The 115,343-nt window shown below is 44.6% G+C and carries 119 protein-coding genes and 1 tRNA gene (2 of these 120 running past the window's edge); 49 read left to right on the plus strand and 71 right to left on the minus strand.

The genetic code is table 11. The features are described 5' to 3' along the window. From fghA to CPG39_RS14505, 4 genes are all read left to right on the plus strand, one after another. Positions 1-655, plus strand: the 3' portion of a protein-coding gene (gene fghA, locus CPG39_RS08045; RefSeq protein WP_096292825.1) for an S-formylglutathione hydrolase. It extends 188 nt beyond the left edge of the window; the window shows 655 of its 843 coding nt (coding positions 189-843); the start codon falls outside the window, past its left edge; its stop codon occupies positions 653-655. 105 nt (positions 656-760) lie between these two features. Beyond that, positions 761-1,033 (plus strand): type II toxin-antitoxin system Phd/YefM family antitoxin, encoded by a 273-nt coding sequence (locus CPG39_RS08050; RefSeq protein WP_096292826.1) that lies wholly within the window; start codon positions 761-763, stop codon positions 1,031-1,033. Next, a complete protein-coding gene (locus CPG39_RS08055; RefSeq protein WP_096292827.1) occupies positions 1,002-1,283 on the plus strand; it encodes a Txe/YoeB family addiction module toxin in 282 nt (93 codons plus the stop codon). The genes CPG39_RS08050 and CPG39_RS08055 overlap by 32 nt, the downstream gene beginning before the upstream one ends. A gap of 335 nt (positions 1,284-1,618) precedes the next feature. Continuing rightward, the gene (locus CPG39_RS14505; RefSeq protein WP_172424096.1) at positions 1,619-2,038 is read left to right on the plus strand and encodes a lectin-like protein; all 420 of its coding nucleotides are present in this window, start codon (positions 1,619-1,621) and stop codon (positions 2,036-2,038) included. 30 nt (positions 2,039-2,068) lie between these two features. On the opposite strand, the gene rdgB is transcribed toward CPG39_RS14505, so the two are convergent. The 4 genes from rdgB to CPG39_RS08080 form a co-directional block, all read right to left on the minus strand. Further along, the gene (gene rdgB / locus CPG39_RS08065) at positions 2,069-2,671 is read right to left on the minus strand and encodes an RdgB/HAM1 family non-canonical purine NTP pyrophosphatase (protein ID WP_096292829.1); all 603 of its coding nucleotides are present in this window, start codon (positions 2,669-2,671) and stop codon (positions 2,069-2,071) included. A gap of 10 nt (positions 2,672-2,681) precedes the next feature. Further along, positions 2,682-3,404: a ribonuclease PH gene (rph, locus tag CPG39_RS08070; RefSeq protein ID WP_096292830.1), complete on the minus strand. Its 723-nt coding sequence runs from the start codon at positions 3,402-3,404 to the stop codon at positions 2,682-2,684. 28 nt (positions 3,405-3,432) lie between these two features. After that, positions 3,433-4,239, minus strand: coding sequence for a type I methionyl aminopeptidase (map, locus tag CPG39_RS08075; RefSeq protein ID WP_096292831.1), 807 nt, complete (start codon positions 4,237-4,239; stop codon positions 3,433-3,435). A 99-nt stretch (positions 4,240-4,338) separates the two neighbouring features. Further along, the gene (locus CPG39_RS08080; RefSeq protein WP_231990248.1) at positions 4,339-4,884 is read right to left on the minus strand and encodes an SPOR domain-containing protein; all 546 of its coding nucleotides are present in this window, start codon (positions 4,882-4,884) and stop codon (positions 4,339-4,341) included. A 185-nt stretch (positions 4,885-5,069) separates the two neighbouring features. Here CPG39_RS08080 and CPG39_RS08085 point away from each other — a divergent pair, with 185 nt between their 5' ends. Then, positions 5,070-5,735, plus strand: a complete 666-nt coding sequence (locus CPG39_RS08085; protein WP_096292833.1) for a c-type cytochrome — start codon at positions 5,070-5,072, stop codon at positions 5,733-5,735. An 87-nt stretch (positions 5,736-5,822) separates the two neighbouring features. On the opposite strand, the gene hemL is transcribed toward CPG39_RS08085, so the two are convergent. From hemL to thiD, 3 genes are read right to left on the minus strand one after another with little or no spacing between them, the layout of a single operon-like run. After that, positions 5,823-7,103 (minus strand): glutamate-1-semialdehyde 2,1-aminomutase, encoded by a 1,281-nt coding sequence (gene hemL, locus CPG39_RS08090; RefSeq protein WP_096292834.1) that lies wholly within the window; start codon positions 7,101-7,103, stop codon positions 5,823-5,825. Positions 7,104-7,158: 55 nt separating this feature from the next. Beyond that, positions 7,159-7,791 carry a thiamine phosphate synthase gene (gene thiE / locus CPG39_RS08095; protein ID WP_096292835.1) on the minus strand — a complete coding sequence of 211 codons (633 nt, stop codon included), beginning with the start codon at positions 7,789-7,791 and terminating at the stop codon, positions 7,159-7,161. Continuing rightward, complete coding sequence (gene thiD, locus CPG39_RS08100; protein WP_096292836.1) at positions 7,778-8,635, minus strand: bifunctional hydroxymethylpyrimidine kinase/phosphomethylpyrimidine kinase; 858 nt, start codon at positions 8,633-8,635, stop codon at positions 7,778-7,780. The genes thiE and thiD overlap by 14 nt, the downstream gene beginning before the upstream one ends. 52 nt (positions 8,636-8,687) lie before the next feature. On the opposite strand from thiD, the gene CPG39_RS08105 reads away from it, so the two are divergent. Further along, positions 8,688-8,876: a rubredoxin gene (locus tag CPG39_RS08105; RefSeq protein WP_013646563.1), complete on the plus strand. Its 189-nt coding sequence runs from the start codon at positions 8,688-8,690 to the stop codon at positions 8,874-8,876. Continuing rightward, positions 8,877-9,272 carry a lactoylglutathione lyase gene (gloA, locus tag CPG39_RS08110; protein WP_013646562.1) on the plus strand — a complete coding sequence of 132 codons (396 nt, stop codon included), beginning with the start codon at positions 8,877-8,879 and terminating at the stop codon, positions 9,270-9,272. Positions 9,273-9,310: 38 nt separating this feature from the next. Here gloA and CPG39_RS08115 read toward each other — a convergent pair whose 3' ends face one another. From CPG39_RS08115 to CPG39_RS08125, 3 genes are all read right to left on the minus strand, one after another. After that, positions 9,311-10,015, minus strand: a complete 705-nt coding sequence (locus CPG39_RS08115) for an SAM-dependent methyltransferase (protein WP_096292837.1) — start codon at positions 10,013-10,015, stop codon at positions 9,311-9,313. 57 nt (positions 10,016-10,072) lie between these two features. Further along, the gene (apaG, locus tag CPG39_RS08120; protein ID WP_013646560.1) at positions 10,073-10,456 is read right to left on the minus strand and encodes a Co2+/Mg2+ efflux protein ApaG; all 384 of its coding nucleotides are present in this window, start codon (positions 10,454-10,456) and stop codon (positions 10,073-10,075) included. A 126-nt stretch (positions 10,457-10,582) separates the two neighbouring features. After that, on the minus strand, positions 10,583-10,810 hold the full coding sequence (locus CPG39_RS08125; RefSeq protein ID WP_096292838.1) for a hypothetical protein: 228 nt from the start codon (positions 10,808-10,810) through the stop codon (positions 10,583-10,585). A 426-nt stretch (positions 10,811-11,236) separates the two neighbouring features. Here CPG39_RS08125 and rpe point away from each other — a divergent pair, with 426 nt between their 5' ends. From rpe to trpE, 3 genes are read left to right on the plus strand one after another with little or no spacing between them, the layout of a single operon-like run. After that, a complete protein-coding gene (gene rpe / locus CPG39_RS08130; protein ID WP_074719496.1) occupies positions 11,237-11,914 on the plus strand; it encodes a ribulose-phosphate 3-epimerase in 678 nt (225 codons plus the stop codon). A gap of 39 nt (positions 11,915-11,953) precedes the next feature. Continuing rightward, a complete protein-coding gene (locus CPG39_RS08135) occupies positions 11,954-12,679 on the plus strand; it encodes a phosphoglycolate phosphatase (protein WP_096292839.1) in 726 nt (241 codons plus the stop codon). Positions 12,680-12,687: 8 nt separating this feature from the next. Continuing rightward, positions 12,688-14,160: an anthranilate synthase component I gene (gene trpE / locus CPG39_RS08140; protein WP_096292840.1), complete on the plus strand. Its 1,473-nt coding sequence runs from the start codon at positions 12,688-12,690 to the stop codon at positions 14,158-14,160. A gap of 246 nt (positions 14,161-14,406) precedes the next feature. Here trpE and CPG39_RS14935 read toward each other — a convergent pair whose 3' ends face one another. From CPG39_RS14935 to CPG39_RS14510, 4 genes are all read right to left on the minus strand, one after another. After that, positions 14,407-14,622 (minus strand): PEP-CTERM sorting domain-containing protein, encoded by a 216-nt coding sequence (locus tag CPG39_RS14935; RefSeq protein ID WP_331716174.1) that lies wholly within the window; start codon positions 14,620-14,622, stop codon positions 14,407-14,409. Between the two features lie 89 nt (positions 14,623-14,711). Continuing rightward, a complete protein-coding gene (locus CPG39_RS08150) occupies positions 14,712-15,149 on the minus strand; it encodes a hypothetical protein (protein WP_145956224.1) in 438 nt (145 codons plus the stop codon). Between the two features lie 78 nt (positions 15,150-15,227). Further along, positions 15,228-15,641: a hypothetical protein gene (locus CPG39_RS08155; RefSeq protein WP_096292843.1), complete on the minus strand. Its 414-nt coding sequence runs from the start codon at positions 15,639-15,641 to the stop codon at positions 15,228-15,230. A 760-nt stretch (positions 15,642-16,401) separates the two neighbouring features. Continuing rightward, positions 16,402-16,599 carry a hypothetical protein gene (locus CPG39_RS14510; protein WP_172424097.1) on the minus strand — a complete coding sequence of 66 codons (198 nt, stop codon included), beginning with the start codon at positions 16,597-16,599 and terminating at the stop codon, positions 16,402-16,404. 380 nt (positions 16,600-16,979) lie between these two features. Here CPG39_RS14510 and CPG39_RS08165 point away from each other — a divergent pair, with 380 nt between their 5' ends. Next, positions 16,980-17,708: an RNA methyltransferase gene (locus CPG39_RS08165; RefSeq protein WP_096292845.1), complete on the plus strand. Its 729-nt coding sequence runs from the start codon at positions 16,980-16,982 to the stop codon at positions 17,706-17,708. Between the two features lie 25 nt (positions 17,709-17,733). Here the strand turns inward: CPG39_RS08165 and argB are convergent, their stop codons facing one another. Then, positions 17,734-18,621, minus strand: a complete 888-nt coding sequence (argB, locus tag CPG39_RS08170) for an acetylglutamate kinase (RefSeq protein WP_096292846.1) — start codon at positions 18,619-18,621, stop codon at positions 17,734-17,736. Between the two features lie 68 nt (positions 18,622-18,689). Beyond that, positions 18,690-19,196, minus strand: coding sequence for a chemotaxis protein CheW (locus CPG39_RS08175; protein ID WP_096292847.1), 507 nt, complete (start codon positions 19,194-19,196; stop codon positions 18,690-18,692). Between the two features lie 100 nt (positions 19,197-19,296). Here CPG39_RS08175 and CPG39_RS08180 point away from each other — a divergent pair, with 100 nt between their 5' ends. Beyond that, the gene (locus tag CPG39_RS08180) at positions 19,297-19,872 is read left to right on the plus strand and encodes a BON domain-containing protein (RefSeq protein ID WP_096292848.1); all 576 of its coding nucleotides are present in this window, start codon (positions 19,297-19,299) and stop codon (positions 19,870-19,872) included. Positions 19,873-19,895: 23 nt separating this feature from the next. Next, a complete protein-coding gene (locus CPG39_RS08185) occupies positions 19,896-21,272 on the plus strand; it encodes an FAD-binding oxidoreductase (RefSeq protein ID WP_096292849.1) in 1,377 nt (458 codons plus the stop codon). A gap of 199 nt (positions 21,273-21,471) precedes the next feature. Here CPG39_RS08185 and cyoE read toward each other — a convergent pair whose 3' ends face one another. The 28 genes from cyoE to CPG39_RS08330 all read right to left on the minus strand — a co-directional run bounded on the left by cyoE (position 21,472) and on the right by CPG39_RS08330 (position 45,924). Beyond that, positions 21,472-22,365, minus strand: coding sequence for a heme o synthase (gene cyoE / locus CPG39_RS08190; protein ID WP_096292850.1), 894 nt, complete (start codon positions 22,363-22,365; stop codon positions 21,472-21,474). A 78-nt stretch (positions 22,366-22,443) separates the two neighbouring features. Continuing rightward, entirely contained in the window at positions 22,444-22,965 is a 522-nt protein-coding gene (locus tag CPG39_RS08195) for an SCO family protein (protein WP_231990249.1), read from the minus strand. A gap of 28 nt (positions 22,966-22,993) precedes the next feature. Then, a complete protein-coding gene (locus CPG39_RS08200; protein ID WP_096292852.1) occupies positions 22,994-23,716 on the minus strand; it encodes an SURF1 family protein in 723 nt (240 codons plus the stop codon). Between the two features lie 191 nt (positions 23,717-23,907). Continuing rightward, entirely contained in the window at positions 23,908-24,765 is an 858-nt protein-coding gene (locus CPG39_RS08205; RefSeq protein ID WP_096292853.1) for a cytochrome c oxidase subunit 3, read from the minus strand. A 33-nt stretch (positions 24,766-24,798) separates the two neighbouring features. Then, on the minus strand, positions 24,799-25,008 hold the full coding sequence (locus tag CPG39_RS08210; RefSeq protein WP_096292854.1) for a DUF2970 domain-containing protein: 210 nt from the start codon (positions 25,006-25,008) through the stop codon (positions 24,799-24,801). Positions 25,009-25,019: 11 nt separating this feature from the next. Further along, the gene (locus CPG39_RS08215; RefSeq protein WP_096292855.1) at positions 25,020-25,565 is read right to left on the minus strand and encodes a cytochrome c oxidase assembly protein; all 546 of its coding nucleotides are present in this window, start codon (positions 25,563-25,565) and stop codon (positions 25,020-25,022) included. Between the two features lie 116 nt (positions 25,566-25,681). Continuing rightward, entirely contained in the window at positions 25,682-27,262 is a 1,581-nt protein-coding gene (gene ctaD / locus CPG39_RS08220) for a cytochrome c oxidase subunit I (protein ID WP_013646535.1), read from the minus strand. A gap of 12 nt (positions 27,263-27,274) precedes the next feature. Continuing rightward, positions 27,275-28,102, minus strand: a complete 828-nt coding sequence (gene coxB / locus CPG39_RS08225; RefSeq protein ID WP_041362094.1) for a cytochrome c oxidase subunit II — start codon at positions 28,100-28,102, stop codon at positions 27,275-27,277. A gap of 627 nt (positions 28,103-28,729) precedes the next feature. Further along, positions 28,730-28,963 carry an integrase catalytic domain-containing protein gene (locus CPG39_RS08230; protein ID WP_145956225.1) on the minus strand — a complete coding sequence of 78 codons (234 nt, stop codon included), beginning with the start codon at positions 28,961-28,963 and terminating at the stop codon, positions 28,730-28,732. Next, positions 28,960-29,274, minus strand: a complete 315-nt coding sequence (locus CPG39_RS08235) for a hypothetical protein (protein WP_145956226.1) — start codon at positions 29,272-29,274, stop codon at positions 28,960-28,962. Before CPG39_RS08235 ends, CPG39_RS08230 begins: the two co-directional genes overlap by 4 nt. A gap of 564 nt (positions 29,275-29,838) precedes the next feature. Then, on the minus strand, positions 29,839-30,510 hold the full coding sequence (locus CPG39_RS08245) for a Bax inhibitor-1/YccA family protein (protein ID WP_013646532.1): 672 nt from the start codon (positions 30,508-30,510) through the stop codon (positions 29,839-29,841). A 126-nt stretch (positions 30,511-30,636) separates the two neighbouring features. Further along, positions 30,637-31,113 (minus strand): hypothetical protein, encoded by a 477-nt coding sequence (locus tag CPG39_RS08250; protein ID WP_231990250.1) that lies wholly within the window; start codon positions 31,111-31,113, stop codon positions 30,637-30,639. Beyond that, positions 31,092-32,138 carry a Holliday junction branch migration DNA helicase RuvB gene (gene ruvB / locus CPG39_RS08255; protein WP_096292860.1) on the minus strand — a complete coding sequence of 349 codons (1,047 nt, stop codon included), beginning with the start codon at positions 32,136-32,138 and terminating at the stop codon, positions 31,092-31,094. Before ruvB ends, CPG39_RS08250 begins: the two co-directional genes overlap by 22 nt. A 21-nt stretch (positions 32,139-32,159) precedes the next feature. Further along, positions 32,160-32,741 (minus strand): Holliday junction branch migration protein RuvA, encoded by a 582-nt coding sequence (gene ruvA, locus CPG39_RS08260; RefSeq protein WP_096292861.1) that lies wholly within the window; start codon positions 32,739-32,741, stop codon positions 32,160-32,162. Beyond that, complete coding sequence (ruvC, locus tag CPG39_RS08265) at positions 32,738-33,256, minus strand: crossover junction endodeoxyribonuclease RuvC (protein WP_096292862.1); 519 nt, start codon at positions 33,254-33,256, stop codon at positions 32,738-32,740. Before ruvC ends, ruvA begins: the two co-directional genes overlap by 4 nt. A gap of 27 nt (positions 33,257-33,283) precedes the next feature. Next, entirely contained in the window at positions 33,284-34,009 is a 726-nt protein-coding gene (locus tag CPG39_RS08270; protein ID WP_096292863.1) for a YebC/PmpR family DNA-binding transcriptional regulator, read from the minus strand. A gap of 138 nt (positions 34,010-34,147) precedes the next feature. Beyond that, the gene (gene glmS / locus CPG39_RS08275) at positions 34,148-36,004 is read right to left on the minus strand and encodes a glutamine--fructose-6-phosphate transaminase (isomerizing) (RefSeq protein ID WP_096292864.1); all 1,857 of its coding nucleotides are present in this window, start codon (positions 36,002-36,004) and stop codon (positions 34,148-34,150) included. Positions 36,005-36,067: 63 nt separating this feature from the next. Further along, positions 36,068-37,441 (minus strand): bifunctional UDP-N-acetylglucosamine diphosphorylase/glucosamine-1-phosphate N-acetyltransferase GlmU, encoded by a 1,374-nt coding sequence (gene glmU / locus CPG39_RS08280; protein WP_096292865.1) that lies wholly within the window; start codon positions 37,439-37,441, stop codon positions 36,068-36,070. Between the two features lie 257 nt (positions 37,442-37,698). Further along, positions 37,699-38,121 (minus strand): F0F1 ATP synthase subunit epsilon, encoded by a 423-nt coding sequence (locus tag CPG39_RS08285; RefSeq protein ID WP_096292866.1) that lies wholly within the window; start codon positions 38,119-38,121, stop codon positions 37,699-37,701. Positions 38,122-38,138: 17 nt separating this feature from the next. Then, complete coding sequence (gene atpD, locus CPG39_RS08290; RefSeq protein WP_096292867.1) at positions 38,139-39,518, minus strand: F0F1 ATP synthase subunit beta; 1,380 nt, start codon at positions 39,516-39,518, stop codon at positions 38,139-38,141. Positions 39,519-39,546: 28 nt separating this feature from the next. Next, positions 39,547-40,431, minus strand: a complete 885-nt coding sequence (gene atpG, locus CPG39_RS08295) for a F0F1 ATP synthase subunit gamma (RefSeq protein WP_096292868.1) — start codon at positions 40,429-40,431, stop codon at positions 39,547-39,549. A 4-nt stretch (positions 40,432-40,435) separates the two neighbouring features. Then, positions 40,436-41,977, minus strand: a complete 1,542-nt coding sequence (gene atpA, locus CPG39_RS08300) for a F0F1 ATP synthase subunit alpha (protein WP_096292869.1) — start codon at positions 41,975-41,977, stop codon at positions 40,436-40,438. A 12-nt stretch (positions 41,978-41,989) separates the two neighbouring features. Next, positions 41,990-42,526 (minus strand): F0F1 ATP synthase subunit delta, encoded by a 537-nt coding sequence (locus tag CPG39_RS08305; protein ID WP_096292870.1) that lies wholly within the window; start codon positions 42,524-42,526, stop codon positions 41,990-41,992. After that, positions 42,526-42,999, minus strand: a complete 474-nt coding sequence (locus CPG39_RS08310) for a F0F1 ATP synthase subunit B (RefSeq protein WP_096292871.1) — start codon at positions 42,997-42,999, stop codon at positions 42,526-42,528. The genes CPG39_RS08305 and CPG39_RS08310 overlap by 1 nt, the downstream gene beginning before the upstream one ends. Positions 43,000-43,039: 40 nt before the next feature. Then, the gene (gene atpE, locus CPG39_RS08315) at positions 43,040-43,312 is read right to left on the minus strand and encodes a F0F1 ATP synthase subunit C (protein WP_013646518.1); all 273 of its coding nucleotides are present in this window, start codon (positions 43,310-43,312) and stop codon (positions 43,040-43,042) included. 48 nt (positions 43,313-43,360) lie between these two features. Continuing rightward, on the minus strand, positions 43,361-44,170 hold the full coding sequence (gene atpB / locus CPG39_RS08320; protein ID WP_096292872.1) for a F0F1 ATP synthase subunit A: 810 nt from the start codon (positions 44,168-44,170) through the stop codon (positions 43,361-43,363). A 23-nt stretch (positions 44,171-44,193) separates the two neighbouring features. Next, a complete protein-coding gene (locus tag CPG39_RS08325) occupies positions 44,194-44,577 on the minus strand; it encodes an ATP synthase subunit I (protein WP_096292873.1) in 384 nt (127 codons plus the stop codon). Between the two features lie 165 nt (positions 44,578-44,742). Then, positions 44,743-45,924 (minus strand): acetyl-CoA C-acyltransferase family protein, encoded by a 1,182-nt coding sequence (locus CPG39_RS08330; RefSeq protein WP_096292874.1) that lies wholly within the window; start codon positions 45,922-45,924, stop codon positions 44,743-44,745. A 570-nt stretch (positions 45,925-46,494) separates the two neighbouring features. On the opposite strand from CPG39_RS08330, the gene CPG39_RS08335 reads away from it, so the two are divergent. The 8 genes from CPG39_RS08335 (at position 46,495) to CPG39_RS08370 (ending at position 54,490) form a co-directional block, all read left to right on the plus strand. Beyond that, on the plus strand, positions 46,495-46,788 hold the full coding sequence (locus tag CPG39_RS08335; RefSeq protein WP_096292875.1) for a hypothetical protein: 294 nt from the start codon (positions 46,495-46,497) through the stop codon (positions 46,786-46,788). A gap of 33 nt (positions 46,789-46,821) precedes the next feature. Then, a complete protein-coding gene (gene miaB, locus CPG39_RS08340; RefSeq protein WP_096292876.1) occupies positions 46,822-48,150 on the plus strand; it encodes a tRNA (N6-isopentenyl adenosine(37)-C2)-methylthiotransferase MiaB in 1,329 nt (442 codons plus the stop codon). Between the two features lie 84 nt (positions 48,151-48,234). Next, positions 48,235-49,233, plus strand: coding sequence for a PhoH family protein (locus tag CPG39_RS08345; protein WP_096294288.1), 999 nt, complete (start codon positions 48,235-48,237; stop codon positions 49,231-49,233). Further along, positions 49,199-49,705, plus strand: a complete 507-nt coding sequence (ybeY, locus tag CPG39_RS08350) for an rRNA maturation RNase YbeY (protein WP_172424098.1) — start codon at positions 49,199-49,201, stop codon at positions 49,703-49,705. The genes CPG39_RS08345 and ybeY overlap by 35 nt, the downstream gene beginning before the upstream one ends. A gap of 89 nt (positions 49,706-49,794) precedes the next feature. Further along, positions 49,795-50,643, plus strand: coding sequence for an HlyC/CorC family transporter (locus CPG39_RS08355; protein WP_096292877.1), 849 nt, complete (start codon positions 49,795-49,797; stop codon positions 50,641-50,643). A 41-nt stretch (positions 50,644-50,684) separates the two neighbouring features. After that, complete coding sequence (gene recJ / locus CPG39_RS08360) at positions 50,685-52,457, plus strand: single-stranded-DNA-specific exonuclease RecJ (RefSeq protein WP_096292878.1); 1,773 nt, start codon at positions 50,685-50,687, stop codon at positions 52,455-52,457. Beyond that, positions 52,447-53,709, plus strand: coding sequence for an MgtC/SapB family protein (locus tag CPG39_RS08365; protein WP_096292879.1), 1,263 nt, complete (start codon positions 52,447-52,449; stop codon positions 53,707-53,709). Before recJ ends, CPG39_RS08365 begins: the two co-directional genes overlap by 11 nt. A 25-nt stretch (positions 53,710-53,734) precedes the next feature. Further along, positions 53,735-54,490: a fused MFS/spermidine synthase gene (locus CPG39_RS08370; protein WP_096292880.1), complete on the plus strand. Its 756-nt coding sequence runs from the start codon at positions 53,735-53,737 to the stop codon at positions 54,488-54,490. Between the two features lie 194 nt (positions 54,491-54,684). Here CPG39_RS08370 and CPG39_RS08375 read toward each other — a convergent pair whose 3' ends face one another. After that, positions 54,685-56,619: a vanadium-dependent haloperoxidase gene (locus CPG39_RS08375; RefSeq protein ID WP_096292881.1), complete on the minus strand. Its 1,935-nt coding sequence runs from the start codon at positions 56,617-56,619 to the stop codon at positions 54,685-54,687. A gap of 978 nt (positions 56,620-57,597) precedes the next feature. Between CPG39_RS08375 and CPG39_RS08385 the strand changes: the two genes are divergently transcribed. Next, complete coding sequence (locus CPG39_RS08385) at positions 57,598-59,451, plus strand: ABC-F family ATP-binding cassette domain-containing protein (protein WP_096292883.1); 1,854 nt, start codon at positions 57,598-57,600, stop codon at positions 59,449-59,451. A 38-nt stretch (positions 59,452-59,489) separates the two neighbouring features. On the opposite strand, the gene fliE is transcribed toward CPG39_RS08385, so the two are convergent. The 3 genes from fliE to CPG39_RS08400 form a co-directional block, all read right to left on the minus strand. Next, positions 59,490-59,813 carry a flagellar hook-basal body complex protein FliE gene (fliE, locus tag CPG39_RS08390; RefSeq protein WP_013646501.1) on the minus strand — a complete coding sequence of 108 codons (324 nt, stop codon included), beginning with the start codon at positions 59,811-59,813 and terminating at the stop codon, positions 59,490-59,492. A gap of 98 nt (positions 59,814-59,911) precedes the next feature. Next, positions 59,912-61,228, minus strand: a complete 1,317-nt coding sequence (locus tag CPG39_RS08395; protein ID WP_172424099.1) for a sigma-54-dependent transcriptional regulator — start codon at positions 61,226-61,228, stop codon at positions 59,912-59,914. Positions 61,229-61,232: 4 nt separating this feature from the next. Beyond that, positions 61,233-62,423, minus strand: coding sequence for a sensor histidine kinase (locus tag CPG39_RS08400; RefSeq protein ID WP_096292884.1), 1,191 nt, complete (start codon positions 62,421-62,423; stop codon positions 61,233-61,235). A gap of 335 nt (positions 62,424-62,758) precedes the next feature. Between CPG39_RS08400 and fliF the strand changes: the two genes are divergently transcribed. From fliF to CPG39_RS08470, 14 genes are all read left to right on the plus strand, one after another. After that, on the plus strand, positions 62,759-64,477 hold the full coding sequence (gene fliF, locus CPG39_RS08405; protein ID WP_096292885.1) for a flagellar basal-body MS-ring/collar protein FliF: 1,719 nt from the start codon (positions 62,759-62,761) through the stop codon (positions 64,475-64,477). Then, positions 64,470-65,465, plus strand: a complete 996-nt coding sequence (fliG, locus tag CPG39_RS08410; RefSeq protein ID WP_013646497.1) for a flagellar motor switch protein FliG — start codon at positions 64,470-64,472, stop codon at positions 65,463-65,465. The genes fliF and fliG overlap by 8 nt, the downstream gene beginning before the upstream one ends. 79 nt (positions 65,466-65,544) lie before the next feature. Then, positions 65,545-66,255, plus strand: coding sequence for a flagellar assembly protein FliH (locus CPG39_RS08415; RefSeq protein WP_096292886.1), 711 nt, complete (start codon positions 65,545-65,547; stop codon positions 66,253-66,255). Between the two features lies 1 nt (position 66,256). Further along, positions 66,257-67,657: a flagellar protein export ATPase FliI gene (gene fliI, locus CPG39_RS08420; protein WP_096292887.1), complete on the plus strand. Its 1,401-nt coding sequence runs from the start codon at positions 66,257-66,259 to the stop codon at positions 67,655-67,657. A 29-nt stretch (positions 67,658-67,686) separates the two neighbouring features. Continuing rightward, positions 67,687-68,145 carry a flagellar export protein FliJ gene (gene fliJ / locus CPG39_RS08425; RefSeq protein WP_096292888.1) on the plus strand — a complete coding sequence of 153 codons (459 nt, stop codon included), beginning with the start codon at positions 67,687-67,689 and terminating at the stop codon, positions 68,143-68,145. An 80-nt stretch (positions 68,146-68,225) separates the two neighbouring features. Continuing rightward, on the plus strand, positions 68,226-69,410 hold the full coding sequence (locus tag CPG39_RS08430) for a flagellar hook-length control protein FliK (RefSeq protein ID WP_096292889.1): 1,185 nt from the start codon (positions 68,226-68,228) through the stop codon (positions 69,408-69,410). Between the two features lie 337 nt (positions 69,411-69,747). Beyond that, a complete protein-coding gene (gene fliL / locus CPG39_RS08435; RefSeq protein ID WP_096292890.1) occupies positions 69,748-70,242 on the plus strand; it encodes a flagellar basal body-associated protein FliL in 495 nt (164 codons plus the stop codon). 7 nt (positions 70,243-70,249) lie between these two features. Then, a complete protein-coding gene (fliM, locus tag CPG39_RS08440) occupies positions 70,250-71,227 on the plus strand; it encodes a flagellar motor switch protein FliM (RefSeq protein WP_096292891.1) in 978 nt (325 codons plus the stop codon). Positions 71,228-71,243: 16 nt separating this feature from the next. After that, positions 71,244-71,786, plus strand: a complete 543-nt coding sequence (fliN, locus tag CPG39_RS08445) for a flagellar motor switch protein FliN (RefSeq protein ID WP_172424100.1) — start codon at positions 71,244-71,246, stop codon at positions 71,784-71,786. A 40-nt stretch (positions 71,787-71,826) separates the two neighbouring features. Continuing rightward, entirely contained in the window at positions 71,827-72,234 is a 408-nt protein-coding gene (fliO, locus tag CPG39_RS08450; protein WP_231990251.1) for a flagellar biosynthetic protein FliO, read from the plus strand. A gap of 97 nt (positions 72,235-72,331) precedes the next feature. After that, a complete protein-coding gene (gene fliP, locus CPG39_RS08455; RefSeq protein ID WP_096292893.1) occupies positions 72,332-73,078 on the plus strand; it encodes a flagellar type III secretion system pore protein FliP in 747 nt (248 codons plus the stop codon). Positions 73,079-73,091: 13 nt separating this feature from the next. Further along, a complete protein-coding gene (fliQ, locus tag CPG39_RS08460) occupies positions 73,092-73,364 on the plus strand; it encodes a flagellar biosynthesis protein FliQ (protein WP_096292894.1) in 273 nt (90 codons plus the stop codon). 53 nt (positions 73,365-73,417) lie between these two features. Beyond that, a complete protein-coding gene (fliR, locus tag CPG39_RS08465; protein ID WP_096292895.1) occupies positions 73,418-74,215 on the plus strand; it encodes a flagellar biosynthetic protein FliR in 798 nt (265 codons plus the stop codon). A 262-nt stretch (positions 74,216-74,477) separates the two neighbouring features. After that, positions 74,478-76,334, plus strand: a complete 1,857-nt coding sequence (locus CPG39_RS08470; protein WP_231990252.1) for a hypothetical protein — start codon at positions 74,478-74,480, stop codon at positions 76,332-76,334. A 120-nt stretch (positions 76,335-76,454) separates the two neighbouring features. On the opposite strand, the gene CPG39_RS08475 is transcribed toward CPG39_RS08470, so the two are convergent. The 4 genes from CPG39_RS08475 to CPG39_RS08485 form a co-directional block, all read right to left on the minus strand. Then, positions 76,455-77,099, minus strand: a complete 645-nt coding sequence (locus CPG39_RS08475; protein WP_419866150.1) for an alginate export family protein — start codon at positions 77,097-77,099, stop codon at positions 76,455-76,457. 142 nt (positions 77,100-77,241) lie between these two features. After that, positions 77,242-77,370 carry an alginate export family protein gene (locus CPG39_RS14890; protein WP_269457606.1) on the minus strand — a complete coding sequence of 43 codons (129 nt, stop codon included), beginning with the start codon at positions 77,368-77,370 and terminating at the stop codon, positions 77,242-77,244. 43 nt (positions 77,371-77,413) lie between these two features. Next, positions 77,414-78,660 (minus strand): IS3 family transposase gene (locus CPG39_RS08480; protein ID WP_231990253.1). Its coding sequence is split into 2 segments (ribosomal slippage): positions 77,414-78,378 and positions 78,378-78,660, totalling 1,248 coding nucleotides; the frame shifts between segments, so codons are not numbered across the junction. Beyond that, positions 78,657-78,899 (minus strand): hypothetical protein, encoded by a 243-nt coding sequence (locus CPG39_RS08485; protein ID WP_096292897.1) that lies wholly within the window; start codon positions 78,897-78,899, stop codon positions 78,657-78,659. Before CPG39_RS08485 ends, CPG39_RS08480 begins: the two co-directional genes overlap by 4 nt. 593 nt (positions 78,900-79,492) lie before the next feature. Here CPG39_RS08485 and yaaA point away from each other — a divergent pair. From yaaA to CPG39_RS08505, 4 genes are all read left to right on the plus strand, one after another. Continuing rightward, positions 79,493-80,275 (plus strand): peroxide stress protein YaaA, encoded by a 783-nt coding sequence (yaaA, locus tag CPG39_RS08490; protein ID WP_096292898.1) that lies wholly within the window; start codon positions 79,493-79,495, stop codon positions 80,273-80,275. 42 nt (positions 80,276-80,317) lie between these two features. After that, positions 80,318-80,683, plus strand: coding sequence for a nuclear transport factor 2 family protein (locus CPG39_RS08495; protein ID WP_096292899.1), 366 nt, complete (start codon positions 80,318-80,320; stop codon positions 80,681-80,683). A 224-nt stretch (positions 80,684-80,907) separates the two neighbouring features. Next, complete coding sequence (locus CPG39_RS08500; RefSeq protein ID WP_231990254.1) at positions 80,908-81,291, plus strand: hypothetical protein; 384 nt, start codon at positions 80,908-80,910, stop codon at positions 81,289-81,291. A gap of 244 nt (positions 81,292-81,535) precedes the next feature. After that, positions 81,536-83,011: an SLC13 family permease gene (locus CPG39_RS08505; RefSeq protein WP_231990255.1), complete on the plus strand. Its 1,476-nt coding sequence runs from the start codon at positions 81,536-81,538 to the stop codon at positions 83,009-83,011. Positions 83,012-83,052: 41 nt separating this feature from the next. Here the strand turns inward: CPG39_RS08505 and CPG39_RS08510 are convergent, their stop codons facing one another. The 11 genes from CPG39_RS08510 to CPG39_RS08560 form a co-directional block, all read right to left on the minus strand. Next, the gene (locus CPG39_RS08510; protein ID WP_096292901.1) at positions 83,053-83,604 is read right to left on the minus strand and encodes a phosphatidylglycerophosphatase A; all 552 of its coding nucleotides are present in this window, start codon (positions 83,602-83,604) and stop codon (positions 83,053-83,055) included. After that, positions 83,585-84,556, minus strand: coding sequence for a thiamine-phosphate kinase (gene thiL / locus CPG39_RS08515; RefSeq protein ID WP_096292902.1), 972 nt, complete (start codon positions 84,554-84,556; stop codon positions 83,585-83,587). Before thiL ends, CPG39_RS08510 begins: the two co-directional genes overlap by 20 nt. Positions 84,557-84,565: 9 nt before the next feature. Continuing rightward, a complete protein-coding gene (nusB, locus tag CPG39_RS08520; RefSeq protein WP_096292903.1) occupies positions 84,566-85,066 on the minus strand; it encodes a transcription antitermination factor NusB in 501 nt (166 codons plus the stop codon). Continuing rightward, a complete protein-coding gene (gene ribH / locus CPG39_RS08525; protein ID WP_013646476.1) occupies positions 85,063-85,545 on the minus strand; it encodes a 6,7-dimethyl-8-ribityllumazine synthase in 483 nt (160 codons plus the stop codon). The genes nusB and ribH overlap by 4 nt, the downstream gene beginning before the upstream one ends. A gap of 57 nt (positions 85,546-85,602) precedes the next feature. Beyond that, complete coding sequence (ribBA, locus tag CPG39_RS08530) at positions 85,603-86,703, minus strand: bifunctional 3,4-dihydroxy-2-butanone-4-phosphate synthase/GTP cyclohydrolase II (RefSeq protein WP_096292904.1); 1,101 nt, start codon at positions 86,701-86,703, stop codon at positions 85,603-85,605. 21 nt (positions 86,704-86,724) lie between these two features. Further along, entirely contained in the window at positions 86,725-87,324 is a 600-nt protein-coding gene (locus CPG39_RS08535) for a riboflavin synthase (RefSeq protein WP_096292905.1), read from the minus strand. Between the two features lie 266 nt (positions 87,325-87,590). Continuing rightward, positions 87,591-89,543: an amylosucrase gene (locus tag CPG39_RS08540; RefSeq protein ID WP_096292906.1), complete on the minus strand. Its 1,953-nt coding sequence runs from the start codon at positions 89,541-89,543 to the stop codon at positions 87,591-87,593. A gap of 21 nt (positions 89,544-89,564) precedes the next feature. Further along, entirely contained in the window at positions 89,565-91,724 is a 2,160-nt protein-coding gene (locus CPG39_RS08545) for an HAD-IIB family hydrolase (RefSeq protein ID WP_096292907.1), read from the minus strand. Between the two features lie 2 nt (positions 91,725-91,726). Further along, the gene (locus CPG39_RS08550; RefSeq protein ID WP_096292908.1) at positions 91,727-92,647 is read right to left on the minus strand and encodes a carbohydrate kinase family protein; all 921 of its coding nucleotides are present in this window, start codon (positions 92,645-92,647) and stop codon (positions 91,727-91,729) included. Positions 92,648-92,966: 319 nt separating this feature from the next. After that, a tRNA-Arg gene (locus CPG39_RS08555) sits at positions 92,967-93,043 on the minus strand. A 135-nt stretch (positions 93,044-93,178) separates the two neighbouring features. Further along, positions 93,179-94,462: an HlyC/CorC family transporter gene (locus tag CPG39_RS08560; RefSeq protein ID WP_096292909.1), complete on the minus strand. Its 1,284-nt coding sequence runs from the start codon at positions 94,460-94,462 to the stop codon at positions 93,179-93,181. Positions 94,463-94,727: 265 nt separating this feature from the next. On the opposite strand from CPG39_RS08560, the gene cphA (CPG39_RS08565) reads away from it, so the two are divergent. Continuing rightward, positions 94,728-97,049, plus strand: a complete 2,322-nt coding sequence (cphA, locus tag CPG39_RS08565; RefSeq protein ID WP_096292910.1) for a cyanophycin synthetase — start codon at positions 94,728-94,730, stop codon at positions 97,047-97,049. Further along, entirely contained in the window at positions 97,046-99,619 is a 2,574-nt protein-coding gene (gene cphA / locus CPG39_RS08570) for a cyanophycin synthetase (RefSeq protein ID WP_096292911.1), read from the plus strand. Before cphA (CPG39_RS08565) ends, cphA (CPG39_RS08570) begins: the two co-directional genes overlap by 4 nt. 116 nt (positions 99,620-99,735) lie before the next feature. Here the strand turns inward: cphA (CPG39_RS08570) and CPG39_RS08575 are convergent, their stop codons facing one another. From CPG39_RS08575 to ppc, 7 genes are all read right to left on the minus strand, one after another. Continuing rightward, positions 99,736-100,977, minus strand: coding sequence for an EAL and HDOD domain-containing protein (locus CPG39_RS08575; RefSeq protein ID WP_096292912.1), 1,242 nt, complete (start codon positions 100,975-100,977; stop codon positions 99,736-99,738). Between the two features lie 170 nt (positions 100,978-101,147). Continuing rightward, positions 101,148-101,933, minus strand: coding sequence for an HDOD domain-containing protein (locus tag CPG39_RS08580; RefSeq protein WP_231990256.1), 786 nt, complete (start codon positions 101,931-101,933; stop codon positions 101,148-101,150). A 280-nt stretch (positions 101,934-102,213) separates the two neighbouring features. Continuing rightward, positions 102,214-102,474: a YfhL family 4Fe-4S dicluster ferredoxin gene (locus CPG39_RS08585; protein WP_096292914.1), complete on the minus strand. Its 261-nt coding sequence runs from the start codon at positions 102,472-102,474 to the stop codon at positions 102,214-102,216. Between the two features lie 17 nt (positions 102,475-102,491). Continuing rightward, positions 102,492-102,968, minus strand: a complete 477-nt coding sequence (gene coaD, locus CPG39_RS08590) for a pantetheine-phosphate adenylyltransferase (RefSeq protein ID WP_096292915.1) — start codon at positions 102,966-102,968, stop codon at positions 102,492-102,494. Continuing rightward, positions 102,961-103,515 (minus strand): 16S rRNA (guanine(966)-N(2))-methyltransferase RsmD, encoded by a 555-nt coding sequence (gene rsmD, locus CPG39_RS08595; protein WP_096292916.1) that lies wholly within the window; start codon positions 103,513-103,515, stop codon positions 102,961-102,963. Before rsmD ends, coaD begins: the two co-directional genes overlap by 8 nt. A 12-nt stretch (positions 103,516-103,527) precedes the next feature. Next, positions 103,528-104,832, minus strand: coding sequence for a M16 family metallopeptidase (locus CPG39_RS08600; RefSeq protein ID WP_096292917.1), 1,305 nt, complete (start codon positions 104,830-104,832; stop codon positions 103,528-103,530). Positions 104,833-104,891: 59 nt separating this feature from the next. Then, positions 104,892-107,693: a phosphoenolpyruvate carboxylase gene (gene ppc / locus CPG39_RS08605; RefSeq protein WP_096292918.1), complete on the minus strand. Its 2,802-nt coding sequence runs from the start codon at positions 107,691-107,693 to the stop codon at positions 104,892-104,894. Positions 107,694-107,817: 124 nt separating this feature from the next. On the opposite strand from ppc, the gene hemC reads away from it, so the two are divergent. The 3 genes from hemC to CPG39_RS08620 all read left to right on the plus strand — a co-directional run bounded on the left by hemC (position 107,818) and on the right by CPG39_RS08620 (position 110,885). Then, positions 107,818-108,774 carry a hydroxymethylbilane synthase gene (gene hemC, locus CPG39_RS08610; protein WP_096292919.1) on the plus strand — a complete coding sequence of 319 codons (957 nt, stop codon included), beginning with the start codon at positions 107,818-107,820 and terminating at the stop codon, positions 108,772-108,774. Between the two features lie 2 nt (positions 108,775-108,776). Further along, positions 108,777-109,562 carry a uroporphyrinogen-III synthase gene (locus tag CPG39_RS08615; RefSeq protein WP_096292920.1) on the plus strand — a complete coding sequence of 262 codons (786 nt, stop codon included), beginning with the start codon at positions 108,777-108,779 and terminating at the stop codon, positions 109,560-109,562. Between the two features lie 147 nt (positions 109,563-109,709). Further along, positions 109,710-110,885 carry a heme biosynthesis HemY N-terminal domain-containing protein gene (locus tag CPG39_RS08620; RefSeq protein ID WP_096292921.1) on the plus strand — a complete coding sequence of 392 codons (1,176 nt, stop codon included), beginning with the start codon at positions 109,710-109,712 and terminating at the stop codon, positions 110,883-110,885. A gap of 130 nt (positions 110,886-111,015) precedes the next feature. Here CPG39_RS08620 and CPG39_RS08625 read toward each other — a convergent pair whose 3' ends face one another. Continuing rightward, positions 111,016-112,068, minus strand: coding sequence for a CDP-6-deoxy-delta-3,4-glucoseen reductase (locus tag CPG39_RS08625; protein WP_096292922.1), 1,053 nt, complete (start codon positions 112,066-112,068; stop codon positions 111,016-111,018). Between the two features lie 47 nt (positions 112,069-112,115). Between CPG39_RS08625 and CPG39_RS08630 the strand changes: the two genes are divergently transcribed. The 4 genes from CPG39_RS08630 to coaE all read left to right on the plus strand — a co-directional run. Continuing rightward, on the plus strand, positions 112,116-113,012 hold the full coding sequence (locus CPG39_RS08630; RefSeq protein WP_096292923.1) for an SDR family oxidoreductase: 897 nt from the start codon (positions 112,116-112,118) through the stop codon (positions 113,010-113,012). Positions 113,013-113,209: 197 nt separating this feature from the next. Further along, complete coding sequence (locus CPG39_RS08635; protein WP_013646455.1) at positions 113,210-114,433, plus strand: type II secretion system F family protein; 1,224 nt, start codon at positions 113,210-113,212, stop codon at positions 114,431-114,433. Between the two features lie 32 nt (positions 114,434-114,465). Next, complete coding sequence (locus tag CPG39_RS08640; RefSeq protein ID WP_096292924.1) at positions 114,466-115,329, plus strand: prepilin peptidase; 864 nt, start codon at positions 114,466-114,468, stop codon at positions 115,327-115,329. Positions 115,330-115,332: 3 nt separating this feature from the next. Further along, a protein-coding gene (gene coaE / locus CPG39_RS08645; protein ID WP_096292925.1) for a dephospho-CoA kinase crosses the window boundary here: on the plus strand, positions 115,333-115,343 show its 5' end (the start). Its footprint extends 586 nt past the window's final position; 11 of the gene's 597 nt are visible here — the first part of the coding sequence; the start codon lies at positions 115,333-115,335; its stop codon lies off the right edge, out of view.

Raw genomic sequence — 115,343 nt, forward strand, 5'->3', positions numbered from 1 at the left:
GATCAAAGCCGGTGCGCAGCGTTACGCAGCGGAGTACGGTCTGATGCTGATATCGATGGATACCAGTCCACGCCAGACCGGCATTGCCGGTGAAACCGATGATTGGGATTTCGGCGCCGGTGCAGGGTTTTATTTGGATGCGACGCAACTACCGTGGTCGAAGCATTACCGCATGGAAAGCTACATTACCCAGGAACTACGCCGGATCATCACCGATCAATTTCCTGCTGATCCGAATCGCATCGGCATTTTTGGTCATTCAATGGGCGGCCACGGCGCGTTGACGCTGACGCTGCGTTATCCCGATCTGTTTCGTTCGATATCCGCGTTCGCGCCGATTTGCGCACCGATGCAATGCCCGTGGGGACAAAAAGCATTCCGCAACTACCTAGGTGAAGATCAACAAAGCTGGCGTCAGTACGACGCCACCGCGTTGATCAGAGATGGTCGTCACGTGCCCGATTTATTGATCGATCAGGGTATGGACGATCAATTCCTGGCGCAGCAACTGTACCCGGAAGCTTTGGAGAAAGCGTGCCGTGAAGCGGATCAGAATCTCACGCTGCGATTTCACAGTGGATATGATCACAGTTATTATTTCATCAGCACGTTTATCGGCGAGCATTTGAAGTATCATCAAGAGCAGCTTGGTTAGTTTAAGGTTTTCCAAGATCGCATAACCCATTTGATCTCAGTGTAATGACTGTGCTACTGTTGCATTTCTTTATTAAGTGTACGGTCATACCGTACGCCAATCAAAATGGATAACATCAGCGTCAATAAATTTCGCGATAACCTTAAAAACATTGTTGAGAAGGTTATCAGCGAACATCAACCGGTTAAAATTACCCGTCGAAGCGGTGAGGATTTTGTGATCATCAGCGCCGAAGATTGGGCGCGTGATCAAGAAACACTTTTTGTGCTTCAAAATACGAACCTAATACAACAAATTCTGGCTTCGACACAGACCCACACCACAAAATCGGGATATATCCCACCGGATGAAGAAGTCCAAAAGATCCTTGGTGTTTGAAGGCAATACGTGGGAAATTTACGAAGCACTGAAAACACGTGACCCGCGGCTGCATAAATCACTCTGCAACATTCTGAAAGAAATGCTTCGCGATGATCCATCAATGGGCACTGGTAAACCGGAAATGTTGCGACATAACTTAACAGGTTTCTGGTCGCGCAGGCTTAGCCAAAAAGACCGGGTGATCTACAAATTTGACGATAAGTATGTTTATATTTTCGCCATTGGCGGACATTACGAACAACTGTAAGTACGCGACCGAGCACGCATCATCGTGAATAAACATAAGATTGCCATTCATATCGGCAACCAAGAATATGAAGTACCGCTAAAAATTCGCAAGTTGTTACGAAGTGCTCTCCGATGATGAGGCGGAAAAACATGAACAGATTCGCGTCATCGACGAATCGGGAGAAGATTGTTTATACCTGATCGCTACTTGTCGATCCATCGATAATATTCTTTATTCGCGACCTGACCCCATTTTTGATGTTAAGCGGTCCTATTATCAATCCAGTTAACGGTAATACATATTATTTACTGAGCGAAAATTCCTGGACAAATTCGGAAGCTGAGGCTGTATCCATGGGAGGACATCTGGCAACAATTAAGAATGCCGCTGAAAACAGTTGGATCTATGATACTTTTACGCCTCTAATTCAGAGCGTTGCAGGATCAACTCTTTGGATTGGTTTGACCGATGTCGGCCATGTTGGCAGCTTTGAATGGGCCAGCGGTGAGCCCGTCACCTATACTAATTGGTCACCTGGACAACCTGACCACGCGCGGGGCAATGAAGATTATGCGCATATCTGGACCCCGAACCTAAATCAGCCTACCGTGCAAGGCCAATGGAATGACTTGGAAAATAACCCTTCAGTATTTGACATTCATCCATTTGGTGTGGTTCAGGTCGTGCCTGAACCTGAAACATGGGCTATGATGCTGCTAGGCCTGGGGCTCGTTGGTTATCAAGTCATGCGCAGAAACAAGCTAAAAAAATAATGAACCAAGGAAATTTTGTAGAAAGCAATCTCAATATTCCCCAGCACGTAAAATTTCCACCAATTTCGCCAGGGCCCGGCCACGGTGGCTGATTTGATTTTTTTCTTCCGCAGTCAATTCAGCGGAAGTTTTACCGAATTCGGGTAGATAAAAATACGGGTCGTAACCGAACCCACCTTCGCCGCGCGGCGGGTCGATGATTTCGCCGTGCCACGATCCGTCGACGATAATCGGTTGCGGATCGTCGGCATGGCGCAGCAGTACGATGACGCAATAGTAATAAGCGCGGCGATCGGTTTGCTGTTTCAGGGTTTCGATGAGTTTTTGATTGTTACGCGCGTCCGATTTAGGTTCGCCAGCGTAGCGTGCGGAATTGACGCCAGGCACGCCGTTCAGCGCTTGCACGCAGATGCCGGAGTCATCCGCCAGCGCAGGCAACCCGGAGCAACGGCTGGCGTGACGTGCTTTGGTCAATGCATTCTCGACAAAAGTGCCGTAAGGCTCATCGGATTCACTCACATCAAAATCAGATTGCGGCACCACGGTAATGGCCAGCGGTTCCAGCAATGCGCGAATTTCACGCAACTTGCCTTGATTGTTACTCGCGATTACCAGCTGTTTCAGTGTATCCATAGTGACCCGATTATTTCGCCAGCAAAACTTTTCTCTGTATCGCAATCAATTCCTGAATACCTTGTTGCGCCAAATCCAGCATGCTATCCAGTTCTTTGCGGTTGAAAGCGTTACCTTCCGCCGTGCCCTGCACTTCGATGATGCCCAGATTTCCGGTCATTACCACATTCATATCCGTATCGCATGAAGAATCTTCAACATAATCCAGATCCAGCATCGGAACGCCCTGATGAATGCCGACCGAGATCGCCGCCACATGATCCGTGATCGGCGAGGTTTCAATGAGTTGCTGATAAATCAATTTCTCGATCGCGTCGTGCAGCGCAACAAACGCACCGGTGATACTGGCCGTGCGCGTGCCGCCGTCAGCCTGGATGACGTCACAATCAAGTTGAATGGTGCGTTCGCCGAGCTTTTTAAGATCAACCGCAGCGCGCAGCGCTCGTCCGATCAAGCGTTGAATTTCCATCGTGCGTCCCGATTGCTTGCCTTTTGCCGCTTCACGCTGCATGCGGGTATTCGTCGAGCCGGGCAGCATGCCGTATTCGGCCGTCAGCCAGCCTTGACCCTGACCTCTAAGGAAAGGGGGAACTTGCTCACTGATACTGGCGGTACAAATCACTTTGGTATCACCGCATTCGATCAGCACCGAACCATCGGCGTGCTTGGTGTAATGACGAATAATGTTGACCGGGCGGATTTGCGCCGGAGTACGTTGATGACTTCGTATCATGACTGAATTTTATCTTGAGAATGAGAACCTAGTTGGAAAAACGATAAGCAGGTTTACCCGCAGTGCCTGCTGATACGGTCAGAACTTCATAACCGTCTGCGGTGACCAGAATGGTATGTTCCCATTGCGCTGACAAGCTGCCATCTTTGGTGGTGACGGTCCAACCGTCCGGCAGATGACGAATGGCCGCTTTACCCGCATTAATCATCGGCTCTACGGTAAAGATCATCCCTGGTTGCAATTCCAGCCCTGTTCCGGTCCGGCCATAATGCAATACTTGGGGGTTTTCATGAAATTTTGCGCCGATGCCATGGCCGCAGAATTCCCTGACCACACTATACCCCACCCCTTCGGCCAGTTTCTGAATGGCGTGCCCGATATCCCCTAAACGTTTACCTGGCTTGATTTCATCGATGCCCCGCCACATCGCTTCAAACGTAACCTCACATAAACGTTTCGCCTGGATAGAAGGCTCCCCCACGTAAAACATCCGGCTGGTATCCCCATGATATCCTTCATAAATCACGGTAATGTCGATATTAATAATATCTCCGTTTTTTAATTTTTTTTGACCCGGAACACCATGACAAATCTGATTATTCACCGAAGTACAAATGGATTTGGGATAAGGGGTATGCCCTGCAGGGGCATAATTCAAGGGCGCGGGAATCGTTTTCTGCACATCGACCATATAGTGATGGCACAACGAATCCAGCTCTCCAGTAGTGATGCCTGCCACGACATAGGGGTCGATGTAATCCAGCACTTCCGCTGCCAGCCGCCCTGCAATGCGCATTTTTTCTATTTCTTGCGCTGTTTTTATCAGTACCGTCATTATTAGTTTATTTGATGATTGAGTGAGAAGCTTTGAAAGTTCATTAATTTTTAATAAATTGCAACAAATTTGATAATCCTGCGTTTCTATGCGGGTATATTATAAACGCTCACACTTGCCTTGAACCAAATGCGTATCATCAAATTGCTCAACCAATTTCTGCATCTGCTCCTTAATCATTCGTGTCGGGTTATGGATAACTATATTTTTTAGCAAAACGCTGCGGTCTTCTATTCTGGCATTGGCGATACCCTTTTTTTCCATCTCCTTCAATTGTTTCAGCGCATCATTTTGATCATAAAACATACCTAGAGAAATTGCATTCTTCCATTGCGTCTCATCTTTGACGCGAAAACTGACGATGCCCAGATTTCTTAATTTATTAATTTCGCGATTGGCAGCTTCTTTATTCGAGAAAGATGGAATATACAACCAGTACATAATGGTATCACCCGATTCCTCCAGGCTATACTGAAGCTCAGGAAATAATTCCGATAAAACTGTCTGAGCATATTGGATTTGTTCCTCATAAAACTTACCCCAGATCAAACAACTTTCATGTACTGAAACCAATACTATTTTTTCAGGATTCTGTTGAGCCGGCAGGAGTTCATTTTTCTCTTCAGACAAGAGCTGCGTGCCCATTACATAAGCTATATTAACTAACAGTAAAATAATAAAGATTATTTTCATTGAAAAATAAAATATTATAATTAACAAAGATCAGCTTAATTTTGTTGTTAACGTTGTTATGCCTTGTTAAAATACGCCGTTATTTCTCGAACATGTCTAGCAATTTTTGAAAGCCTTTTAAAAACGGAATAAGAAATATGAAAATAATTAAGATGATGGTAATGCTTGCAGCATTTGCAATAGCTGCACCGATTTCGGCTGAAGCCCCCGAAGATGATGCGACACCTGCTGATACCACCCCCGCTGCACCTGCTACAGTGGAGGAAATTGCATCGGGCGTGTGTGCGGGTTGCCACAATGCGGATGGCAACAGCGTCATTCCGATCAACCCTATCCTGGCGGGTCAGCATGCCGAGTATATCACTAAGCAGCTCATGGATTTTAAAGCAACCGGCGATGAACCGCCTAAACGCAATAGCCCTGTTATGTCCGCCATGGTAGCAACGCTATCCGAGGAAGATATGAAAGCGCTTGGCGCGTATTATGCCAAACAAAAAACCACCCCAAGCCAAATAGCAGCCGATGAGAAATTAGTTGAGGCGGGAAAAATTCTTTATCACGGCGGAAACCTCGGTGATGAGATTCCTGCCTGCGCTAGCTGTCATGGCCCCACGGGTGCCGGTATCCCACCTCATTACCCTGCAATAGCCGGACAACATACAGAATATACGATGATGCAGCTGGAGCTGTTTAACAAAGCCGAGCGAGGCGGTGATGACAATAATGTCATGCAGAAGGTGCTTACCCGCATGAATCCTCTGGAGAAACGCGCCGTTTCGGCTTATATTTCCACTATGCGCTGAGTATTGTGCTCTATTAAGAAATAAAAAAGGTGGCGAGTGCCACCTTTTTTATTTTCACTTCGCATTCGTTATTAACAACAAACTGAACTACCAATTCCCAAATATTTTCTCTGCCGCAGACAGCGTCTTATCCAATTCGTTATCTCCATGCACTGACGACACAAAACCCGCTTCAAAAGCCGAGGGCGCAAAATAAATACCTTCCTCCAGCATGGCATGAAAGAATCGATTAAAAGCTAATTTATCGCATTGCATCACCTCGGCAAAGCTAGTGGGAATATTTTTACTAAAATACAAACCAAACATACCGCCAATAGATTGTGCACAAAAATCAATCCCATGATTTTTAGCTTTGGTAGCAATGCCATCGATTAATTGCTGTGTTCTATTCGACAATTTATCGTAAAAACCAGGCGCTTGAATCAACTTCAACGTAGCCAGCCCCGCTGCAACAGCCACCGGATTACCGGACAGCGTACCCGCCTGATAAACCGGACCCAGTGGCGCCAAGCATTGCATGATATCGCGGCGCCCGCCGAATGCCGCCATCGGCATGCCACCACCGATGACTTTACCCAGTGCGGTTAGATCAGGCTTGATTTGATACAGCCCTTGCGCGCATCCCAAACCGACACGAAATCCGGTCATCACCTCGTCAAATATCAACACACTACCGTTTTGCGTACACAATTCCCGCAACTTGGTGAGAAAATCAGCTTGCGGAGCAATCAGGTTCATATTGCCGGCAACCGGTTCCACAATCACCGCAGCGATTTCTTTTCCCCATTGGTTAAATGCAGCTTCGATGCCTGCAATATCGTTATAGTCCAGAACGATCGTATGACCGGCAGTTTCCGCCGGTACCCCGGCAGAACTAGGATTACCGAAGGTCAATGCACCGGAGCCCGCCTTCACCAACAAGGAATCATCATGACCATGGTAGCATCCTTCAAATTTAATGATCTTACTCCTGCCGGTAAAGCCCCGCGCCAAGCGAATTACACTCATGCCCGCTTCAGTGCCGGAACTCACCAGCCGCACCTGCTCGATGGACGGAATCAATTGACAAATCAGTTGCGCAATTTCCAGTTCGGCCTCGGTAGGTGCACCAAATGTTAATCCATTCTGTGCGGCATTCTGAACCGCCTTCACGACCTCGGGATGCGCATGGCCCAAAATCAAAGGCCCCCATGAACCGACATAATCGATATATGATTTACCGTCCGCATCCCAAAAATACGCACCTTCGCCACGTTGAAAAAAAACCGGCTCACCACCCACCGATTTAAACGCACGGACCGGGGAATTTACGCCGCCAGGAATATATTGCTGAGATTGTTCGAACAATAGATGATTACGTGAAGTCATTTAATTACTCATAAAAAAATTGATAAAGATAAAAAATAACCCGGATTAAAATACATTACAAATTTCCTGCAAATAATTGCGCGTACGCTGCCGCTCTTCCCCTAACATCTCCGGCCTGAAACAAATTACTGCAAACGGCTATGGCATCACAACCGTTATGAATAACCATTGCAGCATTAGTCAGTTGAATTCCGCCAATCCCGACAATTGGTATTGTTAATATTTGCCTCGCTTGATTGATCAGACGGATTGAAACCGGTGTTGCTTCCGGTTTGGTCACTGAGGGGAAAAAAGCCCCAAAAGCGACATAATCTGCGCCTTGTTTTTCAGCCTCAATCGCCAGGTCCAGATTGTTATAACACGACGCCCCAACAATCTTGTCTTGCCGCAAAAATTTTCTCGCATCGGATATCGAACTATCATTCCGCCCCACATGCACCCCATCCGCATCAATCTCTATTGCAAGATCAATATCATCGTTGATAATTAGAGGTATGGCATGCTTTTTGCACAACTGCAACAGCAAACCGGCTTGTTTTTTGCGCAACAAATTATCTACGGATTTATTACGATATTGAATACACTGCGCCCCTCCCACCAGTGCTTGCTGCGTCTTGTCCAGCAGTTCACCGGTATTATTCGAATCCGGCGTTATCGCATATAACCCTTTAATTTTATGATTTCTCAACGGTCATATCGCCATTCTCGTCTTCGCATTCTTCAATATCCCTGGCCCAGAACAGCCGGTTGGGAATATATTGTCCCATGCCGGGGCGGAATCCGTCTTGCAATGTATGCCAGGTATAATCCTGCGCTTCCAAGACGCTTTCGCTTATTGATAAACCGTTGGCTAATGATGCTGCGATTGCCGATGCCAGTGTACAACCCGAACCATGATAAGTATGCTCAAGCCGCTCCCATTCATCTGATCGCACGATACCTTCAGCATTAAACAAGGTATTTTTCACCTGCGCTGTATTTTCGTGCGTGCCCGTTATCAATACATATTCGCATCCCATATCCAATAATCGATGGGCGCAAACGCTCAAATCCAGCCTGCTTTCACTGCTGTCCCCATCCAGTTGGGCAAGATGCCTTGCTTCCAAGCTATTGGGTGTTAATATCGTCACCTGCGGCAACAACAATTCACGCATCGCATCAATCATTTCCTCGTTCGCAAGTTCATCTCCGCGCCCGGAAGTCAATACAGGATCCATCACTAAAGGGATATGCGGATAATCGGAAATTACCTCCGCGATAGCAGCAATAATTTCAACGCTACCCAGCAAACCAATCTTAAACACATGCACCGGCATATCTTCCAGAACGGCGCGCGCTTGATCCGCAATCCATTCGGAATCCAGCGGCATAACCTCATCTACACCTGTTGTATCCTGGACAGTGATAGCCGTCATGACAGATAAAGGATGACAGCTCAAACTGGCGATAGTCAGTATATCCGCCTGCAGGCCTGCTCCACCACTGGGGTCATTTGCAGCAAAAGAAAGTACGATTGGGGGTGGCTGTAACATGCATTAATACCGTAAAATATTATTTTAACCTAAAAGGACACTGCTATCTATCATGCCTACCGAAGAGAATCATCAATATAATCGTTATATGTGTTTAATTTGCGGCTACATCTATGATGAAGCCTTAGGATCTCCGGATGAAGGTATTGCACCCGGCACGCGCTGGGAAGATGTGCCGATCAATTGGACGTGCCCGGAATGTGGCGCACGTAAAGAAGATTTTGAAATGGTAAAAATTTAAATGCGTATTCTGCATACTATGCTTCGCGTTGGAAATCTCGAAAAATCACTTGCGTTTTATACGCAAGTTTTAGGGATGAAGGTATTACGCCGCAAAGACTACCCGGATGGCAAATTTACCCTTGCTTTTGTAGGTTACCAGGATGAAGCTAGCGGTACCGTATTGGAACTGACGCATAATTGGGATACCTCTTCGTACAATTTAGGAGAAGGTTTTGGCCACATCGCCATTGAAGTTGACGATGCTTATCAAGCCTGTGAAAGTACCAGGAAAATGGGTGGCAAAGTTACGCGTGAAGCGGGGCCAATGAAACATGGAACAACAATCATTGCATTTATTGAAGATCCCGATGGCTACAAAATAGAATTTATTCAAAAAAAACACCCTGATCAATAATCACTCAGATCAGTGGATAACATTCCTATTAAAATCAGTTATCCCTGCAATAAAAAAATCGCCGGTATTTTATTGACATCTGGTAAAGCACGCCGCCACTCTTTGATCGATTTGGTTGCAATCCTCTCACGGGAAGAGGTCAGATCGGTTGCAACGCACAAATCGGTATTGTCATTGCACACTTTGACGAGTTGCTCGAGCAGTTTCTGGTTACGATAGGGGGTTTCAATGAAAATCTGCGTTTGCTTCAGATGGATCGATATTCTTTCCAGCTCGGCTATTTTACTTGTTCTGGCTGCGCCCTCAATTGGCAAATAGCCATGAAAGGCAAATCGCTGCCCGTTTAATCCTGATGCCATCAACGCCAGCAAAATGGAGGATGGCCCAACCAAAGGCACGACAGAAATATTATTTTTATGCGCCAGCCTGACCAGACCGGCTCCGGGATCCGCCACGGCCGGGCAGCCCGCTTCGGATAACAAGCCCACATCATGTCCAGCTAATAATGGATCCAGCAAAGCTAAAAAATCTTTTGCTTGCGTGTGCTCATTCAGAATCTGGATATTCAATTCCTGCAAAGGGCATGTGCAATCCAGCTGTTTCAGAAATTGCCTCGCCGTTTTAGGATGCTCAACAATAAAATGAGAAATTTCAGCCACACATTGTTGCACCGACGCAGGCAGCGCCCAAGCGATATCGGCATGACTGATTGGCGCAGGAACCAGATAGAGCTTACCGGTCATTAAAATGTTAAAGGCTTAAAACATCACACATGCACCAGGATCTTAAAATCAGACACACTAATGCAGTGTTCTGGGAACACTCAAGATAAACTCCGGTATGGCCACATCAAAATGAAAACCATCTTCAGCCGCCATCTGATAGCTACCTTTCATTGATCCAACCGACGTAGAAATCACTGTCCCACTAGTATATTCAAAACTATCTCCCGGCTTGAGCAACGGCTGTTCGCCCACAACGCCCAATCCGCGTACTTCCTGAATCGTGCCATCACCGTTATCGATAATCCAATGCCTGCTGATGAGTTGGGTCGCAACCGTCCCGTTATTTGCAATCGTAATGGTATATGCAAACACATGCCTTTCCGATTCCTCATCCGATTGATCGGGCAGATATACGGTACGAACACTGACTTCGATTTCATACTTCTTCTCTTCGATCATCTTTTCGTTCCAAACTGTTGTACGTTCTTAGCGGTAGTGTACCAAGAAATAGTCTCAATATTGACAATCATTGCTATTCAGCTTATTGCAAATAAGTATAAAACATATCGGTCGCAAATTTAAAATTCAGATCCACGGTACATTTTCAACTTCTCCCATTCGATTAAGCTTCAATCTATTTCCATAAGCACCCTCATAATTACAAATAGCAAGAATTCCCATTTCCAAATACCACAAACCTAAATTCCAAGCATCGAAGTAAGCAGAGTCAAGCTGATCACGTTTCTTATGTTCCGGGTGAATTAGAGAATTCCTTATTTCTGTTAAAGCATGGGGGGCATCGATCCATTTCATTCCCTGACTCCGGGCAAGATCTCCAAGAGTGGAAGTTTCTGGCGGAATATTCAATGGAATTCTCAGAGAAGAGAATAGTAACCGAAACTTATCGGATGCCCAGAGATTCTTAAATCCATCTCCAGTTACAAGATGTTTAACTTTTACTGCATATTCATAGGAAAGACGTTCGATAGCTGCTTGGGTTAGGATGATTCCGGCACCAATACCGCGCGATGAAAAATTTGCGTTTAATTGGATTACACCACCCAGCCTCTAGCAAATGAAAGAAAATAACATAGTATCGTTAAGCATTCACTTGATCGTCTCTAAGATAAACAATCCGAAAGGATTATCAAAAAATTTATCCATTAACAATCACTCTTTTACGCGCAGTCTTACATTTGCGGTTAAAATAGCGGATTTGAATATTGAGAGGTCTTTTCCATGTACCGTTTAGCACCCAGCATACTTTCCGCTAATTTCGCCAAATTGGGTCAGGAAGTCACCGATGTGATTGACTCAGGCGCGGATATCGTACATTTTGATGTAATGGACAACCATTATGTCCCCAATCTCACCATTGGCCCCCTCGTTTGCGAAGCTATTCGCCCGGTTACCGATGCCATTATCGATGTGCATCTGATGGTGCAACCGGTGGATCGAATTATTCCCGATTTTGCCAAGGCTGGCGCCAATATCATTTCATTCCATCCGGAAGCCTCGAATCACATCGATCGCACCATCGGATTGATTAAAGAGCAAGGCTGCAAAGCAGGACTGGTGTTTAACCCGGCTACGCCACTGCACTACCTGGATCATGTGCTCGACAAACTGGATTTGGTTTTGATCATGTCGGTCAATCCAGGGTTTGGCGGACAGACATTCATTCCCGAAGCGCTGAACAAGTTGCGTGCTGTCAGAAAACGTATCGACGCCAGTGGTAAAGACATTATGCTGGAAATTGACGGTGGCGTGAAAGTGGATAACATAGCTGAAATCGCTCGCGCCGGAGCCGATACTTTCGTCGCGGGCTCTGCGGTGTATCAGGCTGGCAAGGATGCCGACCCGCATCGATATGACAGCATCGTCGCCGCATTCCGGGCTGAACTGGCAAAAGTTTAACCCGTCACAACTTTAATATATTGCTTTTCCACTATTCCAATGAATCATAGCTCCTCTAGTCACACGGCTTCAGTTAACAAAACAGCATTCCCGATAGCGATCAAGGTCATCATGATCGATCTGGACGGCACGTTGCTCGACACCGCTGAAGACCTCGCCTTAGCCGCAAACCTGATGTTGAAGGATTTGGGCATGCCAGAACAATCGACAGCAACAATTCGCTCCTATATCGGTAAAGGCATACAAAAACTGGTCAAACGCACCTTGACCGGGCAATTGGATGCAGAACCCGATACTGCTTTGTTCGCCAAAGCACTGCCGATTTACGAGCAGCATTACGCCAACAATTTAAGCGTCAATACGCGTCCCTATGCTGGCGTGGTTGAGGGCATACAGGTCATGCAACAAGCGGGCTACAAATTGGCCTGCATCACCAACAAAGCTGAAGCATTTACCCTGCCACTGCTGCATGCCACAGAGCTATTTGACAAATTCGAGATTGTACTTTCGGGCGACAGTCTACCTAAGAAAAAGCCCGATCCGATGCCGCTCACTCATATTTGCAAATACTTCGATGCGCAACCGCATGAGGCACTGCTGATCGGCGATTCACTAAATGACGCTATCGCCGCCCGAGCGGCCGGTTGCCATGTATTCTGCGTACCGTATGGTTACAACGAAGGGCGCGATGTGTACGAACTGGATTGCGATGCCATCGTCGATACCTTGCTGGATGCAACAAAATTGATTAAAAGTATCGCTTAGCATCCCCCATGACCGAGGCCGAATTCAATCTGCTCGCGCAGCAGGGATACAATCGCATTCCAATCGTTCTGGAAACTTACGCGGATCTTGATACCCCTTTATCGATTTATCTGAAACTGGCCAACCAGCCTTACTCCTATTTATTGGAATCGGTGCAGGGCGGCGAACGCTTTGGCCGATTTTCGATCATCGGACTACCGGCAGCAACGCGCATGGTCGTGCATGAAGACACCATCACCCTAATCAATCAGGGTGGATCGGAAACAGTCACGGTTGATGACACCCTGGCCTACATTGAGTCCTATCTGGCACAATTTAAAGCGGCTCCCTGCCCGGCCGGAAATTCCCGTTTCTGTGGCGGCTTGGCGGGCTATTTCTCATACGATACGGTGCGCTACATCGAGCATAAACTGAGAGGCCAGGCCAAATCGGATCGCTTGAATACCCCGGATATTTTGCTGCTATTGTCCGAAGAACTGGCCGTGGTAGACAATCTCTCCGGCAAACTCTATCTGATCGTGTATGTTGATCCGGCTCAGGAAAACGCTTATCAGACCGGACGTCAGCGGCTTAAAACCCTGCTGGAAAAATTACGTCAACCGGTAACGATTCCAGACGAACAAGCTGTCGCTCCCGGCACAGCAGTTGCGGAATTTCCTGAAACCGCGTTCAAAGCCGCTGTCGAGCGGGCCAAACGCTATATTTTCGATGGCGATATCATGCAAGTGGTGTTATCGCAACGCACCAGCAAACCCTATACTGCATCGCCACTGGCGCTTTATCGCGCGCTGCGCAGCCTCAATCCTTCGCCCTACATGTTCTTCTATCACTTTGATGATTTTCATGTAGTCGGCGCGTCGCCGGAAATACTGGTGCGTCTGGAAGGCGACACGGTCACCGTACGTCCGATTGCCGGCACACGCCCCCGCGGCAAAACCCCCCAAGAGGATGCCGCACTGGCAACCGACCTGTTAGCCGATCCGAAAGAAATCGCCGAACACGTTATGCTGATGGATCTGGGCCGCAATGACATCGGTCGCGTGGCACAAACCGGAACCGTCAAAGTCACGGAAAAAATGCAAATCGAAAATTATTCCCATGTCATGCACATCGTATCGAATGTCGAGGCCAAGCTAAAGCCGGAACTGAGCGCAATTGACGTACTGCGCGCCACTTTCCCGGCCGGCACAGTAAGCGGCGCACCCAAAGTGCGCGCGATGGAAATCATTGACGAACTGGAAGTCTCCAAACGCGGCGTGTACGCCGGAGCGGTTGGTTATCTTGGGTTTAACGGCGATATGGACTTAGCCATTGCGATTCGTACCGGCGTGATCAAGGACGGTCAACTGCACGTGCAAGCAGGCGCGGGCATCGTAGCTGATTCAATCCCTGAAAACGAATGGGTAGAAACACAGAATAAAGCCAAAGCCATTCTTCGTGCTGCGGAACTGGCCGAGAATGGGCTGGATAGTAAAATTTAAAAAATGCCTATGCTCCGCCCTGGTGGATCAAGTTCATCTCAATCAAAAATTAGTGCTATTCTTCTTTCTCAATCTACGATCTCGAAAAGAAACAAATTGTTCGTCATAAGAATATCCCCATCCAACGAACGAGTAGAGTTCTTCTTCGGAAGCACAAAGATTCCTAATTCTGATATTTTTTGTTTTTTTTCCACTCAGCAAAAATGAGAACTTCGACTTCCGTTATCTACAACATTCACATTTGATTCACGTAGTCATGCCTTTTCTCCGGTGTACTACAAAACCCAACAAACCAAGACCTGCAAGCAGCATGACATAGGTTGAAGGTTCAGGTACCGGCGTTACCGGCACTAGCAACAACCCTCTTGGTCCATCAAGGGGATGACCAGCAGCAAATATTGTTCCAGTGCTAGATTCAGTTTCAAATTTGACAATCTGATTGAGACCTTTGCACGGTGTCATGATCGGTACGAAAATAAGGCAAAAATTTGCGAAAAAGCAGAGTTTACACGAGGTAAATGAGCATTTTTCGCGAATTTTTAATGCAATTATCATGCCGCGTAGTAACCGTGCAAAGGTCTCTGATTATTAAAATAGCTAGCCACTAAAATATCACCATCTTTAGTAAATACCACATTATTGGGGCCGGATAACTCCTGATGAAATGATTTAACTAATTCTCCAGTAACAATATCATAAACAAGTAGTTGGCTACCGAAATAGTCGCTGACATACAGCATACCATCAGGTCCAAAGGTAACAGAACCTGCTGAAAACGCCTCTGGCGTCGATAAAGTACCTAACGACGCACCGGTCACACCATCAAAACGATCAATGTGATCTTGAAACGATCCCACGTATAGATTGCCGTCAGGGCCCCAATCTAATCCCCAGTAACCTTCTCCTGAATGACCCGTGGCAAAGGCTTCCATCGATTCTCCAGTCTTTCCATCAAAGCGAAGTACCGTGGAGTTACTAGCATCGCCCACGTAGAGGTTCCCATCTGATCCGAAGGCCATAAAACCTAGGTGGGAGGTTGTCGAGGCTGTTCCAAATGTGCCAAGAAATTATTCCCCTGTCTCACTATCAAACTTCAACACACGCGGGTCCCTTGTGGGGAAAATTTCAGTGTAATTCGTGCTAACATACAACTCTCCGTCTGGACCAATGGTCATACCCATGGGAACATTCATATTTCCAGAACCGGCACTTACCAGAACATCGACAAAAGCACCTGTTTCTGCGTCATAACGAAGAATGTTTCGACCCTCGCGATCGCTGACCAATAAATACTCACTGGTTGCATACGCCGGAAAACCCAGCAGTAGCATAGCGAGCCCGGGGATCCACAACCACGCAATGTAATTTGTTGGAGCAAGACCCCATGCCTTCATGCGGGTTAACTTATTAGCAAAAACAGTAAAAGAGCTTAAAGAAGAGCCAAATAAAAAAATAATCAGAATATTTATACTTTTCAACATACTATTTCTCCTTCATAAAATTTATTACATTTCGATAAAAACTAGTGATTAACTCACACAGTCCTGAATACCATACACATAACCATACATCCTCGTATTATTTGGAATACCGTCTCATCTGAATCAGAGGCAAGGTGTGTTGGTCTACCATGCATTCTTAATTAAATAATAACCAAATGATTAATAATCATTTTATAAACCATGAGCTATAATACTTCAGCCATAGAGCTATTTTCTCAGTATCACAATTCATTTTTTCATGGTTACTGTGAGTCAATTTGATTTAAATCAACTTAAAGTAAATTAGTAGTTGAATGATTGATCATCGAGTTGATAAATGCAGAAAGCAGAATAATGGTTCTTAAATTTTCTAGAATCGAAATACGAAGACAGATCAAGAATTAAAAATATTATCGATAATTCTATTTTTTTGTTTTGTAACCTAAGGGCTGTTGACATTTCAAAAATAGATATTCAGAAACAGCCGGTTATAATTACTGGGGTAAATCGCAAGCTACTGATATAGCAGGTGTTCTTATCAGATATCAACAGACCCTAGATTCGTGTTCTATTCCTGGCCTTGCTTAGGTGCCCCAATGCAACACTTAAGTTGCAATTAAAAGACGATGGATACTCTGTATCCAGAAACAATTTAGTTTGACCCAGATCAATATTCCACATAGCCAAAATTGATATTCTGCGAGTCGTTGTAACAAAGAACTTGATTATCAATTGTCCATTAAAAGGTTTCGTATGCGAATTACACACTTTTTTGCAGTTTTAGCTGTTCTGATTTTAGTTGCTTGCGGCGGAAGGCCAACAGCGCCAGAAACTCCTGATCCTGAAGCTTATGGTAAAACCATACAGCCTTTCCATCAAGTACCGGCAGGTGATCAGGAAGGGGGCGGCAAAGCCAGGTCCACTGAAGAAAAATCAAATTATTAAGATTTTTGATCATAACAGCAGTGTTCTATAGTAAAAATCACAAGCAATTTACGTCATAGAGCACTGCCATTTCCCACTCTTACTGTCATGCATTACATTAATGCAAATTGCGCAGAAATAGCACGGAGACAGAACTAGAATTGAGAATACAGCCGATGAATCGCATGTATTTTGTTTTGTAATCTATAAGTCTTAACCAGTATCTGACTTCGCTTCCATTCCCGTACTAAACGCATTTATCCACTGCGTCAGACATTCTTCATTAATACATTTCTGTTCGTGATCGCTTTTACCGCATTTACGCCGTTGCTTGGTTTGTTCTGTTAGAATCAGGCCCATTACAGCATTGATTATGCTCTGAAGTCAGTCACGCCGTTTCAAATAAAGTCACTTATGAATACATTCTCCTCGCTCGACCATGTCCGCATCATCCTCAGCCACACCAGCCATCCCGGTAATATCGGTGCGGCAGCGCGGGCGATGAAAACGATGGGGTTAAGCTCGCTTTATCTGATTAATCCCAAGACTTTTCCAGATAAAGAAGCGGATGTACGTGCTGTCAGTGCGCGTGATATTCTGGAGAAAATAAGGGTCTGCACTGCGTTGGATGAGGCGCTAGATAACACTGTGTTGACCGCTGCGATGACGGCGCGGCCGCGCGATCTTTCGCATGATGTTTTCAACGCGCGGCAAGGCGCGCGGGAATTATTGCGTTATGCGCGGCAACATCCGGTTGCGCTGTTGTTTGGCGCGGAAACTTCCGGTTTGACCACAGCGGAAGTGAGTAAATGCCAGATGATCATCCATATTCCCGCTAATCCGGAATTTACTTCGCTGAACCTGGCGAGCGCCGTGCAGGTAATGGCCTATGAATTGCGCATGGCGCTGACAGAAAATGAGACTGAACCCGTTCCTCTGGCTGAATTTCCCGCCAGTTTCAATGAACTGGAATTACTCTATGCGCATCTTGAACGGGTGATGATTGCGAGTGATTTCCTCGATCCGCAAAAACCCAAGCTGCTGATGCAACGCATCCGCCGTTTGTTTGGCCGTGCGCGATTGGAAAAAGAGGAGGTGCAGATTCTGCGGGGAATTTTGACGGCTTTGGGGAAACGCTGGTAAGCACCACCACTTTCTCAGCGTTGTCTTAGTTTTCCTTGATCAATGTTCCCACCCCTTGATCGGTCAAAATTTCCAGTAACAATGCATGCTCTACGCGTCCATCAATAATATGGCAGGATTTCACACCCTTTTTGACCGCATCCAGCGCCGAGCCGATTTTAGGCAACATGCCACCGGAAATAGTGCCATCGGCGAACAACTCATCCACCCGCTGTGCTGTCAGGCCTGTCAGCAGATTGCCATCCTTATCCAACACGCCGGGGATATTGGACAACAGAATCAGTTTTTCCGCTCTTAGGATTTCCGCCAATTTACCTGCCACCAGGTCAGCGTTAATGTTATACGATTCACCTTCGGCACCCACGCCAATCGGTGCAATGACAGGAATAAAATCTTGCGTATCAAGTAACGCGATGAGCGCCGGATCAATGGATTCGATTTCACCAACCTGACCGATATTGATCCATTTGCCTGCGGTCTCACGATCGGCCATGAGCATTTTCCGGGCGCGGATAAAAGCGCCGTCCTTACCCGTCAGACCAACCGCCTTGCCGCCATGACGATTAATCAGGTTAACGATGTTTTTATTGACCGACCCGCCCAGCACCATTTCAACTACATCCATGGTTTCAGCATCGGTGACGCGCATGCCCTGGATGAATTCGCCTTGCTTGCCAACGCGTTTGAGCATGCTGTCAATCTGCGGACCACCGCCATGCACGATCACCGGATTCATGCCTACCAGTTTCAACAGCACGACGTCACGCGCAAATCCCTGTTTGAGATTTTCTTCCACCATCGCATTACCACCGTATTTAATCACGATGGTTTTGCCATGAAAGCGTTGGATATACGGCAGGGCTTCAGCCAGAATCTTAGCTTTGTTTTTTGCTGTTGACTGGGAAATCGACATGATTCTCTTAATCTCTATTCTGATAATATTAAATAAAAACGTGCTGATCCGCGGGATCAAACAAAAAATTATCCACGAGCAATCTGCAAGAATTTTTCGTCGCGGATCAGTGCAAACAAACTCAATTCCTGCCATAGACGCCCTTCTGCATCTTTGTATGGCTTAATAGCACCTTGGGGCAGTTTCTTCCTGACTGCCTTAACCGGAGTGAATTCAGCTAAACTTCTGATTCCCAGCATGCTGTTCACGATGAATCCGCCATATAGTTTATCGGTGGGTGATGCCAATAATATTCGTGATTTTTGATTGAACGGGCTGGAATCTTTTCCTAAATAAACACCCAAGTCCGTAATTCCGTAGAAATTACCGCGCACGTTAATCAAACCCAGAAACCAGGGCTGTGTCAGTGGAACATGGGCTAACTTTGGAATGGTTATGACTTCGCTAACCTCGGTCATAGGCACTAAATAGCGATCCTCGCCTACAGCGACACCCAGCACCGCTGATGAGGTTTGCCTATTATCCGTGCTCGCTTTCTTTTGATTGAGCGTCTGCTGCGGTTTTTTTGTACTCATGCCATCTGTTAGATCACACTTTGGCTAATGGATTATTCGTTATCCGGCTATTTTACTGTATTATCAAGCCTGAAATTTTGAATTCTGCGGAGTTAATCAAATGAAATATCTCAATTGGCACTGGTTGTCTCTTTTACTTTGTTTCCCTTTATTGACTGGCTGTCCCATGTATTCAGTGAGCACGGCTTCAGGATCGAATTCTTATATTTCAGAAGATCGCAGAACCAGCGGTATTTTTATCGAGGATGAAGGCATTGAACTCAAAGCCTCGCGACGAATCCATCAACAATTCGGTAACAGCGTCCATATCAATGTAACCAGCTATAACCGTATTGTGCTATTAACCGGAGAAGCGCCTACGGAAGCCGTCAAGATAAATATTGAAAGATTGGTCATGGGTGTCGATAATGTACGCCGGATTCACAACGAAATCGCCATCGCAGCTAACACTGCATTGTCATCCCGCAGCAATGACACGCTGCTAACCTCTAAAGTGAAAGCGCGCTTCCTGGCCGAACGTAAATTCCAGATCAATCACGTCAAAATCGTTACTGAGAATGGCATCGTTTACCTGCTGGGAATGGTCACCCGAGAGGAGGGCGATAACGCAGCCCAGATTGCCAGTTCCACTTCAGGCGTGCGCAAGGTTGTTAAAGCATTCGAATATCTCAATTAATTCTTTCAAGTTAATTCTTCCCCATGCTGTCGGCTAATTTGCTCACCGAACTGCAGCGCACATTTCCACCCGATCGTTTTTATACTGATCCGGTGGATTGTTACTCTTATGCTTATGACAACAGCCGCAAGATCTTTCCGCCGGATGCTGTACTGTTCCCCTTAACCACGAAAGAAGTGCGTCAGATCGTCTCATTGTGCAATGAGTATCATGTCCCCTTGATTCCCCGCGGCCGAGGCACCGGCACAGCAGGCGGCAGCTTGCCTGAATTTGGCGGTATCGCCTTGTCGATGGAGCGCATGCTGAACATCATTTCCATCGACCCAGCCAATCGGATCATCGTGGCTGAGCCCGGTGTGCTGAATCAGACGGTGCAGGATGCCGCCAAACCCTACGGTTTTTTCTGGCCGCCGGATCCTTCAAGTGCTCAATTTTCGAGTATCGGCGGCAATATTTCCACTAGCGCAGGTGGACCGCATGCCGTTAAATACGGTACCACACGAGAGCATGTTTTGGGTTTGAAAGCCGTGACCGGCACGGGAGATTTGATCACCACCGGTTGTTACACCACCAAAGGCGTAGTCGGTTATGATCTGACTCGACTTCTAATCGGCTCCGAAGGAACACTGGCTGTCATTACCGAAGCTACTTTAAAACTTTCCGCACTACCCAGCGCTGTAGCTGGTATTACAGCGCACTTTAATGATCTCTCAAGCTGTACCCAAGCCATTGTCAACATTATGGCGTTACCGCAATTGCCAAGCGCATTGGAATTTCTAGATGCTGGATCGCTCAATCTTATTCGCGGACGCTATCCGAAAATGCTGCCGGTGGATACCCATGCGATGCTGATGATTGAGGTCGACGGTTCCAATCAGGATATTTCCACTTCAATTACCGCCATCCTCGAAGCATGTCGTAGCAATGGATTGATTAACGCTCAGCAAGCTAATGATACAGCAGTCCTATGGCGAGCACGCAAGGCCTTGTCACCCTTACTGAAAGAAATTGCACCGAAGAAAATTAATGAAGATGTTGTGGTACCGGTAAGCACCTTACCGCAGTTTTTGGCGGGCTTAGAAAAGCTCAGCGATCACTATCAATTACATAATGTCAATTTTGGCCATGCAGGCAATGGCAACATTCACGTCAATCTGTTAATCAATCCTGACGATACGGAAGAAGTAGCTCGTGCTGAGCGCTGTCTGGATGAGATATTTGATTTAGTGATCGGATTACGCGGCACATTGTCAGGCGAACACGGCATAGGCAGCGAGAAGCGCGCTTTTGTAACAAAGGAAATTGATCGTGTAACGCTTGATCTAATGAGAAATATTAAGCAGGTGTTCGATCCAAACAACATCTTGAATCCGGGAAAAGTATTTCCCGTCACACCTTAACTCTGTTTTAATCTCTGCGGATTTAATTCCCCGCCCCCTTGGGGCGAAAGCTGGTTGAAAACCAGCAGATTGTAGAGCGCAGTTAATACCCCGCTGCTTGCGGCGGGGTGCTTTATTTTTTACGTTTGCAATACCCTGATTAGACGGAAAATCAGGAAGCATTGCAAACGTAGGATAGACTTCTTCTTACGACACTATCTTAGAAAAAGAAATAGTGATCTACCAATAATGCAACAAATAGTAGCGCTAAATAAAGGATCGAATAACGGAATGCGTCTCGTGCCAATTGATCGCTATAGTTACGATAAATTTCTATCGCGTAATACATGAAAACACCGTTTAACAGAATAGAACTAACTAGGTAAATCAGACCGCTCATCTGCGTGATATAAGGCAAGGTAGTTACCAAACACAAGATAATGGTATATAACACTACATGCAATTTCGTAAATTGATCACCATGGGTTACCGGCAACATAGGCATACCAATTGATGCATATTCTTTTTTTCTGTAGAGTGCAAGCGCCCAAAAATGCGGCGGTGTCCAAGCGAAAATGATTAGAAATAACAGCAACGCATCGCTGGCAATTTCTCCGGTTACTGCCGTCCATCCTAATACCGGTGGCATAGCTCCTGATGCACCCCCGATAACAATATTCTGCGGCGTTAATGGTTTCAGGATTACGGTATAAATAATGGCATATCCCACAAATGTTCCCAATGTTAACCACATTGTAAGCTCGTTAACCCAGTGATACAGAATAAAAAGTCCTGTTCCGCCAACAAGTAACAAAAAAAACAAAGTTTCGGGAACACTTACCCTACCTTGTGGCAATGGCCTGCCTTTAGTACGCGCCATTACCGCGTCCATTTTTTGCTCTACAAGGCAATTCAAAGCAGCAGCAGCCCCCGCCACTAATGCTATGCCTAGGGTGGCTAATAACAGGATATCAATAGGTACAGCGCCTGGAACAGCCAAAAACATCCCGATTACCGCCGTAAAAACAATCAACGATACTACGCGTGGCTTTGTCAATCGATAAAATTGATTAATTCGCGAAGCCGTTTCATGCCAAGCTATACTAGTAGCCATGTCATAATCTCCTATGTTTATTCTCAAATGTTTCTTGTTGTTTCATCGCATCATACTGTCGCATGAGGCGCTAAATACTTAATGTTCTATTTGTGAAACGTGTAGCAATCGCTTCAAATCGTGCCCCATTTTGGTGCCATCAATTTTTTCAGGAAAGCGCATCATTATATTTCCGATTGGATCAATCAAATAAATATGCTTGGTTTGTGTTTCCTGGGTTTCGATATATCCGAGTATTTCGCTATCTTTTGCACTGACAAAGTAAGTGCCTTCATACTGCTCTTTTAACTCATCATCAGGTTTAACATCGTCATTGATTAACCAGAGCCGTTCAATTCGATGGCTTTGCTTCCCTTGCACCAGACGTACTTGGCGCATGAAATAAAGCTTCTCTTTACACACTTCATCACAGTGGCCTGAATCCACTGTTACCAATACCCATTTGCCGTGCAGATCTTTCATACGAAGTATCGTATTATCACTTTGATTCGTGCCTGTCCCGGCAACCTTGATGATAGGTATCAAATCACCATAGTGAGTGCTTTCCGGCCTATAATCCGTGAAATACAAAGCATAAGATATCACTACAGGGGCACACATTAAAGCCAGCAATAATAAGAACTTACGCCTATTTGATTTCTGAGTTTGTACGTTTGACATTCAAAACTATAAAAATAAAAAATGTTGTAACAGCCAGTGAAAACCACTGTATTGCATAGCCAATATTTTTCGATGCACCGGATTCGGGTTTTTCCCATGCTCGTACCAAGCCATCTTCAATTACATCCTTTTGCAAAATCATGATAGGTTGCATTTTCAAACCTGTAATTTGCTGATACTTATCCAAACTAAATGTGTTCCATACCGGACCTTGCACTATAGTGTCTGAAATTTCAAATGTTCTTATTTCTGGGGATATCACCGTACCAGTAATTATGATTTCCCCTGAAGCAGTTGTAATCAAAGGCAATATAGATCTATCATTTCCAGTTGCTACCCAGCCTCTATTAATCACCACATGCAGTGGGCTATTCGCAATTTTCAACGGGCTGATCACATGATATCCAGCACGCCCTTGATAGGTTTTATTATCTAGAAATATCGTATGTTCAGCAAGATACTCGCCTCGTACTTCAACATCACGATACTGATAGTTCACTAATTTAATCAGACTGCCTGGCAATGTAACCGCAGGTTGCTTTGAGTACTTCTCTAGTTGGTCATGCTGCGTATTTCTCTCATCTGCTCGGGACAACTGCCATCTACCTAATGCGACAAAAATTATCACAAACAAAATTGTCAGCACAATTGACCATAGCCTTGGCTTAAAGTGGTATCCCATTATGATCATTTTTCTGCTTGAGTCTGAGGAAGTGAACTAACTTTATTGATCATGTTATCGCAACAACTTAACCTAAATAATAAATTAGTTCACATAGACTCTGAACTAATTCCAGCTTCATAAAACTTGAGCAATAATAACAGTTCTATACTTAAGTTTTATGGAAGCCAGAATCTTGATTCACTTGTATTAGGTGCTATTTACATCAAATAAACAAATACAAACAGACCTAACCATACCACGTCAACAAAGTGCCAATACCAAGCTACGCCCTCGAATCCAAAATGATGCTCTGGCGTAAAGTGTCCTGCTGCACTACGGAAGTAAATCACAATCAACATAATTGTGCCGATTGTTACATGGAATCCATGAAAACCCGTCAACATAAAAAATGTTGAACCGTATGCACCCGTTGTCAATTTTAAATTTAGATCGTTATAAGCGTGCACATACTCATAAGCTTGGCAACCAATAAATAACGCACCCAAAGCTATCGTAGCCAGCAGCCACAGTTTTAGACCGTCACGTCTATTTTCCTTCAGCCTCCAATGCGCTATCGTGACTGTAACACCGGAAGTTAATAACAACAATGTATTAAAAGCCGGAAGTCCCCAAGCACCCATCGGAGTAAATGCCTCATGAACACCAGGACCAGCGGTTGGCCATGTACCATCATAAGATGTCCAAAATTCATTACCTAGCACAGTACTTTCGTCCATCAACCACGGTATGGACAAATTTCTCATGTACCATAATGCTCCAAAGAATGCACAAAAAAACATTACTTCGGTAAAAATAAACCAACTCATACCCCAGCGAAATGAAAGATCAACTTGATCGTTAAATTTCCCGCTTTCACTTTCTCTGGCAACCGTTCCAAACCATCCAAACAACATATATATCAGAATAGCAAAACCTATTCCTAATAGCCCATAGCCAAGCTCTATTTTATTCATGGTCAGTGCAGCGCCTGATCCCATGAACAATATTGCCGTTGATCCGATAATTGGATACATCGACGGAGCTGGGACGTAATAATGTCCAGATTCTTGACTCATTCTTCTCTCCTTCTACTTATGATTTTTCGATATCTAACTAACCACTAACCTAACCACTAGCATAACGCCAAGTACAAAAATTATTGCTCCGATAATTCCACCAATGATTACTTGCGCAGGTTTTAATGTTGCCGCATCATATTCAAGATCACTTTCTTTCCGAATTCCCATAAAAGCGAACATTACTGCTTTGGCAATTTGCCAAATACGTGCACCAGTTTGTTTTTCAGTAATTTTGTTCAATTTTCGATCCCTTATTTTTTGATGGCACTTGCGCTCGCAGGCAGCTCAAAAAATGTATATGAAATCGTCACAGTATTTATATCTGCTGGCAACCCTGAGTCGATCACAAACTGAACAGGCATTTGCAGAGTTTCATTTGGCTTTAGTACCTGTTTTGTAAAACAAAAACATTCAAACTTCTTCAAATGCTTATCCAAAAAGCGAGGACTATAACTGGGAATTGCTTGCCCGGTCACTTCGCGATCCGAATTGTTTGTAATCTCATACATCACATTAACCGGTTCACCAGGATGTATGCGAGCACTGGTTTGCAACGGCTTAAATTGCCAAGGCAATCCTCTTACATTGGCATCAAACTCAATTGCTATCCAGCGCCCTTCATCTACCCAGTTATCTTTAGCCAGCACGTCCGGTTGCAACAAATTATTAATTCCGGTCACTTCGCAAAACTTTTCATAAAATGGCACCAAAGCATAACCGAATACGAACATTATCAATGTGAAAATCAATAACTTTTTCAACATTAAGACATTCGATTTTGTATTAGCCTCTACCATACTTTTAATATAACCGTTATATAAATTGCCACAACCGTAGCAAACAGAATAATTGCTGTTACAAATTTTTTACGCTTTTTATCCGTTTCTTGTGACATACATTTCCCATTACTGCTTTACTTAACAATCGGTGGTTTCTCAAAACTATGGTACGGAGCCGGGCATGGTAAATGTGTCCATTCCAAAGTTGTGGCACCCTCCCAAGGTTTCTCCGGTGATTTTTCTCCACTACGAATGCAACTAATCACAATGTATAGGAAAAGCAACTGTGTCAACCCAAATCCGAATGCACCTATGCTAGATATCATATTAAAATCAGCAAATTGCAAATTATAATCTGGAATTCTTCGCGGCATACCTGCCAAACCTAAGAAATGCTGTACGAAGAATGTCAAATTGAAGAAGAACATTGATAGCCAGAAATGCCATTTACCTAGCGTTTCGCTATACATATTTCCAGTCCATTTTGGCAACCAGTAATACACACCCGCGAACAATGAGAATAATGCTCCTGATACTAATACGTAATGAAAATGCGCTATTACGTAATAAGTATCTTGAACCTGTATGTCAATCGGCACAATCGCGCAAATTACACCACTGAACCCACCAATCACAAACAAGAAGATAAAACCAATTGCAAATAACATTGGCGTTTCAAATGTCATCGAACCGCGCCACATCGTAGCTGTCCAGTTAAATACTTTGACGCCCGTTGGTACAGCAATTAACATCGTTGCATACATGAAAAATAACTGTCCTACTGTCGGCATGCCTGCAGTAAACATGTGATGCGCCCATACTACACAAGATAGAATCGCAATTGATGCAGTTGCATAAACCATTGATGAATAACCAAACAATGGCTTACGTGAGAAAGTTGGAATAATTTCTGACACGATACCAAATGCAGGCAAAATCATAATATAGACTTCTGGATGACCAAAGAACCAGAAAATATGCTGAAACATTACTGGATCACCACCACCCGCCGCATTAAAGAAACTCGTTCCAAAATGACGATCTGTCAACAACATGGTTACCACGCCTGCCAATACCGGCATAACCAGAACCAACAGATAAGCAGTAATTAACCATGTCCATACAAACATTGGCATTTTCATCAACGTCATGCCAGGCGCACGCATGTTCAGAATGGTAGTAATGATATTAATTGAACCCATAATTGATGATGCGCCCAAAATATGAACTGAAAAGATCATCAGATCAACACCTAACCCACCTTGCGTTGAGAGCGGCGGATAAAATGTCCAACCACCTGCTGCTGCCCCCCCTGGCACAAAGAATGAGCCCACGAGCAAAGTTCCCGCTACTGGCAACAACCAAAAACTCCAGTTATTCATCCGCGCAAACGCCATATCAGGAGCTCCGATCATCATCGGCACTTGCCAGTTAGCAAAACCCACAAAAGCCGGCATAATGGCACCAAAAACCATTATTAGACCATGCAAGGTTGTAAATTGATTAAATAATTCAGGCTCCAGGATCTGGATACCCGGCTGATATAACTCAGCGCGAATTCCCATTGCTAAAAACCCGCCAATCAGGAACATCGTAAAACTAAACCATAAATACATTGTACCAATGTCTTTATGGTTGGTTGTTGTAACCCAACGCATTATCCCACTGGGATGATGATCATCATGTCCGTGTGCGTCACCATGTACTGCTGCCATAATTATCTCCTTTTACTTATTTTCTACATGCATTGATGTTTTAACTGCAGATGCACTTTGCTGAGCCGCCACCCACTGAGTGTAGTCGTCTGCTTCCATCACCTCCACCACAATGGGCATAAATCCATGATCTTTTCCGCACAGCTCAGCACATTGACCACGATAAATTCCTGCCTTATCAGCCGTGAACCATGAATCACGAATAAAACCTGGAATAGCATCTTGCTTAACTCCCAGCGCCGGCACCCACCAAGCGTGAATGACATCATTGGCGGTTATGATCACACGCACTTTTTTACCTACCGGTACCACCACGCGATTATCAACCTCTAGTAGATAATGCTCACCTTTAGGCTCTTTATTCTCGTATTGAGCTCTGGGTGTAGACAATTTACTAAAGAAGCTTATACCCTCACCTTCACCCTGCAGATAATCGTACCCCCACATCCACTGGTAACCCGTCGCTTTAATGGTCATATCAGGGCTTGAAGTATCCTTCATCGCAATAACCGTTTTTGTTGCGGGATATGCCATAGCAATTAATATAATACAAGGTATAACGGTCCACACTATTTCAACCGTTGTGCTGTGATGAAAATTCGCTGCCTTATAGCCCAAAGATTTTCGATGCTTGAGTATAGAATAAAACATAACACCAAATACAGCGATAAAGATAACCAAGCAAATCCACAAAAGCATTATGTGCTGATCATAGATGTCTTGTGCTATGACACTCTGCGGCTCGGGAAAATTATACTTAGATTGCTGTCCCACCGCCATGCTTGAGTACAAAGTAAAAGCGGACACCCCCGCCCAGGTTACTACTGATTTACTTCCCATATTTCCCCCCACATGATTACTAATTTTACAGACTTCAGGTACAACTATTAACACTACGAACCTGAACCATTATCTTGCTCAGCCAACTTACGAATTTCATGCGCCACAATCTTTTTTTGTTAAAACCACATCACGATTGACGATAATCATATTTTTGACTGAATTTCCTTATTATCCGCAACTTAGATTTTCTTAGTTATAGATACCTTCTACATGCTAATTAATCAAGGGGAAATTCTAGCATGCCACCGTTACTCAAACAAGGAAAATTCATGATTTTTATAGGAATATTCCCATGTTTATAAAATGGTATTGCTATAATGGAGCATCTAAAAACATTGCATGAGCAAAATATTTTATCTTCACTGATAACACAACTTACTACTTTCTCTTACATACACCTTAACAAGTTTATCCTTTCTATATTATTTTCAGTCTAATTTTAGAATAATTATATTAATCAATACTGTATCGCATTACTTGATGCTTATCAAATGAAGAAACCCAACAAATAATTATTTTAGATAATCATTATGACTCAAAAAACTTGAGCAAGAGAAGTAACTCCCCTGAGCTGAGCAACCTGAGAGAAAAGTTAAGCTTGAACGGCTTGTTGATGAGATTGTTTCAGATACTAAACCTGATTGGGATTTGATGCCGCTGCAACACTTTGACAAATGCAGTACTGATAAATTGAACGCCTTGGTCGGTATTCATGATTTTCGGACAACCGCGGATTTGAATTGCCGCATCTAGCACATGAACACAGAAATCCGCGCCCTTGGTATTGCATTGAGGCCAGCTTAGCACTTTACGAGCTCCCAATCGATGATAGCCACGAGATAACTGAACCTTCTTCATCGGCACATACATGATTTCGGCAGTTCAGACTTAGGCTGGCTGATAGCCAATCCTTTGAGTAGATAAGGACAGAACGTATGCTGCTTTTCTGAAATACTGGTTCCGGGTTTGGAGGCTATGCCGACAACTCCCATCTCAGCATGGATGCCGCTTTTTCCGGGCAACCCGGAGCGTTGGCATCGAAACCAGGCCGCATAACTGCGCGCACCGTATCGCGGCATGTTGAGATATTGCTCGCCCATTTGCCACAACACAAAACCAACTGGCCATTTCAGCCCTTTGCAGTCGATAATAACAGCTCGACTGCGCACTTCAATCAATTTTCCATCTCAAAAGCCAAGAGAAATTGATCTCGCAGAGATTCGATTATACACACATTTTTTAAGTGTTACTGTGCATATTTCAACGATGCAGCATGGATTGTATTTTCCGAGACCTTTGCGCGGTTACAATCCTGGAGCAATGGATCGGATGATATAATTATATTTTCAATGATCATTTCGATCAATATTGAAGCATTCATGTGTTTTTTGGTTTTGAGGACATTATAATAATTGAAAAATAATTATTGACAATCTGCCTCAAATACTTATACGTATTTTATCCAGCGATCAAACCAATTTAACCAGCAACAGAATAAATAGTACTATCACAACAAGCGGAATAACGAAACTTATCCAATCGGAAGATGTACCTTTTGGACTATTCTTCATCATATGCCGAGTTGCCGGAAACAAGACAACTATAAACATGACCAATGCCAAAGCAGAAATAATTTGCATCCAATCCATGATTCATCCTTCTCTTATAATTCCTTTGTTCAAAACAAAACCCCGGCTAAACCGGGGTTTTGAAAGCTTTCTAAGATTTGGAAATTAATCGTCATTACCCATAATACCCAGTATCTGCAGCAAGCTAATGAAGATATTAAAAATTGTCATATATAAACCAATAGTGGCCAGTACGTAGTTGGTCTCGCCACCATGAATGATGCGGCTCGTGTCATACAAAATAAAACCGCTCATAATCATGATGACAACAGCAGATATCATCAATGACATAGCCGGTATTTGCAGAAAAATATTAGCCAAGGCTGCTAGTAACACTAACAAAAATCCCACCATCAGAAATCCACCGAGAAAGCTGAAATCCTTTCGTGTAGTCAATACATACGCCGACAGTCCCATGAATATGGCTCCTGTTCCAGCAAGCGACAATGTAATAATGTTTCCACCATTAGGAAGAGACGCATACATGGTTAATATCGGGCCTAATCCAAATCCTAACAAGCCAGTAATCAGAAACACAATTCCGATCCCAGCTGGCGAATTTGCAAAGCGAGGTAATACAAACATTGCAATCACCATCCCGCCAATCACTGATATTAAATAAGTCATAGGCGGCATATTCATCAACATTGATATAGCAGCAGTAAATCCGCTGAACAATAATGTTAAGGACAAAAGCATATATGTATTACGCAATACTTTATTTGTTGCTATCGCAGAAGTTGATCTTTGCGAAACGGTTGATAAATTTTGATTCATTATTAAATAGCCTCCACTGTAAAATTTATAACAAACTATTCTAACGATCGATAAGACTACTATATAAATAATATAGTTCAAAACACAATATCATGAATTATGCCGTATTTTTTGATCTTACCCGTTTTAAACTTTTGCCAAAGTAAGATTATACACAACAAAAAAACCTCCTCGTTCTATCAAAGTAATATTTAAGCTAATTGGCCCCGCATCAAAATTAGCAATTCCTGAATAATTAATGCGCTTTTCTCCAACCAACGAGAATGCACTAACAGTACGAGAAAAATTGAGCGCCTCAATAGATTGAAATCGACCGAAACTTCGGTACAATTTCATCAGCTTATCAAGTTGTTCATCGTTTATGGTTTGCTTGGCTTCGGGAGTCAAATGGCGCAGAAGTACTTGTTTTTCCCAACCCGAAATTTCAGTTAATATTTGAGCAATGGCAGGTTCAGCGCTCTTACTGTAAAAATCCTTCTCGCGATTAGTATAAAAATACAACATAACCACGAGTGTCAATAATACGGCTACAATAAATCGCAATGTTTGAATTTGCATGTGTTGATAAGCTATAGAATTAATTATAAATTTCTTTCTTCCCAAAGTTCACCGCTTAATCCGCCACTTAGCTGTGCAATACCAAAATGCTGATAAGCCGCTGTCGTTGCCACACGTCCTCGAGCTGTACGCTTCAGAAATCCTTGCTGAATTAAGTAAGGCTCTAGCACATCTTCAATTGTGTCGCGCTCTTCACTAATCGCAGCAGCGAGATTATCAACCCCGACTGGACCGCCACTAAACTTTTCTAATACTGCTAACAACAGTTTCCGGTCCATAACATCCAATCCGATCGCGTCGACATCCAACATGCTCAAAGCGGCATCTGCCACAAGACGAGTAATATGCCCATCCGCCTTCACTTGTGCATAATCGCGTACGCGGCGTAGTAACCGATTAACAATTCGTGGTGTGCCACGCGAACGGCAAGCAATCTCCAGTGCGCCATCAGATGAAATCTCTACTTTTAATAACCTGGCAGAACGAGTCACTATTTTGCCAAGTTCTTCCGATGTATAAAACTCTAAGCGAGACACAATACCGAACCGATCACGCAATGGATTTGTAAGCATGCCAGCGCGCGTCGTTGCACCTACCAGGGTAAATGAAGGCAAGTCGAGCTTTACAGACCGAGCCGCTGGCCCTTCTCCTATCATAATATCCAATTGATAGTCTTCCAGAGCTGGATAAAGAATTTCTTCTACTATCGGTGAAAGGCGATGAATTTCATCGATAAACAGGACATCATTAGGTTCCAAATTAGTCAATAGAGCCGCCAAATCACCTGGGCGCTCCAGTACCGGGCCAGAAGTTTGTCGCAGATTAACGCCCATTTCTCTAGCAATAATATGCGCAAGTGTTGTCTTACCTAATCCGGGCGGCCCGAATAATAAAACATGATCGAGGGCCTCACGTCGATTCCTTGCAGCTTCAATGAATATCTGCAATTGTCCACGAATTTTTTCCTGACCGACATACTCATCAAGCTGTGTAGGACGTAATGCTCGCTCTAATATTTCTTCTTGTGAAGACGAGGAAATAGCAGTTACAAGCCGATCTGTTTCAATCATTTATTACTCTCGTGATTATTATTATCTTTCTTTAGATAATAATTGCAACGCTTGCCGTATACCGTCGGACACCATCGCATTCGAAGAAATCTGCTTAACAGCCCAACTGGCCTCACGATCGCTATATCCCAATGATAATAATGCATTAAGAATGTCACTCTCACTGGTTGACGATAGAACCCGATCGGAACTGAGCAACGCCAAGTCCAATTTATCCCGCAACTCTAGTAATAAACGCTCCGCCGTCTTTTTCCCAATACCAGGCACTTTGACTAATCGTGCACTATCTTGAATACTCACTGCATGATGCAAATCAGCTACGCTTAAACCAGATAAGAGTGCTAATGCTGTTCTTGCACCTATACCAGATATTTTTATTAACTGCCGAAATGTCTGGCGCTCCGGTTCTGTCGCAAAGCCAAATAGTAAGTGCATATCTTCACGTATTACAAGGTGGGTATACAAAGTAATTTCGACCCCGATTGTGGGGAGATCATAAAAAGTACTCATTGGCACATCAATTTCGTAACCAACTCCCTGCACTTCCAGCAACACTTGGGGTGGGTGTTTTTCCAACAATTTTCCGGTTAGTCGCCCAATCAAACTAACCGCCCGCGCTTCATTCGGTAGCCAATTGTCGCAATTTTTCCCAAGCCAAGCCCACCATTTGCATGACAGATCGCACAAGCCAAAGCATCAGCTGCATCTGCACCAGGACTTCCGCTCAGATTAAGTAATCGCACCACCATTTCTTGTACTTGATCTTTCTTAGCATGACCGTTTCCAACAACTGCTTGCTTAATTTGCAAAGCAGTATACTCAGCCACCATCAAATTATTCATTACTGCTGCACAAATTGCCGCACCACGGGCCTGGCCCAGCAATAATGTTGATCTAGGATTGATATTGACAAAAACCTGCTCTATGGAAACATATTGTGGGCGATATCGAACAATAATTTCAGATAAGTTATCTAAAATCAACTTAAGACGGAATGGTAATTCACCTTTTGAGGTTTTAACACTGCCACTGCTGACGTAGGTTAAATTGCCTCCATTCTTATCTATCACACCAAAACCAGTAATACATAATCCAGGATCTATGCCAAGAATGCGGATTTTTGCACCTCATGATGGCTTAGCGCGTTACTCTTCAAATACGACTGTAGTATATACATTTTGCACATCATCCAAATTTTCCAGCGCATCTAATAATTTCTGCATTCTTATCGCATCATCGCCCGAGAGTACTGTTTCATTTCCTGGCTTCATAGTCACCTCGGCTAATTCTGCTTTAAAACCCGCTTTCTCCAGAGCATCTTTTATATTTATGAAATCATAAGGTGCAGTAACTACTTCGATACTGCCGTCCTCGTTACTAATCACGTCTTCAGCTCCATTCTCCAATGCTGCTTCTATGATCTCATCCTCGTTTGTTCCTGGTGCAAAAATTAACTGCCCACAGTGTTTGAATAGAAAACTAACGGAACCATCCGTTCCTAAGTTTCCACCATATTTGGTAAATGCATGACGCACATCCGCCACGGTTCGAACACGATTATCCGTCATGCAATCCACCATCACCGCAGCCCCTGCTATTCCATATCCTTCATAACGAATCTCTTCATAATCGACACCATCCAGCGCACCGCAACCGCGTTTAATCGCACGCTCAATGTTATCTTTTGGCATATTCTGACTGTATGCTTTATCCATCGCCAAACGCAGGCGCGGATTACTGTCCGGATCTCCACCACCCATCCGGGCAGCCACTGTAATCTCTTTAATAAGCCGGGTAAATATTTTGCCTCGCTTAGCATCCTGCGCTGCTTTCTTATGCTTAATATTCGCCCACTTGCTATGGCCAGCCATTTATTAACACCCTTGACTAAAGAAAATTGATATTACCATTCTCTATTCTACGCATAAAGTACCTGGCTTCGCAGCAATAAAAAAAGAACAAGTTGACTATAGTCACATAATTCCACTTTCTATTTATCCCAACCAATACTATTCAACCGTCACTGCTTTTGCAAGATTCCTCGGCTTATCAACATCAGTACCCTTCACTAAGGCCACATGATAAGCCAGTAATTGTAAAGGTATGGTATGTAAGATAGGGCTCAGTAAACCTGCATGCTCAGATAGGCGAATCACATGCAGATTCTTGCTTTGCGTTATTTGAGAATCTGCATCTGCAAATACATAGAGTTCACCACCTCGTGCATGAACTTCTTGCAAATTTGATTTAAGTTTGCCTATCAATTGATCATTAGGTGCAATTGCTACTACAGGCATTTCACTATCAACCAAAGCCAACGGACCATGCTTCAACTCTCCCGCTGCATAAGCCTCGGCATGGATGTATGAAATTTCTTTAAGCTTAAGCGCTCCTTCCATCGCGATAGGATAATGGACCCCACGCCCAAGAAATAATGCATGACGCTTCTGTGCAAAATTTTTTGCCCAAATCTTCACTTGCGGTTCGATTTGCAGTGCGTGCTGTAGGGCCACCGGCAAATGTCGAAGCGCCATAATCATCTGCCGCTCATTATTAGTCGATAATTTATGACGCAACTTTGCAAGTACCATTGCCAATAACAATAATGAAGCCAATTGTGTAGTAAATGCTTTCGTTGAGGCCACTCCAATCTCTGGGCCGGCATGTGTGAGAAAGCATAAATCAGCTTGCCGTATCAAAGCACTCTCCGGTACATTGCAAACAGCAAGACTATATTGATGACCTAGCTTTTTAGCATAACTTATCGCCGCCAGAGTATCTGCAGTTTCACCGGACTGAGAAATACCGACCACTAAGGTAGCCTGATCTGCCAGAGGGTTACGATAACGATATTCGCTGGCAATTTCTACATTGCAAGGAATTCCAGCTACAGTTTCCAACCAGTGCCTTGCCACTAAACCTGCATGATAACTTGTTCCGCATGCCAGAATCAGAATATTGCTAATTCTGGAAAATACCTCTTTAGCCTTATTACCAAATAATTCGGGTGAAATTGATTTAGCATTTAAAATCATCTCTAGAGTATTAGTTACAGCGCTGGGTTGCTCGAAAATTTCTTTCTGCATAAAATGTGCATAAGGTCCCAGCTCAATTGCATCACTTGATAGATTACTTTCGTGAACAGAACGTTCCACTTCTTTCACTGAGTTCGTATTTAGACAATTGACAATGCGATATCTGTCGCAGGTAAGTTCAGCCACATCGCCTTCTTCCAAATAAATCATATTTCTAGTCGCTTTTAGCAAAGCTGATGCATCAGAAGCCGCATAATTACCGCCTTCACCTAAACCCAATAATAACGGTGCTCCATTACGCGCCACAACAATCCTTTCCGGTCGGGCTTCTTCCATAACCGCTATCGCATAAGCACCTTGTAGTTCAGCAATTGATACGCAAACTGCTGCTATCAAATCACCGGTATGCTTAAGGTTAAAAGAAATTAAATGCGCAATTACTTCAGAGTCAGTATCAGAAATAAATTCAAACCCTTCGACTTGCAGGCGTTTGCGCATTATTTCATGGTTCTCAATTATTCCATTGTGCGTAATGGCAATTCGAGCAGGAGATTCTGCTGTTCCAGAAAAATGAGGATGCGCATTATGCTCAGAAGGAACCCCATGCGTCGCCCAGCGAGTATGTGCAATACCCGCAAAACCTCGTATCTTCTTTTCATGTGCAAGCTTTTGTAACTCGGCTACACGGCCCGTAGTGCGCAATCTCTGCAGACCATTACAAGTCACTACGAGACCAGCGGAATCATACCCTCGGTATTCTAAATGTAATAATCCATCCAACAACACCGGCACGATGTTATTATTTGCTACTGCACCTACTATTCCACACATATCACATTTTCCTGCTACTCAGGCTGACAAAAAAATACTACTTAGATAATAGAAAATACCATTCTATTTTTTAATTTTTGGCGGACGCTTCCATCCACTAATGCTGATCTGCCTTGATCTGGATAAAGTCAGCTGATTCTCGGGTGTTTCTTTTGTAATCGTTGATCCAGAACCAATGTATGAACCCCTTGATATCTTAACCGGCGCGATAAGTTGCGTATCCGATCCAATAAATACATCATCCTCGACAATGGTAGTGTGTTTGTTAGCGCCATCGTAATTACAAGTGATTGTTCCAGCGCCGATATTGACATTCTTCCCTACGCAAGAGTCTCCAATATAGCTCAAATGATTCGTTTTGCTCCCCACACCAATCTGGCTATTTTTAACTTCAACAAAATTACCAATCTGTACTTTACTTGCTAGTCTAGTACCAGGTCGGATGCGAGCATAAGGGCCTATCTTGCAATTTTCACTAATTTCTGTACCCTCTATCATGCTGTACGGATGAATAATACTCCCCGCCGCTACTGTTACATTCCTGAGTATGCAATGGGCGCCTACCCGCACAAAGTTACCTAGCTTTACAGTTCCTTCAAAAATACAATTAATATCAATCTCAACATCGGATCCACAGATAAGTTCACCTCGTATATCAATTCGTGCGGGATCAGTTACCCTAACTCCTGTACTCAATAACTCATTAGCACAATTCCTTTGAAATAATCTTTCAAGTTCTGCCAATTGGTATTTGTTATTAACACCCATTACTTCCCAGAAGTTCTTAACCTGCACGGATGCAACATGCACACCATCTTTAAAAGCCATCGCAATAATATCTGTTAAATAATATTCATGTTGGGTATTTTTATTTTTTAGCTTAGGTAACCATTTGTGTAAATACACGTTGGGTATAAGCATAATCCCCGTATTAATTTCATATATACTTTGCAGTTCCGTACTGGCATCTTTTTGTTCAACGACTGCAGTAATTGCCTTGGTATTTACATCACGCACAATCCTGCCATAACCAAAAGGATTTTCTACAACTGCGGATAACATAGCACAGCTTTTCCCATCTACCACGATCAATAATTGACGCAATTCCTGAGCACTCACTAATGGAACATCCCCATAAAGAATAAGTGTCAAACCATCGTCACTAAGTTGAGATAATGCTTGCATTAACGCATGCCCGGTACCCAATTGTTGTTCCTGTATTACCCACGTCAAGTCATCTCCAATGACTGATTTCTTTATTTTTTCTCCATCATGGCCAATAACTACACAAATTTTATTAGGCGACAGCTTTCGGGCCGTATTGATAACATGCGTAAGCAGGGGCTGACCTGCCAAAGTATGCAATACTTTTGGAAGAGAAGAATGCATGCGCTTTCCAGCACCTGCTGCGAGAATTACTACATTAAGCTTCAACACAATTATGAATGATTTTAAAATAAATACCGTAATCTAATTGAATGAAATAGCCTTTGTAAATTAGCTGATCGCTCATTTTAAATATTAATCATTTTACTTTAGTAAATAAAGAACACAAAAAAGGCGACATATGTCGCCTTTTTTGTGTTCTTTATTTTGGTGAATATACCATAAGTAGTGGAGTATCAATTACATTCTTCGATTCACTTTTATTCAGTCACTTTTCAACAAAAACTGAAAATCGATCTACATTTTAACTAATGCCCACGTTTTCTTAACTTATTAATTGCAGCTAATTGCGCCATCGCTTCAATCAATTCAGCTTGAGCTTTGATATAATCCAATTCAGATTCCTTATTTTTCATAGCCTCTTCAGCGGCTCGTTTCGCCTCAAGCGCTTTTGCTTCATCAAGATCGTGACTCCGCACAGCAGTATCGGCTAATATGGTAACAATATCCGGCTGAACTTCCAGCATCCCTCCAGATACATATATCAGCTCTTCTTCCTGTAATTGAGCCTTTATACGTACCATCCCAGATTTTATTTTTGTTAGCATCGGTGTATGTCGTGGATAGATTCCCACTTCGCCCATCTGAGCCGGCGCAACCATAAACTCCACAGGCCCAGAATAAATTGACTCTTCAGCACTAACTATATCAAGATGAAAAATGGTACCCATCACTATTTTCTCTGAGATTATTGAAGCGTTTTGGCTTTCTCGATTGCCTCTTCGATACCACCAACCATATAAAAGGCTTGCTCAGGTAGATCGTCGTACTCACCTCCAACAATTCCTTTAAAACCTTTAATAGTATCTTTTAAGGACACATATTTTCCTGGTGAGCCGGTAAATACTTCTGCAACATTGAATGGTTGAGATAAAAATCGCTGAATTTTACGAGCTCGACTTACAGCCAATTTATCTTCAGGAGACAGCTCATCCATGCCTAAAATAGCAATAATATCCCTTAATTCTTTATAACGCTGCAAAGTCTGCTGAACCGCACGCGCAGTGTTATAATGCTCATCCCCTACAACTTGCGGATCAAGTTGACGTGAAGTTGAATCAAGTGGATCCACAGCTGGGTAAATACCTAAGGAAGCAATATCACGCGACAACACCACAGTAGCATCCAGATGACCAAAAGTGGTTGCAGGTGAAGGATCGGTCAAATCGTCAGCGGGGACATACACAGCTTGAATTGATGTAATTGATCCAGTTTTAGTTGATGTAATACGCTCTTGTAATCGTCCCATTTCTTCCGCTAGTGTTGGCTGGTATCCAACCGCTGATGGCATACGTCCGAGCAAAGCAGAAACTTCTGTTCCAGCCAAGGTATAGCGATATATGTTATCTACAAAAAACAACACATCACGACCTTCATCACGGAATGATTCCGCCATCGTCAAGCCAGTTAATGCAACACGCAAGCGATTCCCAGGTGGTTCGTTCATTTGCCCATATACAAGCGCCACTTTATCAAGCACCTTAGATTCTTTCATCTCATGATAAAAATCATTTCCCTCACGAGTACGCTCTCCCACACCTGCGAATACTGAATATCCACTGTGTTCAATCGCGATATTACGAATCAATTCCATCATATTGACAGTTTTTCCAACACCCGCACCACCGAATAATCCGACTTTACCTCCTTTAGCAAAGGGGCATATTAAATCTATAACTTTAATACCGGTTTCCAGCAATTCTGTCGATGCCGAAAGTTCATCAAAAGCAGGGGCTTCACGATGTATCGACATATGCTGTTCAGCACCAATATCCCCCATTTCATCGATTGGACGACCCAAAACATCCATAATGCGTCCTAACGTTTTGGTTCCAACGGGTACATTAATTTGCTTTCCACTGTTTTGAACTATCATTCCACGACGCAAACCATCGGAAGAACCAAGAGCAATCGTGCGAACTACACCATCACCTAACTGCTGTTGTACTTCGAGAGTAAGCTCGGAATCTTCCATTACTAGTGCATCATAAACTTTTGGAAGAGATTCGCGCGGAAACTCCACATCAATCACTGCACCAATACACTGAACAATTTTTCCTTGATTCATCGTTGTTCCCTAAACTAATACAAAATTTTTAAACAGCCGCAGCGCCTCCGACAATCTCAGACAATTCCTTCGTAATTGCTGCTTGTCTTGATTTATTATAAATCAGTGTCAATTCATCAATAACATTACCAGCATTGTCCGAAGCAGCTTTCATCGCCACCATCCTTGCCGACTGCTCTGACGCCATATTCTCAGCAACCGCCTGATATATCAAAGCCTCCACATATCGAACCATAATATCATCAATGACCGACTTCGCCTCTGGCTCATAGATGTAATCCCATGATACTTTCTGCTTTTCATCACTCCCAGCTTCACTTTTTATAAGCTCATCAGTTAAAGGCAGCAGTTGCTCCATAACTGGTTGTTGCTTCATGGTATTGATAAAACGATTATAAAAAATATATACTCGATCAAACTTATCATGTGTATAACCGTCCAACACCACTTTAACCGCACCAATAAGTCGCACAATATCTGGTGTATCACCAAGTCCCACAACTTGAGACGTGATATTCGCACCAATCCGGCTCATAAAACCTAATCCTTTGTTACCAATACAACAAACCTCAATCTGCTCCCCCTCATTATTCCATAACTTCATTTGACTCAGAGTCTTGCGTAAGACGTTAGTATTCAATCCGCCACATAACCCTTTGTCTGAGGTTACGACAATAATGCCAATCCTTTTGACGGTATCCCGCTCGATCAAGAATGGGTGTCTATACTCAGTATTCGCCCGACTCATATGCGCAGCTACATTGCGTATTTTTTCTCCATAGGGGCGCGCCTTCTTCATACGATCTTGAGCCTTCCGCATTTTTGATGCCGCAACCATCTCCATGGCACGGGTTATTTTTTGCGTATTTTTTACACTCTTTATTTTATTGCGTATTTCTCTGCTACCGGCCATTTGCTTAATATGTTCCGCTTTGCTTAAATTCCACGATTGCTGCTGTCAATTCCTTCTCGGTTCCAGCATCAAGCTCTTTATTTCTCTCAATATTATCAAGAATATTTCCATGTTGGCCACGAATATAGCTTTTCAGTGCCGACTCGAATGCCAAAGCACGAGCAACTTCAACATCATCGAAATAGCCATTATTAATGGCAAATAAAGTAAGCGCCATTTCTGAAACGCTAAGAGTCGCATATTGAGGTTGCTTCATAAGCTCAGTCGCCATTTTTCCACGCTCAAGCTGTTTCCGCGTTGCTTCATCCAAATCAGATGCAAATTGAGCAAACGCAGCTAGTTCGCGATATTGTGCTAGAGCCAAACGTATGCCACCACCAAGCTTTTTTATCACTTTGGTTTGCGCTGCACCACCTACACGAGAGACAGAAACACCTGCATTAATCGCCGGACGTATACCCGCATTAAACAAATCTGTTTCAAGGAAAATTTGTCCATCTGTGATAGAAATTACATTAGTTGGCACGAAAGCGGTTACGTCACCCGCTTGCGTTTCAATGATCGGCAACGCCGTTAAAGAACCTGTCTTTCCTTTTACCGCACCATTTGTTGCTTTTTCAACATAAGCCGCACTCACTCGCGCCGCCCTTTCTAACAAACGCGAATGAAGATAAAAAACATCGCCCGGATATGCTTCACGGCCCGGAGGTCGTCTCAGAAGTAAAGAAATCTGCCTATAGGCCCATGCTTGTTTAGTTAAATCATCATAAACAATCAAAGCATCTTGACCTTTGTCTCGGAAATACTCACCCATAGTACAACCTGAATAAGGCGCAATAAATTGCATTGCCGCTGATTCTGAGGCTGTCGCCGCCACCACAATGGTATATTCCATTGCACCATGCTCTTCAAGTTTGCGCACTACGTTTGCAATCGATGATGCTTTCTGTCCGACCGCAACATATATACAGAGCATATCTTGGCCTTTCTGATTCAGGATCGCATCAATTGCAACAGCAGTTTTACCTGTTTGACGATCACCGATGATCAATTCCCGCTGCCCTCGACCAATTGGCACCATGGAATCCACAGACTTCAATCCAGTTTGCACTGGCTGATCAACAGATTGCCGCCATATAACACCCGGTGCAATTTTCTCAATAGGCTCCGACCTAGCAGCTGTAACAGGACCCTTTCCATCTATCGGCTGGCCTAGTGCATTCACGACACGCCCCAACAAACCTTCTCCCACGGGAACCTCAAGAATACGCCCAGTACATTTGACTGTATCACCTTCACGGATATGCTCATAGGCTCCCATAATAACTGCGCCCACTGAGTCCCTTTCAAGATTCAATGCCAGACCAAAAGTATTGCCCGGAAACTCCAACATTTCTCCTTGCATTACATCTGACAATCCATGTATACGTACAATACCGTCTGTTACAGAAACAATAGTTCCTTGCGTACGAATCTCTGTCGTATCCGCAAGTCCCTCAATCCTTTTTTTAATCAGCTCACTGATTTCGGATGGATTTAACTGCATTTAATTTAACTCCTAGCTTTTAAGGGCAACAGCCATGGCTTCTAGTTTCCCGCGAACTGATGCATCCAAAGTTTCATCACCAATTTCCACTTTGACACCACCTATCAATTCGGGATCAACACTCACTTGAGCTTCTATCTTACGATTAAACTTTCGCTCTAAATTATTAATCAATCTATCAACTTGATCGCTCTGCATTTTAAATGCACTGATGATTTTAGCCTCTAAAACACCTTCGTGCTGCGCTTTTAACTGCTCAAACAGTTGACTCACTTGAGATAACAGCAGCACACGTTTATTTTCGACCAGCAACATGATTAGATTCCGCGCCTCAGCAGGGAATTTTTTTCCACCAATATCCAGAATCAATTCACTTAACTGACTAACTGATATCCGTGGATTCCCGACAAGAAGCTTCATTTGATCATCTTCTGCTATCGAAGCCGCAAGCTGTAATATTTTTGACCATTGAGATAATTCTTTTTTTTCAACAGCGAACTTATATGCCGCTTCCGCATACGGTCTTGCAACAGTAATTGCTTCAGCCATTATTTTAAATCTTCCCGTATTGCAACAAGCAGATCAGCATGCGCTTTGGAATCCACTTCGCGACGTAAAATTTTTGCCGCTCCCGCCACTGCCAATTCCGAAACTTGTTGCCTTAGCACTTCTTTTGCACTGAAAATTTCATGCTCTATATCTGCTTTAGCACCAGCAACTATTCGATCACCTTCTTCTTTTGCAGACTTTTTTGCCTCTTCAATAATTTCTGTGGCACGTTTTTCAGCTTGAATAATTATTTCGGAGGCACGCTGTTTCGCATCTTTCAACACATCTGAAGAGCGTTGACTTGCCAATTCTAATTCGTGACGTCCACGCTCACCAGCAGCCAGACCGTCAGCAATCGTTTTTTGCCGTTCTTCTATTGCGCGCAACAATGGTGGCCATACATACCTGACAGTAAACCAAATGAAGACTGAAAAGGCTATCGCCTGCGAAATTAAAGTAAAGTTAATATTCATGACAAGCCTGTATTATCTGATCTAAACAGCAATGACATTATTACTGAATTACTGCCAGCAATGGATTACCAAATGCAAACAACATTGCCAAACCGACAGCAATAATAAATGACGCGTCTGTCAAACCTAATAAAAGAAATACTTTACCCTGCAAAGTTGGAATCATTTCGGGTTGACGTGCCGCACCTTCAAGAAAGCGACTACACATAACCCCAACCCCGATACAAGCACCAGCCGCACCAAGACCAATCATCAAACCAATGCCTATTCCGGTATACGCCTGAATCATTGCTAAATACTGCAAATTCTCCATTTTAATTCCCTTCTGTAAGATTAAAAATATGCAACAAAAAACCTAGAACTAATGCGATTCATGCGCCATCGATAGATACACAACTGTCAACATCATGAAGATAAATGCTTGCAAAGTAACAATCAAGATGTGGAATATTGCCCAACCCGCCCCTAATACTGCGCCAAAAATTGTGCCCGATATGCCAGTTGCCGCCCACATGCCCAACAATAGAAAAATAATTTCGCCAGCGTATATATTTCCAAAAAGCCGCAGAGAGTGGGATAACGGTTTTGATACATATTCAATAAAATTGAATAATAAATTCAACGGCCATAGCAATGGATTTTTTCCAAATGGCGTGCAGAAAAGCTCATGCATCCAACCACCCAACCCTTTAACCTTTACATTGAAGAAAAGCATAAGCAGCCATATCGATAAAGCCAAAGCAAAAGTTGTATTAACATCCGTTGTTGGCACTATCTTCCAATTGTGCAAACCAAATGCATGCTCCATAATCCACGCCATAATATCTATAGGCAGAATGTCCATGGCATTCATCATTAAAACCCACACAAAGATGGTTAATGCTGCAGGCGCGACAAACACATGCCGATTGCCGTGAAATGTATTCTTGACTTCATTATCAATGAATTCAACAGCCAGCTCGATGAAAGCCTGAGTCTTGGACGGCACTCCAGAAGTTGCCTTACGTACCACCAGCCATATAAACCCTAAGCTTATAACACCCAGAATAATGGATGTCACCAAAGTATCTACATGCAGAACCCAGAATGATCCTTCCCGGACTTGAGTTGTTAAATAGGTGAGATGATGCTCAATATATGACGTGGGTGTAAGTTCTGTATCGGATGCCATGTGCTGCCGCTTCACTTGTGAATTTATCTTATCTTCTTAGTATTATCTGCTACTAATAACACCATGCTATAAACTAAAACCATCAGAATGAATGTTCCAATAAACACGAGCGCATTAACACTTGTGTAAAACTTGAACACCATCCATAACAAACCAATTATCAATATTATTTTAACCGCCTCGGCTCTTAGCGCAGTTCTAATCGCACCGCCTGCTGTATATCCCTGATGACGCGATACAATCAGCGCAAATACAGTTGAGGAAATTACGTTTACCCCTCCACCTAGCATTGCTGAAATTGCGCCATGCTTGCCAAGAGTCAGCATAAAGATAATTACTAACACAAACGTAAACAACAACTGCACAAGCAGAACAATTTTAAGCGACCTACTCTTTATCCAAGACATTTTTTACTTGCCCTTGGAACAGACAGCATATCTGCACTTAAAAAAGGCGCAACTATAGCCTAATTGTCCCTGTCAGTCAACGTGAACTCGCATTTAACTTCTATCTGTTGCGCTTCTCTTTTACCAGATATCAAACAAAAGCCCTATGCCAAAAGCCTTATGCCGCTATTCATGTTTCTCAAAGATTGCCGCAATCCCTTGACCGCCCCCAATGCACATAGTGACCAACGCATAACGCCCACCGACACGCTGCAATTCATACAGCGCTTTGATTGTTAAAATACAACCCGTTGCACCTATCGGATGACCTAATGCCACTGCCCCTCCATTAGGATTAGTTTTTTTCGGATCAAATTGCAATTCCTTTGCGACCGCACACGCTTGTACAGCAAACGCTTCATTGGACTCAATTACATCCACCTCAACTAGTTTGATATTTGCACGCTGCAATGCTATTTGCACAGCGGGCACCGGTCCGATGCCCATAAATTTAGGATCTACACCGGCATGACCATACGCAACCAACCTCGCCATCGGTTTTAAACCTCTTTTCCGTGCCACACCACTTTCCATCAAAACCACTGCGGCTGCACTATCGTTTATACCGGAGGCATTACCTGCAGTTACCGTACCCTCTCTTTTAAAAATAGTTCGAAGCTTACCTAAACTCTCTAAATTCGTATCTTTACGTGGATGCTCATCGGTATCAAAAAGAACTGTTTTTTTACCGACAACAATTTCAACAGGCAATATTTGCTCTTTGAAGTAGCCATTGTTAATAGCACTCGAGGCACGACGATGACTCTCCGCTGCAAATGCATCCTGTTCTGTTCTACTAATTTTCCATTTTTCTGCTATATTCTCGGCCATGATTCCCATATGCACGTGATCAAATGGATCGGTAAGTGCACCGACCATCATGTCCACGGTGCCTCCGTCGTTCATGCACTGACCCCAACGCAATGCCGGTAATAAATAGCCCCCACGACTCATGGATTCCGCTCCGCCCGCGACTGCCACATCAGTATCATTGAGCATAATGCTTTGGCTGGCCGAAATAATGGCTTGCAACCCGCTTCCACACAAGCGATTAACTGTCAGCGCCGAAGTATGGTGCGGCAAACCGCCATTGATACAAGCCACACGCGCTAGATACATATCGCGCGACTCTCCATGAATCACATTACCAAAAACCAGATGCTCCACATCATTAGGATCAATTTTTGCTCGCAATACAGCTTCTCGCACTACTTTTGCCGCCAGATCAGCCGGAGCAATCTGCTGCAACGAACCACCATAATCACCTATGGCTGTCCGTACCCCACTTAAGACCACTACATCTCTCATGTACTTTCCTTGGTTAAAACACACCGAGCAATCATAATCAATACAACGAGTATTTAGGTAGCAACCCAGCCCTCAATTCATTTAGGGCCAAAGATATAGCTGCCGAATCAGATAAATTGCTCTCGATTCTTTCAAAAAACTACTCTATCTTTCGGATTTACATTTAATAGCAATGATATTCAGTGTACTCATTTTTATCAGATGCCTAGCTGCCATAATTACTCTCTCCCTAATAAATCAAATCATCGCAAACGACAGCGAGCAATAATTTCAAGAATGAAATTGCACAAATACCAACGAGCCGTCTTCTGCTATAAAGTGGCATATTTGGCATTATATATGCCTGCTCTTCGCCTTGATCCTTGATTTTAACTCTCATGCTAATCTACTCTATTAATACACATTGTATGGATTATGTCGCTTCGCCATTAATTAGCGTATCATGAGCCTTCAATAAATTAGGTATAATCAGCTTGACTTCTTAACGCGTACGATTAATTTGCTCCAGCCCGGTTTCACATGAACAAAACTTTCGGAATATTCCTATTACTGATAACTGTACTGATAACAATGCCGCAATCAGTATTTAGTCAGCAAACCAGAAAATTTCCTGTTAATAGTCAACTGGGGAATTTAACCGCCGTTTCTTTTCCATTATTCGTCATTAATAATCAGCAAATGCAAATGGGGTCAGGCGGACAAATCCGTGGAATAGATAATTTGATCATTTTACCTAATACCGCAAACTATGTTGGTCTCATCCGCTATCAGTTGGACATTATGGGAAATCTGCATCGTGTTTGGATTTTGACCCCGGACGAAGTCAAGGAAGCTGAAAACCAGGGACAGCAAATACTTCGATAACACCGTAACCTTTCACATTTCAAGAGCCGATCCGTGAGCAACAAACTTTATATCAAAACCTTTGGATGCCAAATGAACGAGTACGACTCGGAGAAAATGGCTGATGTACTGCATGCCGCCTATGGTATGGAATCAACCAATGATCCGGCCGAAGCTGATATGATTTTATTCAATACCTGCTCTGTGCGCGAAAAAGCACAAGAAAAAGTATTTCATGACCTTGGGCGGGTACGGCACTTGAAAGAACGCAATCCTGATTTGCTAATCGGGGTGGGTGGATGTGTCGCCAGCCAGGAAGGCAAAGCGATTGTCAGCCGCGCGCCATTTGTCGATATTGTATTTGGTCCACAGACCTTGCACCGATTGCCGCAACTCATTGAAACACGCAAAGCAACCGGGCGCTCGCAAGTTGATATTTCTTTTCCCGAGATAGAAAAATTCGACCACCTGCCACCTGCCCGCACCGAAGGGGTCACTGCGTTTGTCTCCATCATGGAAGGCTGCAGCAAATACTGCAGCTTCTGCGTGGTTCCTTACACGCGCGGTGAAGAAGTGTCCCGCCCGCTGGATGATGTACTGACAGAAATCGCCGTACTTGCCAATCAGGGCATTAAAGAAATCACCTTGCTGGGACAGAATGTCAATGCTTACCTGGGGATGATGAACGATGGTGAAATTGCTGATTTCGCATTGTTACTTGAGTATCTTCATGACATCCCGGGGATTGAGCGCATCCGCTACACAACGTCTCATCCGAAAGAGTTTTCGGCGCGCCTGATTCAGGCTTACAACCAGTTACCAAAATTAGTCAATCACTTGCACCTGCCGGTGCAATCCGGTTCTGACCGGATACTGGCTGCTATGAAGCGAGGATATAGCGTATTGGAATACAAATCCATTATCAGGAAACTGCGCGCTATACGTCCAGATATTTCATTATCATCAGATTTCATTGTTGGCTTCCCCGGAGAAACCGAAGCGGATTTCCAAGCAACGCTGAAGCTGGTCGAAGAGATAAATTTTGACGATTCATACAGTTTCGTATACAGCCCTCGCCCCGGTACGCCCGCAGCCGACTTGCCCGATGATTTGCCACAGGAAGAGAAACTGGAACGGTTACACCGTTTACAAGCGCAGTTAAGCTCGCAATCCCGCAAAATCAGCCTGCAAATGGTCGATACAGTTCAGCGCGTATTGCTGGAAGGCACGTCTAAAAAGAACTCCGATGAACTGAGCGGGCGCACGGATAACAACCGTGTCGTCAATTTAGCCGGCAATCCCGAGTTGATCGGGCGGTTTGTCAACATACGTATCACTGAAGCCCGCGCGCATTCTCTGCGCGGAGATCTCGTATATGAATAAACAAATATATCCGGACATGAGTTTTACTTGCAAAGTATCCCGTGCGCTGCGAAAATCATCCTATCAAAACAGCATTCTCCGACATTGAAACCGACTCCCTTAGAAATTTCTTTTACACCCACCGATAACCAACGCCTCGCCAATCTGTGCGGTGCACTGGATGAAAATTTAAAACAAGTTGAAACTGCGCTGGATGTCACCATTTCTCGACGTGGCGAACACTTCAGCTTATCGGGCAAATCCGGTCAAACAAAGCTTGCGGCAAAAGTGTTGCGCAATTTTTATAACCAATCACAACAACACTTAAGTCTGGAGCATATTCAACTCGGCTTGATCGAAGCGATGAATCCCCATTACACGGCGGAGGACAACAGTGTCGCAACCGATAGCACCGGCATCACACAACCGGCAACATCCGGACTGCTGACACGTCGCAGTAATTTATATGGCCGCACACCGCGTCAGGTTCAATACTTGCAGCAAATTCAGGAGCACGACATCACTTTCGCCATCGGTCCCGCCGGTACCGGAAAAACTTATCTGGCGGTAGCCAGCGCAGTCGATGCACTTGAACGCGGTCTGGTATCCCGCTTGATTTTGGTTCGACCGGCTGTTGAGGCCGGTGAACGTTTAGGTTTTTTACCCGGCGATATGACTCAAAAGGTCGATCCGTATTTACGGCCGCTGTATGATGCGCTATATGATTTAATGGGCTTTGATAAGACAAGCAAGCACTTTGAGCGCAATACCATTGAAATCGCGCCACTCGCCTTTATGCGTGGACGCACGCTGAATCAGTCCTTCATTATTCTGGATGAGGCGCAAAACACTACGCCAGAGCAAATGAAAATGTTTCTAACCCGTATGGGGCTTGGTTCAAAAGCAGTCATCACCGGCGATGTCACACAAATTGATCTGCCCAAGCAACAAAAAAGCGGTTTAATCGAGGCCCAACACATTCTAAAAGACATACGCGGCATCGCCTTTACCCATTTTCTGTCCGAAGATGTGGTAAGGCATCCGCTCGTTCAACGCATTGTCACCGCCTATGAAAAGCACGACAAACAAACCCGGCAATCCTGATCGTTTTATCAAAAGAACAAATTCATTCAGGCTGATGGTGCAATATGCAACAGATTGCACGACAGTACCCGGTCGACCGCAATTTCGCCGTTGGACCAAAGCTGCATTGATGCAAGAAGCCGAGGTTGTTTTACGACTTGTGGATGAAAAGGAAGGACGAGAACTTAATCAGCAATTTCGCAATAAAAATTATGCCACTAATGTGCTAACCTTTGTTTATGACGATGCAGAACCTTTAACGGGCGATATCATCCTATGTTCACCTGTGATCAGCGATGAGGCACAACAACAGGATAAAAACCTAATGGCACATTACGCCCATCTAACCATTCATGGTCTGCTACATTTACAAGGCCATGATCACATTGAAGATTCAGATGCTGCAGTCATGGAACAACTGGAAATAAAAATACTAACCAAACTTGGTTTTACAAACCCTTATCTAGAATATGGCAATGCAAATCTCGTGTAATAGTCCTGTAATGCTCCTATTTCCACAAAGCTGCCAAAAAAAATTCCTGCTTCATTTTTTTCTCACACCCACTGGATTACAAATACATCATGGACGAACCCCCACCTAAAAGTGGCTGGCTGGAGCGGTTAGGGGCAATGCTCATCCGCAAACCGGAAGATCGCGAACAACTGATCACGCTGCTGCACTCCGCCTTTGAACGCAATTTGCTCGATTCCGATGCACTCAGCATGATTGAAGGCGTCATGCAAGTTTCAGAAATGCAGGCACGCGATATCATGGTGCCACGCTCACAAATGGATGTTGTCGATATCAGCAAGAAGCCGGAACAATTCATTCCCTTTGTCATTGAAGCTGCGCATTCCCGTTTTCCGGTGATAGAAGGCAGCGAAGATGAAATTATCGGTATTCTGCTGGCGAAGGATTTATTGCGCTATTACGCCGATCCGGAAGAATTCAATATCCGCGACATGTTGCGTCCGGCTGTATTCATCCCCGAATCGAAGCGACTTAACATTCTGCTTAAGGAATTCCGCAGTAATCGCAATCATATGGCCATCGTCGTAAACGAATATGGAGGGGTGGCCGGTCTAGTGACGATTGAAGATGTTCTCGAACAGATTGTGGGAGAAATTGAAGACGAATACGACTTTGACGACGAAGAAGATAACATCGTCATGGAGTCGGATGGACAATACCGTGTCAAGGCAATCACCGAGATTGACAGCTTCAATGAAACCCTTGGCGCACACTTCAGCAACGAAGATTTCGATACCATCGGCGGATTGGTGCTCAACAAATTTGGCCGCCTGCCGAATCGCGGTGAAACTGTCGAGATCAGTCACTTTAAATTCACCGTGCAACGGGTTGACAGCCGTCGATTACATGTGCTTAAAGTGGAAAAACTCGCAGCAGAAGCAGAAATACCCGCAGAATAAATTCATTCTTAAAATTTTGCGTATTATTACTTCTCCGATACATGACCAGAATTACTACCCGTTCGTATAATTTACAATCTTTCCAAACACTGCATGACTGCGGATTACCTCCGGTACTTGCCCGTATTTTTGCAGCACGGGGTATTGAAAACTCAAGCGAGCTCGAAACCGAACTGATACGCCTGATCCCATTCGCACAACTCAAAAATATCACGGTAACCGCCGCCCTGCTTGCCGATGCCATTGGCGCGAAGAAACGTCTGCTAATAATCGCTGATTACGACTCCGATGGCGCTACGGCCTGTGCGGTCGGCATCCGCATTTTACGCAAGTTTGGCGCCACCATTGACTATCTGGTACCCAATCGGTTTGAATTCGGCTATGGTCTGACTCCGGAAATCGTACATCTGGCGCACGAAACCAAGCAGCCCGATTTCCTGATCACCGTCGATAACGGTATCGCCAGCGTTGAAGGCGTATCAACCGCCAACCGCTTAGGCATGCAAGTGATCATCACCGATCATCATTTGCCCGGTGATGAATTACCTGCGGCCATGGCTATTATCAATCCCAATCAACCAAACTGCCCCTTTCCCAGCAAAAGTATTGCGGGTGTGGGAGTCATTTTTTATCTAATGCTGGCGTTACGCGCGGAATTACGTCAGCGGGGCGCTTTCGCAACAGGTCAGGAACCGAATCTCGCCGGTTTCCTGGATCTGGTCGCACTAGGTACCGTCGCCGATGTCGTCAAACTGGATAGTAATAACCGCATCCTGGTACAGCAGGGCTTAGAGCGGATTCGGAAGGGACGCGCTTGTGCGGGCATCAATGCGCTATTGCAAATATCCCGACGCGACTATGCGCAAATCTCCACCTATGAATTGGGTTTTATGCTGGGACCACGGCTCAATGCAGCGGGAAGATTGGATGATATGTCACTCGGCATTGAATGCTTGATTACCGATGATGAAGCCCATGCATTGGAAATCGCCAAACAGTTGGATGAATTGAACCGGCAACGCCGGGAAATTGAATCCACCATGCAAGAAAGCGCTTTGATCAAGCTGGAAAACATCCTCAAAACCCGTGATGAAGAAATCCAGACTGCTTACAGTATCTGCCTGTTTGATCAAGATTGGCACCAAGGCGTCATCGGCATACTCGCATCACGCATCAAGGATAAATATCACCGGCCGGTCATCATTTTTGCACCGGGCAGTCACGGCGAAATCAAAGGTTCCGGGCGATCAATCAATGGTTTCCATTTGCGCGACGCACTCGATCTGGTCGCTAAACGACACCCCGAGTTAATTAGAAAATTCGGGGGTCACGCCGCGGCAGCCGGTTTGACTATCCATAGCGACGATCTTGAGAAATTCCGCGATGCCTTTGAGCACGTGGCGCAAATCTTGCTGACACCTGCCAATTTGACACAAGTCATCGAAACCGATGGCGATCTAGAACTTGCTGAAATCAATCTGGAATTGGCGGCATATCTCGATCGCCAGGTGTGGGGTCAAGGTTTTCCTCAACCTTCGTTCAATGCCCGGTTTTATGTTGAAAGTCAACGCATTGTCGGCGAAAAACACTTGAAGTTGAAACTCAGAAAACTGGATTGCACAGACCGCGATCAATCACGAAAATCAGATAATGCTTTTGACGGCATCCTGTTTTTCCAGAGCGATCCGCTGCCTGATATCATCGATGCCGTGTATCGACTGCAGGTCAATGAATACAATGGCAAAACATCTTTGCAATTTCTGCTTGAACACTGGTTTCACGCAGACTTATCCCTAATCAGCAATGCATCCTGAATTTACGCTCAATGGCGAATTGGCCGCTTTGCCGCATTTTCTTACCAGCTTGGCGATCGGCTTGCTGATCGGGTTGGAACGTGAGCGCAGCCCGGGATCTCGGGCTGGATTGAGAACTTTTGCGTTGGTTGCATTATTCGGCACGCTGGCTGCCATGCTGTCGGAAAAAGTCACACCCTGGCTGCTGCCGAGCGGTTTGGTGATTGTCGGTCTGATGACCATTTCCACTTATCTTCGCGCCAAAGACGAAAACGCCGATCCGGGCACTACGACAGTAGCCGCGATTCTGGTCTGCTATGGCTTGGGCGCTGCGGTGTGGTACGGTTACCATAACCTGGCTGTCATGCTGGCGATTATCACCACGATATTGCTGTATTTCAAAGCGGAATTGCACGGCATCACGCAGAATTTGAGCCGGCGCGATTTGATCTCGGTATTACAGTTTGCCGTGCTGTCGTTTATCATCCTGCCGATCCTGCCGGATAAGAATTTTGGGCCTTATGAAGCAACCAATCCTCATCAGATCTGGCTCATGGTGGTATTGATATCGGGCGTCAGCCTGGCGGGGTATATCGCACTCCGACTCCTGGGACAACGTCATGGCGCTATTCTGGGCTTATTCGGCGGATTGGTCTCCAGTACCGCCACAACGCTGGTATACGCGCGCCGCAGCGTTGAAAATCAGAGTTTCACTCAACTGGCCGTCGTAGTTATCCTGATCGCCAATCTGACCGTCCTGATCCGTTTGGCCATTATCAGCACGGTGGCTTCTCCCGCCATAGTGCCGCAATTGCTACCTGTCCTGGGTAGCGGCTTTCTATTGGGAGCCAGCGTCACGGCCTACTGGTGGCACAAGCTCAGCAAGCTGCAAGAAGAAGCGCTCATGCCGGAAATCAAGAACCCTACCGAGATCCGGACAGCAGCAACCTTTGGGCTGATTTATGGCATTGTCTTGTTCTGCTCCGCATGGCTTTCCGATATCGCGGGCAGCGGTGGGTTATACGCAGTCGCAGTGATTTCCGGCTTAACCGATGTCGATGCTATCACCCTATCAAGCTTGCGCTTATACGAATTGGGCAAACTGGACATCACGCAAGCCGTCATGGCCATTTCACTGGGATTGCTCTCCAACATCGGCTTCAAACTGGGCCTCATTTTTTTCTTCGGTCACCGTTTACTGGCCAAGCAGTGTATCTCGGGCATGCTGGCAACTGCTGGCGGAATAGGATTGGCGCTACTGTTTTTGATCTAACCGATTTGACAAGAAATTTCCGCACATGAGTTTTCCCATCGATATCCGTGAGCAAGCCGGGGTGCGCACATTGCATTTTGGCTCCGACTGGATCCAGGGTGCAATGCGCATCGCGCGCCCCTGGCGTCTGGAACTCGACTATACCCGGGAGATGATGGCCAGCCTGTTACTGCGAGACGCTGCGCGCTTTCCGCGCACCGTGCTGCTGATCGGCCTTGGCGCAGCCTCACTGACCAAATTTATTTATCGCCACTATCCGCTAGCGGAACTGACCGTGATTGAGATCGAACCGCGCGTAGTCGCCGCAGCCAGGCAATTTTTCAAACTACCGGAAGACCCGTCCCGCCTTAATATCGTGATTGCAGACGGATCATACTATATCGCCAGTCATAACAAGACTTACGACCTGATCCTGGTGGATGGTTTCGATGCCAATGCGCGCCCCGGTGAATTGAACAGGCTGCCGTTTTACCGCATGTGCCGCGCACGGTTGAACCATAACGGCATTCTTGCAGTGAATTTGCTCGGGCGCAGCCGCGGGTACCAATCCAGCCTGGAACGCATCAAAACCTCGTTCGACCAACGCGCCCTGGCTTTCCCTTCCTGCGATAGCGGCAACGTCATAGCACTAGCCGCAACCGGAGAGAAAATCGAGATCGCACTGAATGAACTCAAGAAACAAGCGCACGAACTGAAAGCAAAAACCGACCTCAATCTGCTGCCGACTCTGGCGCGTCTGAAGCAGGCAAAATCTTGTTCGGGCGGAATTCTTACGATTTAATAATGATTAAGAAGGCTCTTTTTAGAGAAAAATCAAGAATTAAAAATATTATTGATGAGTCTGATATATTTCTGCTTATTAATCTATATTCTTTATTCTATACTGATCGCGTTTTCCGTTCTCTGCGTTTAAGTTCAGCCACCCCGCTATCGCAGGTTGGCTGAAGCACCTTGTGGGCATCTACGAAACAAGCTTCAGTTGATCCGAACTTGTCCTTGAGTGATATGCACCATATACCGATCAAATGCACGGAAAGTAAACGAAACCGGGCGCTCCGCATATTCCATAGTGCGCTTGCGCAGGATCTCGATGGCAATCTGCTCACCTAGACGCAGGCTGCGGGTGTTATCGCTGCGCCAGTGCACGCCTCCCATGGAACGGCCCATGGCAACGTTGCTGGCAATTTTATTGAGTTCACCTCCGACTGTCATCTTGTCGGCGTCGGGCCCACAGTACTCCTGAGGCTCGCAGAAATCCTCAAGCATACCAGCAGCCTTACGATAACCCGGTTGCAGAAGTTTCAACATGGCTGTCGGTGGATCTTTAGGAAAGCCATTATTGGCACGAGCGAAAATATCCGCCAATTTCTCGTCCTCGTCGAACCAAGCTTTAAGTACCGTGACACAGGCACCGGCGACAGTCGCATGTCCCGCGCCGTAGGCCGGGTGATTTGGCGAGCCGGCTGAAAACGCCATGGGTAGAAACAGGGTTTCGGTTCCACCGTTCTGCGCGGCATTGTGCGATGCCACAGCATCCAATGTATCGTTAAGTGCATTGTCGAAATTGCTGCAGGCTTGAACTGTTTCCGGCAGACCGTATGCGCGCATCTTTCCCTTATATCCCTTGCGCTGCATTTGCAATAGTCCACCATACACTTCAGGGCGGCAGCGGCGGTGCACCATCCATTTCTGACGCCAGACGACCTTAAGCGCACGACTGGCAACCTCAGAAACCAATGTCAACAAATCCGGCCCCCCCAAGGTGGCGAACCCACCCTCACGTGAAAAACGATTCCCGCGATAAGGATTGCCGCCATCAAGAGATGCATTAACTCCATCTAGAAACAGTGCCGCATTGAAGTAGGCTTGGTGCAGTGCATCACGATTGACGAAGCGCGCGAGGTCGCGCATGGTCGAAATGTAGCGTTTAATCACCGGCCCGTTTGCAGTGCCGTCAGTTGTTGGGTAATACATGTTGGCAGGGCAATTGCGCTGGTCTGCATAGTTATTGCAAATTCCATAGTCGCGACCATATTTATCTTTACCGGTGTTTTGTGCAAGTAACCAATCTCCGTGCGTAATCAAAAAGTCACGCTTGGCGATATAGGGTACTTGCTTCTGATCGATCGTCTGCACGCCGTATCCGATCGGACGGATGAAGAACTGACTAACTAGTGGGCCGACGTCCTCGCCGAACAATCCGGTACGGAAAAGCGTTTGTAGCCGTATATCCGCACCGCCACTGCCGGATTGAAGATCAAACGTAGTACGCAAACGACCGGAATCGGTATCATGGCGGATGGCGCAGTCGAACATCGTATTTACGGCGCTACGTGCCGCACTGACGCGAGCATTGACGTTATAGCCAAGCTTATCCGATCCAACGCCATCGTGTGCGGATATATCCACCCCGCAGTCCATTTGTGGATCACAGTGTTGTTGGAATGCAAGCAGCGGTGCATCACGCAGCAAGGCCATCCAGTAGAGTTCGACCATTTCAGCTGCAGTACTGATCGACCGGCAACCCGGTGCGGGCAACATCTCGAGCGATTTCGGATCGGGACCGTGCGTTTCAGTTGATGCACCTGCCATCGGACTGGTGAACTTCGCAGCCGACTTCTTGAGAGTGGGGGCTACACAGGACTCGAATGGACTCTGATCCGGGCTGCTGACAGGCCCTTTGGGCACCTCCTCGAAATTGATCGGCATGCCCGCTTCGATTTGTATGCAAGTACGCTCAAATTTGCGGTAAGCAACCTCATCGACTTCACCATACTCGTTATGAGGCAGTGTCTTGTGGAAGTTTCCGATAAACGGTACATTCGTCCGATCTTGCTCTGGTAAGTCGGGAGGGTTATCCGGTTCAGAGGTTACAAGATTCTCATCGCTATTGGGTGTAGGAAATGTCATTTGATACTCCTTCTTAATCATATTGAAGAAAAAGCATAGCTTTTGAAGTTTGAAGCCACGCCGGATTGAAAACGTGAATGCATCGCGAGTACATTGCAACACTAGACTATGCGATTACTATCCATAGACTGAGCTACCGTGTTCAAAACCTGAATTAAGCCGCACCGTAACTCCCTTCTCCGTTGCTTTACGTAGTCACAAACAGGACTACCGCAACGATTAAACCTGAATCAAACATGTTAGACTGTGATTTTTTTCACACCGAACGCGAATTCTTCAATAAGTAACTGAACGAGTATGCTGATCGATCTCGGCGCTACACTTGTCCAGTTTGAAATACCACTTCACTTACAGAATAAGCTTAATAAAGCACCCTGCCGCAAGCAGCGGGGTATTAACTGCGCTCTACAATCTGCTGGTTTTCAACCAGCTTTCGCCCCAAGGGGGCGGGGAATTAAACCCGCAGAGATTAACAAATAAACCCTTATTATGTAACTAAAAATATTCTCAATTCGCAACTTCCCTCTCTTCATTTAAATGGGTGTGCGATATTGAAATGAAGGCACAACTGTATTGTGATAGGAAATTGAGAATCATCACTGCCATCCGGAAAGTTGTCAATTGGTAAGATTCTTGAGCATTCAGGCTTATCGGTCCAAGCACCATCTGGAGCACTCGCACTAATCCACGATCTTTCTGAACCAACCTGATCCTGTACTCACCCTTTTAAAGTCATTTGCTGATCGGTCATCACAGTGTTTGACAGCCGGACTGCCTTTCAATACATTCCATCCTCATGTTGGCATCTGAATTCTAAAATTTCATACACAACGAGAGTATCATTCATCAAGTTCTGAATGTTGAATGAGTTAGTATTACAACCCAAACTACAAGATACTTACCGGTATCGGGCTCTGCTACCATTAGCTCTCAGTCAAATCAATATCATACAGTTAATCAATTTATCATCAAGGCATTGTGTTAGACATTCAATCTTTAACCTACTTACAGGGTGGCATTCCGTTACTGGAGAATTGCAATCTGCAAATTTTTTCCAATCAGCGTGTGGGACTGGTCGGTAAGAATGGCAGTGGCAAATCGACTTTGTTCCGATTGATTCGCGGCGTGCTTAAACCGGATAGTGGGGAAGTGAGCTTCCAATCCGGGAAAACGGTCGCTTTTGTCGAACAGGAAATCATCGACTCCGATCAATCGGCTATTGCATTCGTGTTGGATGGCGATGTAGAGCTGTGTCAACTGGAGAAAATTCTGGCGCAGGTTGAACACGATGCAGCCTGGTTTGAGGCACAGCAACGTTACGAAACGATCGGTGGTTATAGCGCACGATCACGTGCGGCGCAGTTATTGAATGGATTGGGATTCGCCAATGCTATTCTGGAAAAACCGGTTAATCATTTTTCCGGTGGCTGGCGCATGCGTTTGAATCTGGCCCGCGCCTTAATGCATCGCGCTGACTTGCTGTTGCTGGATGAACCTACCAATCATTTGGATCTTGAAGCCATTCTTTGGTTGGAGCAGTATTTGGCACGTTATCCGGGAAGTGTGATCGTTGTTTCTCACGATCGTGAGTTTCTCAATGCTTGCGTGCAGCGCATCGCGCATATCAACAATCGAAGAATTGATAGCTACAGCGGTAGCTATGACGATTTCGAGCGCGCGCGTGCTGAACATCTCGCGCAGCATGCCCAAGCATTTCAGCAACAACAAAAGCAAATCGCGCATATGGAAGATTTTGTGCGGCGCTTTCGCGCCAAGGCCACCAAAGCCAAACAGGCACAAAGCCGGATCAAAGCCTTGGATCGGCTGGCGCGTCTTGCACCGGTGCACATTGAAGACGGTCATTTTGGGCTACAGATTGAAGCGCCTGAACGCAGCCCTGATGTTTTGCTGCGGATAAAAGACATGAGCTTTGGTTACGATAATCATCAGCTATTCCAGCATGTCAATCTTGTGCTGCAAGCAGGTGCGCGCATTGCATTACTGGGACCGAACGGTGCCGGAAAATCCACCTTGATAAAATTAATGACCGGGGAAATCAAGCCGACTTCAGGCTTTATTGAGCAGGCGCCTAACATCGGCATAGGTTACTTTGCCCAACATCAATTGGAAAATCTCGATAGTGAATCGACCCCTCTACAGCATATGAAACGACTTGATCCGGCACAAACCGAATTGAATTTGCGTAATTTTCTCGGCAGATTTGGTCTGGGCGGGGATCACGAAGATCGTCCGGTAGCGACCTTTTCCGGCGGAGAAAAGAGCCGATTGGCGCTGGCAATGCTGGCATGGCAAAAACCGCATTTCCTGTTGCTGGACGAACCGACCAATCATTTGGATCTGGATATGCGCGATGCACTGACGCTGGCGTTGGAAGCCTATACCGGGGCTGTGGTGTTGGTTTCGCATGATCGCAGCCTGGTGCGTGCGGTAGCGGATGAATTGTGGCTGGTGGCGGATGGTCAGGCGCAATTGCTGGATGGCGATTTGGAAGATTATAAACGTTGGATAGAAGCCCGTCGCGCCAGAGAAGCTGAAGAGTTACGATCAACCACACCCAAAACACAAGTCAAAACAACGGCCAAACCAAACAAAAAGATCCTGCTGTCCAAACAATCAAGGCTTGAAACTGCTTTGACGATTGCACAAAAAGAACTGGCCGAAGCTAATCGCCAGCTTGCAGATCCAGCTACGTATGTGAACTGTTCCAGGAATGAAATTGATCAGCTAAGTGAAACGCTCGTCAAGCTTGAGAAGAAAGTAGCGGAATTGGAAGAAAATTGGCTGGAACTGGAAATGGCGCTGGAAGAATAGCGCAAGCGGTATTTGTACCGCCTGCCGGCAGAACCCGGTTAAACCTGCATATTCATAATTTCCTGGTAAGCGGTTACCAGCTTGTTTCTGACTTGAACCATCGATTGAAAGGAAACGTTGGCTTTTTGCAACGAAATCATTACCTCATGCAAATCCACATTGGATTGGTCGCTTACAAACTGTTCGCTCAACCTATCCGCACTCAGCTGCGATTTGTTGACTTGATCAATAGCGGATTTAAGCTTCTCGCTAAAATCAACACTGGCTACTTCATCAATGCCAGGTTGTTTTTTGGTGCCGGAAGCAAGTGCTGAAGCCGCTTGCAACTGCTGCAAAATATTATCAATTCCGTTTTTGTCCATGATTCACCTCAGTACCAATTTTTCCAACTATCGCTCAGAATCCAGAAATGCTCAAATATTATATAAAGTTGCACGTAGCTGTCTATAGGCGATATGTGTTACGTTGTCATACGATATTGTTGTAACTTATAGCGCAACGTGCGCTCTGAAATACCTAACTTTTTAACGGCCAGTTTACGCGAACCATTAACGGCTTCAAGTGTTTCCAGAATGTGCTTTCGTTCGAGCGCCTTGATATCCTGAATCGATGATTCTGTAGTCATTTGATTTTTCTCATGCACTGAAACTGTTTCCGGCAAATGAATATGTTCGACGTCAATGATATTATTATCCATTGCCAGAATCATGGCGCGCTGCATGACATTCTCCAACTCCCTGACATTACCCGGCCAGGAATATCGGGTTAATTTTTTAATTGCTGGCTGAGTCATTCTGCAAGAGGGTTTTTCTGAGCCGACTGCCGCCGTCGCCAGTATACGCTGCGCTAGGGGTTCTATATCTAATGGTCGTTCGCGCAACGATGGAATTTCAATAGGAAACACATTGAGCCGGTAATACAGGTCTTCACGGAATCGTCCATTTTTTACCATTGCCATCATGTCACGGTTGGAGGTTGCCAAAACCCGGATATCCAATTTGATTGCTTTATGTCCGCCTACTCGCTCCACTTCTCTTTCCTGCAATACGCGCAATAGTTTTGCTTGCAACTCCAAGGGCATTTCAGAAATTTCATCCAATAACAGGGTACCGCCTTGCGCTTGCTCGAATTTTCCGGGTTGAGCCTGTGCCGCACCTGTAAAAGAACCCTTTTCATATCCAAATAAAGTAGCTTCCAGAAGATTCTCCGGAATCGCCGCACAATTGATCGCTACAAAGGGTTTAGCGGAACGTACTGAATGTTGATGAATAAAACGTGCAATCACTTCCTTTCCGCAACCACTTTCGCCTGTCAACATGACGGTCGCCGGTGATTGCGCAACACGTTTGGCCAGTGACAATAATGATCGTGTATGCGGATCTTTAGCCACCACTTTATCGTCCTGTTCGGATTCGGATAGTGCATGGCGTTTTATTTGAGCCAGCAGACTGTCCGGATCAAAAGGTTTCAGCAGATAATCGCAAGCACCGATACGCATAGCGGCAACCGCCTTTTCGATATCTGCGTAAGCAGTCATAAGCAATACAGGCAATTCCGGATCGAACGCCTTGATTTTTGTTAACAATGTGAATCCATCAACAGGTTTCATTTGAACATCGCTGACAACCATTCCTATCTGGCGCTCTTGCAGCACTTGCATGGCATCGTTTCCATTGCACGCGGCGGAAGTCTCAAAACCGCTTAATTTCAAGGAAGTGCAAATTGCTTCCAATAAATCCTGATCGTCTTCTACGACTAGAATAGGTAATGTTTTCATTATTTCAATCTCCATTGCATCTGGGCAGGCGTATTACAAATTCAGTCCCCCTCTCAATTGAGGAATTGATCTGTATACTGCCGCCCATAGACTGTATAACGCTTCTAGCAATGGCCAAACCCAAGCCAGTGCCTTCGGAACGGGTGGTGAAGAAAGGCTCAAACAGCCTTTCCTGCAGCATCGAATCAATACCTGGCCCGTTATCCAGGACACTGAAAACGATATTTGATTTTTCCAAGCGGATTGTGAAAGAAATCTGACTGCCCGCCGGGGATGCCTGAACTGCATTTTCCAGAAGATTAATCACTGCGCCGCACAAGGCTTGGCGATCGGTTACCAGAAATTCGTCTGCACTATAATCATTTACCGTGAATAGCAAATTATGTTGTTTCATTTGTGGCTCGATGACTTGTTGCAACTCTGCTATTAAGCTACTAATGACAACAGTCTCAAGTTGGTTTGTCTCACCTTTTACAAAACGCAGCATATCTTTGGTTAAGTGCTCCAGATGATGCAAGCGTTCAATCGTCTTTGTAGCAAGTTTCTTACGCTCGCTCGGCGTTAAGGCATCGCCTCCCAAATGATTGGCATAGATTAATGCGGTTGAAAGTGGGGTACGCAATTGATGCGCCAGATTCGCCGCCATTTCTCCCATGGCGGTTAACCGTTGATTTCGTCTGATTTGCTCCTGTACCGCATAAGCTTCAGTAATATCATTGATTAACAGAATTCTTCTTCCGGCTGAATCGGCCGCGCTGCTCTCGATACGGATACGCCGCTGCCCGGATGTATCTTGCAACTTAACGTACCATTCATTAACAAGCCCGGTTGATGTCAACCGCTTCTGCAGCACCTGCTGCCATGTCATACCCAGCAAGGGGGAGCCGAGTATATGGATTGCTGCAGGATTGACTTGCTCAATGCGTTCTTGCGCACTAAGAGAGATGACTCCACCCGGCAAGGCATTTAACAGAAGGCTTAATTGCTGAGACAAGTTTTCTTTGGCAATGAGTTGTTTATGCAACTCACCATTCGCTAGCGCCAACTCCTGGGTCAACGCTGTGACCTGATGCTGCAATTCCTGATAGACACCGGACAATTGCTCCGATGCCTCGTTAAATGCAGCAAATGCAAGCTGTAGTTGTTTCGGATCCAATGGTACCGATTGCGTATCAGCAGATTTTCTTGTTTGCACGGGTTTGGATTAGCCATTAGTAGAAATTGCCGGTAGCTTAACATTGTTACCAACCCTGATAATGATACGAATAGGGCCGACAAACCTATTCTTTTTAAGCGATCAGATTTTACGAATTTATCGATAATCATCACACTAATAAGAATCTATTCAGAACTTACGTAATCTGGATATAAATACAATATTTTTACGGAATCATGAATGCTGAAACATATTGCTTGTTAAATAAGCACCCGATGACAACAGTTTCTTGCAAACATAAGATAAATAATTTTCTTGAAAAATATCACTCACATTGAGAATGTAAACTGGAAATATAAGTAGGAGAATAGTACGTGGCAACAGTACCTAGTGAATCCAATGCAGCAAGCCCCGCTCCAACCAATAGACTGGAACACCTCAGTTCTTTGTCTAATCAAAAGAAACTTGGATTGATTACTTCTGCAGCCGCAGTTATTGCCTTATTAGTAGGTGCTTTGATGTGGAGTCAGGCCCCGGAATACCGCGCTCTTTATAATAATCTCTCAGATCATGATGGTGCAGCCATTATCAGCGCATTGCAGCAAATGAACGTACCTTACACATTTTCCGACGGTGGAGGCACGATTCTGATTCCTGAGAAACAGGTTCATGAAGTCCGCCTGAAACTGGCAGGTCAGGGGCTACCTAAAGGAGGGTTGGTTGGATTTGAATTAATGGAAAATCAGAAATTCGGCTCCAGTCAATTTCTTGAGCAAGTCAATTATCAGCGTGCATTAGAAGGCGAATTGGCGCGTTCGGTTCAATCATTGTCGGCAGTGCAAAGTGCGCGCGTACATTTAGCGATTGCGAAACCCTCCGTCTTTTCGAGAGAAAAACAACAACCGAGTGTTTCTGTATTGCTTAATTTATATCCTGGCCGCGTACTGAGCATTGAACAGGTCAGCGCGATCGTGCATTTGATGGCCAGCAGCGTACCGAATCTGCCAGTAAAGAATGTAACTGTCGTAGATCAAAATGGGAATTTGCTAAGTTCCCAGAATGACAAAAAAGAAGATTCCCGGTTTGATGCCAAGCAATTGGCTTATATACAGGAACTTGAAGAAAATTATATCCGGCGTATTGAAACTATTTTAACCCCCATTACCGGAGCCACTAACGTTCGCGCGCAGGTGACGGCCGATGTCGATTTTTCCCGTATCGAGCGTGCGGAAGAAACATACCGTCCCAATAACACAGAGGCGGATCGCGCCTCGATTCGCAGTCAGCAAACCCACGAATCTATGTCTATAGGTTCAAAATTCGATGGAGGAATCCCTGGAGCGCTGACAAACCGTCCGCCCGAACCTGCGATTGCACCCATTGAAGCAAGCGGGAAAAAACCTGCCGGAGATAAAGCCGAGGGTGATGAAGAGAAAACCGATAGCACTCCGCCGCTACCCACCGACAAGAAGAAAGAATCAACAATTAACTATGAAGTGGATAAAACCGTTCAACATACCCAACAATCGACCGGAAATATCAAACGACTATCTGCCGCGGTAGTGGTCAATTACCGCAAGAAAGTAGATGAAAACGGGACAATTACATATGAACCATTAAGTACCGAAGAAATTAAAGAAATTAATAATCTCGTACGAGAAGCGATGGGCTATAACGAGAGACGGGGAGATTCGCTCACAGTTACGAATGGTTTATTCACAGGCGAAACTGAAACAATCCTGGAGGTCCCATTCTGGAAAGATCCTGATGTCATCATGCTGGCAAAGGATTTTGCGAAACAGCTATTAATCATAGGCGTTGTCTTATTTTTCCTATTAAAAATTCTGCGGCCATTTCTCAAGAGTCTGGCACCACCGCCACCGGTCCCGGCTTTGACTGATAATACTACTCAAGTTGCCTCTGATGGAACTACGCTGGAACAATTGCCGGGGCAGACGGATGGAACTGCGATGCAGCAGGCTATTCAGAAATCGATGTTTGATGAGAATCTCAAGCGTGCTAAACAATTGGCCATGGATGAGCCAGCCATAGTCGCTAACGTTGTAAAGGATTGGATAGTTAAAAATGGATGATGAAGGACTCAAGAAAAGCGCCATTCTGCTGATGACCTTGGGTGAACAGGAAGCGGCGTCGGTCATTAAATTATTAGGTCCGAAAGAAGTGCAAAGACTGGGTGAAACCATGTCCACACTTCAGAATATTACGCGGTCAGAAATTGAAAACATCGTATCCGAGTTTTGTGATGAAGCTGAAGGCAGAACTACTTTAGGACAAAATTCATCAGATTATATTCGTAAAGTTTTAACCAGCGCACTGGGTGACGAAAAAGCAGCCAATCTTATCGATCGAATCCTACAAGGCGGGGATACCAGCGGTATTGAAGGACTGAAATGGATGGATGCAGTATCCGCAGCTGAGATGATCAAGAACGAGCATCCGCAAATTATTGCGACTATCCTCGTTCATCTGGAGCGCGATCAGGCCTGTGAAATTTTAAGTCTGTTTACCGAGCGCTTGCGCAACGATACGTTACTGCGTATAGCCACACTCGACAGTATTCAGCCCGATGCATTGCGTGAACTCAACGATGTATTAACAAAATTGCTATCGGGCAGTGCCAATGTCCGCAAAGCGGCTATGGGCGGAGTCCGCGCAGCTGCTGAAATTCTCAATTTCGCTCCATCGGCTCATGAAGCCAGCGTTATTGAAAACATCAAGCAGTACGATGAAGAACTGGCACAAAAAATCATGGATGAAATGTTTGTATTCGATAACCTGATTGACATTGATGATCATGGCATCCAACTACTGCTCAGAGAAGTTCAATCGGAATCTTTGATAATCGCGTTGAAAGGGGCGCAGGAGGAATTGCGCAAGAAAATTTTCAAAAATATGTCACAACGCGCTGCTGAAGCTCTTCGTGAAGATCTTGAAAGCAAGGGTCCGGTGCGTATTTCCGAAGTTGAAGCCGAACAAAAAGAAATTCTTAAGATTGTGCGTCAATTGGCGGACGATGGACAGATTGTTTTGGGTGGAAAGGGTGATGATGGCTTTATCTAGCCGGTAATGTTTTTATTAAATCAGCTCTATCAATAACCATAGCTTCTTACTATTTAGTTCAAAAACTCAAGGCTTACCGATGATAATCAATCATTTTGTTCCCAAAGAGAAGCTCAACACTTATCAACGCTGGGAAATGGATTCTTTGGAAGATGCTGATTTATTGAAAAAACCACAGGAAACTGAAAATCATCACTTAGAAGAAGATAATGCTGAACACGAAACGATCGCACTACCAAACGAGGAAGAAATTGCTGCCGTCTATCAGCATGCTCAAGAAACAGGCTATACAGCGGGACTTCAACAAGGCCACGCAGCCGGATATGCGGAAGGTAGAAAAGCAGCGGAAATGGAGGTAAAGGTTGAAGTGGCGCACATACAATCACTACTCACACAGTTGTCTCAAGATCTTCACTATATGGATCAGCAGGTTGCGGACAGCTTACTGGATTTATCGCTTGCACTTGCAAAAAAGCTAGTTACAACAGCATTAAAGATAAAACCTGAATTGATCCTGCCCATCGTGCAAGAAGCTATTCGTAACTTGCCGCATTCGATGCAACATCCACGCCTTTATTTACACCCTGAAGATGCCAAACTTGTCGTTGCACATCTGCAAGTGCAGGTGGAACAGGACAACTGGTGCATCCGTGAAGATGAAAAACTATCGCGGGGTAGTTGCCGTATTGAAGCGGATGGCAGCGAAATCGACGGCAATATGGAAATTCGTTGGCACAGAGCCCTATCGACCATTGGTCACGATAACAAATGGCTTGAAATGGAAGACTAGAATGTCACGACATGAACAATGGAGCAGTTTTTTAAAAAATTGTACACAAGTAATTAATCCCGCCAATTCTTTCTTACTCAGCGGAACAGTAACCAAGGTTACGGGATTGGTCATGGAAGCAGTCGGGCTCAGGTTGGCGGTCGGAAGCAGTTGTACCGTTTTCTTAGCGAACGGGCAAAACGTCTCGGCTGAAGTGGTAGGGTTCTCGGGAGAACGTTTATTTTTGATGCCATCAAGTGATGTTTATGGATTGTCACCCGGAGCCAGAGTGTTTCCCTCCGAAGTTCTCAACGAGCCTCCGCGCATCGGCAATTTTCAACATCCACGTAGACGCGCTGCAGATCGTGCAAAGCATGTAATCGTTGGACCGGAGTTGCTGGGGCGTGTACTAAATGGTGTGGGCGAACCGCTCGATCGACTTGGACCAACCCATGCGGAGCATAGCGTCCCGCTCTACAGTCGTCCTTTTAATCCATTGGAACGCACTCCTGTCAGTGAACCGCTCGATGTTGGGGTAAGAGCCATTAACACGCTGCTTACTGTCGGCAGAGGGCAGCGCATGGGTTTATTTGCGGGAAGCGGGGTGGGAAAAAGCGTATTACTGGGAATGATGGCGCGTTACACCACTGCCGATGTGATTGTCGTCGGTTTAATCGGGGAACGGGGACGCGAGGTTAAGGAATTTATTGAAAATATTCTCGGTAAGGAAGGGCTCGCACGCTCAGTGGTTGTTGCCGCACCGGCGGATACATCGCCATTATTACGCTTACAAGGCGCTGCTTATGCAACGGCCATTGCCGAATATTTCCGGGACAGCGGCAAGCATGTATTGCTCATTATGGATTCATTGACCCGTTATGCCATGGCACAAAGAGAAATATCGTTGGCTATCGGCGAACCTCCCGCCACTAAGGGCTATCCGCCCTCGGTATTTGCTAAATTACCCCAATTAGTGGAACGCGCCGGTAACGGCAACCAAGCTGGCGGTTCAATTACGGCCTTTTATACTGTGCTGGCAGAAGGCGACGATCAGAACGATCCGATCGTGGATAGTGCCCGCGCCATTCTTGATGGACATATTGTTTTATCACGAAGATTGGCGGAAGCAGGACATTATCCAGCAATCGATATTGAGGCATCGATTAGTCGTGTGATGACCAGCGTGGTGCCGCCGAAACAAATCGATATGGCGCGGCAATTTAAAAGCCTGTATGCACGCTATCAGCGCAATCATGATTTGATCAGTGTCGGCGCATATGTCGCTGGCACGGACCCAGAACTTGATCGGGCTATCAGGCTTTACCCGTCATTTGAAAAATTTTTACATCAGACCATGTCGCAATACGAGAATTTTGCCGATAGCCTTGTGAAACTCACAAAATTATTTGAAATTGAAAGATAGAAAATACGACGCTCAAGGAAAGCCTTCTTATGTCAACAAAGTCATCGCTAAAGATTCTTCTGGATTTAGCGCAACAGAAAACAGATGCTTTAGCAAGAAAACTGGGTAAGCTAAATACCCAACAGCAAGAGGCAGAAAAAAAATTAAATCTGCTTCTGCAGTATCGTCATAGTTATCAATCTTATATGCAGGATTCAACAAGAACCGGACTCGATCATATTGAGTGGCTCAATTTTATCGCCTTCATGAACAAACTCGATGCGGCCATAACAGAGCAGCGTCAGGCCGTATTATTTGCCCAAAACAAAAAGATTGCTGGAGGTGATGAGTTTCTATCCAGCCAACAAAAATTAAAATCCTACGATACGTTATCGCAACGAAAAAGAAATGCGGAAGATTTAATACAAGCAAAGAATGAACAGAAAATACAGGATGAATTCACATCAAATTCCTTTTATCGCAATTCATATCCACCCAAAAATGGTTAGTCGCATCCAGTGTTTGTCACACTGGCATGAATATTGCTGTTTGATTGGTGGCATTATTAATCGTATGAGACTAGAAACTTATGTTAAACCTATCGGTTGCACCGCAAATTAACGCTTCAGTTGAAAATAATATTGCAGTAACGAGCAATTCGAATCCATCGGAAAAGAATAAATCCGACGGTGAAGAGTTTGGAAAAGTCTTGCAGCGTGAAATCTCTGATGCAGCAAAAAAACATGAGAGAAACGATACATCCACCACGAATGAGCGCTCTGACAGTCCAGCAACCATTGAAGAGAGTAAGAACGATAACAATACTACCTTAACCACACCCGAACCGGTAACTGCGAGTAATACGGTTAGCTTTATTCATACTCTGCTGAATAATCCGACCCATCAAGCCAACGTTAATCATTCACAACTTCCAGTGGATTCAATATTCGATCACGCTACAAAGGCTGCACTGCCGAATATGCCGCAAGTATCAGATACGATGTTTTCGAATTCATTAATTCCCCTGGATGGTAAGCAGACTCTGAATGTTATGGTTCCAACTGCGAATCCAATGCTGCAGCAAAAACTGGCACAACATAACTTAATGGCGAATGATTTTTTTTCGCTGTCCAATAATATCTGGCAGTCATTAAGTGCGGAAAATTCTGCCGTTGACGGCAATTTATTGCCCTTTTCTTCAGAAATGAGCTTAATCACTCAAAACGCTGCGGAAGAGTCGATATTTTCCACGCATAACGAATCCTTCACATCACAATCATTTGCATCACCATCACTTAGCCTAAGCAGTACTGATACGGTAAACACTGCACCGCAGGATATTCATGTTGATCTTCCAATAAATCAGCCAAAATGGGGAAGTGAGCTCGCCCAAAAAGTAGTTTGGTTGACTTCCCAACAAAATCAGGTAGCTGAAATTCACTTGAATCCAGCGCATTTGGGTCCGGTCGAAGTGATGTTGACCATCACGCAGGATCAGGCAACCGCACAATTTGTATCTCCACATTCAGCGGTACGCGAAGCTATTCAAGACGCCTTGCCAAAGTTGAGAGAGATGATGGCTGAGAACGGCATCCAACTGGGCAATGTCATGGTCGGTTCCGATTCATTCCAGCAAGAAAACAAACAACAGCAGAGTTATCAATCAGCAAAAAATTCACCTAACATACCTGGTCAGGAAGCGGAGACCGGTAAACATATTGAAACAGTTACTATGCCTGGAAGGCATCTGGGCATGGTCAATACTTATGCATAATATTTCATTAGACCCACACCATTCGAGTTCCAGATATTTAACCCTCATGTATTGCACATTCGATTGCCTGGAAACAGCCAAGACAGGGAATTCGTCTGACAATCGCACTGTGTCTATCACGCAAACAAAATCCAATTGTATTGTGTGATAAAAATTTTGTTTCCCTACCCATGTGACTATCAGCTTCCTTCCAGAAACCGGAATCTTTAAATACCTGATGACTCTTCAATGAGGTTGGGTATCCGAAAATAGCGACACTATTTCACTGTTATTTGGCATATCGATTTATTGTTACGTCGAAGATAATAAATTTCGTCAAATAGCGGAGTTGAACCAAATGTCAAAATCTAATGAAACACCCCCTGCTGCAGAAGGCAAAAAAAGCAAAAAGGGTCTGGTAATAATTATTCTGATTGCGATCATTGCAATCTGCACCGGTGCAGGAGGTGCCTGGTACTTCATGCAAATATCGGGAGACGGTGAAAGCGAAACTGAAAAACCCAAATCAAAAGCAAAACCGACCACCTTTATAGATCTCGATATTTTTACCGTCAATCTTCAACCGGAAGAAAACAATCAATATTTGCAGGTGGGATTAACTGTCAAAGCCAGAGAAACCGAAGTCGTGCAAGAAATGGCCAAACAAATGCCACTCATTCGCAATCGCATTCTTATGTTGCTTTCCAGTAAGAAAGCGGCTGATCTTTCAAGCATTGCGGGCAAACAACAATTAAGCCAACAGATTTCTGATGAAATCAGACAATCCATTGATTCCGAAGATCTGCAAGAAGACGTGCGAGAAGTATTATTCACATCATTTGTGATTCAGTAAATCGAACATGGCCGAAGATTTTCTTTCACAGGACGAAGTTGACGCACTTCTCAAAAGTACTACGGGTGAAGTCGATGAGGTAAAAGAAGAAGCAGAGGAAGGGGGTATCCGCAATTATAATCTTGCGACACAAGAACGCATTGTCCGGGGGCGAATGCCCACTTATGAGATTATCAATGAACGGTTTGCAAGATTACTACGTATCGGCTTATTTAATTTTATGCGACGCACTGTGGATATCGCGGTTGGGCCGGTTAAGGTAATCAAGTTCAGCGAATTTGTACGTAACTTGGTTGTACCCACTAATCTCAATATGGTTCATATGAAACCCTTGCGAGGCACAGCGCTGTTTGTTTTTGATCCTGAATTGATTTTTCTGATTGTGGACAATCTATTTGGTGGTGATGGCAGATATCACACGCGCGTTGAAGGAAGGGATTTTACTCAGACAGAGCAGCGAATTATTCAGCGTTTATTAGGTGTGGTTTTTGATGAGTATGAAAAATCGTGGAAATCCGTTTACCCGATTCAGTTCGAATACGTCAGGTCTGAAATGAATCCTCAGTTTGCTACGATCGCCACACCGAACGAAGTGGTGGTTTGCGTAACATTTGATATCGATATGGGAAATAAAGGCGGAGGGTTGCATGTCTGTATTCCCTACTCCATGGTCGAACCGATTCGAGATACCTTGTATAGCGCATTGCAAGGGGATCATTTGGAAGTCGACAAACGCTGGATTAAGTTATTGTCGCAGCAGGTTCAAGGTGCTGAAGTGGAATTGGTTGCCAACCTCGGGGGTGCGAAAGTTACATTTGAACAAATTCTAAGCATGCAATCCGGGGATATTATTCCACTGGAAATCCCAAAATCCATTTCGGTATGCGTTGATGGGGTGCCCGTAATGGATTGTCGCTACGGCACTATGAACGGGCACTATGCGCTTAGGGTTAATTCAATGATTTCCAGATCAGAATTCGAATAATTTATTGGAGAGCAAGATGTCAGAATCAACAGGAAACGAACAAACAGAAACCGACGATTGGGCAGCTGCCATGGCTGAACAAGCGACAGCCTCACAAGTTGATGCCAATGGCAGCAATGGGAATACTACCGATGATTGGGCGGCAGCCATGGCTGAACAAGCAACTGCAGAGCACAGTAGCACAAATTCTCTGTCATCGAGCAGCAAAGAACAGAATACCTCTGTATTGGGTTCACAGAATGCCAATTCATCCGTATTTCAGGAATTCTCAAAAGATAGCGAATCGCATGGAACTCGTCATGACATAGATTTGATTCTGGACATTCCAGTTCAAATGACGGTGGAACTCGGTCGCACCAAGATTGCCATCAAGAATCTGCTGCAACTTGCGCAAGGCTCTGTAGTCGAGCTGGACGGTATGGCGGGTGAACCTATGGATGTGCTGGTTAATGGTTGCTTGATTGCACAAGGCGAGGTTGTGGTGGTGAATGATAAATTCGGTATCCGCTTGACCGATATCATTACGCCGAGTGAACGGATTCGCAAACTTAATCGCTAGGGCTCATAAAATGTTAAGTCGTTATTTATTGATTTCTATTATGACCGTTCCGTTTCAGGCAATTGCAGAAACTGTGAAACCCGGTTATGTCCCTCCTCCCGCCGTGATCTCAACCGAGAGCACATTACAAATGATGGGAGGATTGCTGCTGGTATTGGCGCTTATAGGAGGCATTACTTGGCTGCTTAGGCGATTCTCATTGATACCGGCTACTTCTGCAGGCATTGTTAAAGTTATTGCCGCAGCCGGAGTGGGGCAACGAGAGCGAGTGGTAATAGTTGAAGTTGATAGCACCTGGCTGGTTCTTGGCGTGGCGCCCGGCCGCGTAAGTAAATTACACGTAATGACCAAGCCCGCAGTTGAAACATCCGATCCAATATCGCAGGGATCATCTGCCGTGGTTTTTGCCGAGCAACTTAACCAGAGTATAAAAAAAGAAAATGCATAACAAGCTTCCTGCATCGATTATTCATTTACCTTCACACCTCACTAAGATTATCCATAGATTGCCTTCGGACCGCTTACGATATCTGAGCAGAACAAGAATGTCCCAATTGTTGCGAACAGTATTTTTCCTTGCTGGTTTTATTGCTCTACCCGCATTTGCGCAGCAATCCGGCTTTCCAGCATTTACCAGCACCGCTAATGCCGATGGAAGTGCAACCTATACGTTGAGCTTACAAACATTATTGTTGCTAACGTCACTGACATTCTTACCTGCTCTGGTATTAATGATGTCAAGCTTTACCCGCATCATCATTGTATTGTCATTGCTCAGAATGGCGCTGGGTACGCAATCCTCCCCACCTAACCAAGTGTTGCTTGGATTAGCTTTGTTTCTAACTTTTTTCATTATGTCGCCGGTTATCGACCGCGTTTATTCGGAAGCTTACCTGCCTTTTTCCGAAGATAAGATAAGCATCATGGAAGCGGCTGAGAAAGCGAGCGTGCCATTGAAATCATTTATGCTGCATCAAACCCGGGAAGCGGATTTGGCGCTTTTTGTTCAAATCTCAGAAAGTGAAGAGCTTGAAAGCCGCGATCAAGTGCCGCTAAAAATACTTGTGCCGGCATATATCACCAGCGAATTGAAAACGGCATTCCAGATCGGTTTTGTTATCTTCATCCCTTTTCTGATTATCGACTTGGTCGTCTCCAGCGTATTAATGGCGATGGGTATGATGATGCTGTCTCCCATGATTATTTCACTACCCTTTAAATTAATGCTTTTTGTTTTGGTCGATGGCTGGCATTTAATTATTGGCTCATTGACTCAAAGCTTTTATACCTAAAAGGAACCTTATCATGACCCCAGAAGGAGCAATGACCATCGGTCGGCAGGCGCTTGAAATTACATTCATGATCTCTGCGCCATTACTGCTTGCAGCTTTAGCAACGGGTTTGCTCGTCAGCATTTTTCAAGCGGCAACTCAGATTAACGAAATGACCTTATCATTCATACCCAAATTATTAGTCATGTTTTTGGTTATGGTATTAGCCGGACCCTGGATGATCGCTGTCATGACAGATTATATGCAACGACTGTTCACAAGTATTCCCTGGTTGGCAGTCGGTTAGGGCTAGATGATCAATTTAATTTTCTTTGGCCAAAAGAGTAGTGGGCTAATCGCATGATCAATATAACCACTGCTGAATTCAATACATTACTGGCGGCATTTATTTGGCCGCTCAGCAGAATTCTGGCACTGATCGCAAGCGCCCCTATTTTAGGAAACCCCAGCACTCCGGTCCGAGTAAAGTTGGGTCTGGCAATCATGATTACGATTCTGGTTCTGCCCCTCGTCGAGAAATCCTTACCGCAAATTGACCCCGCTTCCGGGATCGGGTTGGTGATTCTGTTGCAGCAAATATTGATTGGTGCAGCCATCGGATTTGTCATGCGCGTTGTTTTTGTTGCTGTTGAAATGGCGGGCGAGTTAATTGGCCTGCAAATGGGACTGGGGTTCGCAATATTCTTTGATCCCCAGAATTCCGGACAGATAGATATTATTGGACGCTTTCTGGGAGTCATCGCCAGCCTGGCATTTCTTGCCATGGATGGTCATTTGTTGATGATTGCCCTAATTTCACAAAGCTTCAGCACCTTACCGATAGGCTCAGCGGCACTAACCGATGTTACATTTACCACGCTCGCAAACTGGGGGGGAGAAATTTTCAAATCCGGGTTGCAGTTGTCACTTCCTGTCCTGACAGCATTACTGATTACCAACATCGCTCTCGGCATTCTGACCCGGGTCGCGCCGCAACTCAATATTTTCGCAGTCGGTTTTCCATTAACTCTAGCCATTGGCTTCCTTGTTCTAGGGCTCAGCATGCCTTTTTATACCCCCATTCTGGAATATTTGGTGCACGATGGCTTGAAGTTGATGATGGGCATACTTAATATCGATGATATCAATATGCCATAGAAGTAATCAGATATTGCCGAAACAAATTTTGATATCAATTAATTTAAATTTTTCTCGGATAAACAGGCAATATTTCCCTTCTTTTTCAAAGCAAATCTATGATCTAAAAACTGCTACAGTAGTTATTCGTTTTCCGGAAATTGCTTATTAACATTGATAGTTCAAATAACTGCCGGTTTGATTAAAATTTATGACATTCAAGTCACGCTTATTCCATTCACTGCGTAAACTCTCTTCATCGACGGAATCACATCTAGATGATATGATGGTTTTATCCGCCGAGGATTCAGAGTATTGCAATGTATCGAATGAAAATCAGCAGTTTGCATCCGCGGAGGAGATCAAACTATTACTTGATACCGCATTCCGCGATCGGCTGAGTGTTGAAGATCAAGCGATCAAAGAAGCACACAGGCGAATTGAAGCAGAGAATATCGCCAAAGTGGCCACTGAAGCCAGAGCCAGAGCAGAAGCCAATGCCCGAATTGCAGCCGAAACACGCATCCAGGCTGAAGCAATGGCCACTGATCAAGCCCGCGCTAGAGCAAAGTCTGAAGCCCTCGCATTTAGAGAAGCCAATGCTCGCCGGGAACTTGAAATAAAAACCAAGCTGCTTGCGGATGAGAAAGCAAAGGCTGAAAAGGCCTTGAATGCCTTATTAGAAGCTAAAATCAAAGCGGAAGCCTCGATTGTTCAGAAAATGCAGGAACGTGTTGAACAGGAAGCCATGATGCTGGATAAGGCACACGCAGCTGCGCAAAAAGAAAAAGAAGTTACGGAAGCGGCGAAATATCAAACTCAAGTAGCAAATGACGCGCATCTTGCCGCGCTGACTGCGATCGAAGCAGAAACCGCAGCTACTGCACTGGCAAAAGCCAGAATCCAGGAAAAGCAAAAAATTATTGCGTTGGCAAGAGCACAGGAAGAAACTGAGAAGCAAGTGTTCGAAGAGCTGCAAATGCGCTCACGCATTGAAGCACAAGCCTTGGCACAAGTTTCCCGTCGCTTGGAAAGAGAGAAGCAGGCAAGAGAAATAGAAGAAGAAAGGCTGAAAGCTGAAACGATTGCCGCAAATGCAGCACTGGAAAGAGCTGAGGTTGAAGCTGTCGCTGCAGAACAGGCTCGAAAAAGAGCTGACTCAGATATACGAGCAACCGTTGCCGCGCGCGATAAAATTGATGCAGAGAAAATTGCGGCAGAAATGGCAGAATCCATTATCGCACAAGAAAATGCAGCGACTACAGCTATCCAAACCCGGCTGACTCTGGAATCCACGTTGCTTGAAGAAGCCAAGCAACGGATGCAAATTGAATCAGAGGCGTTAATTGCTGCCCAAATGGCTTTAAATGCAGAAAAAGAAGCTTCAGCAATTGCAAAAGAGAAGCAAAAGGCCGAAGTTGCTGCTACAAAAGAATATCAAAAACGCGCCAAAGCGGATGAAGAAGCCGTCAAAGAGGCCAAAGCACGCGCCGAAGCTGAAAAATCTGCACGGGATGCTGCGAAAAGAAAAACTGAAGCTGAAATAAAACTAAAAGTAGCCATAGAAACAAAAACACAAATGGACATTTTTATCGCTCAAGAAACCAATAGCAAGGCTGATTTGGAACAACGCCTGCATGAAGATGCAGCAATTCGCGCCAAGGCGATAGCAGATGCAAAACTGGCAGCAGCCGAACGTCTTGAGATTGAACAAAAAATCACAGGACTGGCAATCACCAGAGCGCAAGCTAAAATTATGGCTGCCAATAAAGCCAGAGGACAACTTGAAGCCGAAAAGAATGCTACCAGAATCGCATTGGAGAAAGCGAGAAAAGAATCTGCAGCTCTAACCGCCATGCAAGAACGTATCGCCCTGGAATCAGCCGCACTGGAAGCTGCCGCAGCCAGAGAAGCTGTTGAGACAATGGCAAAAGAAGCACTGTTTGCCCGTTCTCAAGCGGATAAAGAAGCAACCGCCGCAGCTACTGTAAGAATACGGGCAGAGATTGCCGCTGCAGAGCATTCCCGCAACAATATAGCCTCCACCACAAGAAATCAATTGCCACGCAGTTCAAAGTCAACCCCCGCAGCCGCAGCTTCTCTTTCCGGCACATCCACAAAACGTAGTATCACAGCTTAAGCTGATAGTTAATCAATATAACGAAATATGCTTCTAAACCATTCTCAGGTTAACCTGAGAATGGTTTAGAAGCATAAAAGTAAAAAATCTCCGGAAAATCCAGGGCGATTCCTTTGCAAATTATCTGAACGCTCTGACAGATATTTCTGTATAGAAAAAATTTGAGCCTCCATCAGCTTCTCCAAATGCAGTCAGTTGTCTATTTTTTACAAATCCTCCATTCATAAAACGCGAATACCCTATCGTGATATCAACTAGAGGGGCCAGTTTGTAGTTAATACGAGCGTTAATCGATTGTCCGATAAAATCTCCACTCTGGCCGGTACTGTCACGATTAAAGACGGTAGGGGTCGCAACATTCATCAGATTGTTAAAACGATCGGTAGTGCTTGCCAGCCAGAACCAGCTGTAACCGCCATCTATGAATACATCTTTGTGCAGCGAAAATTCAAACAATAGCTTGGGCGCCTTAACGTTTTCCATAATAAGATAATCATCGGGTGACCATGGACGAGCAAACCCAAAGAATCGTTCAAAACGATTGTCAGTATTGTCATTTGGATTACGATCGCCGCTTACAAAACCATAGAAAGCGCTCAATCTTGGCTTCCAATCATGTTTAAGGGAATATCCTACTTCCAATAAATATGACCAAGCCGATTTCTTCCTACCATTATCCTGACCAAACTGGTAAATCGCGCCAAGTTCGAAATCAATGCCGGTATTTGGTACGACCCCGTAAACACGTATGGCAGGAGAGTAGATGTCTCGCTCAGCTTGTCGACCATACCTGTCATCTTACTTTAGGCCCATGAAATAAGGCTGTACTGTCATTACATCAGACCATTTACGCCAATGCCCTACAGCGCCATAGAACCACTGGTCTTTGCTGCGTTCATCAAATTCATTAATGTTTACGGATGACTGGTTGCATTCCCCATGCATCCAGCTCCCAATCATTTAATTCTTGTCCGAAAGTGACACGAAAGCCTTCAAAATTATTGGTGGTATTACGCCATTGATAGTTGCCCAGCAAGCGCCGGTCTACTGGAGTTGTCCCAATTTGACGGACATTTTTTTCATGGAGTCGAGAGAGTCTCGACCTGTGAAAGCGAATTGTAGTCTATCGCGATTTGATTTTTCTCATTCAGTTTTCTCTCAAAATTGTTTGGTGATAAGTATCCCAGTCCAGAATGCCTGCGAGTGGGGTTGTACCATGACTCGATCCAGGTGAATATGGCCAGCCTTGCTTCAGTTTTATTTTTCCAGGAGCGCCTATCGATCAATTCACATTCTAGGCTGGCAAAAAAGCTTTCAGCCATCGCATTGTCGTAAGCATCCCCCACACTGCCCATGGAGGGACGCACACCCATTTCCCTGCATCGCTTGCCGAACTCAACACTGGTGTATTGACTACCCTGATCGCTGTGGTGAATCACTTTGCCCGGTTTACGAGTGATTAACGCCATGTTCAACGCACTGATCACCAGACTTGCTGTCATGGTTTCGCCGAAAGACCAGCCCACTACCTTACGGCTGAATACATCGATGACCACGGCTAGGTACAAAAACCCTGCCCAGGTAGGAATGTAAGTCATGTCCGCAACCCATAGTTGATTGATGCTAGCTGCCTTGAAATGACGTTGCACTAAATCCGGTGCAGGGTGGTCACGCTTATTCCGATGAGTCGTGATCACAAAGCCTCGCCTGCGACTCACTCCTTTAATTCCAGCTTCACGCATCAACCTGCCTACGCGCTTATGATTGACCCTGACTCCACGATCGGCTAACTCAACGGTAATGCGGGGGCGGCCATACGTACCATCGCTTGTACGGTATATAGCCATGATCTGCTCGATCAGTCGACAGTTGGTAATGGCCCGTCGGCTGGGTGTGCGTTTTGCCCAGTCATAGTAACCGCTGTGCGATACACCAAGTGTTTCACATAGAACACGAGCCGGAAATTGAGCCCGGTTTGCCTTGATTAATTGGTACACCTTCCCCATCAATCCGTGTTGTTTGCAAACCAGGCCGTAGCCTTTGCCAATATGTCACGCTCCATCTCCACACGCTTGAGCTTCTTACGCAATTCCAGCAGTTCCTGCCGTTCGTTGGCACTCAAGGAAACAACACTCGATGTTGCAGCGAAAGCAATTGTCTGGCTTGATCTAATTGGTACACCTGCTGCTCGACACCAGGTTTGTATCGAAGTGTAGTGGCAACCAAATTCCTTGGATAATTGCTTGGGGCATTTGCCTAATGCTACCAATTCCACCATCTGCTGACGAAACTCCGGTGGGTAAGCAGGTTTGTAGTTTTGTGTCATATTTCTTCTCCTTTAAACAGAACATAATGTGTCCGTTCAAAGGGGGCAACTCCAGACTCGGGATGAGTGGAATAACTACGAGCACGCTGAAAATAGGTTCTCTTTCTTGCAATTTCTGATTCTGCGGTTACCGCATGAGCGGCTGATTGAGTTGTCGGCTGATCTGCAGACACCTGAATAGAGTTAGTAGATATTGCACTTAAAATCGCCGTGTGTAACAAAAACCAAAGAAAATTCACTTTATTCCCCTAAGTGAACTCTCCGCCACTACGGTTAAGCAACTGATATCTTATTGTTATTTAAACTCCTATTTTTAGGTCAGCATTATGTCATCGTTTCTGGACTAGTCTGATCTTAATTGTCGGATCAGGAATTAATTAAGCCGGAAAAGTGCCCTACACTTGGGTATTTATAATGAGTACTTAGTATTATTGACTATTTACTGCTGTTCCTTCGGTCGGTACCGAAAATTTTACCTAGCGAAGTAAACATTCATGTTTAATACAAGTTTAGGATATTAAGGCGAGGTACGCTTGATGTATATTGACCAAACTATTATTATTTATAGGATAATCAATTAGATGAACTGCAACTATTGCTTAGAACTTCTACGTATTTCTATTAGATTGACTGGATGAATCAAACTGAAGAGAAGTTAAGCTTTCCTGGATTAATTTTACAATATATTGAAATAAGATAGATTATAGGATTGAAGCAAGTACTTCGATCCATTGAACCAGGCAGTTTATTATGTGCCGGCCAGAACCTTGATTAATATATTTAGATACAAAATTATCTCTAGGATCATATTTTTATTCCGGAATGAAAATACATGATTATTGTTATCTCACCGGCCAAAACGCTGGATTTTGAAACCCCGCCCATCACTCAGGAATATACGCAACCCGTTTTTCTCGATGACTCGGCCGAGCTGATCAGCGCGCTCCGAAAACTGGAACCGCAGCAAATCAGTCAGTTGATGTCGATCAGTCCCAAACTGGGAATTTTGAATTCAAACCGCTATTACGCCTGGAATCGTCCGTTTACGTTGGAAAATTCAAAACAAGCGATCCTTGCATTCAAAGGGGATGTTTATACTGGACTGGATGCTGAAACTATGACTACGGCGGAATTGGCTTTTGCTCAGGATCATTTGCGCATTTTATCGGGGTTATATGGCGTGTTGCATCCGCTGGATTTGATGCAACCTTATCGGCTGGAAATGGGTACGCAATTTAAGAATTCGCGCGGCAAAAACTTGTACGAGTTCTGGGGAGATAAAATCAGTCAGGCACTGAATCAGGATCTGAAGAAACAGAAGGATAGTATTCTGATCAACCTGGCATCCCACGAGTATTTCCAATCCACACATATGGGGAAACTGGAAGCGCGTATCATTACACCTGTTTTTAAAGACGAAAAAAATGGAATTTATAAAATCATTAGCTTTTATGCCAAGAAAGCCAGAGGTATGATGAGTCGCTATATCATCCGGAACAGACTCACAAATCCCGAAGCTATTAAAAAATTTGATGTTGCAGGTTATCAATTTGACGCAAAAGGCAGCAATCAAGATGAGTGGATCTTCACTCGCGCAGAATCGAAAGCAGCGTGATTGGCGACACACACTGTCAAAGGCCTCCGGCAGGAAAATACTATGATCACCAACTCATTCATTGAACGGGCTAAAAAATACGTGAGATTATCCAACGATCACGATCTCTCGGGCATAAAATGCTTATTTGCTGATGATGCCACCTACCACTCCGAGTATTTCGGTACATATCAGGGTAGCGACGCGATTCATGCCATGATGACCAGCTTTTTTGCCCGCTTTCCCGATGCACACTGGGAAATCACTGAGTATCGCAACAACAAACAAAATGGTGCTGAATTCACATTTGTCATGACTGGAACGGATATTTCTACCGGCGAACCGGTGAGACGGCATGGACTGGAACGCATCTACTTCACTTCGACGGGGCTAATTCAGCATATCGCGGTTTGCAAGCCCGAGCAGTAGTTTGGTAAAAACGGGAGCATACACAGGACCTCAATCGTGCATCCAGTTGGATACCCTTATCTTCCGGCACGATTGGAGCTTCCCGATTAAAGCGGAAACACCACGTAAAAAAGCTAATTTTCCCAATGGAAACCATTAGATAAAAAACAGGGTTTCCCCAATATACTCACTACATCAAGTTCATTATTATGACAGTCATCAATTTATTACTGGAGGAACTGATCGTGAAAACACAAAAATTCTTTGCATTAATCTCTGTTTTGGCATTCAGCTTAACTGTTTCATCAGCATTCGCAGTAGAAGGTATTGATGACAACGATCATGCCACATTAGCACAATATTATGAAAATGTTGCTAAGGAAACCGAAGCAAAATTACAGAAAAATAAAGCGGCACTTGAAGAATACGAAGCGCATTCTTATTCCTATGGCAGACGAGGCCAGGATTTCAAATCGCATACAGCGGCAAATATTCGTGAATATGAAGCAGTGTTGGCAGAAAGCCTGAATAATGCAGACCTGCACAAAAGAATAGCGATGGAGCAAGGTAGTCCAGCAGTCAACAAGGCTCAACTTAATCTCAACCCAAATACATCAATTATTAGATAATCTCGCAGCACTCCATTAGGATCTACAATAAGCCCAGTCAAAAAAGCCATCGATTTATCGATGGCTTTTTTATTCCGATAACAGCATCTCCGTAGCCGTAATAATAAAAACTCATAATTTTCCCTATCCATATGTAATTGGCACTATATTAAAATTCCTGCTTATCCCGCGATATAACTGAGCATCCCGCAACACACATAAAAAAACGTAGCACCTTCGCTCCACTGCTTCAATCTCATACAGCATGATTGACGCGCCTCCGCCACTCCGGCATGATGCAAATTCTTTGATGCCACAGCGTCTCTCGCAGACCTCTCATCGCTACAATTCGAATTTTATGACCATTACTCCCAATCGCGAGTGGGCTTTGATTGTCGGCCCGTTGCTTGCAATCACTATATTCTTTGCGATGTCTCGGTTTGGTTGGGAGGAATACGCCTGCTGGACCGGAGCTGTGGCCATTTTGTGCGTAGTTTGGTGGATTTTTGAACCGATCCCGATTCCCGCCACATCGATTATTCCGTTAGCGTTTTTCCCACTCCTCGGGGTATTGCCGCAGGAAAGAATAGCCATGGCGTATGGTAACGAGCTGATTCTATTGATGCTCGGCGGTTTTATCTTGTCAGCAGCAATGGAGCGTTCTGGTGCCCATCGACGCATTGCGCTCGGAATGGTCAGCCTAGTTGGCGGTGTCAGCAGCCGCCGCATTGTGCTGGGATTTATGGTAGCTTCTGCCGCGTTAAGCATGTGGATCTCAAACACTGCAACAACGTTGATGATGCTGCCGATTGCACTGGCGGTCATTACGCAGAGCCCCGACAAGAAATTAGCCATCCCTTTGCTATTGGCAATTGCTTACGGTAGTAATATCGGTGGCCTGGGAACACCGATTGGCACACCGCCAAACTTGGTTTTCATGCAACAGTATGAGAATTTCACCGGAACGGCAGTAAGCTTTTCACAATGGATGAGCAGGGGATTACCCGTCGTAGTGATCTTTATCCCGATTGCCGGACTATGGCTCACGCGCACGCTGGATTATCGCGGTGCATTGGTAATTCCTCCGGCAGGTGATTGGCGTCCCGAAGAACGCCGCGTGCTAATCATTTTTGGCTTGACCGCTTTGGCATGGATTACGCGCCTTGAACCCTTCGGCGGCTGGAGCACCTGGTTTGATCTCAAAGGAGCGAATGATGCGATTGTCGCTTTAATTGCAGTAGTAATTTTGTTTCTGGTACCCAACGGTCGTGGTGGCAAGCTGCTCGATTGGCAAACCGCAGAGAAAGTTCCTTGGGGCATTCTGATTTTGTTTGCCGCAGGTATTTCCATTGCCCAGGCCTTTGTCGAATCCGGACTATCCCGCGCAATTGGCGATCAGTTGGCGATTCTTGCCAGCTTGCATCCACTGGTCATTATTGCTGTCATCGCACTGAGTGTGACTTTTCTTACTGAAACCACAAGTAATACCGCTACCACCATATTATTGATGCCGATCCTGGCTCCGGCTGCACTAGCGGCAGGCATTGAGCCAAGCCTGTTGATGGTTCCCGCTGCGATGAGCGCGAGCTGCGCCTTTATGCTACCCGTTGCCACCGCACCAAACGCCATCGTCTTTGGCAGTGGTCATATTCCTATGGCCTATATGGTGAGAGAGGGAATAGTATTGAATTTTATCGGCGCTATAGTGATTACAGTGGTATGTTATTTATTAGTTGCATAAAGAACCCGAAGCCTGAATGAATAATACGGGAAATATTGGAGTTAGTAGAAATAGCCTTCGGATAATACCCACGCCTTCCATCCGGCCAGACATAATAGGGTAAAGAATGCAGCCAGTAAATCATCGAACATAACGCCAAATCCGCCTTTAAGATGATTATCGTAATAGCGGATGGGCTGGGGTTTAACGATATCGAACAGACGAAACAAGGCAAAAGCGGCTAATTGCCACGCCCAGTGATCCGGAGTGAAGTACAGCACCAAAAGAAATGCCACCGTTTCATCCCATACCATGCCGCCGTGATCGGGATCTCCCAGTGCCTTACCGGTAATACCGCAAGCCCAGATACCTAAGATAAAGAAAACATCAATCAGCAACAAAAAATAAATAGGACTGAGATAATGATTAAGTAGAGAAAATAACGGGAAAGCAACCAATGTTCCCACTGTTCCCGGCGCCACAGGGCTTAATCCCGCTCCGCCGGAGAATGCAATCATATAAGCGGGGTGACGGTAAAGGAAATCCACATTCGGCCGGGATGATACGGGTGAAGCACTGGATGAGTTGTGAATATCAGGATCTGAAATGGTCATAGCCTGGGGTTTCCAATGTCATTGCGTTTCCCTGCGCATCTTTCACACTTAGACCTTCTCCTGGATAAATCTCGCCGATGCGGGTAAGCGGTATAGCCAACTCGGTGGAAAGCATTTCAATTTTCCGGCGATTTATTTTTGGTGCCGTAAAGCATAACTCGTAATCATCACCACCAGCCAGCAGACAATTCATTACTACGGATTGCTGACGATACTTTGCCAATACTGAAGAGCAAGGTATATCAGTCATATTAATCCAGGCTGCTTTTCCGGAGGTCGCCAAAATATGACCTAAATCCGCCATTAATCCATCAGAAATATCGATGGCACTATGTGCCAGGCCGATCAAGCGTTGGCCAAGTTCTACCCTGGCAGTCGGCGTCAATAGCGCTGGCAGACATTGTTCAATTTCAGCGGGATGCAAAGTTAATTGCCCCAATTCATGTTGCAGTGCCAAAGCCGCATCGCCTATTTTACCGGAAACCCAAATATCATCATCCAACTTAGCGTCGCTTCGGCGTAGCGCTTTACCTGCTGCAACCTCACCAATAATTTGTATCCCGATATTCAGCGCTCCGGCGGTAGTGTCTCCGCCGATCAACTCAATGTGATACAAATCAGCCAAGGCAAAGAAACCATCACTAAATCCGGATAACCAAGCAATATTCTGCTTCACCAGATCTTCAGGCAATGTCAGGGTTAGCAATACCCAACGTGGCTTAGCGCCCATTGCCGCCATATCGGACAAATTAACTGCGAGGGATTTATATCCGAGCTTGTAAGGATCGGTGTCAGGAAAGAAATGTTTGCCACGTACCAACGTATCCGTTGAAATGGCAAGCTCGATTCCCGTCGTTGGTGCAATGAGCGCCGCATCGTCACCAATTCCCAGCACTGCGTCTGATACAGAACGCCTGAAATAACGGTGGATAATATCGAATTCTGAGCACATGCTGGAGAATCACACGCGATTTTTAGTCGCCTTTTGCATTTGAATTTCAATGCTACGCAATTGAGCAGCCAATTTATCCAACACACCGTTGACGTATTTATGCCCGTCACTCCCCCCGTAGGTTCTGGCTAATTCAATCGCTTCATTAAGAATGGCACGATAAGGAATTTCCGGATGGTGGATGAGTTCGAAAGTACTCAATAATAAAATTGCAAACTCTACCGGACTCAGTTCATCGAAGGAACGATCCAAGCAAGGCCGGATAATCTTTTCCAACTCGTCAACCTGTTGCAACGCACCTTGCAGCACATGAGTAAAATGCTTTTCGTCGACATGTCTGAATTCCTCGGATTCACGCAACTGCTGTTCGATAAAATTCGTTGTACCGCCCGCAGTCCGCCATTGATATATGCCCTGCAATACAAATTCACGCGCAATCCTGCGACGGCTTTTATATTTCTCCGCTTTTTTTTCTGTGGGAGAGTTTGTATCAGGAAGTGAGCCGCTCATATATCGACTTCATCAATTTTGATATGTAAATTGGCCACTTCCAGTGCAACCTGAGCAGCCTCCATACCTTTAGCGCTCATCCGGGCAATTGCCTGATCTTCATTATCGGTCGTCAATATGCCATTGGCGATAGGAATCTCAGCTTCAAGCTGCACCATGAGCAAACCACGTGCGGATTCATTGGCAACGACTTCGAAATGATACGTATCGCCCCGTATCACTGCACCCAGTGCGATCAGTGCATCAAACTGATCGGACATGGCCATTCTTTTGATCGTGAGCGGAATTTCCAATGCACCAGGCACGGTTACGATGAGAATATTTGAATCCTGCATGCCATTTTTTTTCAGCTCTGCGGTACAAGCACTCAGAAGCCCTTCACCAATATCAATATTAAAGCGGCTCATGACAATACCAACACGTAAATCCGACCCATCCAGATTCGGCTCAAATTCAAGAATATCGTCATAATACGGCATCACAAGCTCCTGTCTATCTAGTATAAGGATTACTATTGATTAATAAAAATTTAAAGTTTATTGATTGTGTGTCTCAGCGTAACCCGTCACTTCCAATCCAAATCCTGTCACGCTGGGCATTTTTCTTGGAGCCGCCATTAAGCGCATTTTTCCTACGCCGAGATCTTTAAGTATTTGAGCGCCAATACCATGATCGCGCAAATCTGTTTTAATCGCGGTGGAAAAATGAGGTTCCTGCAATTGAATACGCTCGATCAGTCTGGCCGAACTTTCTTTCCGATGCAACAGTACGATAACACCATGCCCTGCTTCAGCAATCAATTTCATCGCCGCATGGATACTCCAGGAATGCGTGCTGTCATGAATATCCAACAAATCGATGACCGACAATGGTTCATGCACGCGCACCAATGTTTCAGTCGCGAGATTTATTTGACCTTTGACCAATGCCAAATGTGTCATATGCGTTATCTCATCACGGTAGGCTGCTAGCTGAAATTCGCCATGCAAAGTTTGAATGGCTCGCTCAGCAACGCGAGTGACCAAGCTTTCTGTTTGATTGCGGTATTGGATTAAATCCGCGATCGCGCCAATTTTGAGCTGATGCTTATGCGCAAATGCCATAAGATCCGGTAATCGCGCCATATCGCCGTCTTCTTTCAGAATTTCACAGATTACCGAAGCCGCGCCCAAACCCGCCATCCTGGCCAAATCACAACCCGCCTCGGTGTGTCCGGCACGCATCAACACCCCACCCTTCTGAGCCATCAACGGAAAAATATGCCCTGGTTGTACAATATCTTCTGGCTTTGCATCTTTCTTAACTGCGACTTGAATAGTTCGTGCACGATCCGCCGCCGAAATGCCCGTTGTAACACCGCTAGCTGCTTCGATAGAAAGTGTAAAATTCGTACCCAGCGGCGCACGATTAGACGATACCATCAAAGGAAGATCCAGTTGATGGCATTTCTCTTCGGTTAAGGTCAAACATATCAGTCCGCGGCCATAGGTAGCCATGAAATTGATGGCTTCCGGTGTTACAAAATCCGCTGCGAGAACCAGGTCGCCTTCATTCTCCCGGTCTTCCTCGTCAATCAGGATAACCATTTTACCCAACTTTAGATCGGCAATGATCTCCTGAATCGCACTGATACTCATATTCACTTTTTCCGAAGTACGTTAAATGTTTAACAACTTTGCTACATAGCGTGCCAACATATCAGTTTCCAGATTTACATGCATTCCCGGCACAAGCTCACTTAACATGGTCATCGCTAAAGTATGCGGAATAAGATTGATAGAAAATTCATCTCCTTCAACCTGATTAACCGTCAGACTCACACCATTCACTGTAATCGAACCTTTATGTGTCAGGTACCGCAATATTGAATCCGGTGCCCGAATAATCAATTCACAACTCTCTCCTGCGGGTTCAAATTTAACTACGAGACCAATCGCATCCACATGACCGCTAACCAGGTGGCCACCCAATCGGTCTGACAAGCGTAAAGCCTTCTCCAGATTGACGCGTATGCCGGTCTGATTAAACCCTTCAGTGCAGCTTAGCGTTGCTTGCGAAACATCCACGGAAAATTTACCAACGACCAATGAAGTAACCGTGAGACAAACACCGTTCACAGCTATGCTATCACCGACCTTAACATCACTCAGATCCAGCTCTCCTGTAGAGATACACAGGGATAAGCCATTATTACCATGGCCAATAATGGGCCGGATTTGAGTTATTTCACCCACCGCTTGTATGATTCCGGTAAACATCTCGCTATGTGCTTGGTTTGAATGACAGAAAAGGTGGTACGAATTGTGAATCAATGTTCGTTCAATAATCCGTCCGCTAGAGTTTCTGCAAGTATACCTTGCTGGAATTGTAAATACTTATCTCTGGAAAATTTTTACCTGAAGTCAAATTATTGGTCGACTGACGCTCGGGCTCCAATAAATAGAACAACAGGGAATTAATAGCCTAACGGAATATCATTTTCCGCGGCTCGTCAGGATATAAGAATTTGACCCTATCATTCTGGTTATGCTTGCAGCCAATAAAAAGACCGCGCAGGGCAGATTAAGCTTTCATCTGCTACATGCAAGGTTTCTCCACTCAATAAATCTCTGATTAACTCGTACTGAAAGAAACCCATGTGTTGAAGTGGAGGAAGCTTTAAGGGTTGCGGTTCATCATCGAAATTTCCAACCACCAGGACTCGCGGACTGTTATTAATTTGATCAAATCGTGAAAATACAAAAAGATGGGGATTGTCCACATTCAATAATTCGCGATTGTTTCTATCTGCAAAAGCTGGTATCTCTTTGCGCACAGCAATCATTTTCTTCACCGCGCAAAAAATGCTGTATTCGACCGTTCCCGGTTGTGTCCTTAACATTGCTCTATTCCAGTCCATTTTGGGACGATGCGCCCAACGGTTATCTGTACTCTTTGATTCATCATCAAGATAGGAATCATCATTGAGCGTACCGATGGCATCTCCATAATAAAGCATCGGAATACCGCCAAAAGAAAGGATCATTCCGTGTAACAGGAGAATAATTTTAATAGCCGTACTCGTCGCATTAGCGTCATTATTCACCAGTGCGTGCTTAAGCCCCGCGAGCGAAGCCAGCGATCCTGAAATACGTGCATCGCCCGTCTCCAAGTTTCTTCCAAAAGCGAGTCCTGCTGCCAGTGACCCTTCAAAATTTCCAGTAAAATAATCAATTAGGAAACGTCTGTGCGACAACGGCTCATACCCGGCAGAGACAATATCCGCATCACTGAATCCCAAACCAATATCATCATGGCTACGTGCGTAATTGAGCCAAGTGGCTCGCTCCAGTTTCTGAGGAATATTCTGTATACCGATATTGAGGAGTATGGCTTTTTTTGTCGCAACAGCATCCCACAACAACGCCATATAAGTTGCATTGTAGGCAATCTCACACTCTTTCGCATTGATAGCATCCTCACCGAAATACTTAATAATCTCGGTAGGTGAGACTATGGCTTCCGCAATAAACAACACACCCGGAGCAGTAACTTGACAACAATCTTTCATGAGCTGCAGGATCAGATGCGCTTCCCGCTCATTCTGGCAGGAACTGCCTATTTTTTTCCACAGAAATGCTACTGCATCCATCCGGAGAATATCAGCGCCATGATTGGCCCAAAACAAAATAATGTCGAGCATTTCTATCAGCACTGCCGGATTCTGATAATTCAAATCCCACTGATAGTGGTTAAATACAGTCATTGCCCACTTACCCATTTTTTCATCCCAGGTGAAGTTACCCGGCGCGGTTTCCGGAAAAACTTCCGGCATTGACTCTTCATAGATGTCCGGAATCGACCGGTCGTCAAAAATAAAATAGTAATCCTGATAGGTCTTATCGCCCTCGCGCGCTCGCTCGGCCCATTCGTGCTGATCGGAGGTATGATTCACCACCACATCCAGCACTAGCAACATATCGCGCTTTTTCATGCTGGCTACCAATTTATCAAAATCCTTAAAGGTCCCGAAGCGGCAATCGATCTTGCGATAATCTCTTACGGCATAGCCACCATCGCTCTTGCCTTGAGGGCAATCACAAATAGGCATGATATGAACCAAGTTGACCCCCAATTCCTGCAGGTAATTTAATCTTGAGAGCATACCCTTCAGATTGTCGGCGTATCCATCGCAGTACAGTGCCATACCTACCCATTTTTGGCTTAAAAACCAGTTGTGATCCTTCTCCCGTTCCAGATCCATTTTTCTTAGATGGCTTGGCCGATTGACGTATTGACGCATAAGCGTTTCCACCAGATTGCGCAGATGCTCTTTGAAATCCGGACGATTCCCGTAAAGTGTATGAAATAGAGAATAAATTGCGTAGAAATTCGCACCCAGGCGCGTATAAAAGAGTTGCAGATTTTGCGGCTTTGATTTTTGCCTCAATTCAACCAAAATATCATTTAGCAATGAATGCGAAATCTGTTCATACATGATTTTATATACCTGAAATTATCATTGATCCGTAGTCCGCCAACCATAGTGCGCCAGCCCTTCCAGAATACCATCCGCCTGATGGCCGCAAGCAAAGTATATTCGTTCCATGCCCCGCAATTGCTCAAGTTCCATACCGTGATTGCCAACTACTATACCCAGCGTATCACCCAGCAGCATCTCCTTATCATTACCGGAGTCGCCGACGACCAGAAAATTCTCCAGAGGCAGTTCCCACTTATAGGCCAAATAACGGATGGCATGCCCCTTGGAAGCACGTACCGGCAACACATCCAGGAACTTGTCATGCGAATAAATAAGCCGTGCATGTAAACGATGTTCCCGCAGTAACCGGTAAAGCTCTTGCAGCGAAGGCATCTTCTCTGATGCCACGTTATAACTCAGTTTGAATTTACGTTGATTTCCAGCCGATTGAAGCGTCAACCCCGGAATGTCGGACAATACCTGCTCCAGAGCTTCCCGCCGCCACAAATGCGCGATCCGATTCGCCCAGCCTATATCCGGTTGAAGCTTATAGCTATAATTAATTTCGCTACCAACCGAAGTAATTAATACATTGGGAATGGGAACCCGTGCATTTTTGAGCACATTGACCGCGCTTTCCAAAGAACGCCCTGTCGCAATACCGAAGACAATTGACCCCGCATGATTCTTCAACCAGGTAATCAGTTGCTGCAATCCGCTCTTATTGCCTATCAGGGTGTTGTCTATATCGCTGATCAGTGCTTTGCGCGCCAACGGCATGGGCGATTTGCCATCTTGCATGGTAAACGCAATCTGACGACGCATGCGTTTACGATCGCGGCGCAACAACTTGCGCACCTCTTTTACGTATTTGTTTACGTGAGCATCCCAGCTATAATGACGACGCGCACCTGCCACACCATTTTTTGCCCACAATCGCCACTGCTGTTTATCCGATAGCGCGCTGTCAAGCGCAAAAGCAATGGCGGTTGAATCTAATGGGTTTACCAGCAGGCCGTTGCAACAATTGGCCACAATATCTCGTGGCCCCCCATCTTCCGTAGCCACAAAAGGCAAGCCGCTAGCAGCGGCTTCAATCAGGGTTAAACCGAAAGGCTCGGTTAATGCAGGATTGACAAATACGCCGCGACGACGCGCAGCAAGACGATATAACTCCGGAACATCTTCAGCGTTGTGATGCTTGGGTATTGCAACCCTACCCCATAAATCATAGCGATCAATATCCAGCAGCAGCTCCCTCAGAATTTTTTGTGATGCTTCATCGAGTTCGCGTATATCGTCGCGATTGCCTGCAACAATAACCAGATTGGCCTTTTCTTGTAATACTGAACTGCTCCCGTAAGCATCGATCAGCCCTTTAAGATTCTTATGAATCGCAGGACGGCAGATTGCAAGTATCATCGGCTTGGCAGGATCAGACAGAAATTTATCCACCATATGCGTGACATTGGAATTAATTTTTCTGCGCCCCGGTGGTGAGAAACGAGCAATATCGGTGCCCGGAGGAATTACGACAAAACGGGCACTTGCGTGATTGTGATACATCCCATACTGCTCGGTAACTTCCTGTCTGGTGCTCGTAATCACCATGGCAACGTTAACCAGCAAATCCTCTTCTGCCGTGATACGGCGCTCAAAATTGAATTGTCGTTCAATAGCGGTTTTTTTTCGCCCGCTTGCCAACAAACGGGATTGCTTGGGACGTCCCAATGAATGGCCTGTATGTATTTGCGGTATGCCCAGAAGCTGCGATAATTGCTGCCCCACATACCCGGCATCCGCGTAATGGGTGTGTATCAGGTCCGGCAATCGGCCTTGCTGGCGCAAAAAATGCAAACTGCGATCCACCAGCTGATCGAGGTGAAGCCATAACAGTTCCTTTCGCACATAGTGCGACGGACCGAAAGGCAGACGCAAAATACGCGCACCATTACCGATATCTTCAACGGGCTGCGAATAATCTGACGATAGCGCAGGGTCTATGATCAGCCGAGTCAACAAATCTACTTGTCCGATCTCGCGATGGCGGGCCAATGCACGCATCAACTCCACTACATACGTGGTTTGCCCCCCGGTGTCGGCATCACGCCCTAGCTCCATATTTTTTCCCCTGATCAATCCATGCGGACTAATCATCAGAATATACAAGGCATTCTCATTATTGTTCCAATCCATCGTTATCTGTTCCAATCCGCAATAAACGGTTCATAAAAATCAGAAGCATCAGGAATAGCTCCTCGTATTTCGCACAAAGCTGCAGCAAAGGCATTAGCGCGCGATAAGGTAAGCTTAATAGGCCATTTGCGCAAAAGCCCAAGGATATACACAGCAGCAAAACCATCCCCGGCACCGACTGTATCCATCACAGGGCGTGAAGATATCAATCCATTTATATTGCTTACTTTGCCATCTTTATCGAGTTGCCAAGCACCTTCTTCGCCACAGGTAATCAGTATGCTATCCAAGTCAAACTGCTTAAGCAACGCCGCGGCTTTTTGTTCTCGGTTTATACCGGTTAGCCCAAAAAGTAGTGCCAATACATCCAATTCTTCCTGATTTATTTTAATCAGGTTTGCATGTATCAAAGAATACTCTAGGGTGTGCAAGTCATACCAAGGCTTACGTAAATTGATATCCAGTAAACAGGGTACCTTGCCTTGATTACTGAGAAACAATGTTACCAGGGCATGAGCGGATATTGCGTTGCGCTGCGCCAAGGTACCAAAGTAAATTAATTGCGGACACGTGGCCAGAGAAATGCTATGCGACATACCTGCATGGATAAAGTCATAAGCCTGTCCGGGTAAAATTTCAAAACGATGCCCACGATCTTCCAAATGAACCATGACTTGGCCAGTCGGGTGTAAATCATCACGCTGTATACCGCAATCATCCATCCCCGCATCTTTGATCTGAGCAAGCAGTTCGTGGCCGAGTTCGTCATTTCCGATACGCGATATTAATACCGGATGCAGACCCAATGCTTTCAAGTGACGCGCAACATTAAACGGAGCACCGCCAAACACTCTTCGGTCATCGAATATGTCTGCCAGAACTTCCCCGAATAATATTATTGTTTCTGATCTGATAGAGGTCATGGCTACCCACCACTTTCTTGGTTTAATTTCATAGCTAAATCCTGAGGCTCACTTTGGAGCGAAACAACCCATAATGAAAATGCTTCAGGCAATACAGCTTTTTGAGACTACTGAAAATAGCTATGCTTCTTGTGGATAAAAAATAGCATTCTGTGCGGCACAGAAATTGCCAAGGAGCATCCTTTACACCTTACCATACCCAACGCGCAAATAGGAAATCATCAATAAATCGATCGAGAACTCTCACAGGGATAGAAAAATAACTGACGCACACCGTGTTTGCGAAGCAAACACCAGATTAGTGGCTTTTGACGAGATTTGGCGCGCCCAACACGATTCGAACGTGCGACCCCCGCCTTCGGAGGGCGGTACTCTATCCAACTGAGCTATGGGCGCTCTGATAAAAAAACGGGTTAAATATTTGCCGAGCGACAGAATAACCGCTTTTATTACTCCCGTCCAACCGGGATTGTGCAGGGTATAACAATCCTATGTAGCAGAAGCACCAAAATTAATGTTTTTCCCATCCGCTCACTCAGAATGTTTTGTTTCTACTTCAGCAGAAGCTGGAAAAATTTTAACAGTTTTTACAATCCGATTTTTAGTTTGAATAACTTCCATTGGATAACCAGCTATATTAAGACCCGTGCCTGCTTCGGGAATATCTTCAAAAAATTCTAAAATTAATCCATTGAGAGTTTTCGGTCCATCTAGCGGAAACTGAAAATCAAGCTTGCGATTCAATTCGCGCAACAATGTTCTTCCTTCGACAATAATACTGCCATCTTCCTGCTTCAGAAAAGTATTGGTTTGGGTGGGCGCTTGCGTGGTAAATTCGCCAATAATTTCTTCAATGATATCTTCCAATGTGATCAACCCTATCCATTCCCCATATTCATCAACGACTAATCCCACTCTTTTCTGGTTTTCCTGAAATAGCTGTAGCTGTGAAAATAATGAAGTACCCGAAGGAATGAAATAAGGTTTGCGCATCACTTTTTCCAAAGTGGAAGCTGTGATTTTGCCTCCTTGCATTTGATTCAACACCTTACGCACATGCACAAGACCCACAATATTATCCATGCGTTCACGGAAAATTGGCAAGCGCGTGTGATGACAAGTTAACAATTGCGCATGAATAAGCTCATCATCAGCATTTAGATCAATCGCCTCAATTTGGTTGCGTGGAACGATGACATCATCAACTGTAATTTGTTCAAGATCAAACAGATTCAACAACATGTTTTGGTGTTTACTCTGTATAAAATGCCCTCCCTCCAGCACCAGCATCCTAAGTTCTTCCGTGCTTATTTTTTGCTCCAGCTCCGTACTTTGTGGCTTCAACCGAAACAGGATTAATAATCCACTAACAAACAAATTTACAAACCACACAATGGGGTAAAAAATAATCAGTAGAGGCGTCAACACATAACTTGCTGCTAGAGCGATACGCTCGGGATAAGCAGCGGCAATGACTTTGGGGGTAATTTCGCTAAATACGAGGATGGCAAAGGTTACTGCTATTGTTCCCATAAACAGCGCAAACTCATCCTGCACAAAAAGTGTAGCAATAATAACCGCCACCAGCGTTGCAGAAGCGGTATTCAGTAAGTTATTTCCGAGTAATATGACGCCCAATAGCCGATCCGTTTTTTCAAGCAATTTTACCGTTAATCTAGCGCCACGGTGACCTTGCTTGGCAAGATGTCTTAATCGATAGCGGTTAATCGCCATCATACTGGTTTCGGATAACGAGAAAAAACCTGACACAATCAATAAGATCACCAATGTAATCAACATGATGTGCAATGGCATATCATCCAAGAAGCACCTCTACTTGAAATAATGAATTGATAGTAATTTTTAACAAACTTTTGTTATTCTGAATTTAAACGGACGTTTGTCAATAAAAAAAATAATAATTCATCGTATTCATCTTATAAACTCATATACATCAACGATCAAAATTTGAATAGCAGCGCAATTCATAATAGTTTAGTTCCGAGAATTTGTTCCGCACTTGTAAGCCAATTGATTTATAAAGCGTTAGGATGAAGTTTTCTTCCTAATTCCAAATCTTATGTCTGACAGCTTTAATTCCAATGATAACGGTATAAAAGATATCAAGTTTCTGGAAATTAAGCACCTGAACGGCCCGAATATTTGGACTTATTATCCTGTGCTTGAAACAATAGTTGACATTGGTGAACTGGAAGACTTTCCTTCCGATAAGATTCCAGGTTTTTATGACCGCCTATTACAATGGCTCCCAACCTTAATTGAACACCGCTGCAGTTATGAAGAACGCGGAGGTTTCTTGCGTCGAGTAAAGGAAGGTACTTGGCCGTGCCATATTCTTGAGCACGTAACACTGGAATTGCAGAATCTGGCCGGTATGCGCGGCGGTTTCGGCAGAGCGCGCGAAACTGCGGTGCGTGGTGTCTATAAAGTAATTGTAAGCGCCTGGCATGCAGAAGTGACAAAATCTGCGATGTATGCAGCGCGTGAATTAGTCTTGGCGGCCATGAACTTTCAACAGTTGCATAATCCAGCTTTTGATGTTGAGCGCACTATTGAACATTTACGGGATTTGGTTGATTCCCTCTGGCTCGGTCCCTCTACAGCGTGTATCGTTGATGCAGCGGTAGCACGCAATATTCCTGCAACCCGCCTTACCGCAAAAGGAAATCTAGTACAACTGGGATATGGAGTTCGTTGCCGTCATATCTGGACCGCCGAGACAGACTTTACCCCAGCCATTGCAGAAGGTATTTCGCGTGATAAAGACTTAACTAAGACACTTCTGCAATCCTGTGGCGTCCCTGTTCCTGCAGGACGCATCGTGGAAAGTGCTAAGGCCGCATGGGAGGCAGCTAAAGATATCGGATTGCCCGTTGTCATCAAGCCATGTGATGGAAATCATGGACGCGGAGTCTTCATTGAATTATGTCAGCAGAGCGAAATTGAATCCGCTTATCAGATTGCTTTAAATGAAGGCTCGGGTGTTCTGGTTGAACGTTATATTGCAGGTACGGAACATCGTCTATTAATTATTGGAGGAAAACTGATAGCTGCGACCAGGGGTGATTCAGTTTCAGTAACCGGAGATGGTGTGGCCACTATTACTGAATTAGTCGAATCACAAATCAACTCCGATCCGCGCCGCGGATCAACAGAAGACCACCCGCTAAATCCAATCTGGTTGGATAGTGCTGCCCAAATGGAAATTGCACATCAAGGATATCAGAGTGATTCCATTGTGCCTGCTGGGGTCAGAGTTTTGATTCAAAGAAATGGCAATCATGCATTTGATGTGACCGATCAGGTTCATCCCGGGACCGCAGCTGCAGCATCATTAGCCGCTCGTGTCATTGGACTGGACATCGCTGGGATAGATCTGGTAGCCGGAGACATTTCGCGCCCACTGAATGAACAAGAAGGGGCTATTGTTGAAGTCAATGCGGGCCCTAGCCTGTTGATGCATATCAAGCCAGCGGTGGGTATGCCTCGGCCAGTGGGAAAAGCTATCGTTGATCACTTATTTCCGGATCAAGAAAATGGCCGGATTCCTATCATCGGGGTTTCTGGCAGTTATGGTAAAACATCAGTAGCCCTATTGATTGCAAGACTGCTTATTCTTTCTGGGAAACAAACCGGTTTGGCATGTAGCGATGGACTTTATCTTAATTATCGGCAAATTGATCAACACAATTGCGCCAATTGGGCAGCAGCAAACCGCACACTAATCAATCCAACGGTTGAGGCCGCAGTTTTTGAGAATGGTTTTGATACTCTGTTGAATGAAGGTTTGGCATACGATAGCTGTCATGTCGGTGTAATTACCAATATTCATCCGGCCAATCACCTGGGCCCCCATGGAATCGAAACCCACAAACAAATTTTCACGGTATTCCGCACACAAGTTGATGTGATAACACCCACGGCCGCGGCTATTGATGATGTCGATAAGACGGTAAAGTTACCTATTGGAGCCGCGGTACTCAATGCACGGAACGGGATGTTGATCGAGATATCTACACTCTGCCACGGCGAAGTGATTTTTTTCAGTATTGAACCCGAATTACCAGTGATTGTGCAACATCGCACGCATGGAACCGGACCGCGTCGTGGCAAACGTGCCGTCATAATGCGCAATGACGTGATTATACTTGCATCAGGTGCAAATGAGTTGCCCCTGATAAGCATTGGTACTATAACCGGTGCATATAATGTCCAAGCTCTGGAAAATATTCTTGCAGCTGTCGGTGCTGCGTGGGCACTGAATATTGAACCCGATCTTATACGCGCGGGAATTAACGCTTTTGGTTTCCTCCAAGAAAAATATGTAACAGAGAATCAGTCTGTTGGAATCGATTTACAGACTCAGGAAAAGGATTTATGAAAATACTGCGTATTCGTACATTGCGTGGACCTAATTTATGGAGTCAGCACACTTCTATTGAAGCTATTATTCATTGTGTTGGCTCTGAAAAGAACATAGAAAACATCCAAGGTTTTAAGGCACGATTGTGTAGCCGCTTTCCTGAAATTTCTTTGCTACGACTTTCCGATCAGCATGAAACCATCACAATAGCGCATGTGGTCGAATCTGCCGCACGGGATTTGCAACTACAAGCGGGTTGTTCGATAAATTTCAGTCGCACGGTTCAAACATCCGAAGTTGATACATTTCATGTCATAGTAGGTTACAGCGAAGAAAAAGTAGGGCAGCTTGCATTTAAGTTGGCGCAGACCCTATGTATATCAGCTATCACCGATACCGATTTTGATTTAGCCGATGCATTGCATCGATTACGCAAACTCTATGAGGATATTCGTCTGGGCCCCAGTACGGGCGCAATTGTTCAGGCTGCTGTTGCACGTGGAATTCCATTCCGCCGATTAACTGAAGGCAGTTTGGTGCAATTAGGCTGGGGTAGTAAGCAACGCCGCATTCAGGCTTCCGGGAGCGACAAGACTAGCGCAGTTGCCGAATCAATAGTGCAGGATAAGGAATTAACCAAAACTTTGTTGCATGCAGCTGGAATACCTGTCCCACTGGGACGGAGCGTGAGTAACGCGGAAGATGCTTGGGCAGCCGCTCGCGAAGTAGGTATGCCGGTAGTCATAAAACCACGAGACAGCAATCAAGGAAAAGGTGTAACTGTTAACCGGATTAACGAAGACGATGTGAAAGCGGCTTATATGATTGCATCTGAAATTAGCAATAATGTGATCGTGGAACGCTATATTCCCGGATATGACTATCGTATGCTGATCGTAGGCAACAGATTAATCGCAGCAGCACGACGCGATCCACCGCAGGTGATTGGAGATGGCATTCTTACCATTCAAGAATTGGTAGAACAAATTAATCGTGATCCAATGAGGGGGGAAGGACATATCGCTTCATTAACTAAGATTCAACTGGATGAAATTTCTCTTGCTCATCTTGCCATACAGGGATTGACAGCGGCGTCAGTTCCGCTGAAAGGAATGCATGTTGTATTGCGAAATAATGCCAATTTATCCACAGGCGGTACGGCTACTGATGTGACGGATGATGTTCATCCCGATTTAGCAGCACATGCAATTGCTGCAGCGCAGGTGGTGGGCCTGGATATTTGCGGCGTTGATGTAGTTTGTAACACCGTGATGAAATCTTTGGAAGATCAAGGGGGCGGCATAATAGAAATTAATGCATCACCAGGGTTACGCATGCATCTCCAACCGTCTTTCGGTAAAGGACGTGCTGTAGGCAAAGCTATCATTGATTACATGTTTACACCAGGCGAGGATGCGCGCATTCCGGTTATCGCTGTGACGGGCACCAATGGCAAAACCACCACTACCCAGCTGATAGCCAGCATTCTGGAGAAAAGCAACAAACGAACAGGGGTTGCTTGTACAAATGGTGTTTTTATTGCCGGACAATGTATCGATACTGGAGATTGCAGTGGTCCCAAAAGTGCCAGAAATATTCTTTCTCATCCAGATGTTGATGCTGCAGTGCTAGAAACTGCACGAGGTGGATTACTGCGCGAAGGCCTGGGATTCGATCACTGTGATGTAGCTGTTGTAACGAATATTGGCATGGGTGATCATTTAGGCATGGCTTACGTCAATACTGTAGAGGAACTGTCTTTAGTCAAACGTGTTGTTGTTCAGAATGTGAAATCTGAGACTGGTTTTGCTGTGCTTAATGCGGCGGATCCACTTGTCGCCAGCATGGCTGAATATTGTCCCGGCTCCGTCATTTTCTTTGCACACAATAGTCATCATCCGGTATTGGCGAGACATCACGCTCAACATAAACGTGTGGTCTATGTCGAAAATGACTATATTGTTGCTGTAAGTGATTGCAGTGAATACCGCATTCCGTTGAACGAAATTCCATTGACAAAAAATGGCACAATCCGATTTCAAATCGAAAATGTACTCGCTGCTGTTGGTGCTGGTTGGGCGTTGGGAATAGGATGGTCCGATATTTGTGCCGGTGTAACTAATTTTGTAAACAATACACAAACTGCACCGGGTCGCTTTAATCTTTTCAATTACCGCAATGCTACCTTAATTGCGGATTACGGGCATAACCCAGATGCCATACAGGCGTTGGTAAGCGCAATCGAAAATATTCCATCCAGGAAGCGATCGGTGGTTATTAGTGCAGCCGGTGATCGACGTGACGAAGATATTCGCCAGCAGACACGGATTCTCGGTGACGCATTCGATGAAGTCGTTTTATATCAGGACAAATGCCAGAGAGGACGGGCAGATGGTGAAGTTTTGTCTCTATTACGGGAAGGCTTGGAAAACGCTAGACGTACACAAAAAATAAGAGAAATCATCGGCGAAGCTATTGCAATTGATGCGGCGTTATCCAATTTGCAGGATGGCGATTTATGCCTTATTCTCGTAGATCAAGTTGAGCAATCACTGGGACAAATTAATAATCGTATTGCATCAGGATGATAGCCCCGGCGCTTTACTCTGGCAAATCAAAAATTCTTAGGGCTATGTGGTACTGAAAGATACTTGAATTGTTTATATATGATGCTTGTTCACACACTGCACTATCGAATATGATTCTAGGCGGACTGATTGACTGCATCCTTGATTCGATTGGCCCACACGGTAGCTTCCAATTCCATCTTAATGAACTCATCCATGCCGATAAATCCCAACTCTGACAGCATACATGAAACTGCTTCATATTCACCTCTTTCATGGGCTTCAATTAATTCCAGCTGATGACCCAAATAGCCCCGTCGGGTCAAAAGAGCTTCACCCATATCCTTTTGGATACTGAGCGTGCTCACAAGCTCGGACATCTCCATCCCAAGCAACGTATCAAGTAATGATAATACCCCTACCATAAAGGCACGATCCTGATGATTTTTATCATGCGGACGATCCGCAATGGCGATTGATTCCAATAATCTGCCACGTACGGTGGCTGTCTGCATTAATGCGTCCGACGCACCACCATCTCTTTGCTTGGCGGCATAGAGCAATATCTGTATCCAACGCTGAAGCTGTTTCCGGCCAATAATCATAATGGCCCGTTTGATAGAATTAATCGTGCTTGGCAAACCGCTTGCAGCGGAATTTACCATACGCAGCAGGTTATAGCTTAAGCCGGGTTGAAACTTAAGCTCGTTCTCAATTTCAGTAACTTCGCCGTCTTTAACAACTAACAGTAATAGCTTTAATAGAGATAGCTTCGAAGGGTCAATGCGTTTTCCCGAAATAATTTCTGGTTTTGCAAAATAAAAGCCTTGCAGCATCTGAAAATTCAATGCGATACAATTTCTGGCGATTTCCTTACTTTCAACTTTCTCTGCCAACAATAAAACAGGCCAGCGTTTTAGCTTATTTATAAGATTGTGAAGGTTGCTCTGATTTAATGCAGTAATATTAATTTTAACTATATTGATAAGCGGCATTATGCGTTCAAACCGTTGATCCAGTTGAATGACATTAGAAAGTGCCAATTGATAGCCTTTTTGCTTTAAGAATAAACAGCGTTGTATGATTTCATCATTGATTTCTACACTTCTCAATATTTCAAGTACTACATGTTTCTTTGGAAGCATACAAATTACATCATTCATCAATAGCTTAGCATCAACCTTAATGAACCCGCGCCGTTTGCCTATCACATTTTCTATGCCTAGCTGTCCGTAGGTATCAATGATGACATTGGCTGAAGCAGCGGAATCATCGGTAACTTCTACACCGTTATTTTGATTGGAACGAAATAAAAGCTCAAATGCTACTAAATTTTGTTTACTATCCAGAATTGGCAATCTACCAAGATAAACTTCCATTCAATATTCCTTCTATAACTTTACGTTACTCTGTATGCATTTGTTTATCGTTCGGAATTAGAACGAATTGAGTTTTTGTAAAACATCACGAGGTTATGTAATAAAAGAAGTAATCATACAAGGCATGAGAAAATGGATTGCTTGAAGAATATATGATTTCAGATTGACAGCTAATGGATAGCATTAAATACTTCAATGACTTGTAATTTAGCTACCGTAATAACTGATTCTACAATTTCTGCTGTCAAACCAAGATAATTCCAAGTTTTAAGAGCACAATCTGATATCGCTGTTTCGAGGTTTAGCGGTTGATTGGTACAAGGCTGGATATAGTTAGCGATACTTATGGCTGCACAAAGTGTATTGGCATCAGATTGATACTCTCCACTTCCCATGGGGTCAGATTGATATTCGACCATTTTCCATATATTGGGGGGTAGTTTCCATTGTTTTAAAAGTTCGGCGCCTAATTGCGCATGCGTAAAACCAAAAATCTTCCGCTCTTCTTGCATTGCGGCATCTTCACCTTGATTCATGCAATTCAATATCTTCGCAGATTCTTTCGGAAACTGACTAAAAAGAATTAATCTCCCAACGCCATGCAACAACCCTGCAATGAAAAAGCGCTCTCGATTATCCACACTTGACGCCAGCAGACGCGCAGTTACACCACTCGTAACGCTGTGATTCCAGAATGTATCCATATTGACCAGATCAGATGGAATTCCTTTAAAAGTTGTCGTTACTGATGATGCAATCACCAGATTACGCAATTCTTTATGCCCGACAATGGAAATGGCTTTCATAACGGTTTCAATCTTGCCAGAGAAACCAAAATAAGTACTGTTTGCGAACTTCAATAGTTTTGCCGTTAATGCAGGATCACTTGAGATAATACGTTCTAACTCCGTATTCGTTGCTTCTTCTGAATTAATTAAATCATTAATGCGAAACACAACATCCGGTAAGGAAAAAATAGATCGAACGTTAGTAATTATTGTACATGGATCCATTTAAGTCTCAGAAAAATTTAAACTAGCGCTCATTCTAACTTTGTTGTGAATATTTAGGGTGCTGGCTCTGCACAATCACGCTCGTTGCCACCTGGAATCTTCAAATTGAGGTGCCAGTATGCAAAGTAAAGATTAAACGAAGATCACTCATTTTGCACTAATGATTAAACGGAGAAAATTGTCTGATTTCTCTGAGAAGTATAATTTAATTCAGACAAAAACTTTAAGATATTGATTTTCCAGTAACGAGAGCTAAATACTTTGCCTGGAGCTGTTCCTTACTTTCTACGATGGTAGGGTTGAGTGTAATGCAATCTACCGGGCAAACCTCTATACATTGAGGTTCATTGTAGTGCCCGACACATTCTGTACATAGACTAGGATCAATCTGGTAAATTTCTTCACCTTGCGAAATCGCACCATTGGGACATTCGGGTTCGCAAACATCGCAATTGATACATTCATCAGTAATCATTAGTGCCATCTATATTCTCACAATTATTAGGTTAATTTCTCGCTTAATTTTTTTGCGACCAGTGGATGTACAAACGTATCAGCATTCCCGCCGAGCGATGCGATTTCACGCACGATAGTTGCAGAAACAAACATATACTGTTCTGATGGCGTCATGAATAAAGTCTCCACATCAGGATATAACCCACGATTCATTCCGGCCATTTGGAATTCATATTCAAAATCCGAAGCTGCACGCAAGCCGCGCACAATTATCCGTGACCTTTGTTGCTGCAAAAAATTCATCAATAAGCCAGAAAACGCCATAACCTTGACATTGGAGCAGTCTGAGAGAACCTCCCGTGCCATCTCCACCCTTTCCTCCAGGGTAAAAAAAGGTTTCTTGCTGCTGCTTACAGCGATTGCAACAACAATCTGATCGAACAAACGTGAGGCGCGTCTAACTAAATCTTCATGCCCGCGGGTTATTGGATCAAACGTACCGGGATAGATCGCTTTATCCATAGTGCACAAACTCCAATAGTTGATAACGAACAGTTCCCGCCTTTGCGCTGCGATGTACCCTCCATTGCTTATCCGGAGTCCATGTATCTCTGGCTTCAGAATAAACCAGTCCATCCTCTTCAAGATGTGACGACAGCAGTGACATTAATTGAGGAAGCAAATCAAGCCGATAAGGTGGATCAAGAAAAATGACATCAAATTTACGTACATCAGATTGCATAAAATCTAGCGCATTCATCAGGAGCAGTTCAACCTGCATCGCTTGCAACTTCTCTTTATTTTCTCTCAGTGCCTTATATACTTGCACATCATTATCAACCATAACCACGTGTGCTGCACCACGTGATGCAGCCTCGAAGCCTAATGCACCGCTGCCTGCAAACAAGTCGAGGCAACGCAAACCGCTTAAATCCTGCTCCAACCAGTTAAAGACGGTTTCACGCACTCTATTGGCGGTAGGTCTTAAATCAGGATGCTCCGGAAATGTCAACAAACGGCTGCGCCACTGACCACCGATGATGCGGATTTTTCCCTGAATTAACGTCATACTGAAAATTCTTTACTCGATCGCTCCGGCAATTACGGTGACCATACCATCGGGTTGAATTCGCCGTTGAAATGCTTGCCGAATTTGCTCGGCAGTTACCGCCTCAACGGCTACCAGATAATCTGTCAGATAAGTAAGTGGCAATTGATAAAAACCAATTACGGATAGGAAGCCTAATATTTTGCTGTTACTGTCAATCCGCAACGGAAAACCACCAATAATGTTTTGCTTGGCTGCTACCAGCTCTTTTTCCATCGGGCCATTCAATACAAAATCTTTAAGTACTTTCTGGGTTAAAGCAAGCGCTTCTTCTGACTGCTCTTTTTTTGTTTGCAAGCCAATTTGAAACGGTCCTTGTTCTTTATATGGCGCAAAGAAACTGTAAACACTATAAGCCAAGCCACGTTGTTGACGCACCTCTTCCATCAGGCGTGAAACAAACCCTCCACCTCCCAGGATATGATTTCCAACTAACAGGGGAAAATAGTCAGGGTCACTTCGGCGTAATCCAGGGTAAGCCAATTGGATGTGACTTTGTGCGGCAGGATGAGACAATCTTTTTGTTTCCACCACAGGAATTGCGACAGGAGGAACATCCCTTGATTGCCCGGTTGAAGGTAAACTTTCAGTCAATTTTTCTGCAATTGCCGCCGCCTCCAGTCGGGTTACATCACCGATGATCGCTATCACAGCGCCCTCTGCTACATAATGCGTGCGATAAAAACTCAGCAGATCTTCCCGCTGTAATTTACTAAGTGTCTCAACCTCTCCTTGTTCATTGAATCCATAGGGATGATTACCATATAGCATTTTCATTAATTCACGTTCGGCAATATAATCCGGTTTAGTGCTGGATTCTTTTATACTTGAAATAGTGCGCGCTTTTTCCCTCGATAAGATAGCGTGCGGGAATTCCGGAAATTGAATAATTCGTGCAAATACATCCAGCGCTTGCTTGCGCTCCCGTTCACTACTTAGAGTACGTAAAACGATGCCAGCGCGATCCCGATCAAAATGACTTCTAGTTTGCGCTCCCACATCGGCTAATGCAGTGGCAATTTGATCCTCAGAAAATCCCCCTGCACCCAGGCTGAGCAGCTGCTGCACCAGACTGGCACAACCTGATTGACGGGGAATATCCATGCTGCTACCGGCCGCAAATTCGACACTCACATCCAGTATCGGGAGATCATGATTTTCCACAAAATATACCCGCGCACCGGAAGAAGCCTGCCAGAATTGGATAGGCAGCGAAGCTAATGCCCACTGGGAATAAAAGACAAACAGCATGAGTATTAAAAAAAAGAATTGCTTCATTGATACCAGAGCCTCCTACCGTGCACTCATAAGAGCAAGCATGTCATAAAATTTTGCCGCTAACCGCTATTGCGCAATCCTGCTGTTACACCATTGATGGTGAGATGAATAGAACGTTTAACCTCTTCGCTATCTTCGCCAGATCGGTAGCGGCGAAGCAATTCCACCTGCAAATGATTGAGCGGGTCGATATAAGGGATTCTATTGCGGATACTGCGCGCCAATGTGGGATTATCTTGCAGTAACTCGACATTCCCGGTGATCGCAAATAGCCATTTCTCGCTTCTCGCGCGCTCCTCTCGGATGCGTGCAAAAATCTGCTCACGCAGCGCAATATCATTAACCAATTCAGCATAGCGTGAGGCAATACCCATATCTGTCTTAGCTAGCACCATATCCATATTCGACAACAGCGTTTGCATAAAGGGCCATTTCTGGTACATTTCCTGCAGTAACGCCAACCCTTGTCCGTTTTGATCTTTCCGAGTTACAAATGTTTCCACTGCATGCCCAAAGCCATACCAGCCAGGCAACATCATCCGACTCTGACTCCAGCTGAATACCCATGGAATTGCACGCAAATCTTCAATATCATCAGAACTTGTGCGAGAGGGCGGCCGACTACCTATGTGTAAACCTGCCATTTCCCGGATAGGTGTCGATTCCAGAAAGAATTGCTTGAATCCCGTAGTTCCGAAAACCAAATCCTGATAAGCTGCAAAAGAAATCGCTGCAAGTTTATTCATCGCAGGGTAATATTGATCTGCATTGCTACCGATCGAATCGTGCCCGAGCAAGGTTGCCTCCATCGTTGCAGCCACTAAAGTTTCAAGGTTACGACGTCCAATCTCAGGTTCGGCGTATTTACTACTAATAACTTCGCCTTGTTCGGTTACTCGTATCTGACCATTTACACTACCAGGGGGCTGTGCCAGGATACTCTGATAGCTGGGACCACCGCCACGTCCAACTGTGCCACCACGACCGTGAAATAGACGCAATCCAATCTGATGCTTAGCAAAAACCTTGGTCAGTGCAATTTCCGCCTTGTAAATCTCCCAATTTGAGGCGATAAATCCACCATCCTTATTGCTATCGGAATATCCCAGCATCACCTCCTGCACACTACCCATTGAACTTAAAAGTTTGCGATAGTACGGCAATGAAAATAATTGATCCATAATTTTGCCGCAACTTTGCAAATCAGAGATTGTTTCAAACAACGGGATGATATTAAGATGCAACTGGGGATTTTCTCCGGTTTGCAGCAAATCCACCTGCCGCAATAAGTATGCTACTTCCAGTATATTGATTACCCCGGTTGTCATGGAAATAATGTAATTCGGCATTGCTGCACGTCCGAAACGCCGATGAATTTCAGCTGCGCACTGCAAAATGCGCAATTCGGATTGCGTCGTTTCCGAGAACTCCGAAGGAATAGTCAATAATGGATGTAATCGATTAATTTCTGATAGCAACCAATCGATACGCTCTTCCTCACTCAGCTGCAGGTAATCCTTGTGACCCGTGTAATATTCAAATAGCTCGCTTACAACTTGTTCATGGATTTTGCTATGTTGGCGCATATCCAGAGGCGCAAGATGAAAACCAAACACATCGGCAGCTCGCCGCAAGTTGCGTAATGCACCACGCGCCACCCAAGAAGATTTATGCTGCTTCAGGGATTGAATGATTGCTTCAAGATCGTGTACAAATTCAGCACTGTCAGCGTAGGGTTCTCTGGTTTCTTCCGTACTAAGCTGCAAAACTTGATGTCCGAATTTTTTTGCAGTGGCAACCAAACGTGCACCGATGCTCAGGAATATTCGCCGATAAGGCTCATCAGATCGATTAGGAATATCCGGCGCGGTAGCAAGCAATTTTTTGACTTCGTCACTGACCTCTACCAAACGTTCGGTCAGACTCATGGAGCGACCAATTTTTTGTACAGCATCGATATAATATTCCAGTGCCACGGCTGATTGACGTTCCATAGCTCGCAACATGACTTCATGTGTAACAAAAGGATTGCCATCGCGATCACCGCCAATCCAGCTTCCAATTCGCAGAAATGAAGTCACCAATGGTATATCGCCAGCCAGTCGACGCTCGAGCAGATCTTCGATCTTTGCGTATATGTATGGAATTTCACTTAGAAAGGTATAACTGTAGTACGCCAAACCATTTTCAATCTCATCATAAACAGACAAGCGGGTCGGACGTAACATGCGCGTTTGCCACAAAATTTGAATTGTAGCGCGTTGATTTTCTTCATTATGGCGCATTTCATTCGGAGTCAGTTCAACCCAGGCTCGTTCTTTCAACAAACGCTCAATGGCCAGTTGACAATCCAGTATGCTTCTACGCTGCACCTCGGTTGGATGTGCTGTCAGAACTGGAGAAACGATCGCATGCTTGAAAAAATCAGTAAGGATTGTGCGTGCATTACTACTGCTTTCCAATACACGCTCAAGGGCTAAGGTCACACTTCCTGCCTGCGGCGTTGAGCCGGCACGCAGGTGAGCCCGCCGCCGGCGGTTATGATGCACATCTTCTGCAATATTGGAAAGCAGTGAGAAATAACTAAAAGCCCGAACGACCGGCAATGAATCCTTATCGCTTAATTGCTTGAGTATCGCTTCCAGTTCATACCGTGCAGCGGGATCTTGCTCTCGATGAAAGCGAATAGCTATCTTACGTATATTTTCTACCAGCTCAAAGGCCTTATCTCCCTCTTGCTCACGCACCGTATCACCCAGCATACGTCCAAGGAAACGAATATCCTCGCGCAATGGCAAGTCTTTATCATTAGCTAGCTTATTAGTATTATTATCATAATTATCTGAATCAACATCATTCATTACGTTCTACATCCATTATAAAAAATGAAACCAGTATCCATTCCCGGCACGCCAAGTCAGCATCGACCATGTTAAAATGATCATCAGTAGGAATTTTTTGTAATTTTTTCATTTTATATTATTAATGCCCAACTCATTTTTATTTCCCAAGAAAATCGTTATTGCTTCACGAGAAAGCCTCCTTGCTATGTGGCAAGCCAAGTTCATTCAGAAATGCCTAAGCGAATTATACCCGCAAACTGAAATCAGCATACTTGGTATGACAACGCGCGGCGATCAAATACTGGATCAATCATTATCCAAAATTGGCGGAAAAGGCCTATTTATTAAAGAGCTTGAGCAAGCTCTGGAAGATGGCCGTGCTGATATTGCGGTACATTCCATGAAAGACATGCCCATGAATGTTCCTGAAGGATTCAAACTAGCCGCCATAACTGAGCGGGAAGATCCACGCGACGCGTTTGTTTCTAATCACCATGCCAGCTTGGACGCGCTGCCTACCGACAGTATTGTCGGCACGTCTAGTTTGCGACGCGAAAGCCAATTGCGTGCACATTTCCCGCTACTGCAAGTACAGCCACTGCGAGGGAATGTTCAGACCCGATTACGCAAACTCGATGAAGATCAATATGCTGCAATTATTCTGGCAGCCGCCGGTTTAAAACGGCTTGAACTCTCCAATCGCATTACCGCCCTACTTAATCCTGAACAAAGCTTGCCTGCAGTTGGACAAGGCGCCTTGGGAATCGAATGCAGAGCTGATCGCATGGATCTGATTCAGCTTATGCAACCACTACACCACCAGGCAACTGCTTATTGCGTTGAAGCCGAGCGTTCGATGAGTCGCGTACTGGGAGGCAGTTGCCAGGTGCCACTTGGAGCATTTGCTGAAATTGACAACGACAAACTTCGACTCCGTGGATTCGTTGCCCAGCCCGATGGCAAACGCATAGTAAGCGGAGCTTTAGAGGGCAAACCTGAAACCGGTATTGCAATGGGGCAACAACTGGCGCAAAAGCTAATTAAACAAGGCGCAGATGAAATTCTAGCTGCTTTAGTGTCTGCCGAAGGTTGGAAATAACATTGCTCACCCGCAAACAACTGACTGGGATTAACATACTGGTTACCCGTCCACTACATCAATCCACTTTTCTTGCAGAAAACATTCACGCTAGCGGTGGTAAGCCGATTTTACTTCCAGTACTGGAAATTACTGATGTCACGGATATTACCCCCCTGCTTGATCTAATTAATCGTTTGGATGAATTTGATTGGGCGGTATTTGTCAGCCCTAATGCTGTTACCAAAAGTATGGATTTAATTACCAAGCAACGCGCGCTACCTCCTGACTTAAAAATTGCTGCTGTAGGAAAAGGCACTGCGGATACCTTAAGACGGTATGGAGTCAACCAGGTTCTTATTCCAATCGAGCATTTTGATAGTGAGGCATTGCTTAAGTCGGAAGAATTACAAAATATGACCGAAAAACATGTGGTGATTTTTCGTGGGAATGGCGGGCGAGCGTTATTGGGTGACACGCTCGCACAACGCGGTGCACATATCGAATATGCAGAATGTTACCTGCGCAGAAAACCAGAGATTGATAGCGCACCCTTGCTTGCTGCCTGGTCGCAAGGGAAAATACACGCAGTAATCATTACAAGTAGCGAGGGATTGCATAATTTATTTGACATAATAGGCACGCTTGGCCAACAATTGCTGAAAACAACCCCGGTTTTTACAGCGCATGATCGCATTGCCCAAGCAGCCAGAGAATTAGGATTGAAAAAAATCGTGAAAGTACCATACGCCGGTGATGAAGGTTTACTGAAAGGTTTGTATATATACTTTCAGTCAATGGAAAAATAGTGTTATTTTGAATGAAATACAAAAAAGGGCCTTTAAATAAAGTATAAATAATCGCGCATCAATTGTACTCACCGCAGCAGTGGGTGTGTATTTATAATCCGTGATATGAATTAATAATGATCGACTCTATTGCAATGAGGAGAATATATGAAACTGATAGTCTGGCTAATAGCACTATTCGCTGCTGCTGTAGCTGTTACACTTACTGCTAAACACATCACCGGGCATGCTTCATTGGTGATGCCGCCTTATCAATTAGAACTACCGCTCGATCAGTTTATTATTGTAGTGATCGTAGCTTTTCTAGTTTTCTATTTTTTAGTACGACTCACCCTGGGGATATTCGGATTCAGCAGAAGGCATCGTCATAAAAAAACGGATGAGATGCTGCTGTCCGGACTGAAAGCTTACTTTGAAGGTGATTTTGTTAAAGCACAAAAGAACGCCGCCGTGGCACTAAAATTAGCAAATTCAGCAACTGTAAAAGCCATCAGTGCCGTTATCGCAGCTCGTTCAGCCCACAAACTCAATCAAGTTAACGCACGGGATCAATATCTAAATAATGCACTCATTCAAATACCCGGCGAGAAGTCCTTATGTCTTGCCACAAAAGCTGAATTCCAATTGGATGACGGAAATTATCAGGATGCGCTTAAAACCTTGCAGTCATTATATTCAGAAGGAGGATTGCAGCCAACTGCTGTATTGCTGCTGGAATTGGAAGCTCAGCAACGCGGTAGAAATTGGGATGCGGTGTTGGAATTAACGGAAGTGCTGGAAAAACGGCAATCGGCTAATAAAACATACATAAAAAAATTAAAACACGATGCACAAATAGAAAATATTAGAAGCAAAACCATCGATTCACAATCCTTGAATCAGTATTGGTTGCACATATCGCCAATGGAAAAAATGGATAGTAAGCTTTGTGCAGCTGCAGTGCGTTCTTACATTTCTCTAGGAAATTGCGCAACTGCAAATCGGATTATTGAACAGAATGTTCCGATCACATGGGATAACGACCTGATTGAACTCTACGCGGAGTGCCTGGATTATCATGTCAACAGGCAAATTGAATGCGCTGAAGTATGGCTAAAATCACAGCCCAATAATGCACAACTGCTACTGACGCTTGGTAAACTCTGCACACATTGTGAGCTTTGGGGCAAAGCGCAAAATTATCTAGAAGCTAGCTTATCGGTTGAACCAAGTTATAAAGCACATTTCGCACTGGCACAACTAAACGAGAAGCTGGGTAAACATGAATTGGCTATGAGCCATTATAATAAAGGGCTTGAATTATGTCTAAAACAGCTTATTTAATAGATCGCTAAGAAACACACCTTCAGGAAAGCTGACGAAAAGGCCGCAAGAAAACAGAAAAAAATATAACTAAAATAACATAAGTACCTGCGGTTAACTTTATATTTCAGAGGCCTTTTCCTTAAATGTACTAAATGCTTGAGTTTGAAGGATTGCTAGTCGATGGCGTGAACACATCTGAGAAAAAAGCATTTTTAGGCAGATTGCAATAAAGAGTAAAGTCGTGATACGCTGCTTTTATCATTGCAGGAACACCACAGGCGTAGATCTGATATTTTTCCAGACTCTTGAAATCCTGCATAACAGCTTCATGAACCAATCCTGTTCTTCCTTCCCAGCCATCAATGGGTAAAGGCTCGGATAATACAGGCACAAATGTGAAATTCTTATGCTGTTGCTGCCAACTATCAGCTAACTCGGCTAAATATAAATCAGCTTTTGCGCGTGCACCCCAGTAAAGAATCATTTTTCTTTTGCTGCTTCGGTCATTTTCTTGATATAAAACATGTTCAAGTATGCTTTTTATTGGTGCAAATCCTGTTCCACTGGCTAGAAAAATTATTGCAGCATCTTCAGGTGCATCTCGCAAAAAGAATGATCCGAGCGGCCCGATAAAGCGAACAATATCTTTAACCCTCATTTGGTTAAAAACATATTCCGTAAATACGCCACCGGGATAATTGCGCACATGTAATTGCAGAAACTCATCATTATGAGGAGCATTTGCTAAAGAAAAACTCCGGCGCTTCCCGTCTTTAAGCAAGATATCAATATATTGACCTGGTAAAAATTGTAATCGCTGCTTGGCAGGAAGCTTTAATGAGATAACCATAACATCGGGAGCAACAAGATCGAGCTTATGCACACGGCAAGGCAGAGTCTTTATTTCGATATCTTTAATCGCGGTGATTTCCTGACATTCAATGATCAAGTCAGTCAATGGAGAAGCGCAGCAAAATAGAGCGTTACCAGCTTCTCTTTCTTCTTTAGTCAAGGTTTCTTCACTATATCCCCCATAATTCACCGACCCCCGTATGATTTTTCCTTTACAAACCCCACAGGAACCGTTACGACAACCATAGGGAAGCGAAAAACCTTCGCGCAACGCTGCATCAAGAATGGTTTCTCCTGGCTTTACTGTTAATATATGCCCGCTAGGTTGGATAAAGATTTGATGCGACATTGAGTAGCAGATAAGAATGAGTACTATATGGAAATAAAATAAATTGTATGAAAAAAATACTGTTAATTATCGGTTGCGGTGATATCGCCTTACGGACAGTACCACTGCTAAAAACACACTACCGTATCCTCGGTTTATATCGTAACGCAGACCGTGCCGACCTGTTACGCGCAAATGACATTACTCCAATTTACGGTAATTTAGATTGTCCCAAAAGTCTTAAGAAGCTCGGGGGAATAGCACATTTGGTATTACACTTGGCCCCTCCGCCCAATTATGGAAAACGGGACACAAGAACACTGCATTTATTGTCTGCTCTAACAAAAAAAACGAAAAACAATTCAATAATTTTACCACAACGACTCATCTATATCAGTACCAGCGGGGTTTATGGTGACCGCCAGGGTGATTTAATTGATGAGACTCATCCTGTTCAGCCTGAGAATGATCGAGCAATACGACGTGTCTTTGCTGAGAAACAGATACGTAACTGGGGAAAACGTAATCACATTTCGACCTGCATAGTGCGGGTACCCGGAATCTATGCAGCCAATAGATTACCTTTGCAACGTTTGCGAGATGGCCATCCCACCTTATTGGACGCTGAGGATAACTATACAAATCATATACATGCTGACGATCTTGCGCAGATTATTTTTGCTGCCATCCGGTTTGCCAAAACCAATAGAATTTATCACGCCTGTGATGATTCTCATCTAAAAATGGGGGAATATTTTGACTTAGTTGCTGATTATTTTGGCTTGCCGCATCCTCGTCGTATCACCCGAAATCAAGCTCAAGAACAAATAACGCCCACTATGCTATCTTTTATGAAAGAGTCCAGACGGCTTAGAAACGTCAGAATAAAAAAAGAATTACATATTAGTTTGCTATATCCCACAGCTCATGACGGCGTTAAAGCTGCATTGATTAATAATCAGTAAATCAAGCACTCAGTCTGATATTAATTCCTCAATTTTTTAGCTCGCGCTAAGTAATAGTCAATCGATGCCGTTAAATTCGCACAATTTTAAAACAATCTTTTGATTCTATTATCAAAAAGATAAATTAGAATTTTTGTGATGCATCTGTTAGAAATTCTTAACTATCAATAGTATATTGAGTTTTGAAGGAGCTTATTATGGCAACTGTAACCGCAAGCACCGAGAAAAAAATAAAAGAAATTAATTATTCGTGGGAAGGAAAGGATAAGTATGGAAAGCAACTAAAAGGTGAAATGCGAGCCGCAGGAACTGTAATTGTAACTTCCACACTGCGCCGTCAAGGCATCAAAGTTACAAAAATAGAAAAAATGCAATCCAATGGTAGGATTATTGAGAAAGATATAACGCTATTTACACGTCAGTTGGCAACCATGATGAAATCCGGTGTACCACTGCTACAGGCATTTGATATTATAGGAAAAGGCCATAGTAACCGGGCATTGAGTAAGTTGTTGATGGATATTAAAGCCGATGTTGAAACAGGCAGTAATCTCACGGATGCATTCCGCAAATACCCGCTTTATTTCGATGCGCTATATTGCAATCTTGTTGGCGCAGGAGAAGCTGCGGGCATCCTTGATACTATTTTAGACCGTCTAGCTACCTATAAAGAAAAAATTCAAGCTATCAAAGGAAAAATTAAGTCTGCTCTTTTTTATCCTATTTCAATTATTGTAGTTGCATTTGTCATCACGGCAATAATAATGATTTTTGTGATCCCGGCCTTTAAGGATTTATTTGAGGGATTCGGTGCCGATTTACCTGCTCCAACACTCTTCGTAATGGCTATCTCGGATTTCTTCGTCGCTTATTGGTGGGCAATCTTCGGTATTGTAGGTGGCGGGATTTATGCTTTCTTTTATACTTGGAAAAGATCTATCCCCATGCAGCGGATTATCGATCGTATCGCGCTTAAGATTCCTGTCTTTGGAGAAGTAATTCGTAAAGCTACTATTGCACGTTGGGCGCGCACACTCTCTACGATGTTTGCAGCAGGCGTTCCTTTGGTAGAATCATTAGACTCCGTCGCAGGTGCTGCTGGAAATCATATCTACTATGAAGCCACAAAGAATATACAGCTTGAAGTGAGCATAGGTAACAGTTTAACGTCATCAATGGCCAACAGTACCGTATTTCCCAATATGGTTATTCAAATGGTAGCTATCGGCGAAGAAGCGGGATCGCTTGATTCCATGCTTGGTAAAATAGCTGATTTTTACGAAGCAGAAGTCGACGATGCTGTTGCCGCACTTTCTAGCTTAATGGAACCCATGATCATGGTTGTTCTGGGAACACTCATTGGCGGTATGGTAATCGCAATGTATTTACCTATTTTCAAAATGGGCATGGTCGTTAGTTAAATTTTATTTTTTCTCATCTATACAAAATAGCCATGACCTTACTCAGCATATTGCAAAATTCTCCTGTTCTTTTTATTTCCTTGATAGCACTACTGGGTTTAATGGTAGGTAGTTTTCTGAATGTTGTGATTTATCGACTGCCTGAAATGCTGAAAAGAAGTTGGCTGCAACAATGTGCAGAGTTGCAAGGTCACCAAACAAGCAAAACATCACCAGCATTTAATCTCACTAGTCCGCGCTCAGCTTGTGTCCATTGCGGCCACAAACTGAGTATATGGGAAAATATTCCAGTGATCAGCTATTTACTGTTACGCGGCCGTTGCTCCCAATGTAACGCGCGCATTTCTTTCCGTTATCCAGCTATAGAAGTGCTAACAGCTTTAATGAGTGGCATCGTTGCTTGGTATTATGGATACAGTTTGATAACCATCGCGGCATTGATTTTTGTTTGGGCACTAATCACTTTGACAGTGATTGATCTTAATACACAACTATTGCCGGATGATATAACTTTGCCGTTATTATGGTTGGGATTATTGGTAAATATTAATAATAGTTTTACCGATATTCAATCAGCCGTAATTGGTGCCGCAGTAGGCTACCTTTCCTTATGGTCAATTTATTGGTGTTTTAAATTGATAACCGGAAAAGAAGGTATGGGGTTTGGTGACTTTAAATTGCTATCCGCAATTGGGGCTTGGCTAGGATGGAGCATGCTTCCACTGGTCATACTATTTTCCTCGCTGGTGGGTGCTATCGTAGGAATTGGAATGATCGTCGCAGCAAAACTCAATAATAACATACCCATCCCTTTTGGCCCTTACCTTGCTGGTGGGGCGCTTATCGCATTGTTCTGGGGAGAAAAATTAAATCATGCTTATTTTGGACTGTTCTAACCAATGACTTTGAT

This window comes from Nitrosomonas ureae, from assembly GCF_900206265.1.
Taxonomy (GTDB): domain Bacteria; phylum Pseudomonadota; class Gammaproteobacteria; order Burkholderiales; family Nitrosomonadaceae; genus Nitrosomonas; species Nitrosomonas ureae_C.

Excerpts from the sequence above, each read along its gene's own strand:
- CPG39_RS08635 (WP_013646455.1), top strand. The coding sequence starts at position 113,210 with ATGGCAACTGTAACCGCAAGCACCGAGAAAAAAATAAAAGAAATTAAT.
- CPG39_RS08270 (WP_096292863.1), bottom strand. The coding sequence starts at position 34,009 with ATGGCTGGCCATAGCAAGTGGGCGAATATTAAGCATAAGAAAGCAGCG.
- thiD (WP_096292836.1), bottom strand. The coding sequence starts at position 8,635 with ATGTTACAGCCACCCCCAATCGTACTTTCTTTTGCTGCAAATGACCCC.
- ppc (WP_096292918.1), bottom strand. The coding sequence starts at position 107,693 with ATGAATGATGTTGATTCAGATAATTATGATAATAATACTAATAAGCTA.
- CPG39_RS08165 (WP_096292845.1), top strand. The coding sequence starts at position 16,980 with ATGAATACATTCTCCTCGCTCGACCATGTCCGCATCATCCTCAGCCAC.
- map (WP_096292831.1), bottom strand. The coding sequence starts at position 4,239 with ATGACGGTACTGATAAAAACAGCGCAAGAAATAGAAAAAATGCGCATT.
- CPG39_RS08200 (WP_096292852.1), bottom strand. The coding sequence starts at position 23,716 with ATGATCATAATGGGATACCACTTTAAGCCAAGGCTATGGTCAATTGTG.
- fliM (WP_096292891.1), top strand. The coding sequence starts at position 70,250 with ATGGCCGAAGATTTTCTTTCACAGGACGAAGTTGACGCACTTCTCAAA.
- CPG39_RS08330 (WP_096292874.1), bottom strand. The coding sequence starts at position 45,924 with ATGAGAGATGTAGTGGTCTTAAGTGGGGTACGGACAGCCATAGGTGAT.
- CPG39_RS14505 (WP_172424096.1), top strand. The coding sequence starts at position 1,619 with ATGGGAGGACATCTGGCAACAATTAAGAATGCCGCTGAAAACAGTTGG.
- CPG39_RS08620 (WP_096292921.1), top strand. The coding sequence starts at position 109,710 with ATGAAACTGATAGTCTGGCTAATAGCACTATTCGCTGCTGCTGTAGCT.
- CPG39_RS08135 (WP_096292839.1), top strand. The coding sequence starts at position 11,954 with ATGAATCATAGCTCCTCTAGTCACACGGCTTCAGTTAACAAAACAGCA.
- CPG39_RS08305 (WP_096292870.1), bottom strand. The coding sequence starts at position 42,526 with ATGGCTGAAGCAATTACTGTTGCAAGACCGTATGCGGAAGCGGCATAT.
- fliO (WP_231990251.1), top strand. The coding sequence starts at position 71,827 with ATGACCGTTCCGTTTCAGGCAATTGCAGAAACTGTGAAACCCGGTTAT.
- CPG39_RS08535 (WP_096292905.1), bottom strand. The coding sequence starts at position 87,324 with ATGTTTACCGGAATCATACAAGCGGTGGGTGAAATAACTCAAATCCGG.
- CPG39_RS08050 (WP_096292826.1), top strand. The coding sequence starts at position 761 with ATGGATAACATCAGCGTCAATAAATTTCGCGATAACCTTAAAAACATT.
- coxB (WP_041362094.1), bottom strand. The coding sequence starts at position 28,102 with ATGGGAAGTAAATCAGTAGTAACCTGGGCGGGGGTGTCCGCTTTTACT.
- CPG39_RS08175 (WP_096292847.1), bottom strand. The coding sequence starts at position 19,196 with ATGAGTACAAAAAAACCGCAGCAGACGCTCAATCAAAAGAAAGCGAGC.
- CPG39_RS08125 (WP_096292838.1), bottom strand. The coding sequence starts at position 10,810 with ATGAAATGGATCGATGCCCCCCATGCTTTAACAGAAATAAGGAATTCT.
- fliL (WP_096292890.1), top strand. The coding sequence starts at position 69,748 with ATGTCAAAATCTAATGAAACACCCCCTGCTGCAGAAGGCAAAAAAAGC.
- fliI (WP_096292887.1), top strand. The coding sequence starts at position 66,257 with ATGTCACGACATGAACAATGGAGCAGTTTTTTAAAAAATTGTACACAA.
- CPG39_RS08415 (WP_096292886.1), top strand. The coding sequence starts at position 65,545 with ATGATAATCAATCATTTTGTTCCCAAAGAGAAGCTCAACACTTATCAA.
- atpG (WP_096292868.1), bottom strand. The coding sequence starts at position 40,431 with ATGGCCGGTAGCAGAGAAATACGCAATAAAATAAAGAGTGTAAAAAAT.
- CPG39_RS14935 (WP_331716174.1), bottom strand. The coding sequence starts at position 14,622 with ATGACACCGTGCAAAGGTCTCAATCAGATTGTCAAATTTGAAACTGAA.
- ctaD (WP_013646535.1), bottom strand. The coding sequence starts at position 27,262 with ATGGCAGCAGTACATGGTGACGCACACGGACATGATGATCATCATCCC.
- CPG39_RS08185 (WP_096292849.1), top strand. The coding sequence starts at position 19,896 with ATGCTGTCGGCTAATTTGCTCACCGAACTGCAGCGCACATTTCCACCC.
- atpB (WP_096292872.1), bottom strand. The coding sequence starts at position 44,170 with ATGGCATCCGATACAGAACTTACACCCACGTCATATATTGAGCATCAT.
- fliR (WP_096292895.1), top strand. The coding sequence starts at position 73,418 with ATGATCAATATAACCACTGCTGAATTCAATACATTACTGGCGGCATTT.
- thiL (WP_096292902.1), bottom strand. The coding sequence starts at position 84,556 with ATGTGCTCAGAATTCGATATTATCCACCGTTATTTCAGGCGTTCTGTA.
- CPG39_RS08325 (WP_096292873.1), bottom strand. The coding sequence starts at position 44,577 with ATGTCTTGGATAAAGAGTAGGTCGCTTAAAATTGTTCTGCTTGTGCAG.
- hemL (WP_096292834.1), bottom strand. The coding sequence starts at position 7,103 with ATGACTTCACGTAATCATCTATTGTTCGAACAATCTCAGCAATATATT.
- trpE (WP_096292840.1), top strand. The coding sequence starts at position 12,688 with ATGACCGAGGCCGAATTCAATCTGCTCGCGCAGCAGGGATACAATCGC.
- cphA (WP_096292911.1), top strand. The coding sequence starts at position 97,046 with ATGAAAATACTGCGTATTCGTACATTGCGTGGACCTAATTTATGGAGT.
- argB (WP_096292846.1), bottom strand. The coding sequence starts at position 18,621 with ATGTCGATTTCCCAGTCAACAGCAAAAAACAAAGCTAAGATTCTGGCT.
- CPG39_RS14510 (WP_172424097.1), bottom strand. The coding sequence starts at position 16,599 with ATGATCAAAAATCTTAATAATTTGATTTTTCTTCAGTGGACCTGGCTT.
- CPG39_RS08105 (WP_013646563.1), top strand. The coding sequence starts at position 8,688 with ATGCCTACCGAAGAGAATCATCAATATAATCGTTATATGTGTTTAATT.
- CPG39_RS08195 (WP_231990249.1), bottom strand. The coding sequence starts at position 22,965 with ATGTGTGCCCCTGTAGTGATATCTTATGCTTTGTATTTCACGGATTAT.
- ybeY (WP_172424098.1), top strand. The coding sequence starts at position 49,199 with ATGAAAAGCACGACAAACAAACCCGGCAATCCTGATCGTTTTATCAAA.
- CPG39_RS08575 (WP_096292912.1), bottom strand. The coding sequence starts at position 100,977 with ATGGAAGTTTATCTTGGTAGATTGCCAATTCTGGATAGTAAACAAAAT.
- CPG39_RS08355 (WP_096292877.1), top strand. The coding sequence starts at position 49,795 with ATGGACGAACCCCCACCTAAAAGTGGCTGGCTGGAGCGGTTAGGGGCA.
- rph (WP_096292830.1), bottom strand. The coding sequence starts at position 3,404 with ATGATACGAAGTCATCAACGTACTCCGGCGCAAATCCGCCCGGTCAAC.
- glmS (WP_096292864.1), bottom strand. The coding sequence starts at position 36,004 with ATGTGTGGAATAGTAGGTGCAGTAGCAAATAATAACATCGTGCCGGTG.
- CPG39_RS08640 (WP_096292924.1), top strand. The coding sequence starts at position 114,466 with ATGACCTTACTCAGCATATTGCAAAATTCTCCTGTTCTTTTTATTTCC.
- CPG39_RS08550 (WP_096292908.1), bottom strand. The coding sequence starts at position 92,647 with ATGACCTCTATCAGATCAGAAACAATAATATTATTCGGGGAAGTTCTG.
- rpe (WP_074719496.1), top strand. The coding sequence starts at position 11,237 with ATGTACCGTTTAGCACCCAGCATACTTTCCGCTAATTTCGCCAAATTG.
- CPG39_RS08115 (WP_096292837.1), bottom strand. The coding sequence starts at position 10,015 with ATGACCGGTAAGCTCTATCTGGTTCCTGCGCCAATCAGTCATGCCGAT.
- coaD (WP_096292915.1), bottom strand. The coding sequence starts at position 102,968 with ATGGATAAAGCGATCTATCCCGGTACGTTTGATCCAATAACCCGCGGG.
- ruvB (WP_096292860.1), bottom strand. The coding sequence starts at position 32,138 with ATGATTGAAACAGATCGGCTTGTAACTGCTATTTCCTCGTCTTCACAA.
- CPG39_RS08630 (WP_096292923.1), top strand. The coding sequence starts at position 112,116 with ATGAAAAAAATACTGTTAATTATCGGTTGCGGTGATATCGCCTTACGG.
- CPG39_RS08545 (WP_096292907.1), bottom strand. The coding sequence starts at position 91,724 with ATGGATTGGAACAATAATGAGAATGCCTTGTATATTCTGATGATTAGT.
- CPG39_RS08375 (WP_096292881.1), bottom strand. The coding sequence starts at position 56,619 with ATGACATTTCCTACACCCAATAGCGATGAGAATCTTGTAACCTCTGAA.
- atpE (WP_013646518.1), bottom strand. The coding sequence starts at position 43,312 with ATGGAGAATTTGCAGTATTTAGCAATGATTCAGGCGTATACCGGAATA.
- hemC (WP_096292919.1), top strand. The coding sequence starts at position 107,818 with ATGCCCAACTCATTTTTATTTCCCAAGAAAATCGTTATTGCTTCACGA.
- fliP (WP_096292893.1), top strand. The coding sequence starts at position 72,332 with ATGTCCCAATTGTTGCGAACAGTATTTTTCCTTGCTGGTTTTATTGCT.
- nusB (WP_096292903.1), bottom strand. The coding sequence starts at position 85,066 with ATGAGCGGCTCACTTCCTGATACAAACTCTCCCACAGAAAAAAAAGCG.
- fliE (WP_013646501.1), bottom strand. The coding sequence starts at position 59,813 with ATGGACAAAAACGGAATTGATAATATTTTGCAGCAGTTGCAAGCGGCT.
- CPG39_RS08430 (WP_096292889.1), top strand. The coding sequence starts at position 68,226 with ATGTTAAACCTATCGGTTGCACCGCAAATTAACGCTTCAGTTGAAAAT.
- CPG39_RS08180 (WP_096292848.1), top strand. The coding sequence starts at position 19,297 with ATGAAATATCTCAATTGGCACTGGTTGTCTCTTTTACTTTGTTTCCCT.
- CPG39_RS08395 (WP_172424099.1), bottom strand. The coding sequence starts at position 61,228 with ATGAAAACATTACCTATTCTAGTCGTAGAAGACGATCAGGATTTATTG.
- CPG39_RS08230 (WP_145956225.1), bottom strand. The coding sequence starts at position 28,963 with ATGAAGAAGGTTCAGTTATCTCGTGGCTATCATCGATTGGGAGCTCGT.
- CPG39_RS08625 (WP_096292922.1), bottom strand. The coding sequence starts at position 112,068 with ATGTCGCATCAAATCTTTATCCAACCTAGCGGGCATATATTAACAGTA.
- atpA (WP_096292869.1), bottom strand. The coding sequence starts at position 41,977 with ATGCAGTTAAATCCATCCGAAATCAGTGAGCTGATTAAAAAAAGGATT.
- CPG39_RS08155 (WP_096292843.1), bottom strand. The coding sequence starts at position 15,641 with ATGTTGAAAAGTATAAATATTCTGATTATTTTTTTATTTGGCTCTTCT.
- ribH (WP_013646476.1), bottom strand. The coding sequence starts at position 85,545 with ATGCCGTATTATGACGATATTCTTGAATTTGAGCCGAATCTGGATGGG.
- CPG39_RS08505 (WP_231990255.1), top strand. The coding sequence starts at position 81,536 with ATGATTGACGCGCCTCCGCCACTCCGGCATGATGCAAATTCTTTGATG.
- fliN (WP_172424100.1), top strand. The coding sequence starts at position 71,244 with ATGTCAGAATCAACAGGAAACGAACAAACAGAAACCGACGATTGGGCA.
- rdgB (WP_096292829.1), bottom strand. The coding sequence starts at position 2,671 with ATGGATACACTGAAACAGCTGGTAATCGCGAGTAACAATCAAGGCAAG.
- CPG39_RS08055 (WP_096292827.1), top strand. The coding sequence starts at position 1,002 with ATGAAGAAGTCCAAAAGATCCTTGGTGTTTGAAGGCAATACGTGGGAA.
- CPG39_RS08540 (WP_096292906.1), bottom strand. The coding sequence starts at position 89,543 with ATGTATGAACAGATTTCGCATTCATTGCTAAATGATATTTTGGTTGAA.
- CPG39_RS08470 (WP_231990252.1), top strand. The coding sequence starts at position 74,478 with ATGATGGTTTTATCCGCCGAGGATTCAGAGTATTGCAATGTATCGAAT.
- fliG (WP_013646497.1), top strand. The coding sequence starts at position 64,470 with ATGGATGATGAAGGACTCAAGAAAAGCGCCATTCTGCTGATGACCTTG.
- CPG39_RS08600 (WP_096292917.1), bottom strand. The coding sequence starts at position 104,832 with ATGAAGCAATTCTTTTTTTTAATACTCATGCTGTTTGTCTTTTATTCC.
- CPG39_RS08335 (WP_096292875.1), top strand. The coding sequence starts at position 46,495 with ATGCCGCAATCAGTATTTAGTCAGCAAACCAGAAAATTTCCTGTTAAT.
- CPG39_RS08085 (WP_096292833.1), top strand. The coding sequence starts at position 5,070 with ATGAAAATAATTAAGATGATGGTAATGCTTGCAGCATTTGCAATAGCT.
- apaG (WP_013646560.1), bottom strand. The coding sequence starts at position 10,456 with ATGATCGAAGAGAAGAAGTATGAAATCGAAGTCAGTGTTCGTACCGTA.
- gloA (WP_013646562.1), top strand. The coding sequence starts at position 8,877 with ATGCGTATTCTGCATACTATGCTTCGCGTTGGAAATCTCGAAAAATCA.
- cyoE (WP_096292850.1), bottom strand. The coding sequence starts at position 22,365 with ATGGCTACTAGTATAGCTTGGCATGAAACGGCTTCGCGAATTAATCAA.
- recJ (WP_096292878.1), top strand. The coding sequence starts at position 50,685 with ATGACCAGAATTACTACCCGTTCGTATAATTTACAATCTTTCCAAACA.
- CPG39_RS08205 (WP_096292853.1), bottom strand. The coding sequence starts at position 24,765 with ATGAGTCAAGAATCTGGACATTATTACGTCCCAGCTCCGTCGATGTAT.
- CPG39_RS08245 (WP_013646532.1), bottom strand. The coding sequence starts at position 30,510 with ATGAATCAAAATTTATCAACCGTTTCGCAAAGATCAACTTCTGCGATA.
- CPG39_RS08510 (WP_096292901.1), bottom strand. The coding sequence starts at position 83,604 with ATGACCATTTCAGATCCTGATATTCACAACTCATCCAGTGCTTCACCC.
- CPG39_RS08215 (WP_096292855.1), bottom strand. The coding sequence starts at position 25,565 with ATGGTAGAGGCTAATACAAAATCGAATGTCTTAATGTTGAAAAAGTTA.
- yaaA (WP_096292898.1), top strand. The coding sequence starts at position 79,493 with ATGATTATTGTTATCTCACCGGCCAAAACGCTGGATTTTGAAACCCCG.
- rsmD (WP_096292916.1), bottom strand. The coding sequence starts at position 103,515 with ATGACGTTAATTCAGGGAAAAATCCGCATCATCGGTGGTCAGTGGCGC.
- atpD (WP_096292867.1), bottom strand. The coding sequence starts at position 39,518 with ATGAATCAAGGAAAAATTGTTCAGTGTATTGGTGCAGTGATTGATGTG.
- fliQ (WP_096292894.1), top strand. The coding sequence starts at position 73,092 with ATGACCCCAGAAGGAGCAATGACCATCGGTCGGCAGGCGCTTGAAATT.
- ribBA (WP_096292904.1), bottom strand. The coding sequence starts at position 86,703 with ATGAGTATCAGTGCGATTCAGGAGATCATTGCCGATCTAAAGTTGGGT.
- CPG39_RS08585 (WP_096292914.1), bottom strand. The coding sequence starts at position 102,474 with ATGGCACTAATGATTACTGATGAATGTATCAATTGCGATGTTTGCGAA.
- CPG39_RS08560 (WP_096292909.1), bottom strand. The coding sequence starts at position 94,462 with ATGCCATTGCACATCATGTTGATTACATTGGTGATCTTATTGATTGTG.
- CPG39_RS08310 (WP_096292871.1), bottom strand. The coding sequence starts at position 42,999 with ATGAATATTAACTTTACTTTAATTTCGCAGGCGATAGCCTTTTCAGTC.
- CPG39_RS08365 (WP_096292879.1), top strand. The coding sequence starts at position 52,447 with ATGCATCCTGAATTTACGCTCAATGGCGAATTGGCCGCTTTGCCGCAT.
- cphA (WP_096292910.1), top strand. The coding sequence starts at position 94,728 with ATGTCTGACAGCTTTAATTCCAATGATAACGGTATAAAAGATATCAAG.
- CPG39_RS08285 (WP_096292866.1), bottom strand. The coding sequence starts at position 38,121 with ATGGGTACCATTTTTCATCTTGATATAGTTAGTGCTGAAGAGTCAATT.
- CPG39_RS08370 (WP_096292880.1), top strand. The coding sequence starts at position 53,735 with ATGAGTTTTCCCATCGATATCCGTGAGCAAGCCGGGGTGCGCACATTG.
- fliJ (WP_096292888.1), top strand. The coding sequence starts at position 67,687 with ATGTCAACAAAGTCATCGCTAAAGATTCTTCTGGATTTAGCGCAACAG.
- CPG39_RS08080 (WP_231990248.1), bottom strand. The coding sequence starts at position 4,884 with ATGGGCACGCAGCTCTTGTCTGAAGAGAAAAATGAACTCCTGCCGGCT.
- CPG39_RS08495 (WP_096292899.1), top strand. The coding sequence starts at position 80,318 with ATGATCACCAACTCATTCATTGAACGGGCTAAAAAATACGTGAGATTA.